Origin of the sequence: Burkholderia sp. AU31624, from assembly GCF_020420065.1 — a bacterium.
Taxonomy (GTDB): Bacteria; Pseudomonadota; Gammaproteobacteria; order Burkholderiales; family Burkholderiaceae; genus Burkholderia.
In genome coordinates this window covers 1-111,849 of sequence record NZ_JAIZRT010000006.1, presented here as the reverse complement: position 1 = coordinate 111,849, position 111,849 = coordinate 1, and the positions used below count along the sequence as shown (strand labels likewise).

Annotated in this window: 107 protein-coding genes and 2 pseudogenes; 68 read left to right on the top strand and 41 right to left on the bottom strand. The window is 67.9% G+C overall.

Going from position 1 to position 111,849, the window contains the following annotated elements; all coding sequences use genetic code 11:
• Positions 1 to 25 precede the first annotated feature (25 nt).
• On the bottom strand, positions 26 to 1,240 hold the full coding sequence (gene glp, locus LGM89_RS22455; protein ID WP_226273914.1) for a gephyrin-like molybdotransferase Glp: 1,215 nt from the start codon (positions 1,238 to 1,240) through the stop codon (positions 26 to 28).
• Complete coding sequence (gene fdhD, locus LGM89_RS22450) at positions 1,237 to 2,118, bottom strand: formate dehydrogenase accessory sulfurtransferase FdhD (protein ID WP_226273913.1); 882 nt, start codon at positions 2,116 to 2,118, stop codon at positions 1,237 to 1,239. Before fdhD ends, glp begins: the two co-directional genes overlap by 4 nt.
• 427 nt (positions 2,119 to 2,545) lie before the next feature.
• On the opposite strand from fdhD, the gene LGM89_RS22445 reads away from it, so the two are divergent.
• The 5 genes from LGM89_RS22445 to LGM89_RS22425 all read left to right on the top strand — a co-directional run bounded on the left by LGM89_RS22445 (position 2,546) and on the right by LGM89_RS22425 (position 7,355).
• Positions 2,546 to 3,946 (top strand): cytochrome ubiquinol oxidase subunit I, encoded by a 1,401-nt coding sequence (locus LGM89_RS22445; protein ID WP_226273912.1) that lies wholly within the window; start codon positions 2,546 to 2,548, stop codon positions 3,944 to 3,946.
• A gap of 3 nt (positions 3,947 to 3,949) precedes the next feature.
• Positions 3,950 to 4,957 (top strand): cytochrome d ubiquinol oxidase subunit II, encoded by a 1,008-nt coding sequence (cydB, locus tag LGM89_RS22440; protein WP_089433623.1) that lies wholly within the window; start codon positions 3,950 to 3,952, stop codon positions 4,955 to 4,957.
• Between the two features lie 188 nt (positions 4,958 to 5,145).
• Positions 5,146 to 6,066 (top strand): bestrophin family protein, encoded by a 921-nt coding sequence (locus tag LGM89_RS22435; protein ID WP_089460094.1) that lies wholly within the window; start codon positions 5,146 to 5,148, stop codon positions 6,064 to 6,066.
• Positions 6,067 to 6,285: 219 nt separating this feature from the next.
• Positions 6,286 to 6,672 (top strand): VOC family protein, encoded by a 387-nt coding sequence (locus LGM89_RS22430; RefSeq protein WP_089429578.1) that lies wholly within the window; start codon positions 6,286 to 6,288, stop codon positions 6,670 to 6,672.
• A gap of 272 nt (positions 6,673 to 6,944) precedes the next feature.
• Entirely contained in the window at positions 6,945 to 7,355 is a 411-nt protein-coding gene (locus LGM89_RS22425; protein WP_226273911.1) for a VOC family protein, read from the top strand.
• Between the two features lie 126 nt (positions 7,356 to 7,481).
• Here LGM89_RS22425 and trpS read toward each other — a convergent pair whose 3' ends face one another.
• The 3 genes from trpS to LGM89_RS22410 all read right to left on the bottom strand — a co-directional run bounded on the left by trpS (position 7,482) and on the right by LGM89_RS22410 (position 9,329).
• The gene (gene trpS / locus LGM89_RS22420; protein ID WP_089498590.1) at positions 7,482 to 8,495 is read right to left on the bottom strand and encodes a tryptophan--tRNA ligase; all 1,014 of its coding nucleotides are present in this window, start codon (positions 8,493 to 8,495) and stop codon (positions 7,482 to 7,484) included.
• 212 nt (positions 8,496 to 8,707) lie between these two features.
• Positions 8,708 to 8,863: a hypothetical protein gene (locus LGM89_RS22415; protein WP_174970848.1), complete on the bottom strand. Its 156-nt coding sequence runs from the start codon at positions 8,861 to 8,863 to the stop codon at positions 8,708 to 8,710.
• A 283-nt stretch (positions 8,864 to 9,146) separates the two neighbouring features.
• A complete protein-coding gene (locus LGM89_RS22410) occupies positions 9,147 to 9,329 on the bottom strand; it encodes a hypothetical protein (protein ID WP_144023166.1) in 183 nt (60 codons plus the stop codon).
• 35 nt (positions 9,330 to 9,364) lie between these two features.
• On the opposite strand from LGM89_RS22410, the gene LGM89_RS22405 reads away from it, so the two are divergent.
• On the top strand, positions 9,365 to 10,450 hold the full coding sequence (locus LGM89_RS22405) for a tetratricopeptide repeat protein (protein WP_226273910.1): 1,086 nt from the start codon (positions 9,365 to 9,367) through the stop codon (positions 10,448 to 10,450).
• 223 nt (positions 10,451 to 10,673) lie between these two features.
• On the opposite strand, the gene LGM89_RS22400 is transcribed toward LGM89_RS22405, so the two are convergent.
• Positions 10,674 to 10,967, bottom strand: coding sequence for a hypothetical protein (locus LGM89_RS22400; RefSeq protein WP_089434008.1), 294 nt, complete (start codon positions 10,965 to 10,967; stop codon positions 10,674 to 10,676).
• A 302-nt stretch (positions 10,968 to 11,269) separates the two neighbouring features.
• On the opposite strand from LGM89_RS22400, the gene LGM89_RS22395 reads away from it, so the two are divergent.
• From LGM89_RS22395 to argE, 4 genes are all read left to right on the top strand, one after another.
• On the top strand, positions 11,270 to 12,628 hold the full coding sequence (locus LGM89_RS22395; protein ID WP_226273909.1) for a flavin-containing monooxygenase: 1,359 nt from the start codon (positions 11,270 to 11,272) through the stop codon (positions 12,626 to 12,628).
• A 75-nt stretch (positions 12,629 to 12,703) separates the two neighbouring features.
• Positions 12,704 to 13,141 (top strand): RidA family protein, encoded by a 438-nt coding sequence (locus tag LGM89_RS22390; RefSeq protein ID WP_011349682.1) that lies wholly within the window; start codon positions 12,704 to 12,706, stop codon positions 13,139 to 13,141.
• Positions 13,142 to 13,149: 8 nt separating this feature from the next.
• Complete coding sequence (locus tag LGM89_RS22385; protein WP_089429587.1) at positions 13,150 to 13,827, top strand: DUF1028 domain-containing protein; 678 nt, start codon at positions 13,150 to 13,152, stop codon at positions 13,825 to 13,827.
• Positions 13,820 to 14,983, top strand: coding sequence for an acetylornithine deacetylase (argE, locus tag LGM89_RS22380; RefSeq protein ID WP_089498594.1), 1,164 nt, complete (start codon positions 13,820 to 13,822; stop codon positions 14,981 to 14,983). The genes LGM89_RS22385 and argE overlap by 8 nt, the downstream gene beginning before the upstream one ends.
• 71 nt (positions 14,984 to 15,054) lie before the next feature.
• Here argE and LGM89_RS22375 read toward each other — a convergent pair whose 3' ends face one another.
• The gene (locus tag LGM89_RS22375; protein ID WP_089476051.1) at positions 15,055 to 15,978 is read right to left on the bottom strand and encodes a LysR substrate-binding domain-containing protein; all 924 of its coding nucleotides are present in this window, start codon (positions 15,976 to 15,978) and stop codon (positions 15,055 to 15,057) included.
• Between the two features lie 395 nt (positions 15,979 to 16,373).
• Between LGM89_RS22375 and LGM89_RS22370 the strand changes: the two genes are divergently transcribed.
• Positions 16,374 to 17,795, top strand: coding sequence for a purine-cytosine permease family protein (locus LGM89_RS22370; protein ID WP_226273908.1), 1,422 nt, complete (start codon positions 16,374 to 16,376; stop codon positions 17,793 to 17,795).
• 109 nt (positions 17,796 to 17,904) lie between these two features.
• Here the strand turns inward: LGM89_RS22370 and LGM89_RS22365 are convergent, their stop codons facing one another.
• The 5 genes from LGM89_RS22365 to LGM89_RS22345 form a co-directional block, all read right to left on the bottom strand.
• On the bottom strand, positions 17,905 to 20,184 hold the full coding sequence (locus tag LGM89_RS22365) for an FdhF/YdeP family oxidoreductase (RefSeq protein ID WP_226273907.1): 2,280 nt from the start codon (positions 20,182 to 20,184) through the stop codon (positions 17,905 to 17,907).
• Between the two features lie 126 nt (positions 20,185 to 20,310).
• Entirely contained in the window at positions 20,311 to 23,160 is a 2,850-nt protein-coding gene (locus tag LGM89_RS22360; protein WP_226273906.1) for an ATP-dependent Clp protease ATP-binding subunit, read from the bottom strand.
• 624 nt (positions 23,161 to 23,784) lie between these two features.
• Positions 23,785 to 24,054 carry a hypothetical protein gene (locus LGM89_RS22355; protein WP_226273905.1) on the bottom strand — a complete coding sequence of 90 codons (270 nt, stop codon included), beginning with the start codon at positions 24,052 to 24,054 and terminating at the stop codon, positions 23,785 to 23,787.
• A gap of 104 nt (positions 24,055 to 24,158) precedes the next feature.
• On the bottom strand, positions 24,159 to 24,974 hold the full coding sequence (locus LGM89_RS22350) for a family 1 encapsulin nanocompartment shell protein (protein WP_226273904.1): 816 nt from the start codon (positions 24,972 to 24,974) through the stop codon (positions 24,159 to 24,161).
• A 516-nt stretch (positions 24,975 to 25,490) separates the two neighbouring features.
• Entirely contained in the window at positions 25,491 to 26,531 is a 1,041-nt protein-coding gene (locus tag LGM89_RS22345; protein WP_226273903.1) for a Dyp-type peroxidase, read from the bottom strand.
• A gap of 385 nt (positions 26,532 to 26,916) precedes the next feature.
• Here LGM89_RS22345 and LGM89_RS22340 point away from each other — a divergent pair, with 385 nt between their 5' ends.
• From LGM89_RS22340 to LGM89_RS22315, 6 genes are all read left to right on the top strand, one after another.
• Positions 26,917 to 27,297 carry a LysR family transcriptional regulator gene (locus tag LGM89_RS22340; protein WP_226273902.1) on the top strand — a complete coding sequence of 127 codons (381 nt, stop codon included), beginning with the start codon at positions 26,917 to 26,919 and terminating at the stop codon, positions 27,295 to 27,297.
• Entirely contained in the window at positions 27,294 to 27,743 is a 450-nt protein-coding gene (locus LGM89_RS22335) for a phosphate-starvation-inducible protein PsiE (RefSeq protein WP_089498599.1), read from the top strand. Before LGM89_RS22340 ends, LGM89_RS22335 begins: the two co-directional genes overlap by 4 nt.
• Positions 27,744 to 27,794: 51 nt before the next feature.
• Positions 27,795 to 27,992 carry a hypothetical protein gene (locus LGM89_RS22330; protein ID WP_089498600.1) on the top strand — a complete coding sequence of 66 codons (198 nt, stop codon included), beginning with the start codon at positions 27,795 to 27,797 and terminating at the stop codon, positions 27,990 to 27,992.
• Between the two features lie 67 nt (positions 27,993 to 28,059).
• The gene (locus tag LGM89_RS22325) at positions 28,060 to 28,515 is read left to right on the top strand and encodes a DUF1269 domain-containing protein (protein ID WP_089498601.1); all 456 of its coding nucleotides are present in this window, start codon (positions 28,060 to 28,062) and stop codon (positions 28,513 to 28,515) included.
• A gap of 34 nt (positions 28,516 to 28,549) precedes the next feature.
• A complete protein-coding gene (locus LGM89_RS22320) occupies positions 28,550 to 28,804 on the top strand; it encodes a hypothetical protein (RefSeq protein WP_089498602.1) in 255 nt (84 codons plus the stop codon).
• Between the two features lie 392 nt (positions 28,805 to 29,196).
• Positions 29,197 to 30,621, top strand: coding sequence for a PLP-dependent aminotransferase family protein (locus LGM89_RS22315; RefSeq protein WP_069249479.1), 1,425 nt, complete (start codon positions 29,197 to 29,199; stop codon positions 30,619 to 30,621).
• A 43-nt stretch (positions 30,622 to 30,664) separates the two neighbouring features.
• On the opposite strand, the gene LGM89_RS22310 is transcribed toward LGM89_RS22315, so the two are convergent.
• A complete protein-coding gene (locus LGM89_RS22310; RefSeq protein WP_226273901.1) occupies positions 30,665 to 31,825 on the bottom strand; it encodes an NAD-dependent formate dehydrogenase in 1,161 nt (386 codons plus the stop codon).
• A gap of 235 nt (positions 31,826 to 32,060) precedes the next feature.
• Here LGM89_RS22310 and LGM89_RS22305 point away from each other — a divergent pair, with 235 nt between their 5' ends.
• Positions 32,061 to 33,593, top strand: a complete 1,533-nt coding sequence (locus LGM89_RS22305; protein ID WP_226273900.1) for an FAD-dependent oxidoreductase — start codon at positions 32,061 to 32,063, stop codon at positions 33,591 to 33,593.
• Between the two features lie 37 nt (positions 33,594 to 33,630).
• On the top strand, positions 33,631 to 34,008 hold the full coding sequence (locus LGM89_RS22300; RefSeq protein WP_089449437.1) for a DUF5594 family protein: 378 nt from the start codon (positions 33,631 to 33,633) through the stop codon (positions 34,006 to 34,008).
• Between the two features lie 38 nt (positions 34,009 to 34,046).
• Here LGM89_RS22300 and LGM89_RS22295 read toward each other — a convergent pair whose 3' ends face one another.
• Positions 34,047 to 34,265 (bottom strand): DUF6566 family protein, encoded by a 219-nt coding sequence (locus LGM89_RS22295; protein ID WP_011349700.1) that lies wholly within the window; start codon positions 34,263 to 34,265, stop codon positions 34,047 to 34,049.
• Between the two features lie 257 nt (positions 34,266 to 34,522).
• Positions 34,523 to 34,603, bottom strand: a pseudogene (locus LGM89_RS22290) (IS200/IS605 family transposase); the annotation flags it as partial.
• 174 nt (positions 34,604 to 34,777) lie between these two features.
• Here LGM89_RS22290 and LGM89_RS22285 point away from each other — a divergent pair.
• The 4 genes from LGM89_RS22285 (at position 34,778) to LGM89_RS22270 (ending at position 40,799) form a co-directional block, all read left to right on the top strand.
• Positions 34,778 to 35,980 (top strand): RNA-guided endonuclease InsQ/TnpB family protein, encoded by a 1,203-nt coding sequence (locus LGM89_RS22285; protein WP_206138025.1) that lies wholly within the window; start codon positions 34,778 to 34,780, stop codon positions 35,978 to 35,980.
• A gap of 184 nt (positions 35,981 to 36,164) precedes the next feature.
• Positions 36,165 to 36,629: a DUF1269 domain-containing protein gene (locus LGM89_RS22280; RefSeq protein WP_089498608.1), complete on the top strand. Its 465-nt coding sequence runs from the start codon at positions 36,165 to 36,167 to the stop codon at positions 36,627 to 36,629.
• Positions 36,630 to 37,090: 461 nt separating this feature from the next.
• A complete protein-coding gene (locus LGM89_RS22275) occupies positions 37,091 to 38,458 on the top strand; it encodes a sigma-54-dependent transcriptional regulator (protein ID WP_226273899.1) in 1,368 nt (455 codons plus the stop codon).
• A gap of 37 nt (positions 38,459 to 38,495) precedes the next feature.
• Positions 38,496 to 40,799 carry an ATP-binding protein gene (locus LGM89_RS22270; RefSeq protein ID WP_226273898.1) on the top strand — a complete coding sequence of 768 codons (2,304 nt, stop codon included), beginning with the start codon at positions 38,496 to 38,498 and terminating at the stop codon, positions 40,797 to 40,799.
• A gap of 109 nt (positions 40,800 to 40,908) precedes the next feature.
• Here LGM89_RS22270 and LGM89_RS22265 read toward each other — a convergent pair.
• Positions 40,909 to 41,082 (bottom strand): annotated as a pseudogene (locus LGM89_RS22265) (CBS domain-containing protein); the annotation flags it as partial.
• Positions 41,083 to 41,245: 163 nt separating this feature from the next.
• Here LGM89_RS22265 and LGM89_RS22260 point away from each other — a divergent pair.
• The 6 genes from LGM89_RS22260 to LGM89_RS22235 all read left to right on the top strand — a co-directional run bounded on the left by LGM89_RS22260 (position 41,246) and on the right by LGM89_RS22235 (position 44,573).
• A complete protein-coding gene (locus tag LGM89_RS22260) occupies positions 41,246 to 41,551 on the top strand; it encodes a hypothetical protein (RefSeq protein ID WP_089498611.1) in 306 nt (101 codons plus the stop codon).
• A 171-nt stretch (positions 41,552 to 41,722) separates the two neighbouring features.
• Positions 41,723 to 42,031, top strand: coding sequence for a hypothetical protein (locus tag LGM89_RS22255; protein WP_413227477.1), 309 nt, complete (start codon positions 41,723 to 41,725; stop codon positions 42,029 to 42,031).
• A 215-nt stretch (positions 42,032 to 42,246) separates the two neighbouring features.
• Complete coding sequence (locus tag LGM89_RS22250) at positions 42,247 to 43,716, top strand: RNA polymerase factor sigma-54 (RefSeq protein WP_226273896.1); 1,470 nt, start codon at positions 42,247 to 42,249, stop codon at positions 43,714 to 43,716.
• On the top strand, positions 43,713 to 43,982 hold the full coding sequence (locus tag LGM89_RS22245) for a DUF3008 family protein (RefSeq protein WP_319001509.1): 270 nt from the start codon (positions 43,713 to 43,715) through the stop codon (positions 43,980 to 43,982). The genes LGM89_RS22250 and LGM89_RS22245 overlap by 4 nt, the downstream gene beginning before the upstream one ends.
• Positions 43,983 to 44,028: 46 nt before the next feature.
• Positions 44,029 to 44,190 (top strand): DUF1328 domain-containing protein, encoded by a 162-nt coding sequence (locus tag LGM89_RS22240; RefSeq protein ID WP_011349711.1) that lies wholly within the window; start codon positions 44,029 to 44,031, stop codon positions 44,188 to 44,190.
• Positions 44,187 to 44,573: a DUF3022 domain-containing protein gene (locus tag LGM89_RS22235; RefSeq protein WP_089498614.1), complete on the top strand. Its 387-nt coding sequence runs from the start codon at positions 44,187 to 44,189 to the stop codon at positions 44,571 to 44,573. Before LGM89_RS22240 ends, LGM89_RS22235 begins: the two co-directional genes overlap by 4 nt.
• Before the next feature lie 159 nt (positions 44,574 to 44,732).
• Here the strand turns inward: LGM89_RS22235 and LGM89_RS22230 are convergent, their stop codons facing one another.
• On the bottom strand, positions 44,733 to 46,052 hold the full coding sequence (locus tag LGM89_RS22230) for a cation:proton antiporter (protein WP_226273894.1): 1,320 nt from the start codon (positions 46,050 to 46,052) through the stop codon (positions 44,733 to 44,735).
• Between the two features lie 37 nt (positions 46,053 to 46,089).
• Entirely contained in the window at positions 46,090 to 46,446 is a 357-nt protein-coding gene (locus LGM89_RS22225) for a DUF3175 domain-containing protein (RefSeq protein ID WP_226273893.1), read from the bottom strand.
• Between the two features lie 177 nt (positions 46,447 to 46,623).
• Here LGM89_RS22225 and LGM89_RS22220 point away from each other — a divergent pair, with 177 nt between their 5' ends.
• From LGM89_RS22220 to LGM89_RS22210, 3 genes are all read left to right on the top strand, one after another.
• Complete coding sequence (locus tag LGM89_RS22220; RefSeq protein ID WP_089430115.1) at positions 46,624 to 46,995, top strand: DUF3022 domain-containing protein; 372 nt, start codon at positions 46,624 to 46,626, stop codon at positions 46,993 to 46,995.
• A gap of 209 nt (positions 46,996 to 47,204) precedes the next feature.
• Positions 47,205 to 47,558 carry a DUF1488 domain-containing protein gene (locus tag LGM89_RS22215; RefSeq protein ID WP_226273892.1) on the top strand — a complete coding sequence of 118 codons (354 nt, stop codon included), beginning with the start codon at positions 47,205 to 47,207 and terminating at the stop codon, positions 47,556 to 47,558.
• A 229-nt stretch (positions 47,559 to 47,787) separates the two neighbouring features.
• The gene (locus LGM89_RS22210) at positions 47,788 to 48,015 is read left to right on the top strand and encodes a hypothetical protein (RefSeq protein WP_089429619.1); all 228 of its coding nucleotides are present in this window, start codon (positions 47,788 to 47,790) and stop codon (positions 48,013 to 48,015) included.
• On the opposite strand, the gene treY is transcribed toward LGM89_RS22210, so the two are convergent.
• From treY to LGM89_RS22165, 9 genes are all read right to left on the bottom strand, one after another.
• Positions 48,002 to 50,776 (bottom strand): malto-oligosyltrehalose synthase, encoded by a 2,775-nt coding sequence (treY, locus tag LGM89_RS22205; RefSeq protein WP_226273891.1) that lies wholly within the window; start codon positions 50,774 to 50,776, stop codon positions 48,002 to 48,004. The two genes, LGM89_RS22210 and treY, sit on opposite strands and share 14 nt — an antisense overlap.
• Positions 50,773 to 53,001 (bottom strand): 4-alpha-glucanotransferase, encoded by a 2,229-nt coding sequence (gene malQ, locus LGM89_RS22200; RefSeq protein ID WP_226273890.1) that lies wholly within the window; start codon positions 52,999 to 53,001, stop codon positions 50,773 to 50,775. Before malQ ends, treY begins: the two co-directional genes overlap by 4 nt.
• A complete protein-coding gene (gene treZ / locus LGM89_RS22195; protein WP_226273889.1) occupies positions 52,998 to 54,869 on the bottom strand; it encodes a malto-oligosyltrehalose trehalohydrolase in 1,872 nt (623 codons plus the stop codon). The genes malQ and treZ overlap by 4 nt, the downstream gene beginning before the upstream one ends.
• Entirely contained in the window at positions 54,866 to 56,992 is a 2,127-nt protein-coding gene (gene glgX / locus LGM89_RS22190) for a glycogen debranching protein GlgX (RefSeq protein ID WP_226273888.1), read from the bottom strand. Before glgX ends, treZ begins: the two co-directional genes overlap by 4 nt.
• A 32-nt stretch (positions 56,993 to 57,024) precedes the next feature.
• The gene (gene glgB, locus LGM89_RS22185) at positions 57,025 to 59,232 is read right to left on the bottom strand and encodes a 1,4-alpha-glucan branching protein GlgB (RefSeq protein WP_089498621.1); all 2,208 of its coding nucleotides are present in this window, start codon (positions 59,230 to 59,232) and stop codon (positions 57,025 to 57,027) included.
• Positions 59,229 to 62,642: a maltose alpha-D-glucosyltransferase gene (treS, locus tag LGM89_RS22180; protein WP_089498622.1), complete on the bottom strand. Its 3,414-nt coding sequence runs from the start codon at positions 62,640 to 62,642 to the stop codon at positions 59,229 to 59,231. Before treS ends, glgB begins: the two co-directional genes overlap by 4 nt.
• On the bottom strand, positions 62,642 to 66,034 hold the full coding sequence (locus tag LGM89_RS22175) for a maltotransferase domain-containing protein (RefSeq protein ID WP_226273887.1): 3,393 nt from the start codon (positions 66,032 to 66,034) through the stop codon (positions 62,642 to 62,644). Before LGM89_RS22175 ends, treS begins: the two co-directional genes overlap by 1 nt.
• Before the next feature lie 146 nt (positions 66,035 to 66,180).
• Positions 66,181 to 66,669, bottom strand: coding sequence for a phage protein NinX family protein (locus LGM89_RS22170; protein ID WP_089498624.1), 489 nt, complete (start codon positions 66,667 to 66,669; stop codon positions 66,181 to 66,183).
• A gap of 78 nt (positions 66,670 to 66,747) precedes the next feature.
• Positions 66,748 to 67,032, bottom strand: a complete 285-nt coding sequence (locus LGM89_RS22165) for a hypothetical protein (RefSeq protein ID WP_089444215.1) — start codon at positions 67,030 to 67,032, stop codon at positions 66,748 to 66,750.
• Between the two features lie 342 nt (positions 67,033 to 67,374).
• On the opposite strand from LGM89_RS22165, the gene LGM89_RS22160 reads away from it, so the two are divergent.
• On the top strand, positions 67,375 to 67,617 hold the full coding sequence (locus tag LGM89_RS22160) for a DUF6566 family protein (RefSeq protein WP_089498625.1): 243 nt from the start codon (positions 67,375 to 67,377) through the stop codon (positions 67,615 to 67,617).
• 109 nt (positions 67,618 to 67,726) lie between these two features.
• Here the strand turns inward: LGM89_RS22160 and LGM89_RS22155 are convergent, their stop codons facing one another.
• Positions 67,727 to 68,401: an HAD family hydrolase gene (locus LGM89_RS22155; RefSeq protein WP_226207893.1), complete on the bottom strand. Its 675-nt coding sequence runs from the start codon at positions 68,399 to 68,401 to the stop codon at positions 67,727 to 67,729.
• Positions 68,402 to 68,621: 220 nt separating this feature from the next.
• Between LGM89_RS22155 and LGM89_RS22150 the strand changes: the two genes are divergently transcribed.
• Entirely contained in the window at positions 68,622 to 69,806 is a 1,185-nt protein-coding gene (locus LGM89_RS22150) for a sugar transporter (protein WP_226273886.1), read from the top strand.
• A gap of 66 nt (positions 69,807 to 69,872) precedes the next feature.
• Here the strand turns inward: LGM89_RS22150 and LGM89_RS22145 are convergent, their stop codons facing one another.
• Positions 69,873 to 70,649, bottom strand: coding sequence for an SDR family NAD(P)-dependent oxidoreductase (locus tag LGM89_RS22145; RefSeq protein ID WP_226273885.1), 777 nt, complete (start codon positions 70,647 to 70,649; stop codon positions 69,873 to 69,875).
• A 184-nt stretch (positions 70,650 to 70,833) separates the two neighbouring features.
• On the opposite strand from LGM89_RS22145, the gene LGM89_RS22140 reads away from it, so the two are divergent.
• The 14 genes from LGM89_RS22140 to LGM89_RS22075 all read left to right on the top strand — a co-directional run bounded on the left by LGM89_RS22140 (position 70,834) and on the right by LGM89_RS22075 (position 84,938).
• The gene (locus LGM89_RS22140) at positions 70,834 to 71,736 is read left to right on the top strand and encodes a LysR family transcriptional regulator (protein WP_089498629.1); all 903 of its coding nucleotides are present in this window, start codon (positions 70,834 to 70,836) and stop codon (positions 71,734 to 71,736) included.
• A 242-nt stretch (positions 71,737 to 71,978) separates the two neighbouring features.
• A complete protein-coding gene (locus tag LGM89_RS22135) occupies positions 71,979 to 72,416 on the top strand; it encodes a hypothetical protein (RefSeq protein ID WP_226273884.1) in 438 nt (145 codons plus the stop codon).
• A 287-nt stretch (positions 72,417 to 72,703) separates the two neighbouring features.
• The gene (locus tag LGM89_RS22130; protein ID WP_226207898.1) at positions 72,704 to 73,417 is read left to right on the top strand and encodes a helix-turn-helix transcriptional regulator; all 714 of its coding nucleotides are present in this window, start codon (positions 72,704 to 72,706) and stop codon (positions 73,415 to 73,417) included.
• A gap of 105 nt (positions 73,418 to 73,522) precedes the next feature.
• Positions 73,523 to 74,995 carry an indoleacetamide hydrolase gene (gene iaaH, locus LGM89_RS22125; RefSeq protein ID WP_226273883.1) on the top strand — a complete coding sequence of 491 codons (1,473 nt, stop codon included), beginning with the start codon at positions 73,523 to 73,525 and terminating at the stop codon, positions 74,993 to 74,995.
• 566 nt (positions 74,996 to 75,561) lie between these two features.
• Entirely contained in the window at positions 75,562 to 76,698 is a 1,137-nt protein-coding gene (locus LGM89_RS22120; RefSeq protein WP_226273882.1) for a muconate/chloromuconate family cycloisomerase, read from the top strand.
• Positions 76,699 to 76,750: 52 nt separating this feature from the next.
• The gene (gene catA / locus LGM89_RS22115) at positions 76,751 to 77,695 is read left to right on the top strand and encodes a catechol 1,2-dioxygenase (protein WP_226273881.1); all 945 of its coding nucleotides are present in this window, start codon (positions 76,751 to 76,753) and stop codon (positions 77,693 to 77,695) included.
• A gap of 121 nt (positions 77,696 to 77,816) precedes the next feature.
• Positions 77,817 to 79,175, top strand: a complete 1,359-nt coding sequence (locus tag LGM89_RS22110; protein ID WP_226273880.1) for a Rieske 2Fe-2S domain-containing protein — start codon at positions 77,817 to 77,819, stop codon at positions 79,173 to 79,175.
• A complete protein-coding gene (benB, locus tag LGM89_RS22105) occupies positions 79,172 to 79,660 on the top strand; it encodes a benzoate 1,2-dioxygenase small subunit (RefSeq protein ID WP_089476094.1) in 489 nt (162 codons plus the stop codon). The genes LGM89_RS22110 and benB overlap by 4 nt, the downstream gene beginning before the upstream one ends.
• 45 nt (positions 79,661 to 79,705) lie before the next feature.
• Positions 79,706 to 80,728, top strand: coding sequence for a benzoate 1,2-dioxygenase electron transfer component BenC (gene benC, locus LGM89_RS22100; RefSeq protein ID WP_226273879.1), 1,023 nt, complete (start codon positions 79,706 to 79,708; stop codon positions 80,726 to 80,728).
• 2 nt (positions 80,729 to 80,730) lie between these two features.
• A complete protein-coding gene (benD, locus tag LGM89_RS22095; RefSeq protein WP_226273878.1) occupies positions 80,731 to 81,501 on the top strand; it encodes a benzoate diol dehydrogenase BenD in 771 nt (256 codons plus the stop codon).
• 91 nt (positions 81,502 to 81,592) lie between these two features.
• Positions 81,593 to 81,991, top strand: coding sequence for a RidA family protein (locus tag LGM89_RS22090; protein WP_089498638.1), 399 nt, complete (start codon positions 81,593 to 81,595; stop codon positions 81,989 to 81,991).
• A gap of 194 nt (positions 81,992 to 82,185) precedes the next feature.
• A complete protein-coding gene (locus LGM89_RS22085; RefSeq protein WP_226273877.1) occupies positions 82,186 to 82,998 on the top strand; it encodes a creatininase family protein in 813 nt (270 codons plus the stop codon).
• Positions 82,999 to 83,059: 61 nt separating this feature from the next.
• Complete coding sequence (locus tag LGM89_RS22080; RefSeq protein WP_226273876.1) at positions 83,060 to 84,235, top strand: YncE family protein; 1,176 nt, start codon at positions 83,060 to 83,062, stop codon at positions 84,233 to 84,235.
• 220 nt (positions 84,236 to 84,455) lie between these two features.
• Positions 84,456 to 84,938 carry a DUF1641 domain-containing protein gene (locus LGM89_RS22075; protein ID WP_226273875.1) on the top strand — a complete coding sequence of 161 codons (483 nt, stop codon included), beginning with the start codon at positions 84,456 to 84,458 and terminating at the stop codon, positions 84,936 to 84,938.
• A 9-nt stretch (positions 84,939 to 84,947) separates the two neighbouring features.
• Here the strand turns inward: LGM89_RS22075 and LGM89_RS22070 are convergent, their stop codons facing one another.
• Positions 84,948 to 85,658 (bottom strand): response regulator, encoded by a 711-nt coding sequence (locus LGM89_RS22070; protein ID WP_089498642.1) that lies wholly within the window; start codon positions 85,656 to 85,658, stop codon positions 84,948 to 84,950.
• Positions 85,659 to 86,291: 633 nt separating this feature from the next.
• Here LGM89_RS22070 and LGM89_RS22065 point away from each other — a divergent pair.
• Both LGM89_RS22065 and LGM89_RS22060 read left to right on the top strand, forming a co-directional pair.
• Positions 86,292 to 86,645, top strand: coding sequence for a hypothetical protein (locus LGM89_RS22065; RefSeq protein WP_226273874.1), 354 nt, complete (start codon positions 86,292 to 86,294; stop codon positions 86,643 to 86,645).
• A 19-nt stretch (positions 86,646 to 86,664) separates the two neighbouring features.
• Entirely contained in the window at positions 86,665 to 86,919 is a 255-nt protein-coding gene (locus LGM89_RS22060; protein ID WP_226207943.1) for a hypothetical protein, read from the top strand.
• 61 nt (positions 86,920 to 86,980) lie between these two features.
• Here LGM89_RS22060 and LGM89_RS22055 read toward each other — a convergent pair whose 3' ends face one another.
• The 3 genes from LGM89_RS22055 to LGM89_RS22045 form a co-directional block, all read right to left on the bottom strand.
• Positions 86,981 to 87,520, bottom strand: a complete 540-nt coding sequence (locus tag LGM89_RS22055) for a GNAT family N-acetyltransferase (RefSeq protein ID WP_226273873.1) — start codon at positions 87,518 to 87,520, stop codon at positions 86,981 to 86,983.
• A gap of 408 nt (positions 87,521 to 87,928) precedes the next feature.
• Complete coding sequence (locus LGM89_RS22050) at positions 87,929 to 88,150, bottom strand: hypothetical protein (protein WP_039371644.1); 222 nt, start codon at positions 88,148 to 88,150, stop codon at positions 87,929 to 87,931.
• Positions 88,151 to 88,213: 63 nt separating this feature from the next.
• The gene (locus LGM89_RS22045; protein ID WP_174970737.1) at positions 88,214 to 88,477 is read right to left on the bottom strand and encodes an HPr family phosphocarrier protein; all 264 of its coding nucleotides are present in this window, start codon (positions 88,475 to 88,477) and stop codon (positions 88,214 to 88,216) included.
• Between the two features lie 124 nt (positions 88,478 to 88,601).
• On the opposite strand from LGM89_RS22045, the gene LGM89_RS22040 reads away from it, so the two are divergent.
• From LGM89_RS22040 to LGM89_RS22030, 3 genes are read left to right on the top strand one after another with little or no spacing between them, the layout of a single operon-like run.
• On the top strand, positions 88,602 to 88,844 hold the full coding sequence (locus LGM89_RS22040) for a hypothetical protein (RefSeq protein ID WP_144023168.1): 243 nt from the start codon (positions 88,602 to 88,604) through the stop codon (positions 88,842 to 88,844).
• Positions 88,841 to 89,185, top strand: coding sequence for a zinc ribbon domain-containing protein YjdM (locus LGM89_RS22035; protein ID WP_039371651.1), 345 nt, complete (start codon positions 88,841 to 88,843; stop codon positions 89,183 to 89,185). The genes LGM89_RS22040 and LGM89_RS22035 overlap by 4 nt, the downstream gene beginning before the upstream one ends.
• Before the next feature lie 43 nt (positions 89,186 to 89,228).
• Positions 89,229 to 90,065, top strand: coding sequence for a spermidine synthase (locus LGM89_RS22030; protein ID WP_226273872.1), 837 nt, complete (start codon positions 89,229 to 89,231; stop codon positions 90,063 to 90,065).
• A gap of 33 nt (positions 90,066 to 90,098) precedes the next feature.
• Here the strand turns inward: LGM89_RS22030 and LGM89_RS22025 are convergent, their stop codons facing one another.
• Together LGM89_RS22025 and LGM89_RS22020 are read right to left on the bottom strand one after the other, a co-directional pair.
• Positions 90,099 to 90,284, bottom strand: coding sequence for a ribbon-helix-helix protein, CopG family (locus LGM89_RS22025; protein ID WP_021158209.1), 186 nt, complete (start codon positions 90,282 to 90,284; stop codon positions 90,099 to 90,101).
• Between the two features lie 87 nt (positions 90,285 to 90,371).
• Positions 90,372 to 91,130, bottom strand: a complete 759-nt coding sequence (locus LGM89_RS22020) for a YoaK family protein (protein WP_089498645.1) — start codon at positions 91,128 to 91,130, stop codon at positions 90,372 to 90,374.
• A 268-nt stretch (positions 91,131 to 91,398) separates the two neighbouring features.
• On the opposite strand from LGM89_RS22020, the gene LGM89_RS22015 reads away from it, so the two are divergent.
• From LGM89_RS22015 to LGM89_RS22005, 3 genes are all read left to right on the top strand, one after another.
• Positions 91,399 to 91,749 carry a hypothetical protein gene (locus tag LGM89_RS22015; RefSeq protein WP_089444220.1) on the top strand — a complete coding sequence of 117 codons (351 nt, stop codon included), beginning with the start codon at positions 91,399 to 91,401 and terminating at the stop codon, positions 91,747 to 91,749.
• A complete protein-coding gene (locus LGM89_RS22010) occupies positions 91,746 to 91,958 on the top strand; it encodes a twin transmembrane helix small protein (RefSeq protein WP_006489184.1) in 213 nt (70 codons plus the stop codon). Before LGM89_RS22015 ends, LGM89_RS22010 begins: the two co-directional genes overlap by 4 nt.
• 492 nt (positions 91,959 to 92,450) lie before the next feature.
• Entirely contained in the window at positions 92,451 to 93,893 is a 1,443-nt protein-coding gene (locus LGM89_RS22005; RefSeq protein WP_089463949.1) for a sensor histidine kinase, read from the top strand.
• 13 nt (positions 93,894 to 93,906) lie between these two features.
• Here the strand turns inward: LGM89_RS22005 and LGM89_RS22000 are convergent, their stop codons facing one another.
• A complete protein-coding gene (locus tag LGM89_RS22000; RefSeq protein WP_089444191.1) occupies positions 93,907 to 94,380 on the bottom strand; it encodes an acyl-CoA thioesterase in 474 nt (157 codons plus the stop codon).
• A gap of 231 nt (positions 94,381 to 94,611) precedes the next feature.
• Here LGM89_RS22000 and LGM89_RS21995 point away from each other — a divergent pair, with 231 nt between their 5' ends.
• The 8 genes from LGM89_RS21995 (at position 94,612) to LGM89_RS21960 (ending at position 103,126) form a co-directional block, all read left to right on the top strand.
• The gene (locus tag LGM89_RS21995; protein ID WP_226273871.1) at positions 94,612 to 95,550 is read left to right on the top strand and encodes a response regulator; all 939 of its coding nucleotides are present in this window, start codon (positions 94,612 to 94,614) and stop codon (positions 95,548 to 95,550) included.
• A 503-nt stretch (positions 95,551 to 96,053) separates the two neighbouring features.
• Positions 96,054 to 96,215, top strand: a complete 162-nt coding sequence (locus tag LGM89_RS21990; RefSeq protein WP_226273870.1) for a hypothetical protein — start codon at positions 96,054 to 96,056, stop codon at positions 96,213 to 96,215.
• A 173-nt stretch (positions 96,216 to 96,388) separates the two neighbouring features.
• Positions 96,389 to 97,318 carry a TauD/TfdA dioxygenase family protein gene (locus tag LGM89_RS21985; RefSeq protein ID WP_089444193.1) on the top strand — a complete coding sequence of 310 codons (930 nt, stop codon included), beginning with the start codon at positions 96,389 to 96,391 and terminating at the stop codon, positions 97,316 to 97,318.
• A gap of 49 nt (positions 97,319 to 97,367) precedes the next feature.
• A complete protein-coding gene (locus LGM89_RS21980) occupies positions 97,368 to 98,399 on the top strand; it encodes an ABC transporter substrate-binding protein (protein ID WP_226207914.1) in 1,032 nt (343 codons plus the stop codon).
• A 64-nt stretch (positions 98,400 to 98,463) separates the two neighbouring features.
• On the top strand, positions 98,464 to 99,453 hold the full coding sequence (locus tag LGM89_RS21975) for an ABC transporter ATP-binding protein (protein WP_226273869.1): 990 nt from the start codon (positions 98,464 to 98,466) through the stop codon (positions 99,451 to 99,453).
• Positions 99,450 to 100,337 (top strand): ABC transporter permease, encoded by an 888-nt coding sequence (locus tag LGM89_RS21970; protein ID WP_089498652.1) that lies wholly within the window; start codon positions 99,450 to 99,452, stop codon positions 100,335 to 100,337. The genes LGM89_RS21975 and LGM89_RS21970 overlap by 4 nt, the downstream gene beginning before the upstream one ends.
• Positions 100,338 to 100,504: 167 nt before the next feature.
• Positions 100,505 to 101,722 (top strand): acyl-CoA dehydrogenase family protein, encoded by a 1,218-nt coding sequence (locus LGM89_RS21965; RefSeq protein ID WP_226273868.1) that lies wholly within the window; start codon positions 100,505 to 100,507, stop codon positions 101,720 to 101,722.
• Between the two features lie 42 nt (positions 101,723 to 101,764).
• A complete protein-coding gene (locus LGM89_RS21960; RefSeq protein WP_226273867.1) occupies positions 101,765 to 103,126 on the top strand; it encodes an LLM class flavin-dependent oxidoreductase in 1,362 nt (453 codons plus the stop codon).
• Between the two features lie 2 nt (positions 103,127 to 103,128).
• Here LGM89_RS21960 and LGM89_RS21955 read toward each other — a convergent pair whose 3' ends face one another.
• The 4 genes from LGM89_RS21955 to LGM89_RS21940 form a co-directional block, all read right to left on the bottom strand.
• Positions 103,129 to 104,316 (bottom strand): LLM class flavin-dependent oxidoreductase, encoded by a 1,188-nt coding sequence (locus tag LGM89_RS21955; RefSeq protein WP_226207918.1) that lies wholly within the window; start codon positions 104,314 to 104,316, stop codon positions 103,129 to 103,131.
• Positions 104,317 to 104,425: 109 nt separating this feature from the next.
• A complete protein-coding gene (locus tag LGM89_RS21950; RefSeq protein ID WP_226273866.1) occupies positions 104,426 to 104,965 on the bottom strand; it encodes a c-type cytochrome in 540 nt (179 codons plus the stop codon).
• Positions 104,958 to 106,250 carry a sulfite dehydrogenase gene (gene soxC / locus LGM89_RS21945; RefSeq protein ID WP_226273865.1) on the bottom strand — a complete coding sequence of 431 codons (1,293 nt, stop codon included), beginning with the start codon at positions 106,248 to 106,250 and terminating at the stop codon, positions 104,958 to 104,960. Before soxC ends, LGM89_RS21950 begins: the two co-directional genes overlap by 8 nt.
• 143 nt (positions 106,251 to 106,393) lie before the next feature.
• Positions 106,394 to 107,578 (bottom strand): porin, encoded by a 1,185-nt coding sequence (locus LGM89_RS21940; RefSeq protein ID WP_226273864.1) that lies wholly within the window; start codon positions 107,576 to 107,578, stop codon positions 106,394 to 106,396.
• Between LGM89_RS21940 and LGM89_RS21935 the strand changes: the two genes are divergently transcribed.
• The 3 genes from LGM89_RS21935 to LGM89_RS21925 all read left to right on the top strand — a co-directional run bounded on the left by LGM89_RS21935 (position 107,522) and on the right by LGM89_RS21925 (position 109,451).
• The gene (locus LGM89_RS21935) at positions 107,522 to 107,941 is read left to right on the top strand and encodes a hypothetical protein (RefSeq protein ID WP_226274204.1); all 420 of its coding nucleotides are present in this window, start codon (positions 107,522 to 107,524) and stop codon (positions 107,939 to 107,941) included. The genes LGM89_RS21940 and LGM89_RS21935 overlap by 57 nt on opposite strands.
• Before the next feature lie 120 nt (positions 107,942 to 108,061).
• Complete coding sequence (locus LGM89_RS21930; protein WP_226273863.1) at positions 108,062 to 108,406, top strand: DUF3088 domain-containing protein; 345 nt, start codon at positions 108,062 to 108,064, stop codon at positions 108,404 to 108,406.
• Positions 108,407 to 108,452: 46 nt separating this feature from the next.
• A complete protein-coding gene (locus LGM89_RS21925; RefSeq protein ID WP_226273862.1) occupies positions 108,453 to 109,451 on the top strand; it encodes an ABC transporter substrate-binding protein in 999 nt (332 codons plus the stop codon).
• A gap of 133 nt (positions 109,452 to 109,584) precedes the next feature.
• Here LGM89_RS21925 and LGM89_RS21920 read toward each other — a convergent pair whose 3' ends face one another.
• Entirely contained in the window at positions 109,585 to 110,004 is a 420-nt protein-coding gene (locus tag LGM89_RS21920) for a hypothetical protein (protein ID WP_226273861.1), read from the bottom strand.
• Positions 110,005 to 110,320: 316 nt separating this feature from the next.
• On the opposite strand from LGM89_RS21920, the gene LGM89_RS21915 reads away from it, so the two are divergent.
• Positions 110,321 to 111,442 carry a DUF2827 domain-containing protein gene (locus LGM89_RS21915; protein WP_226273860.1) on the top strand — a complete coding sequence of 374 codons (1,122 nt, stop codon included), beginning with the start codon at positions 110,321 to 110,323 and terminating at the stop codon, positions 111,440 to 111,442.
• Positions 111,443 to 111,849: the final 407 nt, after the last annotated feature.

Here is a 111,849-nt window from a genome sequence, read left to right as displayed (position 1 = left end):
ATCGGGCGGGTGAGCGGCGTCGCGCTCATGCGAGCCAGTGCGCGAATTCGTAATACGGTACCGCGTCGCCGCACGCGATGCGCTGCCCGGCCGGCAGCCGCGCCAGCCCGCTCGCCTGCACGAGCGACTGCAGCGTGCCGGCGCCTTGCTGGCGCAACGTGTCGAGCGCGGGCGTGCCGTCGAGGCCGACGGTGCAGTGCACGCGCACGAAGCGCTCGCGCTGCGGATCCGGTTCGAAGTCGGCGTCGATCGGCAGCGACGGCACGATCGGCAGGCGTGCGTGGCGCCCCTGCAGGCGCCGGATCAGCGGTGCGACGAACAGCGCGAACGCGGTCATCGCGGCCCCCGGATTGCCGGGCAGCAACACCACCGGCCGCGTGTCGAGCCGGGCGAGTGCAACCGGCTTGCCCGGCTTCATTCGCACGCCGGCGACGATGAACGACGCGCCGAGCGCGTCCAGCGCGGGGCGCAGCAGATCCTTGTCGCCGACCGACGCGCCGCCGACGCAGATCACCAGGTCGCAGCCCGCGTGCAGATCGCGCAGCGCACGATCGACGGCGGCCGCGGTGTCGGCTGCATGCAGGCGCATCGCGACCTCGGCCCCGGTTCCCGTGACCAGCGCGGCGAGCATCGGCGCATTGCTGTTGTAAATCTGTTGCGGCGCACGCGGCTGCCCGCACGCGACGAGCTCGTCGCCGGTCGTCAGGATGCCGACGCGCAGCGCCGGGCGCACGTCGACGCGCGCGAACCCCTGCGCGGCCGCCACGCCGACGTGCATCGGGCCCATGCGCACGCCGGCCGGCACGAGCGGGTCGCCGGCGCGCACTTCCTCGCCCTGGCGGCGGATGTGCGAGCCGCTGCGCTGCGGCGCGTCGACCGCGACCCAGCCGTCCCGCTCGCGTGCGTGTTCCTGCATCACGACGGTGTCCGCGCCGGGCGGAATCACGCTGCCGGTGAAGATGCGTGCGGCCGTGCGCGGGGCCAGCGGTGCCGGCGTGTCGCCCGCATAGCAGCGTTGCGCGACGTGCAGCGGCTCGCCGTGCGCGAGATCCGCGTAACGCACGGCGTAGCCGTCCATCGCACTCTGGTCGGCCGGCGGCTGGTCGAGTACGGCGACGAGCGGCGCGGCCAGCACGTGGCCGGCGGCTTCCGCGACCGGGACGGACGTGGTGGCGCCGAGCGGCGCGAACGCAGTGGCGAAATGCTGCTGCGCGGTGTCGAAATCGGTCAGGGGTTTCATCGGGAGCGCGCCGGATGCGCTTGAGCGAGCGCGGGTTGATCGGGTTGAGAGGGTTGAGCGGCGTCGGGCGACACGTACTCGACGAAGCCGTCGTTGCGGCAGAAGCCGACCAGCCGCACGCCGGCTTCACGGGCGACGTCGATCGCGAGCGAGGTCGGCGCCGAGATCGTCGCGATCATCGGGATGCCGACCCGCGCGGCCTTGCGCACCAGTTCGTAGCTTGCGCGGCTCGACAGGAACACGAAGCCGTCGTACAGGTTCGCGCGGCGCCGCGCGAGCCGGCCGATCAGCTTGTCGAGCGCGTTGTGGCGGCCGACGTCCTCGAACACGTCGAGCACGTCGCCGTCACGGTTGCACCACGCAGCCGCATGGATGCCGCCCGTCTCGCGCATCAGTGTCTGGTGGGCCGGCAACGCGCGCGCGGCACGTTCGATCGCCGCCGCGCCGATCCCGGCGGCCGTGCCGGCGGCGGCGATGCGCGGCGGGTGCAGGTCGAGCTGCGCGATGCTTTCGATCCCGCAGACGCCGCAGCCGGTGCGGCCGGCCAGCGCGCGCCGGTGCGCCTTCATCGCCATGAACGCCTGCTGCGACACGGTCAGCCGCACTTCGGCGCTGCCGGCACGGCATTCGCTTTCGATGTCGAAGATGTCCGATGCGCGCTCGACGATGCCTTCGCTCAGCGCGAAGCCGAGGCCGAACACGTCGAGGTCGATCGGCGTCGCCATCATGACCGTGTGCGCAATGTCGTTGAACACGAGTGCAACCGGCGTTTCGTCGACGACGCTGTCGACGGTGTCGCGCGCTTCGCCGGCACGGTGACGCGTCACCTGACACGCGGTGCTGCCGGTCGGAGCGTCGCGGCGGATGCAGGACTCCATGCGGTTTTCTCCAGGCGGATCGGCCGGCGGGCCGGCCGGGTCGGGCGGGTACGCCGGACCAGGGGAATCGGGAGGCTGCCGGGCGGCGCGGCCGAGGGGGCGCGCCGTCGCTTCGGGCAGGCGTTTCATGGGATGTTAAGGGGGATGACAGGCGCGCCGGAGATACAGCGCCGCAATGCGGAAAGCAGTACAGCTGACCATCCCGCAGGCACGAAATGTGTTTTCCGTGCACACATCTTCGGCGGCGTAAGCAGCACAGTTTCAACGCACGTTCGAACGATTGCGAGTATCGTTGCAAACGCGATATCGTCATTCACGCTTCGATGCCATGCGAGTGACCGTTTGTGTTCGCATGTGTTGTCGCCAAGCCGTCGCGCGATTTCCTGCTTCGAGCGTACGTCCTCACAACCACGAGCAAATTACGGTCATGGAAATCTTCGATGCGTTCCATCTCGCCCGCTTGCAATTCGCGTTCACGGTGTCGTTCCACATCGTGTTTCCCGCGATCAGCATCGGTATGGCGAGCTTCCTGGCAGTGCTGGAATGGCGCTACCTCGTCACCGGCGATGCCGCCTACAAATCCATGTTCCAGTTCTGGTCGAAGATCTTCGCGATCGGCTTCGGGATGGGCGTGGTCTCCGGCGTCGTGATGGCGTACGAGTTCGGCACCAACTGGGCCGGCTTCTCGCGTGTCGCGGGCAACATCACCGGCCCGCTCCTCACGTATGAAGTGCTGACGGCGTTCTTCCTCGAAGCCGGCTTCCTCGGCGTGATGCTGTTCGGCTGGCAGCGCGTGAGCCCCCGCGCACACTTCTTCGCGACGCTGATGGTCGCGGTCGGCACGCTGATCTCGACGTTCTGGATCCTCGCGTCGAACAGCTTCATGCAGACGCCGCAGGGCTACAAGATCGAGAACGGCCTCGTCGTGCCGGTCGACTGGTTCAAGATCGTCTTCAACCCGTCGTTCCCGTACCGACTCGTGCACATGACGATCGCGGCGTTCATCGTCGCGGGCTTCATCGTCGCCGCGTGCGGCGCGTGGCACCTGCTCAAGGGGCGCCGCGACGAGCCGGTGAAGCGCAGCTTCTCGATGGCGCTGTGGATGCTGCTGGTGCTCGCGCCGATCCAGATCGTCGTCGGCGATGCGCACGGGCTGAACACGCGCGAATACCAGCCGGCGAAGATCGCGGCGATCGAGGGGCTGTGGGAAACCGAGAAGGGCGGCACCGCGCTGAACCTCTTCGGGTTGCCCGACATGCAGGCCGAAACCACGCGCTATGCGATCCAGGTGCCGCACCTCGGCAGCCTGATCCTCACGCACAGCTGGGACGGCGAGATTCGCGGGCTGAAGGAATTCCCGCCGCAGGACCGCCCGTATTCGCCGATCGTGTTCTGGACGTTCCGGATCATGGCGGGCCTCGGGATGCTGATGCTGCTCACCGCCGTGCTCGGGCTGCTGCTGAGAAAGGGCGGGCGCCTGTATGAGACGCGCTGGTTCCAGTGGTTCGTCGTCTGCATGGGGCCGTCGGGCATCCTCGCGCTGCTGGCCGGCTGGATCACGACCGAGGTCGGGCGGCAGCCCTGGACCGTGTACGGCGTGCTGCGCACCGTCGATTCGGTCGCGCCGCTGAGCGCGCAGCAGGTCGGCGTGTCGCTGCTGATCTTCGTGGTCGTGTATTTCCTGGTGTTCGGAACGGGTATCTATTACATGATGAAACTGATGAAGCGCGGGCCGGCTGCCCAGGCCGGGTATATCGAGCTGCACCGGCATCCGGGGCTGCGCAAGAGCGCGCTGTCCACGCCGCTGAACGTCACCGAAGCGGAGTAAGCCATGCACATCGATCTTCCTGTCATTTGGGCCGCGATCATCGGCCTCGGCGTATTCATCTACGTGATGCTGGACGGCTTCGATCTCGGCATCGGCCTGCTGTTTCCGTTCTTCGACGCGAAGGCCGAGCGCCAGGTGATGCTCGACACCGTCGCGCCGGTGTGGGACGGCAACGAGACGTTCCTGGTGCTCGGCGGCGCGGGGCTCTACGGCGCGTTCCCGGTCGTGTATTCGACGCTGCTGCCGGCGAACTACCTGCCGCTGGTGCTGATGCTGGTCGGGCTGATCTTCCGCGGGGCGGCGTTCGAGCTGCGCGCGAAGGCCACGCGCACGCAACACATGTGGGATCTCGCGTTCATCGGCGGCTCGGCGCTGGCCGCGTTCTGCCAGGGGATCGTGCTCGGTTCGCTGCTGCAGGGCATCAAGATCGAGAACAACCAGTTCGCGGGCGGGCCGTTCGACTGGCTGTCGCCGTTCAGCCTGCTGTGCGGGATCGGCGTGCTCGTCACGTATGCGACGCTCGGCTGCGGCTGGCTGATCCTGAAGGTCGACGGCGAGCTGCAGCGCAAGATGCGGTTGCTGATGAAGCCGCTCGCGGGCGTGCTGCTCGCCGTGATGGGCGTGGTCAGCCTGTGGACCGTGATCGGGCTGCCGGCCGTCGCGCATCGCTGGTTCGGCAGCGGCAACCTCGGCTGGTTCCTGCCGGTGCCGGTGCTCGTCGTCGCCTGCGTGTGGGGCATCTTCCACACTGTGAAGCGCGAGCACGAGGCCACGCCGTTCCTGCTGACGCTCGCGCTCGTGTTCCTCGGCTACACGGGGCTCGTGATCAGTATCTGGCCGAACATCGTGCCGCCGTCGCTGTCGATCTGGGACGCGTCGTCGAGCCACTCGAGCCAGCTGTTCGCGCTCGTCGGCACCGTGATCGTGCTGCCGATCATCCTCGTGTACAACGCGATGCAGTACCGCGTGTTCCGCGGCAAGGTGCGCGAGGGCGATATCGGTTATCACTGAGCGGCCATCCTGAGCGGCCATCGCTGAACGCCGCATGAGGTGACGGGCAGGGCGGGCGCGGGCGTATCATCACGCGCAGCGCGTTGCCCGCCCCGGCCTTCACCCGACAGCGGCCCGCCACGCGCGGGCCGTTGCGCATCGGGCGCCGGCGCGCCGTTTGATGCATTCCCTGCAGTCGAGAAAACACCATGATCGTCCGACCACAACAAAACTGGCTCAGGATGCTGTTCGTCTGGAACGGCTCCGTGCTGCAATCGATCATTCCGCAGCTCGTGTTCATGGCGGTCGTCAGCACGCTGGCGGTCTTCACGAACGGGCGCATCTTCGGCGAGAAGATCCCCCTCAACACCGCGCCGTTCACGCTGTTCGGGCTCGCGCTCGCGATCTTTCTCGGGTTTCGCAACAGCGCGAGCTTCGAGCGTTTCAAGGAAGCGCGGCATCTGTGGGGCAACCTGCTGATCGCGGCGCGTACGCTGACGTCGCAGTTCAATCGCTACCTGCCCGACAGCGTGAGCGACGCCGAGCGCAACCGGCTCGCCGACCTGCTGATCGCGCTCACCTATGCGCTCAAGCATCAGCTTCGTCATACCGATCCGACCGCGGACCTGCAGCGCATTCTCGGTGCGGACCACACGGCCGAGCTGGGCGGCAAATGCTTCAAGCCCGTCGCGATCCTCGATGAGCTGCGCGGCGACATCGTCCGCGCGCTGGGCCGTGCGCCCGGTAGCGATGCGACTTGCTGGATGTTCGAGACGCAGCTCGACGAGGTCGGCAAGTCGGTCGGTGGTTGCGAACGCATCCTGTCGACGCCGATCCCGTTCTCGTACAGCGTGCTGCTGCATCGCACCGTGTATGCGTATTGCGTGCTGCTGCCGTTCGGCCTCGTCGATTCGACGGAGTTCTTCACGCCGCTGATCTGCGTGTTCATCTCGTACACGCTGATCGCGCTCGAAGCGATCGCGAGCGAGGTGGCCGAGCCGTTCGGCCTCGCGCCGAACGCGCTGGCGCTCGATGCGATGACGCGTACGATCGAGCGGTCGGTGCTCGAACTGGGCGACCGCCCGCTGCCGGAGGAATTCGTGCCGGCGTCGACGTACCAGATCACGTAAGCGGCGGCACGTCGCGGCGCTGCATCGATTTCGGGCCGGCGCCGGGCGGCAGGGTCGGGCGAGTCGTGCGTTTCCCGCATGATCCCGACCGCGATGCGGTGATCGCCGACGACTTCGACGGCTACCTGTGCACGCTGATCGACAACGGTGATGCATTTGTCATCGATTTCGGCGAAGAATAGTGGCAGGGCGGTGGCTGCCGCGACAGGAGCGATTGACATGCGAATCTACGTGACGAGTATCTTTGTCGACGACCAGGACACGGCGTTGACGTTCTATACCGACAAGCTCGGGTTCAAGCTGAAGAACAACGTGCCGGTGGGCGAGACCCGCTGGCTGACGGTCGTGTCGAAGGACCAGCCGGACGGCACCGAGCTGCTGCTCGAGCCGAGCCACCATCGCGCGGTCGGGCCTTACAAGCAGGCGCTGTACGAGGACGGCATTCCGGCGGCATCGTTCCAGGTCGACGATCTCGATGCGGAGTTCGCGCGGCTCACGGATCTCGGCGTGCGCTTCACGCTGGAGCCGATGGATGCCGGGCCCGTGCGTGTCGCGATCATCGACGATACGTGCGGGAACTTGATTCAGCTGATGCAAATGAAGTGACGTAACACGCCGCGAGCGGGGCGCTCAGCGCACCGCGACCGGCGGCGCATCGTGCATCCAGCTGCGCTCCTGCGTGCGGCTCCGGATGCGCCATCCGCGTTCGTTTTGTACCGGCAGGTCGCGAGTGGACCAGCGGCCGCTCCGCCGTCGGCTCGGATAGCCGCTCGAGCGACGGTGGCGGAGGCGCAGAATCGCCCACGAGCAGCAGGGTGACTCCGGTGCGAAATGCCCCGCTCAGGTAGACTCGTGTGCCCTTCAACGGAGTGGATGCGATGCAATTGCTCGATCACGTGTCAATCAGCGTGCCGGATATCGACCTGGCGCGCCCGTTCTACGATGCCATCATGGCCGCGCTCGGCGCAGCCAAGGTTTATGACCGGCCGACCGCGCTCGGCTATGGCGAACGTTGCAATGCGAACGACACCGCATCGACGTTTCTGGCGGTCTATCTGGATCCCGCTGAAATCGGCGCGAGCAAGCGGCACTGGTGTTTCAAGGCCGCGAGCCGCGAGCAGGTGGATGCGTTTTTCGAGGCCGGCCTGGCGACGGGCGGGCAGTCCGACGGCGAACCCGGCTTGCGGCCGCATTACCACGGCGACTACTACGGCGCGTTTCTCGTCGACCCGGCCGGCAATCGGGTCGAGGCGGTGTGTCATGCGTCCGTGCCGGCGCAGGCATCGTGATGAAGGTGCGGTTCACTCGACACTCGCTCGCTCGATCGCTCGCGCACGTGACGCGGTGAACGCCACGCGCCGGCTCGATACCGACCGGCGCGCAAAGCGCGTTCGCGCACGCGCCGCCTGCGTCGCTCAATCGAAGTAATTCAACCCCATCGCGCCCTTCACCTCGGCGAGCGTCGCGCCGGCCACGTCGCGAGCGTGCATCGTGCCGCGCTTCAGGATCGCCATCACTTCGGCCTTGTCGGCCTCGAATTCGCGACGGCGCGCGCGGATCGGCTCGATCAACGCCTGCAGCCGCTCGTTCAGCACGCGCTTGACGACGCTGTCGCCGAGCCCGCCGCGACGGTAGTGCGCCTTCAGCTCGTCGACCTTCTGCACGTCGGGCTCGAACGCATCGAGGAACGTGAACACGACGTTGCCCTCGACCTGGCCGGGATCGCTCACGCGCAGGTGGTTCGGGTCCGTGTACATGTCCTTCACCGCTTGCGTGATCTCGTCCGGCGTCGAGCCGAGCGTGATCGCGTTGCCGAGCGACTTGCTCATCTTCGCCTTGCCGTCGATCCCCGGCAGCCGCGTGACCGCCGACAGCACGGCCTCGCATTCGACCAGCACCGGCTGCTCGACGGTCGCGTTGAAGCGGCGCACGAGTTCGTTGGTCTGCTCGATCATCGGCAACTGGTCGTCGCCGACCGGCACGTGCGTCGCCTTGAACGCGGTGATGTCGGCCGCCTGGCTCACCGGGTAGGTCAGGAAGCCGGCCGGGATGTCGCGCTCGAAACCGCGCAGGCGGATCTCTTCCTTGATGGTCGGATTGCGTTCGAGGCGCGCGACCGTGACGAGGTTCAGCAGGTATTGCGTCAGCTCGGCGAGTTCGGGCACCTGCGATTGCACGACGATCGTCGAGATCGCCGGATCGATGCCGACCGCGAGATAGTCGAGCGCGACTTCGATCACGTTCTCGGTGACGCGCTGGCGGCGGCCCATGTTGTCGGTCAGCGCCTGCGTGTCGGCGAGCAACAGGAACTGCTTCGCTTCGTGCTGCATCTGCACGCGCGCGCGCAGCGAGCCGATGTAATGGCCGAGGTGCAGCGGGCCGGTCGTGCGGTCGCCGGTGAGGATGGTCGGTCGGGCGGGGTGGGTCATGTTGGTTGTAGCTCCGGGTTATCGAAGCCGCCAGCCATGGTGTGTGCGCAGAAACGCAAATGCCGCCATCGCTGGCGGCATCACGTTTGGGACATGCAAAAGGAAACGGGCCGCCTGGGTCAGGCGCGCCACCAGCAATGCACGTTCGGCGAGGCGGTTCGGGTTTCCATCGCGTGAGTATAGCGTAGTGCGGGGTTGGATGGCCGGGCGCGTCAGCGGATCACCGACTCCATCGCGAGGTACGCGGTTTCGGCCGACGGCCACAGCAGATACAGCAGGCCGGCCATCAGCAGCAGCGCGCCGGCGCGCGCCAGCGGCGTGCGGTCTTTGTGCTGCGGGGGGCGGGGGGGCTGCTTCGAGTTCTTCATGCTCACAGGCGCGGGTGCGCCACTCCAACGGTTGCTGCAACGGATCGCGCGGGGCGATGCCGGGGTGTTGCGGGGTTCGACGGGGGCTGTGGGGTACCGTGTTGCCTGGGCTGGGCGCGACAGGGATGGCGGGGCACGATCCATTAAAAGGGATCGATCGGGTATCCTGTGACTGCCTTTCATGCCGAGGCGACCGGCATCCTACCAGTTTGGCGATGTGTGCATAGTCAAGAATTGTCGGAGAGGCGTGCGGCCGGCGGCGGCACCTCCGACTCGCAGTGGTTCACAACGCTTGCGGTGCGTAGCGCGCGGAGCCGTCGCCGATGATCGCGACGACGGGCTTCCCGCCTGCCGTCTTGGCCCCGGCGATAGGTCGACCGCCGCTCCCTGACCCGATCCGAGGACGGGACACGAGCTGCATCGAAAATAAACTGCTGCTGATGTTGATCGACGACAGTTTCTTCACGTTGGGAGCGCCGACCGGCTTCCTGCATCCGTCCCATGATGAGCGTGCGACAGGCGTTCGCTTTTCCTGAACAGGCTTCCCGAATCGTGCTGAATCAATTGCGTTCGACTTCCGCCAACCGTATCGGCTTGACCCGATTGGTTTCGGCTTTCCTGTTCATTGCATGCGCAGCCTGCTCGATGAATGATTCTCTTCCGCGAAACATGTCGCTCGACGCTTTCAACCCCCATCGGGATACGTTCGTTTGTGTACACGAAGCCGCTGTCGTTCCGGGAGTCGACCCGGACGCGGATCGCTGGAATCAGCAGGCGATGAAGATGACAAGTGCATTGTTGTGGCCGAACCAGCGCGACTACGTTGGTGCAGTTGCGCTATGGGAGAAGGCTGCCGAGCGCAAGCACTGGAAGGCGATGCTCAACCTGGCGAACGCCTACGCTCAGGGGTTGGGTGTGGATCGCAATACCGAGCGAGCCGTGCAGATCACCGAAGCTGCAATGAAGCTGGGCATCCCCGCAGCTTACGACCTGATGGGCACGGACTACATGAACGGAGTGGGCGTAAAGCAGGATGCCAGTCGTGCCTACGCCTTCTGGCAACTTGCGGCGGACAAGGGCAGCCCCAGCGCCATGGCTTATTTGGGCAGCAAGCTCGATGCAGTCTACGATGATCCGAAATCCGGTTTCTGGGGGAACCGAAAAATTGCGCTCAAAATGCTTGAATGTGGATTCGCCCAGGGTAGCGGCGATGCCGCGTATGCGCTTGGAACGACGCTGGTTGGCTCCGACAAGTCGCTGGACGAGGACAATGCGCGCGCATTCAAGATTCTGCATGAAGGCGTGAAATTCGGTAGCGCCAAAAGTGCTGCATATTTGTTCGGTGCGTTCGATGATGGCGATCCGGTAGCCGGTGGCGTGAAGGATCGCGCCCGCGCCGAGCGTTATAGCGTCCTTGCCGATCGCCTGGAGCGCGACCCCGACCTGCGTCTGCCGAACCTGGACAAGGTGGTGCCGCTGCCGCCCGCCAAACTGCCCAAATGGGACGGCAAAAAGGAGACGTTGATCGACGCGGCGAAGGCGGTGACGTCTGCGCCGGCAGCGAGTACACGGCTACTTTCGATGTGACGGCGTGGAAGGTCGCAGGGATGCCGTTGATCAGGCGAGCATGCCACTGCGCAATATCAAAAGGAGGCGCGGCCATCTCTTGTCAGACGAGGCCGCGTTCAAGCTGATCTGGAAAAGTGTGATGACGCGGTTTGCGCTCATTTACCGGAGCGCTTTGGCATCGGAATCCGGGTTTTGACCCGCGTCACACGGAAGTTGCGCGTACGCCAGGCGGCGGTCGTCACTATTCACGATGCTCGCCCTCGCGCTCGTGCTCATGCTCGCGCCACGGATCACGATCGCGCGGATGACGATGCCTCCACTCGTCGCGTTCCCAGTAGCGATGGCCGTCCCAGTAGCGGTCGCCGTGCATGCCGATCTCGACCGATACACCGGCTTCCGGGGCGCGCTCTCGCTCCTCGACCCTCGGTGGTGGTGCACCGTAGCCTTGCGCGAAGGCCGTGCTGGTCGCGGCGAGTGCCCCGCCTGCCACGAGGGTCGCCAGAATGCGACGCGTTGCAATTGTCAGGGGTTTCATCGAGCCGTCCTCCATTGAATGCCGACCACGACTCGCGCGCATGATTCGTTCCCGTATGGCGCGGCAGATGCCTCGCTCGCCACGTCGACCTGCCGCCGCGCCACCTCGCAGCGAGTGCCGACCCGGCGTCGGAACGCATGATGTCTCCGTCCGGAGGCATCCCTGATCCCCCAGCTTTTTTCTCGTCAACAACCACAAAAAACATCATTTCGCCTACGCCTGGCTGTCAGCAGAATGTCTCCATTCCAACTCACGCGACAACCCGAACGTCGCGCCGAGCCGCACTTCCGAAGGAGACAGCCGTGGCAGTCGAAACAACCTCAATCGATACGCTCGTCGTCGGCGCCGGTCAGGCCGGCGTGGCCATGAGCGAGCACCTGGGCAAGCTGGGCGTACCGCATCTCGTGCTGGAGCGCAGCCGCATCGCCGAACGCTGGCGCACCGGGCGCTGGGATTCGCTGGTCGCGAACGGCCCCGCATGGCATGACCGCTTCCCCGGCCTCGAATTCGACGGCCTTGATCCCGATGCGTTCGCAACGAAAGACCAGGTCGCCGACTACTTCGAAGCGTATGCGCGCAAGTTCAACGCGCCGATCCGCACCGGCGTCGAGGTGAAGCAGGTCGTGCGCAATGCCGGCAAGCCGGGTTTCATCGTCGAGACGTCCGACGGCACGATCGAGGCGAACCGCGTGGTCGTCGCGACCGGGCCGTTCCAGCGCCCGGTGATTCCGCCGATCGCGCCGGACGACGCCCGCCTCGTGCAGATTCATTCCGCAGACTATCGCAACCCGGCGCAGCTTCCGGAAGGGGCGGTGCTGGTGGTCGGCGCGGGGTCGTCGGGCGTGCAGATCGCCGACGAGCTGCAGCGCGCGGGCCGGCAGGTCTACCTGTCGGTCGGCCCGCACGATCGGCCGCCGCGTGCGTATCGCGGCCGCGATTTCTGCTGGTGGCTCGGCGTGCTCGGCGAATGGGACAAGGAAGTCGCGACGCCCGGCCGTGAGCACGTGACGATCGCGGTGAGCGGCGCGCGCGGCGGCCACACGGTGGATTTCCGCAAGCTCGCGAACCAGGGCGTGACGCTCGTCGGGCTGACGAAGTCGTTCGACGGCGGCGTGGCCGTGTTCGAACGCGATCTGGCGATCAATCTCGCACGCGGCGACGAGAACTACCTGTCGCTGCTCGACGCGGCCGACGCCTATGCGGCGCGCAACGGCCTCGACCTGCCGGAAGAGCCGGAAGCCCGCCGCATCCTGCCGAACCCCGACTGCGTCGCGCATCCGATCCTCGCGCTCGACCTTGCCGGCGCGGGTGTCACGTCGATCATCTGGGCGACCGGCTATGCGGTCGACTACGGCTGGCTGAAGGTCGACGCGTTCGCCGACAACGGCAAGCCGCAGCACCAGCGCGGCGTGTCGAAGGAGCCGGGCATCTATTTCCTCGGGCTGCCGTGGCTGTCGCGGCGCGGCTCCAGCTTCATCTGGGGCGTGTGGCACGACGCGCGGCACATCGCCGACCACATCGCGATCCAGCGCACCTACCTCGAGTACCACGACGCATCGCAGCGCCGCTCGACTTCGCACGCGGAGCAGGACGGCGCCGCGCCGCACGCCGGCGCGCAGCCGCACGCCGATACGCAGCCGCTCGCCGACGCGGTGAACTGACCGAACCCCCGCCGCGTGCCGCACCGCGTCTGCCTCCGGTGCGGCGGCGTGACCCCTGACGACTGAAGGATTCCGATGAGCCAACCCACCCATACCCGTATCCGCATGTTCAACACGAAGGATACCTACCCGAACCAGACGCTCGACAACGACCTGTGCCAGGCCGTGCGGGCGGGCAACACCGTTTACGTGCGCGGCCAGGTCGGCACCGATTTCGACGGCAAACTGATCGGCCTCGGCGATCCGCGCGCGCAGGCCGAGCAGGCGATGAAGAACGTCAAGCAGCTGCTGGAGGAAGCCGGCAGCGACCTCACGCACATCGTGAAGACGACGACTTACCTGATCGACCCGCGCTATCGCGAGCCGGTGTACCAGGAAGTCGGCAAGTGGCTGAAGGGCGTGTATCCGATCTCGACGGGGCTCGTCGTGTCGGCGCTCGGCCAGCCGCAATGGCTGATGGAAATCGACGTGATCGCCGTGATCCCGGACAACTGGCAGCCGAACCGCGCGTAGGAGGCGACATGACTTTCTCCATCGTCGGGCGTTGCCCGGAGACGGGCCAGCTCGGCATCGCGATCAGCTCGTCGAGCATCGCGGTGGGCGCGCGCTGCCCGTGGGTGCGCGCGGGCGTCGGCGCCGTCGCGACGCAGAACATCACGCTGCCGGCGCTTGGGCCGCAGATCCTCGACCTGATCGAGCACGAGCAGCTCGCGCCCGCCGCGGCGCTCGATCGCGCGCTCAGCGCGAACGGCTGGAGCCAGTACCGGCAGGTCACGGTGATCGACGGGCAGGGGCAGACGGCCTGCTTCACCGGCAAGGAAGCGCTCGGCACGCATCACGCGGTGCAGGGCGAGCAATGCGTGGCGGCGGGCAACCTGCTGGCCGCGCCGGCCGTGATCGACGCGATGGCGCGGGCCTTCGAACAGGCGCCCGGCCTGCTCGCCGATCGCCTGCTGGCCGCGATGCACGCGGCGATGGCGGCCGGCGGCGAGGCGGGGCCGGTGCATTCGGCCGCGCTGAAGGTGGCCGGTGACGTGACCTGGCCGATCGTCGACCTGCGCGTCGACTGGGCCGACACCGATCCGATCGGGCAGCTCGATGCGCTGTGGCAGGCATATCGGCCGCAGATGCAGGACTACCAGACGCGCGCGCTGAACCCCACCGCCGCGCCGAGCTACGGAGTGCCGGGCGATGAATGACACGTCGAGCCGCGCACTGCTGGAACGGCTGATCGGTTTCGCGACGGTCAGCCGCGAGTCGAACCTGGAGATGATCGGCTTCATCCGCGACTATCTCGCGGGCTTCGGCGTCGAAAGCGAACTGTTCTACAACGCGGAAAGCACGAAGGCGAGCCTGTACGCGACGATCGGGCCGCGTGATCGCGGCGGCATCGCGCTGTCGGGCCATACCGACGTGGTGCCGGTCGACGGGCAGGCGTGGACGGTCGAGCCGTTCCGGCTGACCGAGCGCGACGGCCGCCTGTACGGCCGCGGCACGGCCGACATGAAGGGCTTCATCGCGTCGGTGCTCGCGGCCGTGCCGGCGTTCGTCGCCCGGCCGCTGAGCATGCCCGTGCATCTCGCGTTCTCGTACGACGAGGAAGTCGGCTGCCTCGGCGTGCGGCCGATGCTCGATGCACTGGCCGCGCGCGAGCACCGGCCGCGCCTGTGCCTGATCGGCGAGCCGACCGAACTGAAGCCGGTGCTCGGTCACAAGGGCAAGCTCGCGATGCGTTGCCATGTAAAGGGTGCCGCATGCCACTCGGCGTACGCGCCGTCGGGCGTCAACGCGATCGACTACGCGGCGAAGCTGATCGGCCGGCTCGGCGAGATCGGCGCGGCGCTCGCACGGCCGGAACGGCACGACGCGCGATTCGATCCGCCGTTCTCGACGGTGCAGACGGGGCTGATCAAGGGCGGCCGCGCGCTGAACATCGTGCCGGCCGAATGCGAGTTCGATTTCGAGGTGCGCGCGCTGCCGGATTTCGATGCGCACGACGTGCCGAGGAAGTTGCAGGACTATGCGGAATCCGAACTGTTGCCGAGGATGCGCGCGGTGCAGCCCGATACCGACATTCAACTGCAGCCGCTGGGCGCGTATCCGGGGCTGGCGACCGCGCCGGACAGCGAGGCCGCGCGCCTGCTCGCGATGCTGAGCGGCTCCGATGCATTCGGCACGGTGGCGTTCGGCACCGAGGGCGGGCTATATGGCGAGGCCGGCATTCCGACCGTGGTGTGCGGGCCCGGCAGCATGGACCAGGGGCACAAGCCCGACGAATTCGTCACGCTCGACCAGCTCCACGGCTGCGACGCGATGCTGGGGCGGCTGGCCGTCCATCTCGCCGCGGCCGCCTGACGCGGCGCGCCTGACCGACACGCACGCACCGCCTCCCGCGGCGCGTGCGCTTTCGTGTTCCTTCAGGTTCCTTATCGCACCGTTTCCGCGACGATCTGCGCGAGCCGCTCGCGGCAGAAATCGACGAACGACTGCGCCTGCTTCGTGAGTTGCCCGCGCTTCAGCCGCGCGCTCACGAGCCCCGACGGGCTCACCGTTTCGCTGAGGCCGATCGTCACGACGCGCTGGCCGTCGTACGTGTATTCGGAATGCGGGCGCGTGACGAGCAGCGAGAAGCCGAACCCCTGGCCGACCATCCCGCGCACCATCTCGATCGACGGCGATCCGAACACGATGTTCGGTGTGAGCCCGAGTTCGTGAAAGAGGCTGACGAAATACGTGCGGCTCGGCTGCACGTCGAGCAGGATCATCGGCTCGACGCAGAGGTCGCGCAACGACACGTGCGTCTGGCCCGCGAACCGGTGGTTTTCCGGCAGCAGCACGTACGGCTGCTGCGGCGGCATCAGCGGCTCGGTTTCGATCGTGCCGTCGAGATCGTGGTCGTACATCAGCGCGAGATCGAACGTGCCGGACGTCAGGCCCTGCACGAGTTCCTGCTGGTCGCCGTCGCGCAGCCGGATGTTCACGCCCGGGTAGCGCTCGCGAAAGCCCGCGATCAGTTGCGGCAGATAGAGCGGCGCGACCGTCTCGAAGCAGCCGATGTCGATCTGCCCGGTGATCACGTCGTTGTCGGCGAGCGCGTTCTGTTCGAATTCGTGCGCGATGCGCAGCAGCTCCTGCGCCTTCCGGTAGAAGCGCGTGCCGCTCGGCGTCAGCGACACGCCCTGCGCGTGATGGCGGATGAACAGCTTCACGCCGAAGCTTTCCTCCAGACCCTTGATCGCGCTGGAGATCGACGGCTGCGCGATGAACAGCTGGCGCGACGCCTCGGCGACGCTGCCGGATTCCACCGTCGTCACGAAGTATTTCAGTTGCCGCAAAGTGTAGTGAGCCACAAGCACCTCTGATGCACGGCCCCGGCGTGCCGCCGCGGGCGCAATCTGTCCATGGTTTACGTAGCACCTTACCTGAAAGCCCCCCGGCGCCGAAATGTCCGCTGCAGAGCTTTTTCGTATGTCCCGGAAATATTTTTAGTATTTTCCGGTCGCGCGGGTCGTGGCGCACCATCGTCTCCAACCTGGATCAAGAAGCAAACGAAGCGGCCGCGCACGCACCGGCGGGACATGGCATCCGTCCCCCGCATGCGCATCGTCCGCTTCGTTCGACCCCGCCGCGCGTGCACGCGGCGCGTCGTCGCTCGCGTATCCGGACCCGATTGCCGGCGCGCCCCCCAACGCGCGCCGGCTGACACGGCAAGCGCGCATCGCCGCGCAGCACAGGAGACATCACCATGACGAACGTGGACCGCAACGCGTCCCCGATGATAGAGAAGCACACGATCGGCTACGTGCCGCCCGCGGACCGCCACGGCAAGGTGCGCGACCTGTTCACGCTCTGGTTCGGCGGCAACATCGCGCCGCTGCCGATCGTGACCGGCGCGCTCGGCGTGCAGCTCTTCCACCTGAACCTGATGTGGGGCATCGTCGCGATCGTCGTCGGCCAGGCGGTCGGCGGCGTGCTGATGGCGCTGCATTCGGCGCAGGGGCCGCAGATGGGCATCCCGCAGATGATCCAGAGCCGCGCGCAGTTCGGCTCGTGGGGCGCGCTGCTCGTGACCGTGATCGCGGCCGTGATGTACGTCGGCTTCTTCGCGTCGAACATCGTGCTGGCCGGCAAGTCGGTGCACGGCATCGCGTCGTCGGTGCCGGTGCCCGTCGGCATCGTGATCGGCGCGGTGGGCTCGGGGCTGATCGGGATCGTCGGCTACCGGTTCATCCACATCCTGAACCGGATCGGCACGTGGGTGCTCGGCATCGGCATCCTGGTCGGCTTCTGGATGATCCTCACGCACGTGACGACCGACGATTTCCTGACGCGCGGCGGCTTCAACTTCGCCGGCTGGCTCGCGACGGTGTCGCTGTCGGCGTTGTGGCAGATCGCGTTCGCGCCGTACGTGTCGGACTATTCGCGCTATCTGCCGGAAAACGTCGGCGTGGCGTCGACGTTCTGGGCGACCTATCTCGGCTGCACGATCGGCTCGACGCTCGCGTTCATCTTCGGCGCGGTCGCGGTGCTCGCGGTGCCGGCCGGCGCGGACGCGATGGATGCGGTCAAGCAGGCGACGGGCCCGCTCGGCCCGCTGATGCTCGTGCTGTTCCTGCTCAGCGTGATCAGCCACAACGCGCTGAACCTGTACGGCGCGGTGCTCGCGGTGATCACGTCGGTGCAGACGTTCGCATACAAGTGGATTCCGACCGCGAAGGCACGCGCGGTGGTGTCGGTCGTGATCTTCGTCGCCTGCTGCTACGCGGCGATCGGTGCGTCGACGAACTTCGTCGGCAACCTCGTCGATCTCGTGCTCGCGCTGCTCGTCGTGCTGGTGCCGTGGACGGCGATCAACCTGATCGACTTCTACGTGATCCACAAGGGCAAGTACGACATCAAGTCGATCTTCATGGTCGATGGCGGGATCTACGGCCGCTTCAATCCGCAGGCGCTGCTCGCGTATGCGATCGGCATTCTCGTGCAGATTCCGTTCATGAACACGCCGATGTATGCGGGCCCGATTCCCGCGCATCTCGGTGGCGCCGACCTGTCGTGGCTGGTGGGGCTCGTGCTGACGTCGCCGCTGTACTACTGGCTCGCGACGCGCGACAGCGCGTACCGGCGCCGGCAGACGGGCGCGACGATGCCGCCGACGGCGGCGCGGTAGCAACGGGGAAGGAAGGGGGGCCATCGCATCCGTTGAGACACGATGGCCCGTGGAGGATGGCGGGCCGGCTCGCGGTAGCGTGTGCGCCGCGAGCCGGCCCGTTAGTACGTCAGACCACCGCCGAGCGCGCGACGCGCACCGGCACCGACTTGTACGACGGCGTGCCGCTTTCCTTGTCGATGTAGTCGAGCGGCACGAGCACGTTCGCTTCCGGGTAGTACGCGCCGACCGACCCCGGGGCGATGTCGTACTCGATCGCGGTGATCTTCTCGAGGCGCAGCGCGCGACCCGATGCGGTGACCGTCTCGATGTCGACGAGGTCGCCGTGCTCGAGCCCGTACTTCGCGAGATCGGCAGGGTTCATGAACAGCACGTCGCGCCGGCCGAACACGCCGCGATAGCGGTCGTCGAGCCCGTAGATCGTCGTGTTGTACTGGTCGTGGCTGCGCAGCGTGATCAGCCGCAGCACCTGCTCGGCGCCGAGCACGTCGGCATCTTCCTTCACGCCCTTGTAGACCGAGAACATCGCCTTGCCGGTCGGCGTCGGCCACACGCGCTCGGTGGGCGGCAGCGGCAGGCGGAAGCCGCCCGGCGTGCGGATGCGCTCGTTGAACGCCTCGAAGCCGGATACCGTTTTGTCGATCAGGTCGCGGATGCGGTCGTAATCGTCGATCAGGTCGAGCCACGCGACCTTGCTGGCCGGCAGCGTCGCATGCGCGATGCCCGCGACGATCGCCGGCTCCGAGCGCAACTGGTCGGACGCCGGCTTGAGCTTGCCGGCCGACGCGTGAACCATCGACATCGAATCCTCGACGGTGATCGACTGCCGGCCGGTGGCCTGCATGTCGAGCTCGGTGCGGCCGAGCACCGGCAGCACGAAGGTTTCCTTCGCGACCAGCAGGTGCGAGCGGTTCAGCTTGGTGCCGAGATGCACGCTCAGGTCGAGCTTCGCCATCGCCGGGAACGACTGCTCCGGATCGGGCAGTGCGACCGCGAAGTTGCCGCCGAGGCACAGCAGCGCCTTCGCGGTGCCGTCGATCATCGCCTGCATCGCCTGCACGGCGTCGTGCCCGTGATGCGCGGGCGGCGTGAAGCCGCACACGTCCTCGATCTTCTTCAGGAACTCGGCCGATGGCTTCTCGGTGATGCCGACCGTGCGGTTGCCCTGCACGTTCGAGTGGCCGCGCAGCGGGCACACGCCGGCGCCGGGCTTGCCGATGTTGCCGCGCATCAGCAGCAGGTCGGCGATCAGGCGCACGGTTGCGGTGCCCTTGTTGTGCTGCGTGACGCCCATCCCGTACGTGACGATCGTCGCGTTCGACTTCGCGTACGCGAGCGCGACCTGTTCGAGCTGCGCCTGGCTGAGGCCGCTCGCGCGCTCGATGTCGTCCCACGACGTGGCCTCGAGGTCGGCCGAGAACGCGTCGAAGCCGCTGGTGTGCTGCGCGATGAAGTCGCGGTCGAGCACGTTGCCGCGCTCGGCTTCGAGCTGCAGCAGCGCCTTCATGATGCCCTTCAGCGCGGCCGCGTCGCCGCCGGCGTCGACCTGGTAGTACGTCGATGCGATCCGGGTCGAGCCGAACGACGCCATCTCGATCATGTCCTGCGGATCGGCGAAGCGTTCGAGCGCGCGCTCGCGCAGCGGGTTGAACACGATGATCGGCACGTTGCGGCGCGCGCACTCGTGCAGCGTGCCCATCATCCGCGGGTGGTTCGTGCCCGGGTTGTGGCCGATCGAGATGATCAGCTCGCAGTGGTCGAAATCCTCCAGCGATACCGTGCCCTTGCCGATGCCGATCGACTGCGGCAGGCCGACGCTGGTCGGCTCGTGACACATGTTCGAGCAGTCGGGGAAGTTGTTGGTGCCGAGCTCGCGCGCGAACAGCTGGTACAGGTACGCGGCTTCGTTCGACGCGCGGCCCGACGTATAGAACTCGACCTGGTCGGGCGGCAGCGCGCGCAGCACTTCGCCGATGCGCGCGAACGCGTCGTCCCATTCGATCGCGCGGAACGTGTCGGTCGCGCGGTCGTAGACGAGCGGATGCGTGAGCCGGCCCATGTTCTCCAGCTCGTAGTCCGACATGCGCAGCAGCGACGACACGGTGTTCGCCGCGAAGAACTCGGGCGTCACGCGCTTGGTGGTCGCTTCCCACGTGACGGCCTTCGCGCCGTTCTCGCAGAACTGGAACGTCGACTTGTGTTCCTTGTCGGGCCACGCGCAGCCGGGGCAGTCGAAGCCGTCGGGCTGGTTGGTCCGCATCAGCACGATCGGCGCCTCGATGGTTTCCATTTGCGTGCGCACCGCATCGGCTGTCGCGCGAAGCGCGCCCCAACCACCGGCGGGCCCGTCGTACTTCCTGATGCCTGGCACTTCGCGTCGATTTGTCATGTTGAATCTCCATCAGCCTTACCCGGTGCGGGCGGCTCGGTTTGCGCCGTGTCGCGGCGTGGGGCGGCTCCGCCCGGTGGACGGAGCCGGTCATGCGTGCCCCGGGCGTGCGGGGCACGCTGTTTTTCAGTGCGCGTCCTTCTTCGCGCCGGACGACTTCTTGCCGGACGCTTTCGCGGCTGGCGCGGGCGGCGGTGCGTCGGCGGGCGTGTCGCCCGTCTTCGCATCGTCGCTGGCCTTGGCTGCCTTGCCGTTCGATTTCGCCTTGCCGTCGGCGTCCTTCTTCGCGTCCCGGGTCTCCTTCGCTTCAGGCGCCGCGAGCTTGGTGAACGTCACTTCGTCGCTGGCCTTGTCGTAGTCGACCTCGCACTTGTCGCCCGACTTCAGCCGGTCGGCGAGGATCTCCTTCGCGAGCCGGGTCTCGATGGTCTGGCGGATCTGGCGCTTCAGCTCGCGTGCGCCGAACTCCGGCTGGTAGCCGGCTTCGGTCAGGTGCTCGACGAGCGAATCGCCCATCACGAGCGTGATGTCCTGCGCGGCGGCGGTGCGCACCACGCGGTCGAGCTGGATCTGCACGATCGCGCGGATGTTCTCCTTCGACAGCGCGTGGAAGACGATCACCTCGTCGATCCGGTTCAGGAACTCGGGGCGGAAATGGCCCTTCAGCACCTGCATCAGCTCCTCGCGGATCGCCTTGTCGGTCTTGCGCGCGGCTTCCGGCTGCGTGAGGTTGTCCATGATGATCGCGGCGCCGAGGTTGCTCGTCGCGATGATGATCGTGTTGCTGAAGTCGACCACGCGGCCCTTGCCGTCGGTCAGGCGGCCGTCGTCGAACACCTGCAGCAGCACGTTGTAGACGTCCGGATGCGCCTTCTCGATCTCGTCGAGCAGGATCACGCTGTACGGGCGGCGCCGTACGCGCTCGGTGAGCTGGCCGCCTTCGTCGTAGCCGACGTAGCCGGGCGGCGCGCCGATCAGCCGCGCAACGGCGTGCCGCTCCATGTACTCGGACATGTCGATGCGGATGATCGCCTGTTCGTCGCCGAACACGGTCTCGGCCAGCGCCTTCGCGAGCTCGGTCTTGCCGACGCCCGTCGGCCCGAGGAACAGGAACGTCGCGATCGGCCGGTGCGTCTGGCCGAGCCCCGCGCGCGACAGCCGCACGGCATCGCTGACGGCCACCACGGCATCGCTCTGGCCGACCACGCGCTCGCGCAGCTGCTCTTCCATCTTCAACAGCTTCTGGCGTTCTTCCTGCGTGAGTTCGGACACGGGGATGCCGGTGAGGCGCGACACGACCTCGGCCACCGATTCGACCGTCACTTCGAGCGTCTCGGAGCCCGTCTTGCGCTGCCACGCCTCCATCATCTCGTCGACGGATTTCTGCTTCGCGTTGATCTGCTCCTCGAACTGCTTCGCTTCGTCGAAGCGCTTGCGCGACGTGGCGTAGTCCTGCTCGCGCTTCAGTTGCGCGATCTGCGCTTCGCCTTCCTGGATGTCGACCGGACGCGACGTCGCGCCGATCCGCACGCGCGCGGCGGCCTGGTCGATCAGGTCGATCGCCTTGTCGGGCAGGAAGCGCGACGTGATGTAGCGATCGGCGAATTCCGCGGCCGCGACGAATGCGTCGTCGGCGAACGTGACCTGGTGGTGCGCCTCGAGGCTGTCGCGCAGCCCGCGCAGGATCACGATCGTCTGCTCGACGCTCGGCTCCGGCACGAACACCGGCTGGAAGCGCCGTTCGAGCGCGGCATCCTTCTCGATGTACTTCTGGTACTCGTTGAGCGTCGTCGCGCCGATCAGGCTCAGCTCGCCGCGCGCCAGCGCGGGCTTCAGCACGTTCGCGATGTCGAGGCCGCCTTCGCCGCCGCCCTGGCCGGCACCGACGATCGTGTGCAGCTCGTCGATGAAGAGGATCAGTTCGTCCTGCTTCGCAGTGACTTCGTCGATCAGCTGCTTCGCGCGCTCCTCGAATTCGCCGCGATACTTCGCGCCGGCCACCATCGAGTTGATGTTGACTTCGACGAGCCGCTTGTCGCGCAGCACCTCGGGCACGTCGCCGTTGACGATCCGCTGCGCGAGCCCTTCGACGATCGCCGTCTTGCCGACGCCCGGCTCGCCGATCAGCACCGGGTTGTTCTTCTTGCGGCGTGCAAGCACCTCGATCGTGCTCTCGATTTCCTGCGCGCGGCCGAGCACCGGGTCGAGCTTGCCCTGGCGCGCGATCGCGGTGAGGTCGCGGCCGAACTTGTCGAGGTTCGGCGTGCCGGTCGGCGCATCGACGCGGCCGTCCTCGGCGCCTTTGCCGACCACCTTCACGACTTTCTGGCGCAGCGCCTCGGGCGTCACGCCGTATTTCTTCAGCAGCGTGCCGGCGACGCTGTCCGGCACCGACGCGAGCCCGATCAGCAGGTGCTCGGGGCCGATGTACGAGTGGCCGAGGTCGCGCGACGCCTGGAACGCGTACTGCACGGCCTTCTTCACGCGCGGCGAGATCGACAGCTTGTCGAGCGGCGCATCGGGGGCGGCCGTGCCGGTGTGCGCATGCGCGTCGATGTACGACTTGATGTCCTCCGGCGACAGCTTCAGTTCCTTCAGCAGCGCGGCGCACACGTCGGTGTCCGCGAGCGCGTACAGCAGGTGTTCGGAATCGAGCTCGCTGCGGCGCAGCTCGTGCGCCTTCTCGGCCGCGCGCTGCAGCAGCTCCAGCGTCTGCTCGCTGAACGCGTCGGTCGGGTCGACCGATTCGCGCGGAATCTCGGCGGCGAGCGGCGATTCGTCATCGAGCCCGCCGAACAGCGACGACGAGCCGCCACCGCCGAGCAGCGAATCGAACGGGTTCAGCATGCTCTGATGCCGCATCAGCTGACGGAAGTGGTAATCGCAGATCGAGATCGTCTTGCGCTCGCCGTCCTGCATCACGGTTGCGCGCGCGACGGCCGGCCGCGCGTGGCAGATATCGCAAAGTGCGGGCATGGTGGTCTGGCTCCTGTCGGTGAAAGTGGGTCGAAGGGTGAAGTCCCGATGCGGTGCGGCGCTTGGGCGCTACCGACCGCGAACGCACGACACGCGGCACGGCGGCGCGCGGGCGGCACCGGTGCTGTCACGCAGCGCGCGTCGGCGTCGTGCACGGTCGCGGTCAGGGCGGCAAGCGTGCGTGCCGGGAGGAGCCCACGGCATCGCTTCGACTGCGTTCAAAATAGCGAATCGGCGCAGGCTATCCAAGGCACAGTTCCGCCCCGGCCCGGCCGCGAATTGCACCCTCGCATGCGCGCGCGCACGGGTGGCAAGGAGTACAGACGGGCGGGCGCACGGCGCCACGGGCGTGCGCGGCGTGTGATGACAGGAAGCGGAAGCGGGCGGCGCGCGAACGGATCGCGGTGCGACATCGGCGCGCAGGGCGCCGGTGATCGGGGGATCAAAGGCAGCGCGGATGGGGAGGCGCGACGGAAGCGCGGCAGGGGGCGCGACACGGGGCGCGTGCCGCGAGCGGCCAAGCGCCACCACGCACGCACCGCGGACGATGCGTGTGGGGCGGCCGCAGGCGAGGGCGGGTTGCACGGTCCGGGCCGGACGCGGCGCAACCGACGCGTGCCGCGATCAGTCCGAGAGGGTCATCGCAAGCCGCTGCCGGGCGATCTGCTTCACGTCCTGTGACAGTGCCGCATTCGGCAGGCCATTGGCCCAGACGGAGAACGAATCCTCGATCAGGTTGCGCGTGTCGGGCGGCAACTCCGCCAGGACCAGCGACAAGACGGTGAACAGCACGGCGGTGTCGCCGGCGTGGCTGCTCGCGTTCGCGTCGACCGCCTGCTTCAGGTGGTCGACCGACGCCTGCAGCGCCTGCAATGCCTCATTCGACTCGCTCATCACACACTCCATGCAAGATGGGTTTGATCGGCGACGAACCTGCGGCCGGCAGTGCGGCCGCTCGCGCGCGACACCCGGCGGGCATCGCGCGCAGGCAACCGCGGTCAGGCCGCCGTGCTGGCCTGCGGCGCCACGGCCACCGATGCTTCGCTCGTGAGCATCAGGAACGTGAACGTTTCGCGCAGGTACAGGCGGACGACCTTGTCGGTATGACTCGTGTAGCCGATCGATACGTCTTCCCCGAGGTGCAGCTCGTAATCGCCGCCGCGCGTGGACAGCACGCAGCCGCCGCTGATCGCCGGCGCCCAGATGATCTCGCCGCTGACGATCCGCTTGATATGGCCGAGGACCGGATAGCCCTGGTCGCGCGCTTCGCTGAGCGCCGTGTACGCATCCGAGCCGAGCACGACCGAGTACGGGCCGTCGACGCCGGCAAGCCGCAGCGCTTCGAGCGCGTCGCTGATCGCGTCGGGATACGCGGCGACGTCCGCCGGCAGCGTGAGCTTGCGGTTCGACGTGCCTTCGCGGATGCCGAGAATGCCGGCGGCCCGGTAGCCGTCGAAAATCGCGCCGTCCTCGGCGAACGCGAGCCGCTGCGCGGCGTCCTTCGCCGGTTGCCAGTCGGCGTCGCGCGCGCCGCGCTCGACGCTGTCGATCGCATCGCGGCTCAACTCGAACGGCACCGTCAGCTCGACGATCGTGCGGACTTCGCGCAGCCGCGCATTCACCAGCTCGCGCGGGGCGGCGACGTCGACGAGGTGCCCGGTGCCGACGGCCGACAGCTCGGGGCCTTCGGGGCCGTCGACATCGACGACGCGGCGGCCGGCCACCGAGCGTTTGAACGTGCGTGCCACTTCCTCCTCGATTTGCTCCCAGGCGGAGGACGAGATCGGGGCGAGTTCGCGGTGCAGGTTGTTCATGGGTTTGGGTTGCCTCACGTCAGCGAAAACACTTCAGGGTGGGCCGATCGGCTGACGGACTGCGTCTGAGCCCGGCAGGCCGATCGCGGACGAAAATGCATATTAGCAGGCTCTATTGACACCGCTGCAGCACAAATCGAAACGACACCCTGCGGTGGCGCAACTGTTCTGCAATTCACGTGCGGGGAGAGGCGGTGCGCTTGTGCTGAACGCCGCGACCGGATGGCGATGCCCGGGTTCGCGCCGGCGCTCGCGTCGCTCGGGCCGCGCTCGCTGGCGAGCCGAACCCTTGGCGGTCGACGGCCGATCACGTGTCGTGCATTCTTACGAACATTCATCCGGCAGGGGTTCCGGACGCCGGGGCTCGGCCGCGTTCAGTTGCCGGGGCCGAGCCCGGATGAATCATAGGCGCAGTCTATTGAAGCTTCGCAACGAGTGGAGGGCATTCATGGCGCGACCATTCGCCTCGCCCGGCGCGGGGTTGGCGCGCCGGACTGCCCTTGGTGATGATGGGCGTTACGACGGCACGCCTTTCAGCGAGCCGATCTTCAACGAGCCGTCGCGATGCGGCGCGGAAGAGGCCGGTTCCGTCTCCGCGGCCTCGGCGGCCGGCGCCGCGCGATCGGCGAGCGCTTCGAGCAGGTCGGCGGACGGCACGAAGAACAGCGAGCCGGTGACCGCGCGGCTGTAATCGAGCAGGCGGTCGTAGTTGCCGGGCGGGCGGCCGACGAACATGTTCTCGAGCATCTGCTCGATCGGCGCCGGCGAACGCGCGTAGCCGATGAAGTAGGTGCCGAATTCGCCCGCGCCCGGGCGCCCGAACGGCATGTTGTCGCGCAGGATCTTCACCTCCTGGCCGCCCTCGTCGAGCGTGGTCAGCGAGCTGTGCGAGCACGACGGCTTCACGTCCGGCGCGAGCTCGATGTCGGCGAGCTTGGTGCGGCCGATGATGCGCTCCTGCGTCTCGACCGCGAGCGCGTTCCAGCCGGCCATGTCGTGCAGGTACTTCTGCACGATCACGTAGCTGCCGCCGGTGAATGCCGCGTCCTCGTCGCCGATCACCGTGAAGTCGACCGCCGCGCGGCCTTCCGGGTTCTCGGTGCCGTCGACGAAGCCGATCATCGCGCGCTGGTCGAAATTGCGGAAGCCGTGCACCTCGTCGACGACCGTGACGGCATCGCCGAGCGCGCCGAGCAGCTGCGTCGCGAGTTCGAAGCACAGGTCCATCGCTTCCGCGCGAATGTGCAGCAGGATGTCGCCCGGCGTCGCGACCGCGACGCGCTGGCCCGCGCCGAATTCGCGGAACGGATGCAGCGCGGCGGGGCGCGGGTTGCCGAACAGCGCATCCCACGCGTCGGCGCCGAAGCCGCACACGCAGGTGAGGTTGCCGCCCGGCACGCGCTTGCCGACCGAGCGCACGAGCGCGGCGATGTCGCCGCACCATGAGCGGATCGTGTCGGCGTGATCGGCGCCGGGATTGATCGTCGCGACGAGGAAGATCGCGCTGCGCGTGATCGTGCTGTGAACGTTTTGGGGGAGCGGGGGAGGTGTCTGCATCGTGGGCTGCCGGTCAGTCAGGTCGGGACGGAAGTGCCGTGGCGCGCGAGGGCGAACGGTTGAACTGTGTCATGCGACTGTTCTCTTTGTGTCACGCGGATGAAGGACGCTGTGCGGGCATCCCGCAACGGGCCGCAGCGGTGGCGGCCGCACGGGGCGCGCGACCTGCCCGCCCCGCGTGACGTCGTCGAGCAAGCAATCTAGCAGCTTCGACCGGTCTTTGGAATACGAATCGCCAAACTGTCATGCGAATCCGTCAAACAGGGCCGGATTTTGGCCGGCGCCCGCTCAGCTGTACTCCTGGCGCATGCGGCGCTGTGCTCTTGAGCGTGCGTGCCGGGTGCAGTAGATTAGGTCCCGCTGCGCCGCCACGAGGAGCGTCATCATGAACCTGCTGGAAGCGATGCGTGTGTATGTCGCGGTGGTCGAGCATGGCGGCCTGTCCGGTGCGGCGTCCGAGCTGCAACTCGACGAAGCGCAGGTGAGCGAACGGATCGACGGCCTCGAACGGTATCTCGGCTGCCGCCTGCTGCTGTGCCGCGACCACGACGACGTCGCCTGCACCGACGCGGGTGACGCGTTCCACGTGTGCTGCCGCCGGACGCTGTCCGCGGTCGAGCAGGCGACCGGCGCGGCCGGCCCGCATGCGACGGACAGGCCGGATCGGCCCGACGCGCACGATACCGTGCATGCCGCCGCGCGCGACGCGACGTTCCCGCCGCAGCCCGGCGCCGCTCATGCCTCAACCCAGCGACTGTCACCTTGAATACGACCTCCATTGCCTGCTCGCCCGCCGAGCGCATCCGCCGCCGCTTCGGCCATTTCCTTCACGCGGCCGAACTGGCCGGACTGATCGTGATCGGGCTCGCGACCGCGTTCGCGATGGCGCAGGAAGCGTGGAAGGTCGTGCTCGCGGGCGAGGTGTCGCTGACCGACCTGCTGCTGATGTTCCTGTATCTCGAAGTGCTCGCGATGGACGTGCGCTACCTGCGGCTCGGCCGCTTGCCCGTACGGTTTCCGCTGTTCATTGCGATGACGTCGCTCGCGCGCGACCTGATACTGCGCGGCGCAACCGACAGCCCCGAGCGGATGCTGATGACGACGGTCGGGATCGTGCTGCTCGCCGTCGGCGTGCTGATCCTGAGTTTCGGCCAGCACCGCTTCCCGGCCGACGTCGCCGATGTCGAGGACGATGCGCAGGCGCGCAGGTAAGCGCGCGGGCGGCCGCATGCATTTTCGCTGTCCCTGCAAGGAGGGAGCTGGATGAGCACACATTCCGTTGAATCGAAGCGGGCGATCGAGCTGCAGCACGCGGCGTCGGACGCCTACCGGCTGGCGCGCGACACGCGCGATGCCGATCCGGCGCTCGCCCGCGCGCCCACCGTCGCCGGGTTGCAGCGAGAGGCTGCGTACGCCTATGCCGACGCGGCGCGTGCACGCGAGGCGGCCATCGGTATCTGAATCGAACCCCGGCGTGCCGCATCGGTTGCGGCGCTGCCACTGACCCTCCAACCGAGCGAGGTATCGCATGACCCAGCAACTGATCGTCGCCGTGTTCGGCAGCGTCGACACGGCTCGCCAGGCCGCGAACGATTTCGAGGCGCTGTCGGAGAAGGACGAAGGATTCCACATCGAGAACGGCGTCGTCGTCGAGAAGGACGCGACCGGCAAGCTCGCGGTCCTCCACGCGGAATCGCGGCCGTTCAAGGGCGGCGTGATCGGCGCGATCGCGGGCGGCTTGCTCGGCCTGCTCGCCGGGCCGCTCGGCGTGGTCACCGGCATGGCGGCCGGTGCGGGCGCCGGCATTCTCGCGGAAGCGGCCGGCAACGCGCTGCTCGACGGCACGTTCGTCGAGACGGTGGCGGCGCGGCTCGTGCCCGGCAGCGTCGCGATCATCCTGGAAGCGAAGGAAGACACGCCGTTCTCGGTCGACAACGTCGTGACCGGATTCGGCGGCAAGGTGTTTCGCCAGTCGCTCGACTGAGCGTGTCGTCGTCGAACCGTAAAGGGAGAACCGCATGCACATCGAACAATCGTACCGGCGCTTCGACATCACGGCGACGCTGTCGCCGCTGCCCGGCCACGGCAACCGCGCGATCGCGAGCGTCGACGTGACGACCGACGATCCGGCCCGCCTCGCCGATCTCGGCACCGGGCAATTCCTGCAGATCCGCAAGTGGGTCGAGTCGAACGACATCGCGTTGCTGACGGTGGTGTTCGACGAGTGCAAGGTCGCGATCGATCACTACGCGGACAACGTCGACGACGCTTGAGCACACGCGGGGCCCGCGCATCAGCGGGCTTCGCGTGACTGCCGCCCGACGGCGGCCGGCAAACCGCGACGACGCACGCCGGCACCGCGCCCGGCGAATGCTTGCCGCGCGATCGCGCGGGGCCGTTTGCCGTCGCGTTCGAATCTGTTCACCACGCCGGCCGGATTTCACGTTTCCTCGCCAAACTGTCACTTACATTCGTCGAAATGACGCAGTAGGATGCCGAACCTTGTCTAGATGAGATTCGCATTGCTATCCGCCTTCAATTTCGATAACGGACGAGGTTCGCACCGGCACGCCCGCGCCCGGGCACGGCTATCCGGCTTCGTGCACCGGCGCGGCCATGCCGCCCGTGCATCGCACGCCGGTTCACCGCTGGCGGGGCGAGGCGGATGAAGCTCTACGAGAAATTTGCAAACGACATAGAGAGACTCATCCGGCAGGGCGTATATCGACACGGCGATCGTGTCCCTTCGGTGCGGCAGGCGAGCCAGCAGCACCGGATCAGCATCACGACCGTGCTGCATGCATATCTGCTGCTGGAAAGCCGCGGGCTGCTGGAGAGTCGCCCGCAGTCGGGCTATTTCGTGAACCTGCGACGCGATGACAGCCATGCGCCGGTGCGCGAGCTGCGGCCGTCGAAGCCGATCGCGATTTCGTCGTCAGTGGACGTGAGTCGGCTGGTGCTGTCGACGCTGCGCTCGATCGGCACCGACGATGCGGTGCCGCTCGGCTCGCCATACCCGGACCCGAGCCTGTTTCCGTTCGAGAAGCTGAACCGCTACGCGTATGCGGCCGGCCGCGACAAGTCGCTGTGGGGCGTGACGGACGGGCTGCCGCCCGGCCATCCGCGGCTGATCCGGCAGATCGCGCGCCGCTACCTGGAAAACGGGATGTCGGTGGATCCGAACGAGATCATCGTGACGGTCGGCGCGACCGAGGCGATCAACCTGTGCCTGCAGGCGGTCGCGAAACCGGGCGACACGATCGCGGTGGAATCGCCGACGTTCTACGCGATGCTGCACGCGATCGAACGGATGGGGATGAAGGCGATCGAGGTGGCGACGCATCCGGAATACGGGATCGACATCGCCGCGTTGGCCGCGATCGCGAAGTCGCAGCCGATCGCCGCATGCATGGTGATGCCGAATTTCCAGAACCCGCTCGGCTTCCAGATGCCGGACGAGCGCAAGCGCGAGCTGGTCGAGTTCGCCGCGAAAGCCGACCTGCCGATCATCGAGAACGGCGTGTACAACGAACTGTACTTCGGCAACATGCATCCGAGCACGCTGAAGTCGTTCGACCGGCACGACATCGTGCTGCATTGCTCGTCGTTCTCGAAGAGCCTGACGGCCGCGTACCGGATCGGCTGGGCGCTGCCGGGCCGCTATCGCGAGCAGGTCGAGAAGCTGAAATTCCTGAACACGCTCGCGACGCCGTCGTTGCCGCAGCTCGCGATCGCCGAGTTTCTCGAACGCGACGGCTACGAGCATCACCTGCGGCGGATTCGCAAGGCCTATGCGCAGCAGGCGAACCTGATGCGTACGATGGTGTCGCGGTTCTTTCCGGAGGGCACGCGCATCTCGAGCCCGGCGGGCGGATACGTGCTGTGGATCGAACTGCCGGCGCAGATCGACGCGATGCGGCTGTACCAGCTCGCGCTGGAGCAGGGGATCACGATCGGGCCCGGCTACATGTTCTCGATCACGGACAGCTACCGGAACTTCATCCGGCTGAACTACAGCAGCCCGTGGTCGCCGGAGATCGAGCAGGCGGTGATCGCGGTCGGCAAGCTCGCCGCCTACTGCCTCGACTGAGTGAGCCGCCGCGCGTCGCGCGTCGTGCGGCACGCGCGCGGCGTCACGTCAGCCGGTACGACTGCGCGCCCGTTCCCGCGAGCGTGCCGCCGTCGACGATTAGGTATTCGTTGCGGATCGGCTTGCCGTCGAACCAGCATTGCAGGATCTCCAGCGTGCCGGCCGCGTAGCGGGCCTGCGCGGACAGCGACGTGCCCGAGATGTGCGGGGTCATCCCGTTGAACGGCATCGTGCGCCACGGGTGATCGGCCGGCGCCGGCTGCGGAAACCACACGTCGCCGCCGTAGCCCGCGAGATGCCCGGACGTGACGGCGTTCACGACCGCGTCGCGGTCGACCAGCTTGGCACGCGCGGTGTTGATCAGGTACGCGCCGCGCTTCATGCGCGCGATCATCGCCGCGTCGAACAGGTGCTCGGTCGACGGGTACAGCGGAATCTGCAGGTTGACGATGTCGACGGCGCTCGCGAGCGACGCGGCATCGGCGTGATACGTGAGCCCGAGTGCCTGCTCGACCGATGCATCGAGCCGGTGGCGCTGCGTGTAGTGCAGCTGCAGCCCGAACGGCTGCAGCCGGCGCAGCACGGCGAGCCCGATGCGTCCCGCGCCGACCGTGCCGAACTGCATGCCTTCGACGTCGTAGCTGCGCGACACGCAATCGGCGATGTTCCAGCCGCCTTGCTGCGCGATCGCATGCGACGGCAAGTAGTTGCGCACCAGCGCGAGCGTCGTCATCACCACGTGCTCGGCCACGCTGATGCTGTTCGAGCCGGTGACTTCGGCGACGGTGATGTGCGCGCGCGCGGCGGCGTCGAGATCGACGTGATCGGAGCCGATGCCGGCCGTCAGCGCGAGCTTCAGCTTCGGCGCCCGGGCGATTCGTTCGGCCGTCAGGTACGCGGGCCAGAACGGCTGCGAGATCACGACATCCGCTTCGGGCAGCCGGCGCTCGAATTCGGAGTCGGGGCCGTCCTTGTCGCTCGTGACGATCAGCGTGTGGCCGTGCGCTTCCAGATAGGCGCGCAAGCCGAGCGCGCCGGACACCGAGCCGACGAGTTCGCCGGGACGAAAGCCGGGCGGGCCGGCCGGCGTCGGCGCGGTCTGCCCGTCCGCGTAGTGCGTGATGACCGGAATCGCATCGCGCACGTAGCGCGGCGGATAGCCGTCCACGGGATCGGGGTAGAGCACGCACAGGACGGTAGCCATCGGGTAGTACTCCTGGTGACGGGGAGAAGGCGGCACGCGGCTTGCGCGGGAGGCGCGGCGTGCGTCGCGGGCCGCTGCCGTGTTGCGCCGCAACGTTGATGACGTTCTACGCCCGTCATGGATCGCGTACAAGCTACAGTGCGTGTTTGCGTGCGCTGCGGGGACGTCTGTACCTGTTCTTTTCAGGAGGGATGTCGATAATGGGATCGTTACCTGACTTTTCGGGAGCCACGTCATGACTGAAAGCGACGATTCGTCGTCACGCCCCGATCTCACGCAAGGCATCGCGCTCGACGATCTCGCCGACGGCGCAATGATAGAGGGCCATGTCGGCGATGCAGCGGTGCTGCTCGTGCGCCGCGCCGATGAACTGTTTGCCGTGGGCGCACAGTGCCCGCACTACGGCGCGCCGTTGGCCGACGGCCTGCTGGAAGGCGACACGATCCATTGCCCGTGGCATCACGCGGCGTTCTGCCTGCGCACCGGCGCGCTGCTGCGCGCGCCCGCGCTCGACGGGCTGCCGTGCTGGCGCGTCGAACGCCGCGACGGCCGCGCCGTCGTGCTCGACGAGCGGCCGGCCGCCGCACCGCCTGTATTGAATGCAGCGGGACTGCCCGCGTCGGTGGTGATCGTCGGCGGCGGTGCGGCTGCCATCGCGGCCGCGGTGACGCTGCGGCAGGAAGGCTATCCGCATCCCGTCACGCTGCTCACCGCCGATGCCGATCCGCCGTACGACCGCCCGAACCTGTCGAAAGACTATCTCGCCGGCACGGCCGATGCCGACTGGCTGCCGCTGCGTGCGCCGTCGTTCTATGCGGACCATCACATCGACATGCGGTGCGGCACGCGTGTCGTACGCATCGACCCCGCGCGGCAGGCGGTCGAACTGGCCGACGGCAGCCGCGTCGGCTACGGCGCGCTGCTGCTTGCAACGGGCGCCGAGCCGAACCGGCTGACCGTGCCCGGCGCGGATCTGCCGCACGTGTGCGTGCTGCGCTCGCGCGCCGATTGCGACGCGCTGATCGGCAAGCTGAAAACGGCGCGTCGCTGCGTCGTGGTCGGCGCGAGCTTCATCGGGCTCGAAGCGGCCGCCGCGCTGCGCACGCGCGGGCTCGACGTGCAGGTCGTCGCGCCCGATGCGCATCCGATGGCGCGCGTGCTCGGCGAAGCGCTCGGCAGCACGATCCAGGCACTGCACGAGTCGCACGGCGTCGTGTTCCATCTCGGCGCGACGCCCGCGCGGATCACGCCGGACAGCGTGACGCTGTCGAGCGGCGACGTGCTGCCGGCCGATCTCGTGGTGGTCGGCATCGGCGTGTATCCGAACGTGGCGCTCGCGCAGGACGCGGGGCTGGCCGTCGAGCGCGGCGTGACGGTCGACCGCTTCCTTCAGACGAGTGCGCCCGGCATCTACGCGGCCGGCGACATCGCGCGCTGGCCCGATCCGCTGACGGGCGAGCGGATTCGCGTCGAGCACTGGGTCGTCGCCGAGCGGCAGGGCATCGCCGCCGCGCGCAACATGCTCGGGCAGCAGCGGCCGTTCGACGCGGTGCCGTTCTTCTGGAGCCAGCATTACGACCTGACGGTCAACTATGTCGGGCATGCGGAGCAATTCGATCGGGTCGAGATCGATGGCGACCTCGGCGCGCACGATTGCTCGATCGCGTACTGGCGCGGCAACACACGGCTCGCGGTCGCGACGGTCGGTCGCGATCTCGACAGCCTGAAGGCGGAAGCGGCATTCGAGCGGCAGATTGCAGCCGCGTGACAGCGTTGTGACGACATGATTCGAACCCGGAGGCGAGATGAATCCCGATGTGCGTGCCCGTTTCGAAACCGAGTTTGCGCCGCGCATCGCGGCGCGCGTGCTCGGCCTGTATCAGCCCGGCGAAGTGAGAGTGGACGTCGTGCCGCACGACGGGCAGGGCAGCCCGACCTGTGTCGACGTGATCGGCCTCACGTCGACGGTCGGCTTGCCGAACCGGCTGAACGCGCGGCTCGCGTGGCGTGACGATGCGATCGATGCGTTGCTGGCCGAGCCCGACCGCAGCCGCTTCGACCGCTATCTTGCGGCGCTGCCGGTCACGATCGAACGCTGGCAGATGGAGTTGCCGGTCGATTTCAGCACGCGCACCCAGCGCGATCGCGAGATCCTGATCGGCGATCTGGATTTCGATGCGTGAAACGCGCCGTGCGATGCGTGCGGATGAGCCGGTTGCCGCTAGCGGTCGCGTGTCTTGATGATCACGCGGCCCTGGTCGATGCCGCCGCGCAGGGCTTCGTCGCACGTGAGCCATTCGGGTGTGACGAGCTCGGGCGCGGGCAGGTCGACCGGCGCGCCGTCGCGGAAGATCCGCACCTGCGCGACCCACGCGCCGTTCGCGTTGCGCGTCGCGTCGACGCGAATCTCGTGATCCATGAAGGTGTCGGTGGCTTGCATCGGTCGGGGCCCTCCGTCGTGCGTGAACGCGGTGCGTCGATCGTAGCAGCATGGCGTGCGCCGTGCATCCGAAACGAAGCGGAACCTGCGCGCGATTCGACGCACGTATCGCCGCGCGAGACGGGAGCGAACCTGTGGCCTTCGACCTGACCTTTTCCAGTAAGACGGAGACCACATCGCACTGCCTCACCACCTTTTTGCGAATGCTGGGGGTAGCGCTTCTGCCGGATCATGCGGCTTGAGACGCCCTTGAGGCTGCTCGCCAACGACGACACAGAAACCTCGGGCGGGTAGCTCATCAGCAGGCGGACATGCTCGTCCTCGCCATCGAACCCCATCAGTTCGGATTCGACGCGGCGGAAATGCCGCGCAATCATTCGGAATTTCCGTGGGGAACACGTCGCGTCGGTATTTGGTCGCGAAGTCCATGTTGCATATGCATCAGAACGACGCAATGGCGACCGCGTCGAATGGCTTGACTCTCACTTGTAGGCCAAGCATAGAATGGCCCGATGCAACGACTCCAGGCTTTCAAGTTCGAACTGATGCCAAACGGCGAGCAGCAGCGCAAGATGCGCCGCTTCGCCGGGGCGTGCCGATTCGTTTTCAACAAGGCGCTGGCGTGGCAGCAGGAGAACTGCGAGGCGGGCGGAAAGTTCATCGGGTACGTTGAGATGGCAAAGCGCCTGACGGCATGGCGCAACGGTACCGAAACGCCTTGGCTCAAGGACTCCCCGGTGCATCCGCTCCAACACGCACTCAAGGATCTGGAGCGAGCCTACAAGAACTTCTTCGCCAAGCGCACCGCCTTTCCGCGCTTCAAGAAGAAAGGTCGCAGCGACAGCTTCCGCTACCCCGACTCGAAGCAGATCAAACTCGATCAGGTCAACAACCGCATCTTTCTGCCTAAGCTTGGCTGGCTCCGTTATCGCAACAGCCGGGACGTGTTGGGCGAAGTGCGCAATGCCACCGTGTCTAGAAACGCAGGAAAATGGTTTGTCTCCATCCAGACTGCGCGTGAAGTCACGCAGCCGGTGCTGCGGGCAACCAGCGCGATCGGCATCGACATGGGCATCGCACGGTTTGCCACAATGAGCGACGGTAGCTTTCTTGTGCCGCTCAACAGCTTCAAGCGGCACGAGGCTAAGCTGCGTCGTGTGCAGCAGGGAATAAGCCGAAAGGTCAAGTTCAGCAACAACTGGAAGAAGGCAAAGGCTCGCATCCAGCGTATCCATGCCCGCATCGGCAACGCTCGCCGTGACTACCTGCACAAAGCCACGACCACGATCAGCCAAAACCACGCGATGGTGTGCATCGAGGACTTGCAGGTACGCAACATGTCGAGGTCGGCGGCTGGCAGCCCCGGCGCACCGGGCAAGAACGCTCGGGCCAAGTCCGGCCTGAACAAAGCCATCCTCGATCAGGGGTGGTTCGAATTTCGTCGTCAGCTGGACTATAAGCTGACGTGGAATGGGGGCTGGCTCATCGCCGTGCCGCCGGCGAATACGAGTCGAACATGCCCGGTCTGCAAATACGTGAGCGCCGAAAACCGGCAGACACAGGCGGCATTCCGCTGTGTCGACTGCGGTCATGAGGACCATGCCGATGTGGTCGGTGCGATCAACATACTGGCGCGGGGACACCGCGTTGCAGCCTGTGGAGAGCCGGTGCAGTCGGGCCGCTCCGTGAAGCAGGAACCCGCCGAGGCGATCTGAAACGAGCATCATCGCTTCAGACGCGGTAGGACCCCCCCGCCTTTAGGCGGGGGAGGATGTCAAGGGGATGATTCTCGCGGCGATCGCGATGCAGATGATCGTCGCGAGCCTGAAGGCCGCATTCGGGCTGCCGCACTGAGTGCCGCCCATCTCGAACCGGCCGCCTGATTTCGTGGAGTCGTTGATGAATACGTTGATCGTGTTGTCCTATCCCGACCTCGCGGCCGCCCATCGCGCGCTCGCCGAACTCGATACGTTGCGCGACCGGCACGTCGTCGCGCTGTCGGGGGTGGCGATCGTCGAGTGCACGGCTGACGGACAGTTGCGCGCGCATGCGCTCGACCCCGATCGCACGCCGCCCGCGTCGCTGCTCGACAGCGTGGTCGAGCACATCGAATCGTCGCTCGACGCATGGCGCGAGAAGCCGGTGGACGACGCGCTGATCGACCGCGTCGCGCGCAAGGCGCGCCCCGGCACCGTGTCGCTCGGGCTGGCCGCGACGCAACTCGATATCTACGCGCTGAGCACGGCGCTCGCACCGTTCGGCGGAGACGTGATCGACACGACGTTGTCGATCGACGACGAACTGAAGCTCGTCGAAGCGATCTCGAAAGCGCGTGACAGCGGCAGTCAGGCCGCGACCGACTGACGGATCGACGAAGCAGATAGAGCGCTCGATGGTCGGCAAGTCACGCGGCAGGGTCTGAATCGAACGCGCGCTATCAAGCGACCACGATCGTCATCGGAGCATTCCGACATGCGAAAAAACAGACCGGAAAGTTTGACCGCATGGCGCGTCAACGTGCGCAAAAGACGGGATCCGGGCGACTTCACGCTACATGATCGCCTTGAAACGAGGGCGTTCTTACCGATTGTCGCGCATTGAATCTGGCAATGCAGGTCACGTGGACGGATAGATTTATTCGATGACCGGCGAATGCGCGACATGCCTCTCCTATACTCACAGGGACTGCTTTTCACGGGAGGACTGCCCATCCGCACGAGTGCATCGATCAAGCCGTATCGTCGTGCGACCAGTGGCCGGACCTCGCTGCAACCTGCCGCGGTTCCGGCAGCTACGCGCGCCGGGCTGCTTCACAAGGAGCCACGATGCCCTACGTCCTGATCGTCGAAGATGACGCCGATACGCGCGCCATGCTCGCGGCGCTGGCGCGCACGCAGCAGCTTGCGTGCGACACGGCCGCGACGCTCGAGGAAGCGCGCACGCTCGTCACGACGCACCCCCCTGATCTCGTGCTGTGCGATCTCGTGCTGCCGGACGGCAACGGGATGGATCTGTTCGATGCGTTGCCGAAGCATTCGCACTGCGAAATGGTGCTGACCACCGGCCACGCGAGCCTCGAAACCGCGATCGACGCACTGCGGCGCGGCGCGACCGACTACCTGGTCAAGCCGCTGAACATGCAGCGGCTGAACAGCATCTTCGCGCGCGTGCCGCGCACCACCGCGCTGCATGAAGAGATCGCCGAGCTGCGCTCCGAACTGCAGCGTCTCGGCCGCTTCGGCCGCATGCTCGGCAGCTCGCCCGCGATGCAGACCGTCTACGACGCGATCGGCCGGGTCGCGCGCACCGAGGCATCGGTCCTGCTGACGGGCGAATCGGGCACCGGCAAGGAGCTGGCCGCGCAGACGGTGCACGACCTGAGCCTGCGCCGCCGCGGCCCGTTCCTCGCGGTGAACTGCGGCGCGATCGCCGCGAACCTCGTCGAGAGCGAGATGTTCGGCCACGACCGCGGCAGCTTCACGGGCGCGGAGCGACAGCACAAGGGCTTCTTCGAACGCGCGGACGGCGGCACGCTGTTTCTCGACGAGATCACCGAGATGCCGCTCGAGTCGCAGGTCAAGCTGCTGCGCGTGCTCGAGACGGGGCGCCTCACGCGGCTCGGCTCGACGCGCGAGATCGACGTCGACGTGCGCATCGTCGCGGCGACCAACCGCGACCCGGAGGCCGCGATGGCCGACGGCAAGCTGCGGCCCGACCTGTTCCACCGGATCAACGTGTTCCCGATCCCGCTGCCGTCGCTGCGCGAGCGCGGCGACGACATCCCGATGCTCGCCGATGCGTTCCTGCAGCAGTTCAACGCCGAAAGCGGCCGGAACCTGCGCTTCGCACCGGCCGCGCGCGATGCGCTGAAGAGCTATGCGTGGCCCGGCAACGTACGCGAGCTGCGCAACTTCGTGCAGCGCGCGAGCATCTTCTGCGACGCGGACGTGATCGATACGCTGCCGCCGCCGATCATGGACGAACTGTCGAGCATGGCCGATTCGCACGAGGATCGTGTGACCGTGCCGTTCGGCACGTCGCTCGAGGAAGCCGACCGCAAGCTGATCCTCGGCACGATCGCGCAATGCGGCGGCGTGAAGGCGCAGGCGGCCGAGGTGCTCGACGTCAGCCTGAAGACGATCTACAACCGGCTCGCGCAGCTCGAAGACGAAGTGGACAAGCCGGAGTCCTGATGCCGCCGCGACCGACCCGCCGGCAGGAGCGTGATCGATGATCGACATTTCGCGGACTCGCGCGGGCAACTACGTCACGGCCGTGATGCTGGTTGCGATCGCCACCGTGCTGCAGGCGCTCGCGATCCGCTTCGGCGGCGTGAACCTGCCGCTCGTCCTCTACTATCCGCTGCTCGCGGGCGCCGCGTGGGCGACGTCGTTCCTGTTCGGGATGGCCTCGACGGTCGTCAGCGGCCTGCTCGTGTGGACGCTGTTTCTCTCGGATCCCGCGGCCTATACGCAGCCGCTGCCCGATCGGCTCGTGCGGCTCGGCACCTTCGTGCTGATCTGCGCGCTCGTCTGCGCGATCGCGTCGATGCTGCGCCGCGCGCGCTTCACGAACGATGCGGCGCTACGGCGTGAAGCGGCCGCGCGCCGGCGGCTCGAAGCCGTGCTGCAGGCGTTGCCGCATGGCGTGATCGCCACCGATACGAACGGGCGGCTCACCTACCTCAACGCCGCCGCGGCCGCGCTCGTCGGCTGCCGGCCGGACGATGCGACGGGCCGCGCCGCGCGCGACGTGCTGCGGATCGTCGATCGCGACGGCCGGCGCGTTCAATCGACCCCGCTCGATCTCGCGCTCGGCGGCGAGGGTGTCACATCGGATCGCCACTGGCTGCAGGCGGAAGGGAGCGAGCCGGTGCCGATCGTCGAGGTGGCCGCGCCGCTCGGCGATGCGGACGGCAACGTCGACGGCGCCGTGCTGCTGCTGCGCGAAGCCGGCGCCGACCGTTCGCGGGCCGATGCGTCGCGGTTGCAGCGCGCTGTCGTCGACGCGTCGCCCGACGCGATCGTCGGCATCGATGGCGACGGCCGCATCGTCAGCTGGAACCCGGCCGCGCAACGCATGTTCGGCTACGACGAAAGCGATGCGCATGGGCGCACGTTCGAATCGCTGGTGGCGATGCGCTGGCTGAAACGCAAGCCGCTCGTGCAGTCGTTCGACGACATGCACGCGGCGGTCGGGCCGATCGACCTGCTGTGCGTGCGGCGCGACGGCCGGCGCTTCCGGGCGACCGTGTCGGCGGGCCCGGTACGCGGCGACGTGCGTGCGTCCGTCGCGTTGTCGCTGACGCTGCGCGAAGCCGGCGCGCAGCGCCGCCGCGACCTGCGCGCGCAGCGGTCGCTGCAGGGCGCACGCGATGCGCGCGACCAGGCCGATACGTCGAACCGGCTGAAGGACGAACTGCTCGCGACGGTGTCGCACGAGCTGCGCACGCCGCTGAACGTGATCTACGGCTGGGTCGAGGTGCTGCGCAATTCGGGCGACAGCGCGCTGCAGCAGCAGGCGGTCGACGCGATCGATCGCAGCGCGCGCTCGCTCACGCGGATGGTCGGCGACATCCTCGATGCGTCGTCGCTCGCGACCGGCAAGCTGCAGCTCGACGCGCGGCCGGTGGACGTCGTGCGGCTGTTCTCCGATTCGGTCGGCGCGTTCCAGACGGCCGCGTTGTCGGCCGGCATCGTGCTCGAATTCGACTGTGCGGCGTCGACCTGCGTGGTGTCGGGCGATGCCGAGCGCTTGCGGCAGATGCTGTCGAACCTCGTGTCGAACGCGCTCAAGTTCACGCCGTCCGGCGGCAGCGTGACGGTCGGGCTCGCCCGCAACGATGCGCGGGTGGTGCTGACCGTGAGCGACACGGGGCAGGGCATCGTGCCGGCGTTCCTGCCGTACGTGTTCGACATGTTCCGCCGCGCGGAGGATTCGCCGGCGTCGTCGCGGCGCGGGCTGGGCCTCGGCCTGTCGATCGTGCGGCATATCGCCGAGCTGCATGGCGGCGGCGTGACGGTCGAGAGCGCGGGCCGTAATCGCGGCGCGACGTTTACCGTGACGCTGCCGGCCGGCTGGCAGCCGGTCGGCGCGATGGCGTGGGGGAGCGCGCACATGGACGCCCATCGCGCCCCGTTGACGCTCGATACGCAACGCATCCTGATCGTCGACGACGATCCGACCACGCGCGAGAGCCTCACCGCCGCGCTGACGACGTTCGGCGCGGCCGTCGCGATCGCGTCGACGGGGCGCGAAGCGCTCGCGGTGGCCGCGGATCTACGGCCGACCGTCGTGCTGTCCGATCTCGCGATGCCCGACGGCGACGGCTTCTGGCTGCTCGACGCGTTGCGACGCGCCGGCATGAACGGCGGCGGGCCGCCCGGCATGCGGGTGCTCGCCGTGACCGCGCATGCAGGCCTGGCCGACGAACGCCGCGCGCTCGAGGCCGGGTTCGACGGCTATCTGTGTAAGCCGGTCGACGTGCGCGAACTGGCGGACAAGATCGTGCGCGTGACGAAGCAGGACGGCTGACGCGGCGGCCGTCCGTCGTTGTCCTGATGCGACGGCCCGTTTCGGTGATGCGGGGCCGATCTTGGCCGGAGGCCGGCAGGCAGTATCGCGCGCGGCCTTCGATACGCCATCACGTCCGCTTCGGCTGCGACACGCCTTCGTGCGTGTTCGCGACGTCGTCGCGTGCCGGGCCGGCCGAGCGCGTCGCGATGTCCGCGAGCGACAGCATGCGGACCAGCCGCTTGTCGTGATCGACGACCGGCAGGCGCCGCAACTGCGCATCGGCCATGTCATGCTGGATCTCGCCAGCGAATCCTCCTCGATGACCCGAACGTCTTCGCAACGACCATGCCCGGGGTCGGCACGCGGCACGCGACTTGCCGTAGCGACGCGGAACACGACGAAGATGACGACGACCACGTGCGGCGCGACCCGTGCCGGCCGCGCGCCCATCACACGGAGGCACGATGACGATTCCAAAACGGCGAGAGGGCGTGCGCTACGAGCTCAACGTTTGCGGGGGCGGGTTCGATTCGGTGAAAAGCCGCTTCCAGGAATGGAAGCGCGAACCGCTGATCTACCGGCCCGAGCGCCGGATGTTCGAGGGCAAGGCGGACGTGCGGCCGCTCGGAGACGAGACGTTCGGCGCGACCGAGCCGGCGAGATTCGCGCTGCAGCGTGCATGCGAGCCCGCCGACACGTATGCGCTCGCGGCACGCGTGCGCGACGACGGCCGCGAGCTATGGCTCGTGATGGCCGCGTACGACGCCTAGCGGCGCGCAGGCAGGCATCGCGGCGAACGACGGCGGCCCGCGACCTGCGGGCGCACCGCGGGACGACGTGCTTGACGCGTGAACGGACGGCACGTGGATTGCGGATTGGCCGGGGCCTGCCCAACCGATTCCGCGGCTGCCGCGGATATCAGGAGGTGTTCGATGAAACCGATCCGCACGATCCGCACGATCCGCACCGGCGCATGCCTGCTGGCCGCCGCGTGCGCGCTGGCTGCCTGCACGCAACCTGCTCCCTACGGCGCGCGAGGCGCGCCGCCCGCGCCGCCCGGCGCCCATCCGCCGTCGCCGGGCACGACGATGCCCGATGCCAATACGCGTTACGAGCCGCGGCCGTCGCCGGGCAACACGTTGCCGCCGGGCGCGACGGGCGGCGATCCGGCCGACGTGCCGCCCCCCGGCCCGAACGGCACGCCGGGCGACCCGCCGCTGCCGGGCACGCCGCCGCCGACGCAGTACTGATACATCCCACGGCCGGCGCGTGGCGGGACCGTGCGCGAAACGCGTGCCCAAAACTTGCCGACCCGCTTGTAAAAAAGCGGCCCTCGACGGTTTGCAAGACGGGGTACGAACCCGCGTGACCCGCGACGCGGTGCGGTCGCGCCGTCTGGCATGGAAGCTGCATCAATCCTGACCGAATACGAAACGAAACCCGTGAAACGTCAGGAGGACCATCGATGTCCGTCTCGCTTGCGCTGCAGATGCGACAGCATCTGGCACTTACGCCGAGGCTTCAGCAGTCGCTGCGGTTGCTGCAGTTGTCCTCGCTCGAATTTCAACAGGAATTGCGGCAGGCGCTCGATCAGAATCCGTTCCTCGATGATGGCCAGGCAGACGAGGAGGCTGGCGCCGACGCCTCCGGGCAGCCGGCCGAGGCGGCCGCGCCTGAAGCCGCACCCCAGCCCGACGACGCTCGTCCGCAGGACGGCGAAGCGCCCGAAGCGCCCGAAGTGCCCGACGTGTCCGAAGTGTCGTTGACGGCCGCGCCCACGCCGCACGGCACGAGCCGCCACGGCGACGATGCGGGCGGCCAGTCGCCTGGCGAATGGCTGGCCGCGGAGCCGTCGCTGAATCAGCAGTTGCACGATGCGTTGCGGCTCTATCCGTTGAACCGGCGTGACCGCGAAGCCGCGCGCATCGTGATCGACGCGCTCGACGATGACGGTTACCTGCGCCAGGAACTGGCCGAACTGCTGGTCGCGGCCGACCCCGCGCTGCTGCTCTCCGAGCAGGATCTCGCGGTCGCACTGCGGCTCGTGCAGATGCTCGACCGCCCGGGCCTGGCCGCGCGCTCGCTGTCCGAGTGTCTCGTGCTGCAACTCGATGCGATTCCCGCCGGCACGCCGGCGCTCGCGGAAGCGAAAGCGATCGCGCGCGAGCATCTCGAGCGTCTGGCACGCCGCGAGACGGCCGAGATCCAGCGTCGGCTCGGCTGCGACGCGCCGACGCTGCAGGCGGCCTGCGCGCTGGTGCGCGGGCTCGACCCGCGCCCCGGCAATCATTATGGCAGCACGCGCGGCGACTACGTGGTGCCCGACGTGATCGTGCGCCAGGTGCGCGACGAGTGGATCGTGGCGATCAACCCTGCCGTGCTGCCGCGCGCGCGGCTGCATGAACGCTATGCGACGCTGTTCGCGCAGTCGAGCGGCGAACGCGATTCGCCGCTCGGCCAGCAGCTGCAGGAAGCGCGCTGGCTGATCCGCAACGTGCAGAAGCGCTTCGAGACGATCCAGCGCGTCGGCGAATGCATCGTCGCGCGGCAGCGCGATTTCTTCCGCTACGGCGAGATCGCGATGAAGCCGCTCGTGCTGCGCGACATCGCCGAGGAGCTCGACCTGCACGAATCGACGGTGTCGCGCGCGACGGGCAACAAGTACATGGCCACGCCGCACGGCACGTTCGAGTTCAAGCATTTCTTCCCGCGCAAGCTCGAGGCGGCCGGCAAGGGCGTGTGCTCGGCGGCGGCCGCGAAGGTGCTGATCCGCGACATGATCGCGTCCGAACGGCACACCGATCCGCTGTCCGACGTCACGCTCGCGCAGAACCTCGCGGGCCGCGGCATCCTGCTTGCGCGTCGCACGGTGACGAAGTATCGCCAGGCGATGAAGATTCCGCCGGCCGACCTGCGGCGCCGCGACGCGGCATGACGGCGGCCCGGGCGAGCCTGTCGCGTGCATGTGCCGACCGTCGCGTCGACGCGTGCACCCACGACCGGCGCGCAACCATGCCGGCAACGTCCCGTGCCCGGCAGGGCGCGGCGCGTGCCGTGCTGTCGGCCCGATGCGGCAACACGAAAATGCGGGATCTCATGCCGCCGGCGAAGCCGATCGCCAGGTCGATGAACGAAAGGGAACGTGAAAAAACGGCGTCCAAGCCGAGACGCGGCAAACCGGAGCACAAGCACGATGCGTGACCGGCGACGACGTGTATTGACCACTGCTGCCATCCAGGAGGTATCCATGCTGCGATACGCCGTCATCTTCTTCATCATCGCGATCGTCGCGGCCGTGTTCGGCTTCGGCGGGATCGCGGCCGGCGCGGCCGAGATCGCGAAGATCCTGTTCTACATCTTCGTCGTGATCTTCCTCGTCACGCTGCTGCTGGGCGTCGTGCGACGATGACCGGCACACCCGGCCGGTCGCAGCGCATCGCGGAGCTCGAGCATGCGCTCGCGAACGGTTTTCCGTCGGAATCGACCGTCGTCGTGCAGTCGGACGACGCGTCCGGGCGGCTGACGATCCAGGTGTCGTGGGTGCGCGTGCCGTCCGACGAGGACGCGCGCGAATGGCGCTGCACGGTCGACCTGCGGTTCGAGCCGGACGTGATCACGCGCTATGCGTCGCTCGGCGCGGACGACCGGCTGCGCGTGCGCACGGTTCTGTGCGACCGCGCGCGGCGCGCGGTGGACGAGCGCAAGCCGCGCGTCGAGGAGGCGGCGATCGAATGCAACGTCGCGCTCGACGTGACGCGCGCCGAACTCGACGCGGCGCTGCGCGCGCCCTGACGCCGTTGCCGTTCGCAGGATGGCGACGCGGCGATCCGCGTGGCCGCTGCATCCCGAACGCGGCGAGCGCATGTCGATACCGATGCTTCCCTCACCCCCTCGGCGCCACCCGCTGCGTGGCGGCCCGATTGCGTGGCCGCGCGCATCGTCATGCACGCGTCAGCGCCGATGCTGCAGCCGGTGATACCAGTTCATCAGCGGCGTCGCGGTGATCCCGTGCGCGATTACCGATGCCGACACGACGGCCAGCACGGGGGCCGCGAGCGGGCGCACCGCGGCGGCGGGCCCGTGTTCGAGCGCGAACAGCAGGTAGTAGAACGAGCCGATTCCGCGAATGCCGAACCACGCCATCAGCCGTCGCTGCGCATGCGTCGCGCGCGAACCGGTGAGCGTGACCAGCACCGCGAGCGGGCGCACGGCGACGAACAGCACGACGGCCAGCGACGCCGCGCCCCACGTCAGCAGCGGGCCGGGCAGCGTCATGAGCACGCTGCCGATCATCGTCATCACGATGGCTTCGGCGATCCGTTCGAGTTCGATCGTGAAGCCGAGCACCGATTCGGCCATGAACGCGTGCGCTTTGTCCGGATGCTTTTCGGTGGCGACGACGTCGGCCGAATCGATCTGGCCGATCACGTCGCGCGGCGCGCGATCGCCGCTCGCGCGGTGCTCGACCCGCCGCATCGCGACCCCGGCCGCGAACGTCGCGATGAACCCGAATGCATGCGCGAACTGCGCGGCGCCGAACGACAGCACGATCAGCGCGAGCGCGAAGAAGCCTTCGAGGCCGAGCGCCTGCGCGTGGCGCGTGCGCAGCCAGCCGATCGTCTTCGTCGTGATCCAGCCGAGGCCGCCGCCGATCGCGGCCGCACCGGCGATGCCCCACAGCGCGGTGAGCGCGAACGCGCCCGACAGCGGCGGCAGCCCGTGCGTCGTGCCGGGCGCGCCGCACAGCGCGAGCCCGGCCAGCGCGAACGGCAGTGCGATCCCGTCGTTCAGGCCGCCTTCGCCAGACAGCGCGAAACGCACGAGATCGCGATCGCCCGGGTCGTGCACCTGCACGTCGTGTGCGAGCACCGGGTCGGTCGGCGCGAGGATCGCCGCGAGCAGCAGCGCGGGGCCCCAGTCGAGCCCGAGGGCGAGCATCGCGCACGCGGCCAGCAGCGGCACGGTGAGGCCCATCGCGAACAGGCCGAGGCGGCACGGCACGCGCCACAGCCGGTCGGTGAGCGGCACGCGCAGCCGCAGCCCGATCGCGAACAGCGAGACGAGCAGCGCGATCTCGACGATCTCACGCAGCAGCCGTGCATCGCGTTCGAGGTCGAGATCCAGCAGGCCGGCGCCGGCCGGGCCGAGTACGACGCCGAGCACGAGATAGATCATCGCGGTGCTGACGGGCAGGTGGCGCAGCGCGGACGTCGCGACGCCCATGCCCATCAGCACCGCGCCGACGATCAGGTACCAGAGCGTCTCGTGCATGTGTGCCGTGGCAGGCCGATCAGGTGGTCGCGCGCCGTCAGGGCTTGCGGCCGAACGCCTCGCGCAGCTTCCGCTTCGCGCGTTCGAGCGTGGCGCGGCGCGTTTTCGGCAGGTTGCGGCCCGCGCGGTTCACGTAGAAGTTCAGCATCGACATCGCCGACTGGAATGGCGACCCGTGGCGGCGGCGGCTGTGTTCGGCCGAATGCTTCAGCGACGCGGCGATCGCGGCCGGGTCGTCGGACTTGAAGATATTGGGTTCGATGTCGAGCGCATCGCTTTTTTGCGTGACCTCGGCGGACCAGCGCTTGCGGTGGTGCGGATCGGTGCCGCGGGCGCGGCCCGGGCGTCGCGTCAGGTGCTTGCCATGCGCGTGGGTAGCGGTAGCGGAAGGCATTAAGTCGGCTCCATTGGGGTGACAGGGACGTAGTGACGGGGTGGGCGACGCAAACCGCGTGCCGCGCGGCGCGCGTGATCCGTACGACGAACCCGTGCCGGCCGCGGCACGGGTGTTGCTGCAGAAGAGGGGCTGGACATGCCATCCCGCCATCACGCCATCACGCAGGAGGACATCATGCAATCGCATTCCCGGATCTGGCTGGAAAACGACGAGATCGACAACGATGCCGATGGCGACATGATCGACGCCGACGATCTCGATACGACGGTCCATGTCGACGTCTCGACGGGCAGGATCATGTTTCAGGCGGCGTGGGCGGAGGCGGCCGATCCGCCGCCCGAGACCGCGCGGCATTCGGTCGTGCTCGTGCTCGACTGCGACACGATGGAACGCTATGCGGATCTCGACGAAAGCACGCGGATGCGCGTGCACGCGATCCTGCACGCCACGGTGGAGGATCTGCTCGAGCGCCTGCCCGACGAACACGTGACGCTGACGGTCGAGCTGACCGATGCGATGCTCGACGCCGCGCGCCGTCTGCAGTAGCCGCACGGATCGGCTTCCAGATACTCGAGATTGGCGCGCGCGAACGGGCTGGCAGGCACGTCGCTTGCTGCGCGACCGGCATGGCACGACACGTGCCGCCACGCGGACGGAGGGGCTCATGAGCGGAAAGTTGATGCATTGCAAGGTAGCCATGCTCGCGGTCGGGGACACACCGGTCGATCGCGTTTCGGCGCGGGGCGCCTGACACCATGGCCGCCGATTCCTCCCGCCGCGTGACGCTGGTCGACGAGCCGCCCGTGTTCGACGGGGCGGCGCTGCAGTTGCGTTTCGTCGTCGATGTCGATGGCGAACCGCAAACCTGCGCGATCACGGTCGAAGCGCTGGAAGATCATTTCGGCGCACGCTCCGCGCTGGAGGCCGACTTGCGCGATGCGTTCGAACAGGGCCGCGCGCGGATCGAAGCCGCCTGCGCCGACGTGCTGGGCGACAGCAACCGCGACGGCAGCGGCAACGGCAACGGCGGCGTGGTGCTGCACAGCGGCTATTTCCGTGCGCCGGCCGGTCGTGCGCGAGCGGGCCTGTTCCGGTCCCGGCGATCCTGACCCGGTTGACGTTCCCGGCGTGTCCCGCTCCTGTTTCCCTCCTGCCGGTTTTCCTCCCGCATTACACGCCGTTGAAAACTTTGCACCGCGCACGGGCCGCGGTGTGGTGCCACATCGCGCCGCGCGCAGGCAGCACGGATGACGGGGGCGGCACGCAACCCGGCACGGTCCCTGCATGCATGGCTGATCGCCGGCGCGCATCTCGCGTAGCCGCCAACGGGGAACGAGCATGCTGACCGCACATGAATTCGCCACGCTGCTCCTGGTGCATCGCGCACCGGAGCAGATCCAGATCGACCGCGAGGATGTCCTCGCGCTGGTTGAACAGCACCTGATCGTGATGCAGCACGACGACGCGTCCGGCGAGCGCCGGCCCGCGTTGACGGCCGACGGGTTGTCGGTCGTGCAGTGCGTGCAACGCAACGACGCGCGCGAGCCCGACGTCACCGACGCGTGACGGGCGGATGCGCGGCGACGAGCACCGCGACAGGCAAGGACGCCAGGCAGCGGTCGAGCGGCAAAATGCCTCCCGCCACGTCGACCGCATCCCCCGCCTCCAGTCCATCCATCCACGGCCCGTCGATATCGCGCGGCAGCACGACCGCCGTATCGCCCCATTGCGCCGGTTCCACGCGCGGCAATTCCGGTGCTTCGCCGAGCAACCGGCCCGCAAGCCGTGTCGCGACCACCACCACGGTGGCCTCGTCGCTGCACCGCGCGAACGCCACCGCATGACGCCCGAGCGGGCCGCGTACGCGCAGCGGCACGTACGCGCCGTCCGCGAACGTCGCCGGCCATCGCGCGCGCAGCGCCAGCATGCGCTCGACCAGCGCCCGCTTCACGCGCGCATCGGGCCACGTCGCCAGATACGACGCGACCGGCCCGTCGACCCGCTCGGCCGCGAGCGCCGCGAACGGCACGTCGCGGCGGTTGTCCGGATCGACGAGCGAGTGGTCCCATGCTTCAGATCCTTGATACAGGTCGGGCACGCCGGGCGATGCCATCCGCAGCACGGCCTGCGTCAGGCTGTTGACGACGCCGGCCGGCGCGATCCGCGCGACGAACGCATGCAGCCGATGGGCGAAGTCGCCTGGGCCGCGCGGCTTCAGGATCGCGCGGACGAACGCTTCGCAATCGCGCTCGTAGCGTAGATCGGGCGCGAGCCAGTCGGTGTGAAGCTTCGCCTCGCGCAGCGCTTTCGTCTGCCACTGCACGACGCGTTCGGTGAGCGCCGCGCGCCCCGCCGCGTCGTCAGGCGAGAGTTCGGGCGGCCAGCAGCCGACGAGCGTCTGGTACAGCATCGCCTCGGCGGCCGGCCCCGGCGCCCATGCGAGCTCGCGATGCGCGCCGCCGCGATGCGGCCGGTTGAGCGCGGACCAGTCGAGCGACACCGCGCGCCACGCGTCGGGCATTTCGCTGAGCACGGCCAGCCGCGCACGCGCATCCTCGCCGCGCTTGTGGTCGTGCGTGGCGGTGGCGACGAGCCCGTGCGGCACGGTGCGCGCGCGGCGCCGATTGCGCGCATGGAACGCGCCGCGCGACAGGCTGAAGTCGCCCGCGTCGGCGCCGACTTCGTTGCGCGACAGAAGCCGGCCGTAACGGTAGTGGGCCGTATCCTCGACGCCCTTCGCGGCCAGCGGCGCGGTGAGCTGCGCGAACGCGACGCGCGCCGCGTGCAGCGCGGCGGCGTCCGCGCGCGGCACGCGTACGACCGGCCACCCGAGCCAGGTGGCGACGTGATCGAGTGCGAACCGGTCGGCAGGATCGACGGCCTCGACCGCCCGTTCGTACGCCTGCGCGAGCACGCGACGGTCGGCGTCGGCCGGTTCTTCGTCCTGCACCGGATACATCCGGTACACGGGCAACTGCACCGCGAGTTCCCCCAGTACGCGCCGAATCGCGATCCGGCTGACGTCGCGCGTCGCGGGCGCCGCCCTCGCCACGCGGTGCAACGCCCGCGCGGCGCGCGCATGCTCGACGGCGAGCTGGCGCATCAGCACGCGCCGCTTGCCGTCGAGCGCTTCCTGCGCGAACGTGCGCGACGAACCCGACACGTGGGCCCAGTGCGCGGCGAGCGGCGCGGCGCCGGCCGGATCGTGCAGCAGCGCGCCGACGTCGTTCATGAAGTCGTAGCCGGTCGTGCCGTCGACGGCCCAGTCGTCGCGCAGCGTCTCGCCGGGCGCGAGGATCTTCTCGACGACGATGTACGGCCGCGCGTCGCGTTGCGCGGCAAGCCGTTGATGCAGCCGCCGGCCGTACGCGCGCGGATCGGCGAGGCCGTCGACGTGATCGGCGCGCAGGCCGTCGATGTAGCCGGCCGCATGCAGCCGCAGCGGCAGCGCATGGACGGCATCGAACACCGCATCGTCGTCGACGCGGACGGCCGCGAGCGTCGCGATGTCGAAGAAGCGCCGCCAGTTCAGCTCGTCGGCGGCCGTGCGCCACCACGCGAGCCGGTAGTGCTGGCGTTCGAGCAGCCGGTGCAGGCAGGCGCGCGAGCGCGCGCGGCGCGGATCGGCGCCGCGCAGCACCGCGTCGAGCGCATGCGGGCCGTGCGCGGCCGCGTGATCGCGCAGCGCCGCATGCGCGGCGGCCAGTCGCGTGCTGTCGCGCGGCGGCGCGGCGTCGAAGCGTTCGGCGAGCGCGTTCAGGTCCGCACGGTTCGCGATGCGCAGGAGCTCCGCGTAGGTGGCGGCGGCCACCGGCAGGCGTCGCCCGGGGCACGACACGAAGAAGCGCCCGGTGGCCGGATCGGCGTCGAGCGTGATGTCGCCGGCCGCGAGCGCTTCCCCGTACGGCGTGCCGAGGCAGGGCAGCAGCACCTTGCCGTCGAGCGTCGCGTCGGGCGGATGCCAGTCGATGTCGAAATGGTGCGCGTACGGGCTCGCGGGGCCCCATTCGAGCACGTCGTTCCACCAGCCGTTCGACGAGCCGCCCACGCCCATGTGGTTCGGCACGATGTCGACGATCACGCCCAGGCCGTGCGCGCGCAGCGCATCGACGAGCCGGACGAAACCGGCTTCGCCGCCGAGCTCGGGGTTGAGCGTGCCGTAATCGACGGTGTCGTAGCCGTGCCGCGAACCGGGTTCGGCCGTCGCGATCGGCGACAGGTACAGGTGGCTCACGCCGAGCCGCGCGAAATAGCCGGCGTGCGCGGCCGCGTCGTCGAACGTGAAGCCCGCATGCAGCTGCAGTCGCAGCGTCGCGCGTGGCGTCATGGGCCGGGCTCCCGCGAACCGCGTGCGCGCACCACGGCCGCGATGCGCTCGCGCACGTCGGCGTCGAACAGCGTGTCGATCGCGCGCGGCAGGCGCTGCCGCCAGTTCGGGTGCCCGCAAGGCGGCCCCGGCAGGTTCGGCTGCATGTCCAGCGCAAGCAGATCCTCGAGCGGCAGGATCGCGAGCGGCGACGGGCTGCGCGCGACGTACGCGAGTATCTCGGCGACCGGCGGCGCATCAGCCGGCGGGGGGGCGGCGTCACCGGCCGGCGCGCAGCCCGCATGCTGCAACGCTCGCCACAGCGCCGCGCGTTCGGTGGCGCGCGCCGCATGTGCGGCGACGACGTCGGGATCGACGGCGGGCGGCGGGGCGGCCGGGCCGGCTTCCGGAGGCGGCGTGGCGTTGGCCGAGGGGGCCGCGCGGGGCACGGTGTCGTCCTGCTCGTGCTCGCTCGTCTCGTCCGCCCGCGCACGCGGCGCCGCATTGCGCGCCTCCCCGTCGTCGGACTGCTGCGCCGCCTCGGCCGCGATCCGCCGCCAGGCCAGATCGACCCCGCGCCACCAGCCGGCCACGGTCGGCAGATCATGCGTCGACGTCATCGCGATCGCATCGCGATCCCATGCCGACGGCGGCCGGAACGTGCCGTCGGCGTCGCGCTCGAACCACAGCACGCGAATCCCGGCGATGCCCTGCGCGCCGAGCCGTTCGCGGAAACCGGCCGGCACCGTGCCGAGATCCTCGCCGATCGCGAGCGCGCGATGACGGGCCGCCTCGAGCGCGACGAGCCGCACGAGATCGTCGACCGGATAGCGCAGGTACGCGCCGTCGCGCGGCGAGCCGCCGTCCGGCACGATCCACATCCGCGCGAAGCCGAGCACGTGATCGATGCGGATGCCGCCCGCATGCGCGAACGCCGCGCGCAACAGTTCGACGAACGGCACGAAGCCTTCCGCACGGAGCGCGGCGGGCGTCCAGGTCGTCACGCCCCACGCCTGGCCGGCCGCATTGAACAGGTCGGGCGGCGCCCCGAGCGACACGCCGCGCAGCAGCGTCGCGCCGTGCGCCCACGCGTCGCTGCCCGCGCGATCGGAGCCGACCGCGAGATCGGCGATCAGCCCGGTGGCCATGCCCGCACCGCGGGCCGCGTGCTGCGCGTCGCCGAGCGCGCGCGACGCGCACCATTGCAGGTACGTGTGGAACGCGACCGTATCGGCATGGGCGTGCGCGAACGCGTCGACTTCAGCCGATCCCGCCTCGCGCCACGGCGCCGGCCATTTCCGCCAGTCAACGCCCGCCCCGTGCTCGAGGCAGAACGACTGCAACGCGTCGAAGCGCGCATGCGCCTCGAGCGCCGCACCGCCCGCGGCGCGAAACCGCTGGAAGGCGTCACGCGACGGGTCGTCGCCGGCGCGCCATGCGTCGAAGCACGCACGCAGGCGCCGCAGTTTCAGCGGCAGCACGTGCGGCCAGTCGATCAGCGGTGCGTCGGCCGCGGCACCGGTTGCGTGAGGCACGGCAGCGGCGCCCGGCACCGCGTCGCAGTCGAGATACGCGACGTTGTGCCAGCGCCGCGACGACGGCGAATACGGGCTGTCGTGCGCGGGCAGCGCCGGAAAGCCGGCGTGCGTCGGGCTGATCGCCACCGCCTGCGCGCCGTGCCGTGCCGCATGCGCGGCCAGCCGCGCCAGCGCGGTGTAGTCGCCCGCGCCGTCGTCGCCGGTGCGGCGCAGGCTGTAGAGCTGCGCCGCGATGCCCCAGCGGCCGCCCGCCTCCGCCGCGCGCGGGTCGACCGGTTGCGGGCGCGGCGGCGCGATCGTGAGCCCGATGCGCTGGTCGCCGACGTCGAGCGCGTGGTAGCCGGGGATCGCGAGCGGCGGCAGCGTGCCGTGTTCGCCTTCGCCTTCGCCGCCCACGCGCCCGTCGACATGCCCGCCGGCTTCGAACGTGACCCGGAAGCGCGCGCCGGGCGGGGCGATCGCGGCCGGCAGGGTCAGCGGCAGGCCGGCGTCGCCGGTGACGATGCGCGGGGGCGCCGCGTTCGCGTCGGCGAGCGCGGCGGCGCTTTCCACCCGCTGGGTCGCCGTGCCGCACGGCCAGCCGAGCGCGTCGACGAGCGCGACGAGGGCGTCATCGTCCACCCGCCGCGCGATGCCGCCCGCATCGGTCCAGTCGGATTCCAGGCCGGCCGCGCGCGCGAGTTCGGTGATCGACACGTCGGAAGTCATGATCGTCCCTGCCCATTCAGGCGGTGCTGCCGCGCATCGTGGTTGACCTCGCCGTCGCGCCACGCGATGCACGCGCGGGGCGGCAGCCGCAGGTCGCGCAGCCGGTCGCGTGCACGTGGCGGCGTCTCGAACACGATCTTGCCGACCGGCAGCGCGGGCAGCACCGCGTCGTGCGCGCCGAGGTTCAACGCGATCGTCAGCGTGCTGCCGTCGCCGAGGCGCCAGCGCGCGGCGAGCGCCTGCGGGTCGCCGTCGCCCGCGAGCAGGTCGACGCCGAGCGCGCGGGCGCCGGGCAGGTTCGGCGTCACGAGCGCCGCACGCACGGTCAGTGCGCTGCGGTAGAAGCGCCGCCAGGCGTCGGTGTCGGGTGTGGTTTCGTCGCTGCTGCCGTGCAGCGTCGAACGCACGAACGTCGCGATGTCGTTCGGATCGGGAATCGCGTCGCGATGCGCGGCATCGGTGAACGCCGGAAAAGCCGCGAATTCGCGGCGCCGGCCCTCGCGCACCGCGTCGGCGAGCGCGCCGCGATAGTCGGTGAAGAACTGGAACGGCTGCGTGCTGCCGTCTTCCTCGCCCATGAACAGCAGCGGGATCGACGGCGCAAGCAGCAGCAGCGCGGTCGCCGCGCGCACCGCGTCTTCGTTCGCGAGCGTGCGCAGCCGTTCGCCGAACGCGCGGTTGCCGACCTGGTCGTGGTTCTGCAGGAACGCGACGAACGCGGTCGGCGGCAGGTGCGCGCTCGGTTCGCCGCGCGGGGCGCCGTCGTGCAGCGGCGACGGTTCGCCCTGGTACGCGAAGCCCTCGCCGAGCGTGCGCGCCAGATGGCGCAACGGCGCGTCGGCGTAGGCGCGGTAGTAGCCGTCGCGCTCGCCCGTCAGCAGCACGTGCGCGCTGTTGTGGAAATCGTCGTTCCATTGCGCGTCGAAACCGCCGGGCCCGAGCAGGCTCGCCGCGTTGCGCTCGTTCTCGAGCACGAGGTGCACATGGCGCGTGTCGCCCGCGTACGCGCGCACGCGGCGCGCGAGTTCGCGCAGCCACGCGTCGTCGTCGATCGCGTGCGCGGCATCGATGCGCAGCCCGTCGAAACGGAATTCGTCGAGCCAGTACAGCGCGTTCTCGATGAAGAACGCGCTCGTCTGCTCCCGCGAAAAGTCGATCGCCGGCCCCCATGCGGTCTGCCGGTCCGCGCGGAAGAATGCGGGGGCGTAGCGCGGCAGCAGGTTGCCTTGCGGGCCGAAGTGGTTGTAGACGACGTCGAGCAACACCTGCAGCCCGAGCCCGTGCGCGGCATCGATCAGCGCTTTCAGTTCCTCGGGCCGCCCGTACGACGGATCGGGCGCGAACGGCAGCACGCCGTCGTAACCCCAGTTGCGCGCGCCGGGAAACGTGTTGACGGGCATCAGCTCGATCGTGGTCACGCCGAGCGCGGCGATATCTGGCAGCCGCCGCTCGACGCTCGCGTGGCCGCCGCATGCGCCGATGTGCAGCTCGTACAGCACCGTCTCGTGCCACGGGCGGCCGCGCCACGTGTCGTGGCGCCAGCGGTACGCAGCCGGATCGACGACCTGGCTCGGGCCGTCCACGCCGCCGGGCTGGAAGCGCGACGCGGGATCGGGCACCACGAGATCGCCGTCGAGCCGGTAGCGATACAGCGTCCCGGGGCCGCACGGCACGACGGCCTCGAACCAGCCGTCGCCCATCGCGGTCATCGGGGCGGCGGGCCGGTTTTCGCCTTCGATTTCGACGGCGGCCGTGCGGCTCGCGGGCGCCCACAGCCGGAAGCGCGTGCGGTCGGGCTCGACGCAGGTCGCGCCGAACGACGTGTCGAACGCGTGCGAACCGGATGGACGGGCGGGGCGTGATCTCATGTCGGGTCTCCCGGAGACAGGTCGGTCGGCACGGCGGCCACCGCGATCGCGGCCGCGTGCGCGGCGACGGCGAGGCCGTCGGCCGGCCACGAGCGCGGGCCGGCGTCCGGCGTGGCCGTGTCGACCAGCACGCGATAGTCGAGCGCCGGCGCGGGCGGCGCGAACACGACCGTCTCGGACGACGCGTTCAGCATCACGAGCAGCGCCTCGGTGCGCCCGGTGCGGCCCGTGCCGACGCGCCGCATCGTCAGCGCGCGCCGCTCGCGGTCCTGCCACGCGGGCACGGTCATCGCGTCGCCGCGCTCGTCGAACCAGCCGATCTCCGCCATGCCCGGCGCCGCTTCGCGGTCGCCCGACGGATAGCCTGGCGTGGACATCACCGGATACATGCGCCGCAGCGCGGCAAGCCGCGACACGAAGCGCATCAGCGTCACCGCTTCGTCGCCGCGCGCCTGATCCCAGTCGAGCCACGACAGCTCGTTGTCCTGGCAGTACGCGTTGTTGTTGCCGTGCTGGGTGCGGCCGAACTCGTCGCCGGCCACCAGCATCGGCGTGCCGAGCGCGGTGAACAGCGTCGCGAGCATCGAGCGCGCGACGCGGGCACGCACGTCGCGGATCGCCGCGTCGTCGGTCGGCCCCTCGGCGCCCCAGTTCGCGCTGCAGTTGTCGTCGCGGCCGTCACGGTTGTCCTCGCCGTTGGCTTCGTTGTGTTTCGCCGAATACGACGCGAGATCGGCGAGCGTGAAGCCGTCGTGCGCGGTGATGAAATTGACCGACGCCCACGTATGGCGCCGCTGGTGGTTGAACAGGTCGGCCGAGCCCGCGAGCCGCGCGGCGAGCTCCGGCCGCTGGCCCGGGTCGCCGCGCCAGAAGCGCCGCACGGTGTCGCGGAAGCGGTCGTTCCACTCGGCGAAACCGGGCGGGTGGCGGCCGAGCTGGTAGCCGCCGGGGCCGAGATCCCACGGCTCGGTGATCAGCTTGCGCTGCGCGAGCACCGGGTCCTGCCGCAGCGCGTCGAAGAACCCCGCGCCGGGATCGAAGCCGTGTTCCTCGCGGCCGAGCGTCACGCCGAGGTCGAAGCGGAAGCCGTCGATGTTGAACGCGGTAGCCCAGTAGCGCAGCGAATCCATCACCATCTGCACGACACGCGGATGCGACAGGTTCAGCGTGTTGCCGCAGCCGGTCTCGTCGACATGAAAGCGGCGGTTGTCCGGCATCAGCCGGTAGTAGCTCGCGTTGTCGAGGCCGCGCCACGATAGCGTCGGGCCGAGCTCGTTGCCCTCGCACGTATGGTTGTAGACGACGTCGAGCACGACCTCGATGCCGGCCGCATGCAGCTGGCGGATCGCGATGCGCATCTCGTCGAGCCGCCGCGTCGCGAGATACGCGGGCTCCGGCGCGAAGAACGCGGCCGTGTCGTAGCCCCAGTAGTTGCGCAGCCCGCGGTTCACGAGCGCGCGCTGCTGCAGGAACGCGTGAACGGGCAGCAGCTCGACCGTCGTCACGCCGATCGACAGCAGGTGATCGATGAACGCCGGATGCGCGAACGCCGCGAACGTCCCGCGCTCGGGCGGGCGCAACCCGGCACGCCGCATCGACGCGCCGCGCACGTGGGTCTCGTAGATCACCGTGTTGCGCCACGACACGCGCGGGCGCCGGTCGGTGCTCCAGTCGAACGCCTCGTCGACCACCACGCACTTCGGCATCGCGGGCGCCGAGTCGCGCCGGTCCATCGACAGGTCCGCGCGGTTCGAATGCAGGCGGTAGCCGAACAGCGCGTCCGACCAGCGGAACTGGCCGACCAGCTTGCGCGCGTACGGGTCGAGCAGCAGCTTGGTCGGGTTGAAGCGATGGCCGTGCTGCGGCTGGTACGGGCCGTCCGCGCGAAACCCGTACACGGTGCCCGGATGCGCGTTGGGCAGGTAGCCGTGCCAGATCTCGTCGGTGCATTCGGGCAGGTCGAGGCGCGCCAGCTCCTTGCGGCCGGTCGGATCGAACACGCACAGCTGGATGCGGTGCGCGTGCGCGGAAAACACCGCGAAGTTGGTTCCGAGGCCGTCCCAGGTCGCGCCGAGCGGGTAGCTGCGGCCGGATTCGAGACGGGCGGGCAGGGCAGTCGGCATGCGGGGGATCTCCGTGTCGAGGGCGCAAGCATTCAGATGGGGCGCAGCCACAGCGTCGCGAGCGGCGGCAGGCGCAGGGTGGCCGACCACGCCTCGCCATGCGCGGGCACGGCTTCGGCCCACACGGCGCCGTCGTTGCCGGCGTTGGTGCCGCCGTAGGGCGCGGCATCGGTGTTCATCAGTTCGCGCCACTGTCCGGGCGCGGGCAGGCCGACGCGATAGCTCGCGCGCGGCACCGGCGTGAAGTTGCAGACGGCGACCACCAGGTGCCCCGCGTCGTCGCGGCGCGCGAACGCGAACACGCTGTTGTCGCGGTCGTCGCCGATCAGCCAGGAGAAGCCGGCCGCGTGGCAGTCGAGCGCATGCAGCGCCGGCTCGGCCGCATAGGTGCGGTTCAGGTCGCGCACGAGCCGCTGCACGCCGCGATGCGCGGGCGCGTCGAGCAGGTCCCAGTGCGGCGTCGCGTCGTGCGCGAACTCGGCCCATTGCGCGAATTCGCTGCCCATGAACAGCAGCTTCTTGCCGGGATGCGCCCACATGAAGCCGAAGTACGCGCGCAGCGTCGCGAGCCGCTGCCACGCGTCGCCCGGCATTTTCGCGACGAGCGAGCCCTTGCCGTGCACGACCTCGTCGTGCGACAGCGGCAGCACGAAGCGCTCGGAGAACGCGTACACGAGCCCGAACGTCATCCGGTCGTGGTGATAGCGGCGATGCACCGGATCCTCGCGCAGATACGCGAGCGTGTCGTGCATCCAGCCCATGTTCCACTTGAAGTCGAAGCCGAGCCCGCCGTCGCCGGTCGGCGCGGTGACGCCCGGCCAGGCGGTCGATTCCTCCGCGACGGTGACGACGCCGGCCGGCGCGGCCGCACCGTGCAGCGTGTCGTTCAGCATGCGCAGGAACGCGACCGATTCGAGGTTCTCGCGGCCGCCGTGCACGTTCGGCACCCATTCGCCTTCCGCACGCGAATAGTCGCGGTACAGCATCGACGCGACCGCGTCGACGCGGATGCCGTCGACGTGATACCGGCGCGCCCAGGCGAGCGCCGATGCGGCGAGGAATGCGCCGACTTCCGTGCGCCCGACGTTGAACACGCAGGTGTGCCAGTCGGGATGCAGCCCTTCGCGCGGGTCGGCGTGCTCGTACAGCGCGGTGCCGTCGAACTGCGCGAGGCCGTGTGGATCGTCGGGGAAGTGCGCGGGCACCCAGTCGACGAGCACGCCGATGCCGGCCGCATGCGCGCGGTCGACGAAGCGCGCGAAACCGTCGACCGGCCCGAAGCGCGCGGACGGCGCGAACTGCGCGAGCGGCTGGTAGCCCCAGGAGCCGCCGAACGGGTATTCGGCGATCGGCATGAACTCGACGTGCGTGAAGCCCATCCCCTTCACGTACGGAATCAGCCGCTCGGCGAGTTCGTCCCAGGTCGCGCTGCGGTTCATCTCCTCGGGCACGCGTTGCCACGATTCCGCATGCACCTCGTAGATCGACCACGGCACGCGGTAGCGGTCGGCGTGCGGCCGCGCGTGCATCCAGCCGTCGTCGTGCCACGCAAACGCGTCGAGCGCCGCGACGTCGGCGACGACCGACGCCGTGCGCGGCGGCGCCTCGGTCGCGCGCGCGCAGGGGTCGGCCTTGTGCGGCAGCACGCGCCCGTCGGCCGCGCGCAGCTCGTACTTGTAGCACTCGCCCGCGCCGATGCCCGGCACGAACAGCTCCCACACGCCCGACGGCCGCCGCAGCCGCATCGGATGGCGGCGGCCGTCCCAGCCGTTGAAATCGCCGACCACCGACACGCGCTGCGCGTTCGGCGCCCAGACCGCGAAACGCACGCCGTCGGTGTCGTCGATGCGCGCGGGCACCGCGCCGAGGCAGTCGAGCACGGCGGCCGGGTCGCCGGCGGAGAAGCGCGCGAGCACCGCGTCGTCGAGCAGCGTGCCGAACGCATACGCATCGTCGATCACCTGCCGCGCGTCGGGCCAGTCGATCGCGAGCAGATAGTGGGGCGCGCCGCCGTTGCGCGGGATCGTCCCCGCGAAGCAGCCGGCGCGATCGACGCACGCGAGGGGGCCGAGGTCGGCGCCGTCCGGCGACAGCGCGTGCACGCTTGTCGCGCCGGGCAGCAGCGCGCGCACGACGACCTCGCCGGCCTGCCCGTGCGGGCCGAGGCACGCGAACGGATCGGGATGACGGCCGGCGAGCAGCGCATCGATGTCGGATCGTTCGAACAGCGTGTCAGTCATGGCGTGCCTCCGTCGTCGGATGCGCCGCCATCGCCGAGCAGCCGCTCGACCAGCGCGGCGAGCCCGCCGACCGGCACGCTCAGCCAGTCGGGCCGGTTCGCGGCTTCGTAGCACAGCTCGTACGACGCCTTGTCGATCAGGAACAGCGCGAGCAGGCGATCGGCGTAGCGCGGGTCGACGAAACGCGCGGGGGCCTGCTCGGCCGCCATGCGATAGCAGTCGACGAAGCGGTCGGCGGCGGCCTGCCCGAAGCGGTCGAACAGTGCACGCTTGCGGCCGGCCGCCTGCGGCGGCGCCTTCTCGATCGCGAACTGCGCGGTCGCGCTCACGTACGACAGCGAACGCAGCAGGCCGGCCACGTCGCGCAGCGGATGCGATTTCGCGCGGCGGTGCTCGAGCGGGCGCGCCGGCTCGCCTTCGAAGTCGATCAGCAGCGCGTCGCCCTGCACGTCGAGTACCTGGCCCAGATGGAAATCGCCGTGGATCCGCATGCATTGCGCATCGAGCGTGCGCGGAACGAGTTCGCCGAGCGCGCGTACGGCCGCGTCGCGCGACGCGAGCAGCGTGTCGGCCGACGCACGCATCGCGGGATCGAGCGCATCGAGCCGCGTGTGCAGCACGTCGAGCGCGTGCTCGAACGACGCGATCGCGTCCGCGCACCAGCCGTCGACGTGTTCGGGCGTCGCATGCTCCGGCGCGAAAGCGGGATCGTCGGACGGCTGCGCGAGCGCGACGTGCAGCTGGCCGAGCCGCGTGCCGATGATCCCCGCGAACGCCGCATAGCCGAGCAGCGCGTCGGGTTCCTCGTTCGCGCCGTCGGCGCCCTCATCGTCGGCCGCCGGCAGCGCGAGCTCGTCCACCGCGCGCCGCAGGAAGTCGAACGAGCGCGTCCACGCGTCGCCCTGGTTGTCGACGTAGCGCTGCAGGATCGCGACCGTGTGCGGCGTGCCGTCCGGATCGACGTGCACGACTTCGCCCGCGAGCGTCGCGGTGTTCGGGTAGCCGATCCGCGTCAGGTACCGGCTCATTTCCGCTTCCGGATGCACGCCGTGCGCGACCTTGCGCACCAGCTTCAGCACGATCGCGTCGCCGATCACGAGCGAGCTGTTGCTCTGCTCGGCCGCGAGCCAGCGCACTTCGGCGTCGTCGCCGGGATCGAGCGCGGCGAGCGCGTCTTCCGGCAGGAACGCGAGCCGGCCGCCGTCGGTGGTCGGCACCGTCGCGCCGTCGCGCAGCTTGCGCAGCATCCCGTGCGCGAACGCCGGCAGCGCGAACGCATCGGTCAGGTAGCCGACCGAATGGCCGCGCCGCACGCGCGCCAGCGCCAGCTGCGTGAACAGCGGCTGCGAGGTCTCGCCGCCCCACGCGGCCGCGAGCGGCACGACGTAGCGTTCGACGTCGCCCGTCTCACCGGATTCGACCCAGGCCTCCGCATACTGGAACGGTTCGCCCGGCACCGGTGTGACGACGTTCAGCCGGGCCGTGCCGATCGCGCGGTCCTTCGACGCGAACCAGCGCCGCCGCGCGAGCCACGAGGGCAGGGCATCGTGCGCGAGCACGTGCAGCTGTTCGACGTTCGGCCGCGTATCGCCGCGCCGCATCACGAGCGTCACGTATTCGGGCAGCGGCTCCGCGTGCGGCTGCCGCCACGACGGCTCGCGGCCGTGCTCGGCGAGCACGAACCACAGGAACCCGTACGGCGGAAAGGTCAGCAGGTACGTGAGCTGCCCGATCGGCGGAAACGGCGAATCCGACGTCATCTCGATCGGCACGCGGCCCGCGAATTCGGACAGGTCGAGCTCGACGGCCTGCGATGCCCGCGACAGGTTCGCGACGCACAGCACCGGGTCATGGCCGTCCAGCTCGCGCAGGTACGCGAGCACCTTGCGGTTCTCCGGGCGCAGGAAGCGGATCGTGCCGCGCCCGAACGCCTGCGACGCGCGGCGCGTCGACAGGATGCGGCGCGTCCAGTTCAGCAGCGAATGCGGGTCGCGCGTCTGCGCCTCGACGTTGACCGCGTCGTAGCCGTACAGCGCGCCCATCACCGGCGGCAGCACGAGCTGTTCGGGGTCGGCGCGCGAGAAGCCGCCGTTGCGGTCCGACGACCACTGCATCGGCGTGCGCACGCCGTCGCGGTCGCCGAGGTGGATGTTGTCGCCCATCCCGAGCTCGTCGCCGTAGTAGATCACCGGCGTGCCCGGCATCGACAGCAGCAGCGAGTTGATCAGCTCGATGCGGCGCCGGTCGCGTTCCATCAGCGGCGCGAGCCGGCGCCGGATGCCGAGGTTCAGCCGCGCGCGCCGGTCGCTCGCATAGGTTTGCCACAGCAGGTCGCGCTCGGAATCGGTGACCATCTCGAGCGTCAGCTCGTCGTGGTTGCGCAGGAACACGGCCCACTGGTTGCTCGGCGCGAGCTCCGGCGTTTGCCGCATGATGTCGACGATCGGGAAGCGGTCCTCGCTCGCGATCGACATGTAGATGCGCGGCATCAGCGGGAAATGGAACGCCATGTGGCATTCGTCCTCGTTGCCGAAATATTCCTGCACGTCTTCCGGCCACTGGTTCGCCTCGGCGAGCAGCATCCGGTTCGGATACTCGGCGTCGATCGTCGCGCGGATTTGCTTCAGGATCGCGTGCGTCTCGGGCAGGTTCTCGTTGCTGGTGCCTTCCCGCGCGACGAGATACGGCACCGCGTCGAGCCGCAGCCCGTCGATGCCGAGGTCGAGCCAGAAGCGCATCACCTGCATCACCTCGCGCACGACGGCCGGGTTGTCGAAGTTCAGGTCCGGCTGGTGCGAATAGAAGCGGTGCCAGTAGTACTGGCCGGCGATCGGATCGTGCGCCCAGTTCGACGTTTCCGTATCGAGGAAGATGATCCGCGTGCCCGCGTATTTCGTGTCGGTGTCGGACCACACGTAGTAGTCGCGATGCGTGGAGCCGGGCTTCGCGCGGCGCGCGCGCTGGAACCACGGATGCTGGTCCGACGTGTGGTTGATCACCAGCTCGGTGATCACGCGAATGCCGCGCGCATGCGCTTCGCGGATGAAGCGCCGCACGTCGGCCAGCGTGCCGTAGTCGGGATGCACGTCGCGATAGTCGGCGATGTCGTAGCCGTCGTCGCGGCGCGGCGACGGGTAGAACGGCAGCAGCCAGATCGTGTCGACGCCGAGTTCGGCGATGTAGTCGAGCTTCGCGATCAGGCCGGGGAAATCGCCGATGCCATCGTTGTTCGAGTCGTAGAACGACTTCACGTGCACCTGGTAGATGATCGCGTCCTTGTACCACAGCGGATCGTCCGCGCAGAGCGCCGGCGCGCGGCGGCGTGCGCGGCGCCGGCGCGGGGTGCCGGCCGGCGCCAGCGACGGGAATTGCGCGCGGCGTACGTCGTCGAGGGAATCTTCGCGTTTCATCATCCATGGGCTCCCGAGGAGGGCCGGGCGTCGCCCGGTTCGCGCGCCGCCGCCCGCGCGGCGCCTGGAGACGGCGTGAGCCGCCAGATCGCATACGGGCGCACATGCGGATCGAGCGAGACGTACTGGCGATGCCCGCGCCAGGTTTCCGCATGCGTGGCGTCCTGTTCGAGCGCGTCGAGCGGTTCGCCGTCGACGAGCCCCAGGCCGCGCCACAGCGACGCATCGAGCGTGAAGTTGGCGACCTGCGGATGCCACGGATCGGTGCTGATCGCGACGACGACCACGCTGTCGAACGCCGGCGTCGCCTTCACGAACACGAGCACCGCGTCGTTGTCCGCGTCGGCGAACGTGAGGCCGAGATGCGTCTGCAGCGCCGGGTTGGCGCGCCGCGCGCGGTTCAGCCGCGCGACCTCGGCGCCGATATGCGCGGCCTTGCTCCAGTCGCGCGAGCGCAGCTCGTACTTCTCCGCGTCCGCGTATTCCTCGCTGTCGGGCAGCGGCGCCGATTCGCCGAGCTCGAAGCCCGAGTACAGGCCCCACGAGCCGGCCAGCGTCGCCGCGAGCGCCGCGCGGATCACGAACTGCGTGCGCGGCGCGTTCTGCAGGTGGCGCGGGTTGATGTCGGGCGTGTTGACGAAGAAGTTCGGCCGGAAGAAGTCGCGCGCCGGGCCGGTCGTCAGCTCGGTCAGGTAGTCGATGAATTCGCGCTTCGTCTCGCGCCACGTGAAGTACGTGTACGACTGCGAGAAGCCGACCTTCGCGAGCCGATACATCATCCCCGGCCGCGTGAACGCTTCGGACAGGAACACGACGTCCGGATGCCGGCCGCGCACGTCGTCGATCATCCACGCCCAGAACGGCAGCGGCTTCGTGTGCGGGTTGTCGACGCGGAAGATCCGCACGCCTGCATCGACCCAGAACAGCACTGCGTCGCGCAGCGCGAGCCACAGGTCGGGCAGCGCGTCCGGCGCGTAGAAATCGGGGTTCACGATGTCCTGGTAGCGCTTCGGCGGATTCTCCGCGAAGCGCAGCGAGCCGTCGGGCCGCCACGCGAACCAGCCCGGATGCGCGGCGAGCCACGGATGGTCGGGCGAGCACTGGATCGCGAAATCGAGCGCGATCTCGAGCCCGTGGCCGCGCGCGGCATCGACCAGCGCGCGGAACGAGTCGAGCGTGCCGAGCTGCGGATGCACGGCCGTGTGGCCGCCGTCCGGCGAGCCGATCGCGTACGGGCTGCCGACGTCGTCGGGGCCGGCCTTCAGGCTGTTGTTGCGGCCCTTGCGCGCCGTCGTGCCGATCGGGTGGATCGGCGGGAAATACAGCACGTCGAAACCCATGTCGCGGATCCGCGGCAGGTGCGCGATCACGTCGTCGAACGTGCCGTGCCGGTGCGGATCGTCGCTCGCCGAGCGCGGAAACATCTCGTACCAGCTGGAGAAGCGCGCCGCGCGGCGCTCGACATCGACCGGGAAGGTCGTCGTGTCGTGCGTGACGAACGGGCGGTAGCGCAGCGCCGCGAACGCGTCGGCGAGCGGCGCCGCGCCGAGCTGCGCGAGCCGCGCGTCGGCCGGTGCGTCCTTGAATTCGGCGACGAGCCGTTTCATCTGCGTGCGCGCGCGCGCATCGAGCGGATCGGCGAGCTTGAGCGCGGTCGCGAGCAGCAGTTGCGCTTCGCGCAGTTCGAGTGCCACGTCCTGGCCGGCCGCGTGTTTCTTCGCGACATCGTGGACGAGCGAGGCCCAGTCGTCGCGCCAGGCAATCACGCGAAATTCATGGCGGCCGAGCCGGTCGAGCACGACGCGGGCCTGCCAGCCGTCGTTCGGTTCGGCTTCGAACGGGATTTCGCGCCAGTCGTCATCGCCGGCGGCGCGCCACTGCAGCGCGGCCGCGAGATGCGCGTGCCCGTCGGTGAAGATCGATGCGTGGACGACGAGCGTCTCGCCGACCACGCGCTTGACCGCGAAGCGGCCGCCGTCGACCGACGGCTCGACGCGCTCGATCGCGATCCGGTCGGCCGCGAGCGCCACGGATAGCACACCGCGCTCGCGTGCGGCGTCGTGGCGTGTCGTGACGGGCGGCGCCTGCCACGCATGCAGCAGCGCATACGCGCCCGGGTCGAGCGTGAACGGTTCGAGCGCGGCCGGCGGGTGGGTGTGCGTGCCGTCGTGCGTGGCGACGCGCGTGAATCCGCCCGGCACGCCGGGCAGGATCGTCGCGGGGTCGACCGTCACCGCTGCGTCGAGCTCGGGATTCAACGCGATCAGCAGCGCCGCTTCGTCGTGCTCGAGCGACGGCCCGGTGCCGCGCAGCAACGCGGTCGCCGGTGCGCCGGGCGCGCTCAACTGCACGATTTCGCCGCGCGCGGCCGCCACAGGCGTGGCGCGGCGCCACGCGTTCGCATCGGCGATCGTGCCCGACAGGTCGAAGCGCGCGCGCTCGAACGCGGTGCGGTAGCGCGCCGCTTCGGCGTCGCGCGCCATCAGCGGCATCGTGACGCCGCGCTCGAAGCCCATCGGGACGAGCCAGCCGGTGCCGACGGCGGCAGCGGTCCACAGCGCGCGGCGATAGGCGCGGGCGAGGGTGTCATCCGACGCGTCGGGCCAGTCGTCGGCGAGGCGCGGGCCGTCGAACGCGTCGGGAAACGCGATCGGCGTGCCGATCCGCCGCAGCAGCCGGTGTTCGTCGACGAACCACGGCGCGCGCAGATCCCACCAGCGCACCGATGAAAACACCGCGTCGAACCCGGCGCCTTCGAGCTGCGCCAGCGCGTCGCGCGCATGGCCGGGCACGCCGGCGAGCACCGCGGCGTCCGGGCGCGTACGGCGCAGCGCCGCGCGCCAGCCGGGCCACCAGCCCGCCGGCAGATGATGTGGCGCGTCGATCAGGAAGCCGGCCGCGCCCGCATCGGCGAACGCGGCGAGGTGTTGGCACCACCACGCGGACAGCGCGTCGCGCGCAGCTTCATCGCCGAGATTCGCGTGGGCGACGTCCAGCGCGTGCGCGGTGCCGCGCGGATCGATCAGCGCGTCGTCGTGCGTGCGCTCGACATACCAGTCCGGATGTTCGGCACGCAGCGGGTTCTCGCGCGCGACCCGATCCGGCACGACTTCGAGCAGCACGCGCAGCCCGTGGCCGTGTGCGAGCTGGGCGAGCCGCGAGAAGGTTTCGAGCGCGCTCGCGCGGGTCGCGAACGCTTGGGACGGACGCCGGAAATCGGCCACGTGGCGCGGAAAGCCGGCGACGCTCGCGGCCCAGAACGCGCCGACGAGCACATGATCGAAGCCCATGCCGGCGACATGCGCGAACGTCTGCGGCCATGCGTCGAGCGGCCCGACGAGACGGGCGTCGCAGAAGTAGAGGTGCGGAGAAAAGGGCGGCGTGGGGTCCATGGCGCGGGCGTAGGGGCGGCAGTCGATGACGCCGGTTCGCCGCAACGCGCGTGCCTGCCGGGTGGTTCCCCGTGGGGCAAGGGCGGGTGGGGGCCCGCGGCGGCTGGGACTGTCGTTTTTACATGACCGCTGGGTACTGCATGCACTTACATGCGCGGTACCGAGCGGATATCCGTGCTGTCGCCCGTGGCACGATCGTCATCGGCTTCGGGAAGCGGCACGCCGGGATCGCAGCGCACCACCGCACCGTGTTCGATCCGGTGCGGGAACGGCGGCGGTGCATCGATTTCGTCGCCGAAGCGGGCGCGCACGAACGCCCGCAGCAGGGCCACGCGCGCATCGCGTCCGTGCGCGCCGCAGGTGGACGGCCCGTCGACGAAGGTCGCGTCGCATTCGACGTCGTCGCCGTGCCGTGCGATTCGCAGATCGTCGACACGGTCGAGCACCGCGCCCGCGTCGGACCACGACGCCGACGGCACGAAGCACGTGTCGAGCCGCCTGAGCGCGTCGCACGCAGCCGTCACGACCAGGTGCGGTGCGACGGCGGTGAAACGCAGCGTGTCTTCGTCGTCGGCGCACAGCGCGCGTGCACACCAGTAGTCGAGATCGTTTCCGTCGAGTGCGTCGGTTCGCATGGGCCGGCTCCGTCGGGTCAAAACGGGCTCACCGCGCAAGCGGCGTGCCCGGCGCGGGCGTCGCGCGGTCCGGCACGATCACCATGCGTCGACGTCCCGGCTGCCGTCGATCCGCTGCAGCAGCGCGTCGCAACGTTCGCGCAGCGCGTTCAATTCCGGTGAATCGGCGTCGAGCCGCACCCGTTCACCGCTGTCGGGATCGCGGTTCGCGATCGCGATGTCGTAGATCCCTTGCGCGATCGTCACGGACGCGTCCGCGATCCTTATCCGCGCAAGCCATCCGCATTCGGCGCGATGGCACGCGAGCCACATCCGCTGCACGTCGACGAGCTGACCGGTCGTGAGCCATGCACCGGACCGCATGCGCGCGGCCAGCTGGCTCGTCACGAGATAGGAGAGCAGATCGGTCGTTTGATTCACACGAGGCTCCTTCGCGAAGGGTCGGGACGGTCGATCCGCGAGCCGGGTCGCGGGAGCGGAGCCGGGGAAGGCGTCGGTGCGCGGATCGTCGTCCGGTTGCTGGAGGAACCGCTTCGCGGGCTCGCGCGGCATGCCGCGGCGGTTCGGTGCGCGACCGGCGCGCAAACCGCGTGCCAGCGGCCGGGTGTCAGGCACGGCGCGTGCGTATGGGCCGACGGGGCGCGCGGCGCTCATGCGGCGCGTATTATTTGCATCGCCATCGCAGATAGGTACAAGGAGGCCACCGTGCAAAATCAACAGGACGCACAGATTCGGGACCCGTATCGCGGGCACGAGATACGCGTGTGGGCGCGGCGCAACGACAGCGGCGCGTGGCGTGACGAGGTGCAGGTGTATGTGGGCGGCGAGCGCATCGAGCTGGTCGTGCCGGCGGCCGACGGCCCCACCTGGACGACCGAGAACGAGGCGCTGCTCGCGGGTGTCGAGCGGGGGCGCTATCTGATCGACAAGCGCGTTGACGACGATTGAGCCGCGCGGCCGCCGCGAGCCGGTTCCGCGCAGGCGCGGCCGGTGGTCGTTCTCGACCTGACAAAACCGACGGCGCGCCGGTGCAGGCGCCGTCGGCGAAGCACGCGTTTCAGGGCCGCGCCGCAATCTCGTCGAGATGCCACAGCAGATCGGCCGGATCGTCATACACGCGCAGCGCGCCCGCGCGTTCGAGTTCGTCGCTGCCGTAGCCACCCGACAGCAACCCGACGCCGAGCGAGCGGCAGCGGGCGGCGGCGAGCATGTCCCAGATGCTGTCGCCCACCACGACCGTGTGTTCGATCGGCACGTTCAGTTTTGCGGCGGCCGTCAGGAACAGGTCGGGATCGGGCTTCGCGTACTTGACCTGATCGCGCGTCACCACCACCTGCTTCGCCGGATCGACGCCGAGCGCCTCCAGATTGATGGCGGCCGTCTCCATCCGCCCGCTGGTCGCGATCGCCCAGCGGATGCCTGCCGACGACAACGCGGCCAGCAGCTCGCGCGCCCCCGGCAGCGGCCGGACCTGCGCGCGCAGCCGCTGGTACGCGGCCGCATGGAGGCGCGCCAGCCGCTCGACGCGCTCGGCGTCGAGGTCGCCCGACGTCTCGCGCAGCAGCTGATTCAGGAACAGGCCGCCGCTCATGCCGATCTTGCGATGGATGCGCCACACCGACAATTCGATGCCTTCGGCATCGAGCGCTTCCTTCCACGCGAGGACGTGCTGGTAGACGCTGTCGACGAGCGTGCCGTCGAGATCGAACAGAAAAGACGTTTCAATGCGCATGTGTACCTCCTGGATCGAAAGGGGCGCGTGCAAACGGGTCGTGAGAAGCGTATCGGCACATTATCGGCGCACGGCCGTGTCGTGACCATGTCCCGCGGCCCACCGACGAGACGCCACGCCACCCCGCGCCGTGTCATGTGCCGCTGGTACAATCGCGGCGATCGCCGGGCCGGGCTCTCCGCGCCGCGCGCCCCCAACCCTCGTCTCGCCGATTCCAGGTATGGCTACACCGGACGCCGTCAGTTCCAAGCATTCGTGGTGGGGTGTCCTGACCCTGGCACTCACCGCCTTCATCTTCAATACCACCGAATTCGTGCCTGTCGCGCTGCTCAGCGCGATCGGCGACAGCCTGCACATGCAGCCGACCGACGTCGGCCTGATGCTGACGATCTACGCGTGGGCCGTGGCCGTCGTGTCGTTGCCGCTGACACTGGCCACGCGCCATGTCGAGCGTCGCAAGCTGCTCACGTGGGCGTTGCTGGGGTTCATCGCGAGCCACGTCGTGACCGGTGTCGCATGGAATTTCGCGGTGCTGATGGTCGGCCGGCTGGGCATTGCGTGCGCGCATGCGGTGTTCTGGTCGATTTCCGTGCCGCTGGCCGTGCGGCTCGCGCCGAGCGACCGGAAAAGCCGTGCGCTCAGCCTGCTGGCGATGGGCACGGCGATCGCGATGGTGGCCGGCATTCCGCTCGGGCGCGTGGTCGGCGAGACGTTCGGCTGGCGCGTCACGTTCCTGATCATCGCCGGCGCGGCGGCCGTCGCGCTGGTGCTGCTGCGTGCGACGTTGCCGGTATCGCCGAGCCAGGGCGCCGGGTCGCTCAGCAGCATCGGCGTGTTCCTGCGCAAGCCCGCGCTGGTGGCGCTGTACGCGATCACCGTGCTCGTCGTGTCCGCGCATTTCACGTCGTACACGTACATCGAGCCGTTCGTCCAGAGCGTGAACCACGCGAGCAGCAGCCGGATTACGTATGTGCTGATCCTGTTCGGCGTCGCCGGCATACCGGCCGCGATCTGCTTCAACCGCCTCTATCCGCACCGGCCGGACGATTTCCTGCTCGGGTCGATCGTCGCGCTGGCGGGATGCCTGCTGATCCTGTTCCCGTGTGCGCTGAACATCGTCACGCTGTCCTTGCATACGCTGCTCTGGGGCGGGGCGATCGTCTGCTTCGGGCTGGCGATGCAGGCATGGGTGCTGAAGCTGGCGCCGGAGGGAACCGACCTCGCGGTATCGATCTTCTCCGGGCTGTACAACGTCGGCATCGGCGCGGGCGCGCTGATCGGCAACCATATCGCCGGCGACTTCGGGCTGCCGTGGATCGGCACGTTCGGCGGCGTGGTCGGCGCGGTGGCGGTCGGGATCGCGTGGCTGGCACTGCGGCTGCACGCGAGGCAGGCGGTGGCCTAGCCGACGCCGGGCGGCAGCGTGCGGCATGTAAAGCAGTCGCCACGGCCCGGCCTCGCGCGTTGCCCGTCATGCCACCGAGTAACCGCCGTCGGCCACGAGCGCATGTCCCGACACGTAGCTGGAATCGTCCGAAGCGAGGAACGCGACGATCGTCGCCATCTCCTCGGCGGAGCCCCAGCGTCCTGCCGGCGTCGATGCGGCGAACGCCTGTTGCGCCTCGTCCGACGGCCAGATGCCGCGATGATGGAACGGCGTTTCGATCAGCCCCGGACACAGCGCGTTCACGCGCACGCCGCGTTTGAACCATTCGATCGACGCCGTCTTCGTCATCCCGATCACCGCGTGCTTGCTCGCGATATAGACCGACGCATTCTCGAAGCCGATCAGCCCGCCCATCGACGCATTGTTGATGATGCTGCCCGCCCCCTGCCGCAGCATGATTTCAGCGGCGTACTTCATCGAGTTGAATACCCCGCGCACGTTCGGTTCGAACACCTTGTCGAACCGCTCGGCATCCTGCTCGAGCAGCGGCGCGAACACGCCTTCCGTGCCGGCGTTGTTGAACGCGATGTCGACGCGTCCGTAGGTCGCTACCGTGAAATCGAACAGCTTGCGCAGATCGTCTTCGTTCGCGACGTCCGCGACGAAGGCCTTGGCGTCGCCGCCGGCGGTCACGATTTCGTCGACCAGTCGATCGAGTTCGGGCTTGCGCCGTGCGGAGACGACGACCTTGGCGCCGCGACGCGCGAGTTCGATCGCGGACGCGCGGCCGATGCCGGAGCTGGCGCCCGTTACCACGGCGATGCGGCCGTCGAGTTGGCCCGGTTTCGTGCTTGCGTTCATGATGAGATTCTCCAGAGTGAGGGATGAAAGCGGCGCATGGGGCTGAGTTGAATCGGTTGCGATGCACGCTTGATGAGCATTGTGGTCGCTCGCCGGTCGTAAAAAAATGGAACAATGGCGCATTCAGAATTCCCGTTTCGGGAATGAAAGGCGCTGCCGCTTTCGCGTTCCGTGAGGGTTCTCCATGCTCAACCGACTCGACATCCTGAAGATCTTTGCCGCGGCCGCCGCGGCGCCCACGTTCCGCGAGGCGGCGGCGCGCCTGGGCGTGTCGCCGCAGGTCGTGACGCGTGCGGTGCGCGAACTGGAGGAGATGCTCGGCGAAACGCTGTTTCACCGGACGACCCGGAGCCTGCGGATCACCGCGTTCGGGCAGGCGTTCGCCCGTGACGCGCAGACGGCGCTGGCTGCCGTCGACGGGCTGTTCGGACCCGCGACGGGTCAGGCCGACGCGCCGGTGGGCGTCGTGCGGATCACGGCGCCGTCGGGCATGGGGCGTCGTTACGTGCAACCGATCCTGAGCGATCTCATGCAGCGGTATCCGGGGCTCGTGCCCGACTTGCGGCTGTCGGACGTGCCGTCGCCGGTGGTCGACGAGCAGATCGACATCGGCGTGCGCGTCGGAGCGATCGGCGACAACCGCTTCGTCGCGCGGATGGTCGGGCCGTTGCCGATGTGGATCGTCGGCGCGCCGTCGCTGATCCGGCGGCTGGGTGAGCCCAAAAATCGCAAGGAACTCGAATCGATGCCGGTCACGTGCCTGATCGATCGCGCGAGCGGCCGCGCGTGGCCGTGGATGTTTCGGGGGGAGCACCAGTTCGTCCCGTCGTCGCCGGCGTATATGACCGACGATACCGAGGTGGAGATCGAGGCCATCTGTGCGGGGGTGGGGCTGGGGCAGTGCTCGGAATACCTCGTCCGGCCGTACGTCGACAACGGGCGCCTCGTGCGGCTGCTGCCCGGCCTCGAACCCGAGCCGTGGAAGCTGCACGTCTATCGGCCGCGGCGCGGGCCGATGCCCCGGCGCATCCGGGTCGTGTACGACGAACTGGTGGCGAAGCTCGCGGACGCGACGTGGCGGGGGTAGGCGGTGCGGCCGGGCTACGGATCGGGTTGGCGCGAAGCGGTATCAACCACCACTCGACGACGTCGGCGCACCTGCGAAACGGTAACGTGCGAGTAACGTGCATCGCGCGCGGCCATCCGGCCTGGCGTGGTCGCGCCATTCGCCATTCACCGCCATGCACGCGGCAAGCCGACATATTGCGGCATCATCATGGAGCCGACGCACCGGCACCCGGTGCCCGATATTCGACTGGAGAACTGTGCATGCCGATACCCCGGATTGAAACCCGCGACGCGATGGGCGACCCCGATGTGGTCTATCTCAACCCGGATCACGTGCTGTGGATGTCGCAGCCGACCGCTGCGCAGCGGCGCCCGGGCGGCACGGCCATTCGCGTCGACGACCGCGTGAAGGGCGGTTCGTTGCTGATGGCCGACAATCCGCCGGCCGCTCAACTGCTGCAGGATCTCGGGCCGTTCGTGACGGTGACGCTGGCGAACCCGTCGTCCGACTATCCGGACGGTCTCGTCCATGTGCGTGCGCAGGCGATCGTCAAGATCGCGACGGACGACCACGACAAGCCGCTCGCCGAGCGCACGCTCGGCTGGGTCCACGTCAAAGACGGCTCCGCGTTCAAGATCAGGGATTACGCCGGCGTGGCCGCGCAATGGCAGGCGTCGGTGGCGGCTGCCGACCGCTGAGCGGGGCTTCACGTTGGCGCCTTGACGCAGCGGCTCCGTCGTTGTTCCCTCGGGAAAACGGCCGTTTTGCCTCGTGCGCCCTGGCGAACCGCTCAGGTGTCGGAGTGCCGCGCGAACCATGAGCCTGCTCGGCGCCGCAGTCGATACGCGATACGCAGTACGTCAATCTGCCGGGTAACATGGCGCATCGCGACGCACCCGCGCCCGTTCGGGCCTCCGCCGCGACACCCCCCGTCGAAGCGCTCGATGCAGGTGTTCTCCACCGGCTTGCCGAGGAACCGTCCGTCATGAACCTTTCCGCGTCCGATATCACACCGGAGGAACTCCGGCTGTTCGGCGACCTCGTCGCCCGCCTGGAAGAACTGGGGCCGGTCGTCGACGTGCGGACGTTCGTGCTGCCCGCGATCACGCAACTGCTCCGCGCCGATTTCGCCGCATCGTTCGATTGCGACGAACACACCGGCCTGTGGCGCAACGGCTTCTCGTACAACGTCGATCCGTTGCAGATCGCCCGGTACGAAGCGTGGTTCCAGCATATCGATCCGGTCACGCCGCCACTGCGCGCGCGCCGCGTGGCGACCTGCGTCGACGAGGTGGTGAGCCGGCGCGAGCTTGAGCAGACCGAGTTCTACACCGATTTCCTGTGCCGCGACGGCATGCACCACGGCATCAACGTCTATGCGTTCGACGGCGCGACGCACGTCGGCGACCTGCGCATCTGGCGGGCGCAAGGGCGGCCCGATTTCACCGAACGCGACAAGCTGCTGCTGAACGGCATCGAGCCGTTTTTCCGGCGCGCGCTGCTGCGGCGGCGCCATGCGTGCACGGGGCTGACCGGGCGCGAGAGCGACGTCGCGCGGCTGGTTGCCGCCGGTTATACCGACAAGGACGTCGCACGCACGCTCGGCATCGGGGTGCCGACGGTCCGCACGCATCTGCGGCGCGTGATGGCGAAGAAGGGTGTCGCCAACCGCGCGAGCCTGGCGGCCGCGCTGGCGTAACGGCGGGTTGCACGGCCGACGGCAGGGGTCATCCATTGTGATGATGGGCGTCAAAATCGGCGCGCCCTACCTTGTGACGATCCCCCGTGACGAGGAACGACGACGATGCCCACCCTGGGAACCCTGACGCTCACCGAAGCCCGGAACGCGATCCTGCGCCGGGAATTTTCCTGCGTCGAATACGCGTATGCAACGATCGAGCGGCACGCCCGCTGGCGCTACCTGAACGGCTTTACGTGCGTCGACGATGCGCGGCTGCTCGCCGAAGCGGCCCGCTGCGACCGCGACCTCGCGACGTCGGCCACCCCGCACGCGCTGCTGGGCCTGCCGATCGCGATCAAGGACAACATCGACACCGCGTGCCGGCCGACCGGCAACGGCACGCTGGCGCTGCACAACCGCGTGCCGCCGCAGCATGCACCGGTCGTCGCGCGGCTGCTCGCGCAAGGGGCGCTGATCGCGGGCAAGGCCAACCTGCACGAGCTGGCGTTCGGCGTGTCGGGCAACAACCGCGTGACCGGCGCGGTACGCAATCCGTACGACTTCAACCGGATTCCGGGCGGCAGCAGCAGCGGCTCGGGCGCGCTGGTCGGCGCGGGCGTGGTGCCCGCCGCGCTCGGGACGGACACCGGCGGCTCGGTGCGGATTCCGGCGGCGCTGTGCGGTGCCGTCGGCCTCCGGCCGACCGTGGGGCGCTACCCGTCGGGCGGTGTCGCGCCGATTTCGCGCACGCGCGACACCGTCGGCCCGATCGCGCGGTCGGTCGAGGACATCGCGCTGCTCGACGCGATTCTGTCCGGCGCCGGCGCACCCACGTCGCTGCCGATCCGCAGTGCGACGCGCCCCCTGCGCCTGGCGGTCCCGCGCACGACGTTCTGGCGCGGCCTCGCTCAAGATGTCGAAAGGGTGGCGAATGCCGCGGTGGCGAAACTGGCGCAGGCGGGCTTCGAATGCGTCGATATCGACCTGAACGACTATCCGGGGTTCTTCGACGACGAGCCGGCCGTCATTGCCCTGTACGAATTCCGGTCGTCGATGCACGCGTATCTGGTCGAGAACGGCTACGACCTGTCGGTCGACGACATCGTCGCGAACGTGGGGAGCCCGGACGTCGCGAAGATCGCCCGCCATGTCACCGGCCCCGACGGGATCGGCGAAGCGGCGTACCGCACCGCGCTCGACCGGCGTACGCGCTCGCGTGCCGCGTATCGGCAGTGCCTCGCCGACAGCGGCGCCGACGCGCTGGTGTTTCCGACCACGATCGCGACCGCGTGCCCGATCCCGGCGGGCGACGCGATGATGCTCAACGGCGAGCCCGCGTCGGTGTTCGCGACTTACATCCGGAATACCGATCCGGGCAGCAATGCCGGCGTACCGGGCATGACCGTCCCGGCAGGGCTGACGGCGGCCGGGCTGCCCGTCGGCCTCGCACTGGACGGGGCGGCCGGCACCGATCGCGAACTCATCGCGGTCGCGCTGGAGGTCGAGCGGGTGCTCGGGCGGTTGCCGGCGCCGAATGAGGGATTCGGGGTGGAGGGCAGGTTGGGTGGGTACGCGGGTGTCGATGGGGAGTCGTGATGCGGTGCCGCCGCGCCCCGGGGGTGGTGCGGCGGTTGAATTGCCGGAGCCGGTGTGGCTCGCGACGAAGCCAGCGAGCATTCGCGTGAGGCGGACTGCCCTGACGCCGAGCCCTTCGCACGCCCGACCCGATGCGCAAAGCACCGCTGACGTGAATCCCGCCGGCGCCGCAGCGTCTTGACCCGACAACCGCTCGAACCAACGCACGCGAAGCCGGCCGCCAACCGCATATACCGAGAAACTCGCCCACGAGCCCCCGAGCGAAGCATCAGGAAAACCCTGACAGCGGCCCGTCGAGGCCGCTTTTTTGCGTCGCTGCGCGCGTGGCGGCCGATGCCTTTCGTGTCTCCGTCCGTCCGCATCCCGGTTGACCGCTCCTCTCGATCCAGCGCGGCTTCCCGGTCATACTGCCTGTCATCGAGGGTATGGTAACCAGCGATATTCAGCGAATATTCCCGAATTTCAATACCTGTCAGGTATTGAAATGACCGCCTAAAAGTATTGGACGCTCGATCCGGACGAGACGTATAAATCGCCTCAAGAACTTCACCCCCACGGCGTGCCCCATGTCCTCCGTCACCATCGAACGCATCGAAACCCGCCTCGTCGACCTGCCGACGATCCGCCCGCACAAGCTGTCGGTGGCCACGATGCACGGCCAGACGCTGATGCTCGTGAAGGTGTGCTGCAGCGACGGCGTGACGGGCCTCGGCGAAGGCACGACGATCGCCGGCATGGCGTACGGCCCGGAAAGCCCCGAAGCGATGAAGCTGGCGATCGACACGTATCTCGCGCCGGCGATCATCGGCAAGGACGCGACGCGCATCCAGACGCTGATGGCGTTCCTCGGCAAGCTCGCGAAGGTCAACCACTTCGCGAAGAGCGCACTCGAAACCGCGCTGCTCGACGCGCACGGCAAGCGGCTCGGCGTGCCGGTGAGCGAGCTGCTCGGCGGCCGCCGCCGCGACCGCCTGCCGGTCGCGTGGACGCTCGCATCGGGCGACACGGCCATCGACATCGCCGAAGCCGAGCGGATGCTCGACCTGCGCCGCCACAACGTGTTCAAGCTGAAGATCGGCGCGAAGTCGCCGGAGACGGATATCCGCCACGTGGCCGAGATCAAGCGGGCCGTCGGCGATCGCGCGGCGGTGCGTGTCGACGTGAACATGGCGTGGAGCGAAACGCAGGCCGCGCGCGCGATTCCGGCGCTGGCCGATGCCGGCTGCGAACTGGTCGAGCAGCCGGTGGCGTCGGCCGCGGCGCTGACGCGCCTGATGCGCCGCTTCCCGGTCGCACTGATGGCCGATGAAATCCTGCAAGGCCCCGACAGCGCCTTCGAGATCGCGAAGCATCACGGCGCGGACGTGTTCGCGATCAAGATCGAGCAAAGCGGCGGCCTGTTCGCCGCGCAGCGCGTCGCCGCGATCGCGGACGCGGCCGGCATCGAGCTGTACGGCGGCACGATGCTCGAAGGCGCGTTCAGCACGGTGGCGTCCGCGCACCTGTTCGCGAGTGTCGCGAACCTGCAGTGGGGCACCGAACTGTTCGGGCCGCTGCTGATCACCGAAGAGATCCTGACGCAGCCGCTCGATTACAGCGAATTCGAACTGACCGTGCCGGACGGCCCGGGCCTCGGCATCGAACTCGACGAGGACAAGGTCAGGCGTTTCACCCGCGACGGGCTGACGAAAGTCGCGCGATAACCCGAGCCAGGCAACGGCCGTCATTCCCCCCAATACACGTGGAGACACCATCATGAGCGTCAAAGTTTTCGAGTCCCGGGAAGTGCAGGATCTGCTGAAGGCCGCGTCGAACGCGGGCGCGAACGGCACGAACGGCGGCAACGCGCGCACGCAGCAGGTCGTGCTGCGGCTGCTCGGCGACCTGTTCAAGGCGATCGACGATCTCGACATCACGCCCGACGAGGTGTGGGCCGGCGTCAACTACCTGAACAAGCTCGGCCAGGACGGCGAAGCGGCGCTGCTCGCGGCTGGCCTCGGCCTCGAGAAGTATCTCGACATCCGGATGGATGCCGCGGACCAGGCGGCCGGCCTCGACGGCGGCACGCCGCGCACGATCGAAGGGCCGCTGTATGTGGCGGGCGCACCGGTGCGCGACGGCGTGTCGAAGATCGACCTCGACGAAGACGACGGCGCGGGCCCGCTCGTGATCCACGGCACGGTCACCGGCCTCGACGGCAAGCCGGTCGCGGGCGCGCTGGTCGAATGCTGGCACGCGAACTCGCACGGCTTCTATTCGCACTTCGACCCGACCGGCAAGCAGAGCGAGTTCAACCTGCGCGGCGCGGTAAGAACGGGCGCCGACGGCAAGTACGAATTCCGCACGCTGATGCCGGTCGGCTACGGCTGCCCGCCGCAGGGCGCGACACAGCAGTTGCTGAACAGCCTCGGCCGCCACGGCAACCGCCCGGCGCACGTGCACTTCTTCGTCGACAGCCCCGACCACCGCAAGCTGACGACGCAGTTCAACATCGACGGCGATCCGCTGATCTGGGATGACTTCGCGTATGCGACGCGCGAGGAGCTGATCCCGCCCGTGGTCGCGAAGACCGGCGGCACGGCGCTCGGCATGAAGGCCGATGCGTACCAGGACATCGAGTTCAACTTCGTCCTGACGCCACGGGTGCAGGGCAAGGACAACCAGATCGTCCACCGGCCGCGCGCAGCCGCGACGGCGTAACCGCCCACCGCCCGCCGGCGCGGCGCCGATGCGCCGCCGCCGGCCGGGTTCCCGCGAGATTCAACCGATTACCGATGCGAGCGTGCTTGCAGGACGCGGCACGCGCATGGGAGGAGCCAACATGTCCGCCACGATCGACCAAGCCACCGACCTGGATCACCTGCTCGCCACTGCCGTGCAGGACGACAAGGAAGCCGGCGTATTCCGCTGCCGCCGCGACATCTTCACGAACGCCGAGCTGTACGAACTGGAGATGAAGCACATCTTCGAAAGCAACTGGGTGTACCTGGCGCACGAAAGCCAGATCCCGGCCAACAACGACTACTACACGACGTGGATCGGCCGCCAGCCGATCGTGATCACGCGCGACAAGACCGGCGAGCTGCACGCGGTGATCAATGCCTGTGCTCACAAGGGCGCGATGCTGTGCCGCCGCAAGCACGGCAACAAGGGCAGCTTCACGTGCCCGTTCCACGGCTGGACCTTCTCGAACACCGGCAAGCTGCTGAAGGTGAAGGACGAGAAGACGACCGAGTATCCGGTGCAGTTCAACACGCACGGCTCGCACGACCTGAAGAAGGTCGCACGCTTCGCGAACTATCGCGGCTTCCTGTTCGGCAGCCTCAGCGCCGACGTGCTGCCGCTCGAGGACTACCTCGGCGAAGCGCGCGTGATCATCGACCAGATCGTCGACCAGGCGCCGAACGGGCTCGAGGTGCTGCGCGGCAACTCGTCCTACATCTACGAAGGCAACTGGAAGATGCAGATGGAGAACGGCTGCGACGGCTACCACGTCAGCACCGTGCACTGGAACTATGCGGCGACGATGGGCCGCCGCAAGGAAGACGGCACCAAGGCCGTCGATGCGAACAGCTGGAGCAAGTCGGTCGCGGGCGTGTACGGCTTCGACAACGGCCACATCCTGCTGTGGACGCAGACGATGAACCCGGAAGTGCGGCCGGTGTACCAGCACCGTGACGAGATCAAGGCGCGCGTCGGCGACGTGCAGGCCGACTTCATCGTCAACCAGACCCGCAACCTGTGCGTGTACCCGAACGTGTTCCTGATGGACCAGTTCAGCACGCAGATCCGCGTGGTGCGGCCGCTCGGCGTCGACAAGACCGAGGTCACGATCTTCTGCTTCGCGCCGAAGGGCGAGAGCGAGACCGATCGCACGGTGCGGATCCGCCAGTACGAGGATTTCTTCAACGTCACCGGCATGGGCACCGCCGACGATCTCGAGGAATTCCGCGCATGCCAGGCCGGTTACGCGGGTATCACGGCGATGTGGAACGACCTGTCGCGCGGTGCGCCGCTGTGGGTCGACGGCCCGGACGAGAACGCGAGGAAGATGGGGCTGAACCCGCGCATTTCAGGCGAGCGCAGCGAGGACGAAGGGCTGTTCGTGTGCCAGCACGAACACTGGGTGCACGTGATGCGCGATGCGCTGAAGAAGGAACGCGGGGAGGTGGCAGCATGAGCTTCGATTACCGGACCATTTGCGCGGCGCTGTATCGCGAAGCGCGCCTGCTCGACGATCGCCAGTGGGACGCGTGGCTGACCTGCTACACGGAGGACGTCACGTACTGGATGCCCGCATGGGACGACGACGATCGGCCGACCGACGATCACCAGAGCCAGATCTCGCTGATGTACTACCCGGACCGCGGCGGCCTCGAGGATCGCGTGTTCCGGATCAAGACCGAGCGCAGCGGCGCATCGACGCCCGAGCCGCGCACCAGCCACAACGTGACGAACGTCGAGGTGCTGGCCGAACGCGACGGCGAGGTGGACGTGCGTTACAACTTTCACACGCTGAACCACCGCTACCGCGTGACCGATCACTTCTTCGGCACGATGTTCGTCACGTTGCGCCAGGTGGGCGATGAACTGCTGATCGCGTACAAGAAGATCGTGCTGAAGAACGACTACATCCGGCAGGTGCTCGACGTCTATCACGTCTGACGCCCGTTGTTTCGTCATCAAAGACAAGGAAGTGGAGGCGACGCCATGTCCAGCTACAAGATTGCACTGAATTTCGAGGACGGGGTAACCCGCTTCATCGACTGCAAGGCCGGCGAGAAGGTGCTCGACGCAGCCTTCCGCGCGAAGATCAACCTGCCGATGGATTGCTCCGACGGCGTGTGCGGCACCTGCAAGTGCCGCGCCGAAAGCGGCAGCTACGACCTCGGCGACGATCACATCGACGACGCGCTCACCGAGGACGAAAAGGACGGCGGCCTCGTGCTGACGTGCCAGATGGTGCCGCAAAGCGATTGCGTGATCGCGGTGCCGACGTCGTCGGTCGCGTGCAAGACGGGCCAGAGCGGGTTCGCCGCCACGGTGACGAAGGTCGAGCAGCACAACGACGCGGCCGTCGTGCTCGAACTGGACGTCGGCGCGGCCGCGCCGGTGTTCCTGCCGGGTCAGTACGTGAACATCGACGTGCCCGCGAGCGGGCAGCACCGGTCCTACTCGTTCTCGTCGGCGCCGGCCGATGCGAAGGTCAGCTTCCTGATCAAGAAGATCCCCGGCGGCGTGATGAGCACGTGGCTCGAATCGGCGCAGCCCGGCGACACGCTGGAACTGCACGGGCCGCTCGGCAGCTTCTACCTGCGCGACGTGCAGCGGCCGCTGCTGTTCCTCGCGGGCGGCACGGGGCTCGCACCGTTCCTGTCGATGCTCGAGGTGCTCGCGCGCACCGGGTCGCGGCAGAAGGTGCACCTGATCTACGGCGTGACGCGCGAGCTCGACCTCGTGCTGGTCGACGCGATCGAAGCCTACGCGGCGAAACTGCCGAACTTCAGCTTCGCGACGGTCGTCGCGGATGCGGCGTCGAGCCATCCGCGCAAGGGCTGGGTCACGCAGCACATCCCGGCCGAGGCGCTGAACGACGGCGACGTCGACGTGTATCTGTGCGGGCCGCCGCCGATGGTCGACGCGGTGCGCCAGTACTTCGACGACGAAGGCGTGAAGCCGAACAGCTTCCACTACGAGAAGTTCACCCCCAACGTCACGGCAAAGGCGGCGTGATCATGCAACGATTCTCTGGCAAGGTCATCGTCGTCACGGGCGCCGCGCAGGGCATCGGCCGCGGCGTCGCGCTGCGCGCGGCCGCCGAAGGCGGCAGGGTGCTGTTCGTCGATCGCGCGGATTTCGTCGCCGACGTCGCGGCCGAAGCTGCCGGTGGCGAGACGGCCGGCTTCGTCGCCGATCTCGAAACCTACGACGGCGCGCATGCGGCGATCGCGCACGCCGCGCAGACGTTCGGCGGGATCGACATCCTGATCAACGGCGTCGGCGGCGCGATTCGCATGCGCCCGTTCGCCGAATTCGAGCCCGCGCAGATCGATGCGGAAATCCGTCGTTCGCTGATGCCGACGCTCTATACGTGCCACGCGGTGCTGCCGCATCTGCTCGCGCGCGGCGGCGGCACGATCGTCAATATCTCGTCGAACGCGACGCGCGGCATCCGCCGCGTGCCGTACTCGGCAGCGAAAGGCGGCGTCAATGCCCTGACGGCGGCGCTCGCGATGGAATACGCCGAGCACGACATCCGGGTCGTGGCCACCGCACCGGGCGGCACCAGCGCGCCGCCGCGACGCGTGCCGCGCAACGCGGCCGGCGACAGCGAGCAGGAACAGGCATGGATGGGCGAGGCCGTACGCCAGGTCACCGAGTCGACGTTCTTCAAGCGCTACGGCAGCCTCGACGAACAGATCGCGCCGATCCTGTTCCTCGCGTCCGACGAGGCGAGCTACATCACCGGCACGGTGCTGCCGGTCGCGGGCGGCGATACGGGTTGAGCGATGTGTCGTGGCGCCACCTGCACGTGTTCAACCTGTGTTCATCGACAACCCACCGGCCGGCGCGAAGACGCTGGCCACGGAGACTCTCATGCGTGATCGCAAAGCCATCGTTCCGGCGGGCATGGAAGCGGTGTACGAGAAAATCGGCTATGCGCCGGGCCTGATGGTCGGCGATACGCTGTACGTATCCGGCCAGATCGGCCGCGATGCGGCGATGCAGCTCGTCGAAGGCCGTGAAGCGCAGATCGTGCAGGCGTTCGAGAATCTGAAGCTTGTGCTGGAGGCGGCAGGCGCATCGTTCAACGATGTGGTCGACCTGACGACCTTCCATACCGACATGCGCGACCTGCCGTTGTTCATGCAGGTGCGCGACCGTTACCTTGCTGCGCACCCGAAGCCGGCGTGGACGGCGGTCGGTGCGCACATGCTGGGCGGCGCGCCGGGCTATATCGTCGAGATCAAGGCGGTGGCCGTGTTGCCGGCGTGATGGGCGCAGATGAGGAGAGGGCGCGTGCTGACCGGGAGTGACAGGCGTCACGACGCAAGACGGCATCCTGACGAAATCCTTTCTCTCGACCTGCGGCGTGAAGCGTCATGCGTCGGTCAGCGACAAGTCGCGCGACTTCGTTTATGGTGCGAGGGAACGCCGCGTCGTTTCTTTCCTTCCGCCGGGAATCCGCGATGAAATGCCTGCCACGCGCCATCCTCGCCGCCCTCGCTGTCACCGTCGCGCAAGCCGTGCTCGCCCAGGCGCCGGGCACGGTGCAACTCGAAGACATGACCTGGACCGAACTGCGCGACAGCATCCGGGCCGGCAAGACCACGATCCTGATTCCGATCGGCGGGACCGAGCAAAGCGGCCCGTACGTCGCGCTCGGCAAGCACAACGCGCGGGTCAGGGTGCTGTCCGAGCGGATCGCGGAAGGCCTCGGCAACGCGATCGTCGCGCCAGTCATCGCCTATGTGCCCGAGGGCGGCTATGCGCCGCCGACGTCGCACATGCGCTTCCCGGGCACGATCACCGTGCCCGACGACGTCTTCGAAAAGACCCTCGAATCCGCGGCCAACAGCTTCCGCGTCCATGGCTTCACGAACATCGTGTTTCTCGGCGACCACGGCGGCTACCAGAACGACATCAAGCAATCCGTCGCGCGGCTCAACAAGTCGTGGGCCGGCACGGGCGCGCGCGCGTTCGTGCCGGCCGCGTACTACGGCACCAGTTCCGACGGTTATGACCAGATCCTGCGCGAGCACGGCGTGCCGGCCGCGGAGATCGGCACGCATGCGGGGCTGGCCGACACGGCGCTGCTGCTGGCGGTCGAGCCGCGCATGGTCAGGGTCGACCAGCTGCGCAACGCCGCGAAGCCGGGCGCCGTCGACGGCGTCTACGGCGGCGATCCGCGTCATGCGAGTGTCGAACTGGGCCGGCTGGGCACCGACGCCATCGTGTCGCGCACCGTCGACGCGATCAGAAAGGACATCGCCGGCCGCTGACGCAGCCGCGCCATCGCGCTACCTTTGTCGTCGTTCCCTTCAATCGAACCGGGACATCGTCATGCAACCGCGCTTACGCCGTCATCTTCGCTTCTCCCGCCCCGCGACCGTCATCGTGGCGGTGCTGGCCGTCGGTGCCCGCGGGGCGATCGCGGCGGCCGCCGTCGCGACCGTACCCGGCATGCCGCCCGTCGTCCATCCCGACAACCTGTACAGCGAGGCGCAGGCCGGCCGCATGAGCGCGGCGGTGGCGGGCGCGTTGCCGCGCATCTACGTGCCGAACCTGAGATCGAACGACGTCTACGTGATCGACCCGGCCACGTACCAGGTCGTCGACCGGTTCGCGGTCGGCCGTAGCCCACAGCACGTCGTGCCGGCCTGGGACCTGCAGACGCTGTGGGTCGCGAACAATGCGGAAGGGCGAACCGACGGCAGCCTGACGCCGATCGACCCGAAGACGGGCAAGCCCGGCCAGGCAGTGAACGTCGACGATCCGTACAACATGTATTTCACGCCCGACGGCCACGATGCGATCGTGGTGGCCGAGGCACATGCGCGGCTCGACTTCCGCGACCCGAAGACGATGGCGCTGAAATCGAGCCTCGATGTGCCGCAATGCAAGGGCATCAACCATGCCGACTTTTCGATCGACGGCCGGTACGCGCTCTTCACGTGCGAGTTCGGCGGCAAGCTGGCCAAGATCGATTTCGTGAACCGCAAGGTGGTCGGCTATCTCGAGCTCGACCGGAAAGGAATGCCGCAGGACATCCGCGTGTCGCCCGACGGCAAGGTGTTCTATGTCGCCGACATGATGGCCGACGGGGTGTACGTCATCGATGGCGACGCCTTCACGAAGATCGGCTTCATCCCGACCGGCGTCGGGACGCACGGCCTGTACCCGAGCCGCGACGGCACGAAGCTCTATATCGCGAATCGCGGCTCCAATCGCGTCCATGGGGCGCGTCACGGCAAGGGCAGCGTATCGGTGCTCGATTTCGCGACCCGCCAGGTGGTTGCAACGTGGCCGATTCCCGGCGGCGGCAGCCCCGACATGGGCAACGTCAGCGCGGACGGCACCACGCTGTGGCTGTCGGGCCGTTTCGATGACGTCGTCTACGCGATCGACACCACGAGCGGCGCGGTCCGGTCGATTCCCGTCGGCATGGAGCCGCACGGCCTGACGGTGTGGCCGCAACCGGGCCGCTATTCGCTGGGCCATACGGGAAACATGCGGTAGTGCGGCGGCCGGTCAGCGCGTACCGGCCCGGCCGCTCGACACGCGGGCCGCATGGCTCGCCGATGAAACCCGCGCACGCAACCGCCGCGGCGCAAGCGGCGCGCGATGGGCGCACCTGCCCGGCCTGCTGCCGGGCAGGCGGTGTCAGACGAACGAGATGCAACCGGCGCGCGTGGCCGCCGTTGCGGCGGCCGCGTGGCGTCCCAACCGGAGAAAGCCGATGACCGAACGTCAGTCCCCCGACACGACGCCTCCGCACCCGGAGCCCAGCGCGCACGATGCGCTCGAACATTTGCTCGGCAGCCTGCACCGGCATGGATTCCTGCATTTGGCGACCGAGGTCGTCAGCGCGAACGCGCGGCTGGCCGACACGTTCGTCGATGCGCTCGACAAGCCGGGCATGCAGAGCGGCATGCAGAATCTCGCGGTGCTGTTGATGGCGCTGTCGCGCATTCCGCCCGAACAGTTCGGCAAGGCCGTGTTCGCGGCCGCCGACGCGCTGCATCACGTCGGCGCGTGGCAGCCGGCGCAGCACGAGCATGTCGCACCCGGCGTGCGCGGCGCGTACCGGCTGCTGCACGACGAAGCGCTGTGGGACGCGCTGACGCCGTTGCTCGAAGGGTTGAAGGTGTTCGCGCAAGGGCTGGCGCGCGCCCCGGAGACGCCCGTCACCGCGCCCGGCGAGAAGACGACGGGCATTTGACGCAGCGCGTCAGTCCCACGCGTGCTTGCTGAACTGATAGCCCTTGCCGCGAATCGTCTTGATTCGCTTCGGTTCCGTCAGGTCGTCACGCAGCTTGCGGCGCAGCTTCGAAATGCGGCCGTCGATCGAGCGGTCGAAGCCGTCGAACTCGATGCCGCGCAGCAGCAGCGTCAGGTCTTTTCGGCTGACCACCTCGCCGGCGCGACAGACGAGCGCCCACAGCAGGTCGAACTCGGTCGACGTCAGGCGGGGTGCGCTGCCGTCGGGAAGACGAACCTTGCGATCGGCCCGGTCGATCGAAAACTTGCCGAACTCGAAACGATGAGGCGATGCGGGCTCGACATCGTCCGGGCGCATACGCACCCGTCGCAGATGAGCCTTGATCCGCGCGAGCAGGATGCGCGGCTCGACCGGCTTGTGGAGAAAGTCGTCCGCGCCGAATTCCAGGCCGAGCAACTCGTCGAACAGCTCGTCGCGGGCCGTCATCATGATGACGATGCCGTCGTACCGCATGCGTGCCTCGCGACAAATCTCGAAGCCGTCCTTGCCCGGCAGGTTGATGTCGAGCAGCACCAGGTCGGGGTGACGCGCGACGATCGTGGCGACGGCGTCGGTGCCGTCGAACAGGCGGTCCACCTCGTACTGATGCGTGCGCAGATAGTCTGCGATCAGTGCGGACAAGTGGACGTCGTCTTCGACGAGCAGGATTCGGATGGGCATCGCTAAACGAGGGGATGAAACGGGAAAGTGGCGAGCGCAGCAGCCCAGTCCGACCATGGGGTGACTGAAGAGACGCGCATGATACGTCCAAACATTTCGCTGGAATGTAGCGAAATCTGCATCGCTCGTCCGTCCCGTCCGCACGCGAATCACCCGGCCCATGCAGCCGGGCAAATGGGCGAAAGTGTGGAATCGTGTCGTCGCGGAACGGGGCGATGGTCGGGCGATAAGCTCAGGCGCGGGATCCGCTTCATGGCCGCCGAGGACCGCTGGCGCGAAGTCGTTCGAACGAAAACGTTTGCGGAAAAATGGCGCGTGAAAAGCACACTCGCCCGGCCCGCAAGCCGGTAAAGATTGCTCGACATATCATTACAAAATATTACGAAACGGGCAACGAACAGGTCCTTACAATCGTGGCGACTCGATGGCGAGCATGCTGCACACCGGCTACCGGCTGGCCACCAAAGGGAATGCCAACGCGGTGGCGGTGACCGACAGCGTGCCATTGCTCGCCCGGTGCGTCCGTTGGGCGCGGCACTGCCGGTGCCCGACGCGCGCGAATCAATGTCGACGTCTTCCCGCCTTCCAGGCGGCAAACGTGTGGCCGGCAGGATGCTCTGATAGGAATGCGAAATGACGCCGCTTCAAATCATCCGGAGTCTCGATGCACTCACAACCGCGATCGAAGTCGCGGTCGCCCGGGCCGACTGGAGCGAGGCCGTCCGGGCAGCGGAAACACGTTCGGCGTTCCTGATGACGCTGTCACCCGGTCAACCCGACGAGGTTCACGCGGCGCTCCGGAGAATGCGGGAGATCGATATCCGGATCTCGATCACCGCACGGGAAACGCTGGAGGCACGCGTCGCGGAGAGCCGGAACGCGTTGCACGAAACCCGGCTGGCGTCGCCCGGGGCCGATGCCATGGCCGCCCGATCCCCTTCGTGGCGCTCAGCCACTTCACGGCGCTTCGCGCCGTACACGCATTGACACGGACAGATCCTTGAACATGCCGGTCAGGTCTCAACATTTCGGTGGCGGTATGCGATTTCGAAAACGCATCAGTTATGTCGATGCAACACGGTGGTTCGCGGATGGCGACCACGATCGGGTGGAAACCCGTGAAGGCGGACGCGCGATCGCCACACCGGAGGGCTGGCGTTCGGTGAAGTCGGGTGACTGGATCTTGCGCGATGATTGCGGCAACTGCTGGCCGATGGACAACGGGCTCTTTACGAGCCTGTATGAACCGGTCGTGGAGTGAGCGGCGAGGGCGCGCCGGCGCCGTCCGTACGGCACGCCCGCGTCACCCGTACGCCGGCAGCCTATCGGCGCGCACGCGAAAACAGCAATGAGTCGGTGTCGTTGAACCGGATCGGCACCGGCTCCCCATAACCCGCCTTTTCCGCCACGCGGATCGACGCGACGTTGGTCGGCGCGATCAGGCACACGCTGCGCTCGAACCGGTGCTGGCCGTCGAGCCATGCCAGCGCGGCCGAGAGCGCCTCGGTCGCGTAGCCCTTGCCGTGCGCCCACGTCGCAAGGGCCCAGCCGGCTTCCGGCACGCCGCGAATCGACGGCTCGATGAGCCGGTGGAAATCGGCGAAGCCCAGATCGCCGACATAGCGGCCCGACGCCTTCTCGCGAATCGCCCAGTACCCATAGCCGAGCAGCGGCCACAGCCCGCGATACGCGAGCATGCGCATCCACGAGTCGCGCGGCGCGGACGGCTTGCCGTTGAAGATGTGCTCGACGACCTTCGGCTCGGCCCACATCGTGGCGAGCGCCTCGAAGTCGCCGAGCGGATGGCCTTCGAGGATGAGACGCGGCGTATCGAGAACGGGCGGGGAGGAGACAGGCGGCATCGTGGCTTCCGGAGAGGAGGGGCATGGGACGGTCAGGCCGTCAGCATGTCGATGCCGCGCTGGTTGGGTTCCGTTCACGCACCGGCAGGCAGATCGGCCGGCGATGTTCCTCGGCGAGCGACGACGTGCGATTGACGGCAGGCGACGGCGGCCCGCTGCGAGCGGGCATGTCCAATTCGGCAAGACAGGGAGCCGGAATGATAGCAAAACCCTTGCACGGACGAGCTTCGGTGCGGCCGGCCGGAGGTGGTGCCGCCGCATCGACGACGTCGCACGGGAAGCGGGCGCAATTCCATCTGCTTCCCGCGCGATAGTCGGACTTTCATGCGGTGCGCCGCCCTTTCGATGTGCCGCCGTCACTCGACATGATGCTCGGAGGGATCAATCCGATTCGCGGCCGCAGGCGGTCTACTTCCGGTTCTTCAGGAAGGTCCGGCCTTCGGCCGTGATCGAGGCGCCCGAGCGGCCGTGTGCCGGATGGCTGACGAAGCCCGCGCTGACGAGTTCGCTCGCGATCGACCAGCCGAGCGCCGGCGCGTCGCGCCCGTAGCGGACATCGGCGAGGCGCTCGAGCGCCCAGATGGCGGAGGCCGACAGGTTCGGGGTGTTGGACGTGAAGTTGTCGCTCATCGCTTCCTCGTGAAAAGGGGATTCGGGGTGGGCGGGATGCCGTGACATCGGGTGGCGCGCCGGTCAGCGCGCCTGCAGCACGGGCAGCAGCGCCTGCAGGGCTGCCTCCTCGTCGGGGCCGGTGGCCAGCACCTGGGCGGACGTGCCGCCGTGCACCTGCAGCGCCGCGACGGCGGCGCTGTCCTTTGCATCGCTGCTGATCCCGTTCGCGATCAGCAGGATGTCGCTTTCGAAGCCGCGCGCCGCGTCGGCGGCGGCTGCTCGTGCGGCGTGGCCGCGGTTGCGGTTCCACGCGGGGCCGATTTCAACGAACACAACGGTTGCCACGATGTCGGAGAGCCTCTGGACGGAACGTCGGGATCGGTGTGCGGCGCCGGGCCGGCGGTGCGCCAGGCAGGCGAGAAACGCGCTGTTCCGCATGACTCCGGAACGCCGGCAGCGCTGCCGGGGCATGCATATCCTGCGCGGATGTGCCGGCATTCTCGGTGAAACGGGCCGCAAGTCCGGCGAACAGCGCGAAAACGCTCATTATAATACAGCAGCCAAGATATGTGTATTGCATTATAATGCCGTGTGCGCCGAAGGCGGCTCGCCGACCCGTCGGCGCGTGCCTTCACGCGGGCCGGGCGACGCTGCCAGCGCGCCCGGCCTTTTTATCGACGACTCAACTCCCCCTGAATGGAAGCTGCAATGAACGCCGCCCCCGCCTGCCCGCAATGCGCGATGGACAACACTTACCCGGACGGCACGCTGACCGTATGCGCGGACTGCGGCCATGAATGGTCGGCCGGCGCCGGCGCCGAAACGGGCGACGAACCGGCGGGCGACGTCGTCAAGGACGCCAACGGCAACGTGCTGTCGGATGGCGACTCGGTCGTGCTGATCAAGGATTTGCGCGTGAAGGGCTCGTCGATCACGCTTAAGATGGGCACCAAGGTCAAGAGCATCCGGCTCGTCGGAGGCGATCACGAGGTCGACTGCAAGACCGACATGGGTGGCTTCATGCTGAAGGCCTGCTACCTGAAGAAAGTCTGAGCGCGCACGCTCCAATCGTCCGTCAGTAACTGACTGCCCGCTCATGGAAGACGATCGAATTTCCTACGACGCGTTCGTCAGGTTCCTGGCGACGCCGCTGAACGACGGCCGGCCGTTCGTGCTGGAGACGCAGCACGCGCTTTCGCTGCACTTCGACCATTTCGGCACGCAGAGCTTCATGTCGCTCCGGGATCCGGGCCGGCTCGAGCTCGGCTATACGCGCGTGATGATGGGCTTTCTGCTGCTGCAGCCCGAGCCCGCGCACATCTGCATGCTCGGGCTCGGCGGCGGTTCGCTGGCGAAGTACTGCTACCGGCACTTGCCCGGCGCGACGATCGACGCGGTCGAGATCAACCCGGACGTGATCGCGCTGCGCGACGTTTTCAGGATTCCCGCTGATGACGGCCGGTTCACGGTGGTGTGCGCCGACGGCGCGGATCATCTGGACAGGGCGGATGTCCGGACGGACGTGATCCTGCACGACGCGTTCGTCGCCGACGGCATGCGGGGCCGCTGTACGGGCGCCACATTCCTCGCCGCATGTCACGCGCGCCTGAGCGAAAACGGCGTGCTGGCAATCAACTTCATGGACGACGATCCCGCGCTACCCGAGCATCTCGAGCAGTTGCGATCCGTATTCGGTGCGTCGTATACGCTGGCGCCGTGCGGCGACGACAACAACTTCATCGCGTTCGCATGGAAGGGGGGCAGCCGGCTGCCGTCGCTGCGAATCCTGCTCGAACGCGCACTTGCGTGTGCACGGGCCGGCGAACTCAAGCTGGCGGCCACGGCGAGGCGGATGAAGGCCGGGGAGAGCGTCGACCCGCAGCGGCTGGTGATGCGTGCGCAGCCGCACGGGCGATGGGAGATCGGCGCGTAGCCTGCGGGGAGGTGCGGCCTGTACGGCCGGCCCTTACTTCACGCGCTTGCCGAGCGCGCTCTTGGTCTTGTACGTCACGCCGTGGCGGTCGAGATACTCGCGGATCAGTTGCCGCACGACTTGCGACGGCGTGAGATCCTGCTCCGCGCAGAGCATCTCGAAGGCTTCCTTTTTCGCGGGGTCGATCAGGACGGTCAGGCGGGCGGTTTTCGTTTCCATTGCGGGGCGAGGGTGGTCGGTATGTTAATCAAATTATAATCGATCCGCCTTCGGCGCCACCGCCGACAGCGCGCTCCCGGTGCGCGATCAGCGCCTGCTGCGGAGCAACACGAGCAGGTCGTCGATCACCGGCACGATCGCGAGCGTGACGAGCACCGCGGCAAGCGGCACGGTCGACACGTAGCCGACATGCTTGAAGCCGATCGCGCCGGCCAGGCCACCGATGAAGAACGACGCGAGCATCGTCGCGTGAATCCGCAGTTTCGAGCGGTTGGCGACCACCGCCTGCGCGTCGACGTCGACCGCCGACCGGTTCCAGTAGAACAGCTTCCCGAGCTCGATGCCGAGGTCGGTCACGATGCCGGTCATGTGCGTCGTGCGGATCTCCGCGCCCGACAGCTTCGTGATCGTCGCGTTCTGCAGCCCCATGATGAAGCACAGCAGCGTCACGGTCACCGGCACGAAGAAGGTTTCCCACAGCGCGAGGTGGCTGCCGAGCAGCCCGAACAGGAGCAGCAGCGCGGCCTCGACCAGCAGCGGCAGCATGAACTGGCTGTGCAGGCCGCGACGGCGGCCCCAGTTGACGAGGATCGCCGAGCAACTGGCGCCGATCAGGAACGACCCCAGCGAGCTGATGCCGGCCAGCGCGAGCCGCACGTCGCCGAGCGCCGTCTGGTCGGCGATCGCCGACACGATGCCGCTCATGTGCGACGTGTATTGCTTGACCGCGAGGAAGCCGCCGGCATTGGCCGCGCCGGCGACGAACGCCAGCGAGAACCCGAGCTGACGGTTCGCGGTCGCGCTGCGGTGTTTTCCCGTCAGGTTTCGAAAGTACTGCGCTGGCATAGGGGCTCAGGGCTTCGCTCAATCGCCGCGGGTCGCGGGCATGGACATGACGACCGGCACCGGACGGCAGGGCGGGCACGCCGCCTGCGCACAGGTGCCGGTCTCTTGAATCATGTGACGAACATGATAATGCCATTATCATACTCTGTTAGTCGAATAGGGCTTTCAGTACAATGTCATCCGGCGCGGCCTGACTGCGGCCCGATTGCGGTTTCGCTACCGTATGGGCGCGCCGCGCGCATTCGCGATCACTTCTGCCCACCGTTTCATGACCCCGATCAAGTTCATTCTTCGCTATACGGCGATCCCGTTCACGGCCATCGTGGCTGTGGTGATCTGGACTGTCATACCATCGTCGAAAGAGATCGATGCGAGACAATATGCGGCGCTGTCGCGCGCGTACGCGAGTTTCCCGCTGCCGTTCCGGCGCGAGATCTCGGAAACGATGGACCACGGCCGGATCAACGACCGGCGCTACCAGGCGCTCGTGCGCGATTCGCTGGGCAACGGCGTCGCGCTGGACTGGCCGGCGTCGGGCGTCGGCGCGCTCGCCGACGAGCGGCACAAACTGGCCGAACTGATTCAGGCCGATTCCGATCTTCAAGGGCATCACCAATGAAAACTCTGCTGGTTTCCGTGGCATTCGCGATGATCATCGCGAGCCTGATCTTCGCGCTGTATTTCATGAATCACGATCGCGGCAAGTCCAAGCGGATGGCATGGTCGCTCGCGGCGCGCGTCGGGCTGTCGGTCACGCTGTTCCTGTCGCTGCTGATCGCTTACAAGCTGGGCTGGATCGAGCCGACCGGGTTGCCGATCGGGCGCTGAAAGGCGAACGCCCCGTTGCATGCGGGGCGTTCGCGCAAATGCGAGTTCTGATCTAAAACACAGCTATTGTGATAAGAAAACTTATCGTGACGACGTGGATGTGTGACCCAAAATCAGGGTTCGCACGACGCGCGACAGAGGCTGCCCACGCGGCAACGGCAGCGCAGGGGAGTTGATACGGGGCTTCGCGAGGCCACGGCCCGCGACAGCGTGGATTCGCGACGTGCAGCCGCATGAATTCACGAGGCCTTCGCACCTTCCGCCCAACGTTGAACGCCGAAGTGACAACCTTGCTTCGCAAACCGCGACAATTTCATTCTGGTCAACGCTACCCGGCATACGGCACCGCGCGCGCAACAGTCGTGATGCGCGGCAGCCCCGTGGACAAACCCGCCGCGCTCGCACGCCTGGCTCGGCGTGCTACTCTCGCGAACGGCACCGGCCAGGACAGTTCAGTGGTGCGCGACCCGTCAACATGCTGGATTCACGCATATGTACTCGATCTTGCCTGCGTTCGTATCCGCGTTGTTTCTCGGGTTTGGCCTCTACGTGCTGGCCACCAAGGGGCTCACGCGGGTCTCCGTCCCGTTCGTCCTGATGTGCGCGACGACCTTCGTCTGGCAGGGAACGTGGGCCTTCCTGTTCCAGACGACCGACGCGGACGTCGCCAACGTGTTGGTCAAGGCCGGCTATCTGTTCATCCTGTTTCTGCCGACGACCTTCTATCATTTCGTGACGGAAGTCGTATCGCGTCGGGACGAGCGGCCGGTCATATTCGCGTCCTACGGACTCTGCGTCCTGCTGGCCGTGCTGCTGGTCACCAGCAATGCGGTCGTCGATGGATTCCGCCCGCATTTCTTTGGCCCGTATCCCAACGCGGGCCCGCTGCATCCGTTGCACGTCGCGCAGACGGTACTCCTGGTCTGCCGCAGCGGTTGGCTCCTGATCGAGGCAAGACGTCAGGGGCGGGCGCGAGACGTCCGGCAGTTGCTCACGCAATGTCTCGTCAGCCTGGGCCTCTACTCGCTCGCGGCGACCGACTATGCGGTGAACTACGGCGTCGACTTCTATCCGGTGGGGGTGCTGTTTATCGCGATCAGTCTCGGGATACTCGCGACGTCGATCGTCCGCTACGGGCTGATGGGCCCCTATCTGCTGGCCGCGACGGTCGCGCACGAAGTGGCCACGCCGCTGGCGGCGATCGGCCTGCACGCGGACGAGCTGCGCTCGGTCCTGCCGGTGCTGGTGCGCGGCTATCGGCTGGCGGTGGAGCACCGGTTGTGCGCCGACGGTTTGTATCCCGGGCAACTGGAGCGGCTACCGACGCTCGCGTCGTCGATCCGGCGCCAGGTCGACACCACGAGTACGGTAGTCGAGATGTCGCTGGCGTCCTTTACGCTGGACCGACTCGATCGCCACAGCTTCGCGGCCTATCCGATACGGGCCTGTGTCGACGCCGCCGTCGATCGCTTTCCGTTCCGTCCGGGTGAGCGGGACCGCGTATCGGTCGACGCGATCGATACGGACATCCGGTTTTTCGGCTCCGACTCGCTCGTGATCTTCGTCATCTTCAATCTGCTGAAAAACGCGCTGTACGCGATCCACGCAAACGGCCGTGGGCAGATCGAGATCGACGCGCATCGCAGCAACGGTTACTGCGTCGTGCGTTTCAGCGATACGGGGCCGGGCATCGCCCCCGATGTGCTCCCTCAAATCTTCGACGCCTTTTTCTCGACCAAGTCGCACGGTCGCGGCGCCGGCATGGGCCTGAGCTTTTGCCGCCGCGCGTGTGAAGCGCTCGGTGGCACCATCACGTGCGAATCCGTCCCCGGCGTGCGGACCACGTTCACGATTCGGCTGCCGGAACCCGGCGCGCCGGCGGACCCGACATTGAACGGTCCGCCGGCGCTCCCCCCGCGCTATCGCGTCGGGTAGGGCGGTCTCACATTCAGTTCGCGCTGGACGGCAGGATCAGCTCATACGCCTTGACCCGCTCGATGATGCCCGGCGGAAACCGGCGGATCCGCTTGTCCGAACCGGCAAACACGATCTGCTGATACCCCAGCGACACCTGCCGCCCGTCCACGCAGAAGCGGAACAGCAGATAGGCCGAGCATTGCCGAACCTCGAACGTATTGAGAAAGCAATCGACGCGTTGGAACGGAAACGTCTCGTGGACGTATTCCTGATGCGCACGCTTCGTCACGAATGCCCCGCCGGCCCCCATCAGGTTGTCGTGGATGCATTCGTGAAACCAGCGTTCACGGCACACGCCCTGCCATTCGAAATAGCGTGCGAAATAGGTATTCATGAAGGCATTGGAATCCTTGAGGTAAATATCCATCACATGGTGGAAGGTTTTCTCGGAAAGATGGGCCGTTTCGTTGGAAAGGACGTGAAGAATCGCGTCTCGCGTCAGCATGAATAACTCCTTGAATCGCTACTGGCGGTAGCGGCGCATTCCTTCAACGAGAAGGAATGGCCCGATTCTCCCCGTGCAATTCTGCTGAGCGGCGCGCTCGTAATATGACGAATGAACGGATAAGGAGCAGTTGATGTGCGTCCTACTTTCGCCGGATAATTGCCGTAATAATCATTCGCGGTAAATCACCCCCGATACCGCCTCTTTTTCTGCTGATTTATCGAGACTCTTATGCAACCCTTCGTCAGGCAGCCGGTGCTTTACCCCGTGTCCGTGGTATTTGTCGACGACAATCCGGATTTCCTGCAGGCGCTGCGGGGCGCATTTCCGGACGAACGCCTGAACCACTTTTTTACGCACCCGCGGGCGGCGCTCGACTTCGTGTCGTCGCGTGACGCGGAGATGCCCCCCACGGCTGCGGACTATTTCGGCGCGGAGAAAACCGGCGGGAATGCGATCGGCGAGGATGCGCTTGCCGATCCTGCCCGATTCGAGGCGGTGGGCGCGGTGGTCGTCGACTACTCGATGCCGGAGGTCGACGGCATCCAGTTCCTGACCTCCATCCGCAACGCGAACTGCACGAAAATCCTGCTCACCGGCATCGCCGACGAGCGCGCGGCGGTGGCCGCGTTCAACGCGGGACTGATCGATTGCTATCTGAAGAAAACCGACGTCGAGATGGCCCGCAAGCTGGCAACCGCGCTGGACGACGCGAAACGCAAGTGCTGCGCGGCCCGCGGGCACATCAGCCTGCATGAAGCGGGGGCGACCTACCGGGATCCACGGATCGTCAAACTGATCGATGAGTTGGCCGCGCGGGAAGGCATCGTCGAATACTACTGGCGCCCCAATCAGGACGCGGTGCTGATGTTCGATGCCGCCGGCGCGCCCAGTGTATTTCTCGCCTGGAGCGAAGAGGACTGGGCGTTCCACTGCGATATCGTGTCCGACGCGGGCGGACCGGCCGAATTGCGCCAAGACATGGAAGCGCGCCGCATCATGCCGCTATTCTGGCCATTTCAGGCCTATCGGCCGGGCCTCGCGGACATTCGCTGCACGGCCCCGCTTCCGGTTCCGGGATGGCACGGCACGTTTTATAGCTGGATCCGGCTGGATGATCCGGTCACCGAGCGCGAACTGCCTACATTGGCAAAATGGCGTCACGCGTAAAGGATCATTCGCTCATTTCCAGATGGGCGGTGCTGTCGTCGGCTCGGTAGTCACTCGAATTGGAACAATCCCTGTCAATGTTGTCAGTTATCCGCGGCGCGGGATTTTGTTTTAATAGCAGCTTGTTCCGAGGGCCGCCCAATATTCCAATAGACGGCACATCCGTTTAGTGCAGACCGTTGACCAACGGTCTGCACGCGCTTCCAATATCGATCGGTTCTCGATCGGATTTTGTCATCACGCTTCACAAAAGCTGAAGCGGCAAACGATCCCGAAAATTTCCGATTGGCTCGTTAAAGCTCGTTTTCACGGCACGTCGATTTAGAGCGTTCGCCCCATTTCGTCCGCCGGGCGCGTCATATATTCAAATGGACGCCCTCGGCCACCCACCGCCATTAATACGTGCCGGAATGCGGCAATCGAATTGAAATCGAAATCTGCCGGGAATCGACCCCAGAAGCCTGCGCTTCCTGAACTGGGCCTTCGCGGTTGACGACCAGCGCGTGTACTACCGGACCAACACGAACCTGGCCGTGTGCGAAGGCGTCGACCGCGCGAGCGTGGAAGCCGTGCCGCCGCTACGCATCCGCGACAAGAACGGGCTGATCGACATCCGGTATCGGGAAGGCGCCGTGCACGTACCGGCCCCGTCGACGGAATCGTGACGGCCGCCGCGACCGGCCGTTTTCGCTCGTGAGCCCGCCGCCCGCTGCCGCGCCGTATGCGGGAGCAGCGATCTTTATCAGCGCAGCAGATAAACGTATCGGAATCGCTTCGTTGACGCGGTGCGGCACGCACTCGTAGATTCGCGTTTTGACCGAATCAGGGGGGCCGTGCCGTGACGACTACCGCCATCCGCGACGACGCATCGCTTTCCGCCGGGCATCCGCCCGCGTCGCGGCCGCGCGTTGCGGCGCAGCATTTCGACATCGTGCCGTTCGATGCGCCGCTCGGTGCCGAAGTGGTCGGCCTCGACCTGTCGCAACCGCTCGACGCTGGCGACTTCGCGCGCATTCATCGCGCGCATCTCGACCATCACGTGCTGGTGTTTCGCGACCAGCGCATCACGCCGGACGAGCACATCGCGTTCAGCCGCCGCTTCGGCCCGCTGCAGATCCACGTGCTGCACCAGTTCGCGCTTGCCGGCCATCCGGAGGTGCTGATCGTGTCGAACGTCGTCGAGAACGGCAAGCCGATCGGGCTCGGCGACGCGGGCCATTTCTGGCACTCCGACCTGTCATACAAGGAGAAGCCGAGCCTCGGCTCGCTGCTGCATGCGCAGGAACTGCCGGCCGAAGGCGGCGACACGCTGTTCGCGAACATGCATCTCGCGTGGGACACGCTGCCGGCCCATCTGCGCCGCGCGGTGGAAGGGCGGCGCGCCGAGCATACGTATCTCGCGCGCTATGCGGAATTGCAGGCGCGCAGCCCGTGGCGGCCGAACCTGTCGCCCGAGCAGATCGCGCAGGTTGCCGCGGTCGTGCATCCGGTCGTGCGCACGCATCCGGAAACGGGCCGCAAGGCGCTGTTCGTCAGCGAGCATTTCACGACGCGCATCGTCGGGCTGCCCGACGACGAAAGCCGCGCGCTGCTCGACGAGCTGTTCGCCCACAGCGTGCGTGCCGAGCATGTGTACCGGCACCAGTGGCGCGAGCACGACCTCGTGTTCTGGGACAACCGTTCGCTGATGCATCTCGCCGCCGGCACGCCCGACCATCTGCGCCGCAAGCTGTACCGCACGACGATCGAAGGCGACGCGCCTTTCTGAGCCACGTGCCGCTGCGTCAATCTTCCGCCCCATCCTGACTGGAGTTCCGATGTCGTTTTCGTTTTTGCCGGCGCGCCGCGCGCTGGCGGCCGCACTGACCGCAGCGCTCGCGTTCGCCGGCGCACTCGCCCCGCAAGCCGCACACGCGGAAGGCCGCATCCGCATCGCCGAGCAGTTCGGCGTCGTCTACCTGATGCTGAACGTCGCGCGCGACCAGCAGTTGATCGAAAAGGAAGGGCGCAAGGCCGGCCTCGACATCAAGGTCGACTGGGTCCGGCTGTCGGGCGGCGCGGCCGTGAACGACGCGCTGCTGTCCGGCGCGGTCGACATCGCGGGCGCGGGCGTCGGGCCGCTGCTGACCGTGTGGGACCGCACGCGCGGCCGGCAGAACGTGAAGGGCGTCGCGTCGCTCGGCAATTTCCCGTACTACCTCGTCAGCAGCAACCCGAACGTGAAGACGATCGCCGACCTGAGCACGAAGGACCGCATCGCGGTGCCGGCGGTCGGTGTGTCGGTGCAGTCGCGCGTGCTGCAATACGCGGCCGCGAAGCAGTGGGGCGACAAGCAATTCGACAAGCTCGACGCGCTCACGCAGGCGATTCCGCATCCCGACGCAACGGCGGCCATTCTGGCGAACAGCAGCGTGATTACCGGCCACTTCGGCAATCCGCCGTTTCAGGAGCAGGAACTCGCCGGCAACCCGAACGCGCACATCGTGCTGAATTCCTATGACGTGCTCGGCGGCCCGAGCTCCGCGACGGTGCTGTATGCCACCGAGAAATTCCGCGACGACAACCCGAAGACCTATCGCGCATTCGTTGCCGCGCTGGCCGAAGCCGCGCGCCAGATCGCGGCCGATCCCGAGCGCGCCGCCGATACCTATATCCGCGTGAACGCATCGAAGATCGATCGCGCGCTGCTGCTGAAGATCCTGCGCAATCCGCAGGTGCAGTTCAAGACAGCGCCGCAGAACACGCTCGCGCTAGCGCAGTTCATGCACCGCACCGGTGCGATTCGTAACGAACCGAAGTCGTGGCGCGACTATTTCTTCGACGATCCGGCGACGGCCGGCGGCAGTTGAGCAGAGCCGCTTCGACGCCGCGATCGACGCTTATGCGTCGGTGCGGTTTCGATATGGGCAATCGATGGTTGGCCCGCGAAAGAGCTGGCCGCATGCTGATGCTTTACCCGCAAGAGATTCGATCGTGAACGCCACTTCTCCCCGAACCTGGCTGCCGCCGTATGCAGCACGCGGCGGCGCGGCGCCTGCCGGCCACCCCGAGCCCGACGCGCAAGTCGCCGGCCGGCCCGCGCCGGACGCCGCGCAGGCCGGCGCGCACAGTGAACGCCTGCTCGCCATCGACCGCGTGAACCTCGAATACCGCAGCGGCGCGCGGATCGTGCGCGCGACCCACCAGGTCAGCTTCGACGTGTACGGCAGCGACCGCTTCGTGCTGCTCGGCCCGTCGGGGTGCGGAAAGTCGACGCTGCTGAAGGCGATTGCCGGCTTCATCGAGCCCGTATCGGGTTCGATCGCGCTCGACGGCCGGCCGGTGCGCGGGCCGGGCCCTGACCGCGTCGTGGTGTTCCAGGAATTCGACCAGTTGCCGCCGTGGAAGACGGTCGTCGAAAACGTCGCGTTTCCGTTGCGTGCCGCCGCCAGGTTGTCGCGCGCCGAAGCACGGGCGCGCGCGCTGCATTATCTCGACAAGGTCGGGTTGAGCGGGTTCGCCGACGCCTACCCGCACACGCTGTCGGGCGGCATGAAGCAGCGTGTCGCGATCGCGCGCGCTCTGGCGATGCAGCCGCGCGTGCTGCTGATGGACGAGCCGTTCGCCGCACTCGACGCGTTGACGCGCCGCAAGATGCAGGAGGAACTGCTGCGCCTGTGGGACGAATTCCGTTTCACGCTGCTGTTCGTCACGCATTCGATCGAGGAAGCGCTCGTCGTCGGCAACCGGATCCTGCTGCTGTCACCGCATCCGGGCCGTGTGCGTGCGGAACTCAACAGCCACGAGCATTCGCTCGACAACGTCGACACCGGCGACTTCCGCGACAACGTCGCGCGGATCCATCGCCTGCTGTTCGATACCGACTCGACCCACGCCCCGACGACGGAGGAAGCCGCATCATGAGCACGATCGATCCGTCCCTGCCGCCGCTGCCGCCCGTGCGCGCCGAATACGAACGCACGCTCGACACGCTGCCCGACGCCGAACGTGCCGTGCCGGCGCCGCTGTGGCGTCGCGTCGCCGGCGCGGGATGGTTTCGGCGCAGCGTCATCGCACTCGTGCTGATTGCCGCATGGGAGATCGTCGCGCGCATCGTCGCGAACGATCTGCTCGTGCCGACCTTCGGCGCGACACTGGCCGCGTTCGTGCAGGGCATCGAGTCGGGCGAACTGCTGGTGAAGACGGGCATCTCGCTGTCGGTGCTGCTGCGCGGCTACGCGCTGGGCGTGGGCTTCGCATTCGCGCTGACATCGCTCGCGGTATCGACGCGCATCGGCCGCGACCTGCTGGCGATGCTGACGTCGATGTTCAATCCGCTGCCGTCGATCGCGTTGCTGCCGATCGCGCTGCTGTGGTTCGGGCTCGGCACCGGCAGCCTGCTGTTCGTGCTCGTGCACGCGGTGCTGTGGCCGCTCGCGCTCAGCATGTATACGGGCTTCGCGGGCGTGCCGGCCACGCTGAAGATGGCGGGGCGCAACTACGGCCTCACGGGCCTGCGCCAGATCGCGCTGATCCTCGTGCCGGCCGCATTACCGTCGATCCTGTCGGGCCTGCGCGTCGGCTGGGCATTTGCGTGGCGAACGCTGATCGCGGCCGAGCTGGTATTCGGCGCGAGCGCGGGCCAGGGCGGGCTCGGCTGGTACATCTTCCAGAACCGCAACGAGCTGTATACGGATCGCGTGTTCGCCGGCCTCGCGGCCGTCATCGTGATCGGCCTGCTCGTCGAGAATCTCGTGTTCGACACGCTCGAACGCGTGACCGTGCGGCGCTGGGGCATCCAGCACTGATGTCACCGCACGCGGCAATTCCCGGCGCCTGCATAACGTAAGCTGAAATCGGCTTTTCACGCGCGCCGGGTGCGTCCCTATACTTTGCGATGCTGCGCACGCGGCGGTTCGCGCATGCCGCGATCGCGCTGCGCAGCGCCCGATCTTCCCGAACAAGGACTTGCCGAATGACTGCCCGTGATGCCGTCGATCCGCGCGACGCGTTGCGCGACGCGCTTGCCGCGCTACCCGATCTCGCGAACGCGATCGGGCAGGATGCCGCGCAACGCGAGGCGCGTCGCGAACTGCCGTTCGAGGGGTTTGCGATCTTCCGCCGCTCGACGCTGGGCGTGCTGCGGATTCCGGTGGAGCGCGGCGGCCTCGGCGGCACGCTGGTCGACCTGTTCGACACGATCGCGACGCTGGCCGCCGCCGATTCGAATCTCGCGCACGCGCTGCGGATTCACTACGACCAGATCGAGACGCTGCGGCTGTCGCCGCGCACACCGTTCAACGACGTGCAGCTCGAACGGGCGCTGGCCGGCGCGATCTTCGGCGGTGCGTCGACCGAGCGCGGCACGTCGCGGCCCGGCGAGAACACCACGGTGTTGCGTCGGGACGGCGATCACTATCGCGTGACGGGCCGCAAATATTATTCGACCGGCACCGCGTTTGCCGATTTCGCGCGCATCAACGTGGAGAACGAGCAAGGTAACGCGGTCGCCGTGATCATTCCCGTCGCGCGGGACGGCGTGCAGGTACTCGACGACTGGGACGGCATGGGCCAGCGCATGACCGCGAGCGGCAGCCTGCTGCTGAACGACGTGCAGGTGTTCGCGGATGAGGTGGCCGCGCGCGACGGCTCGACGCTCGTCGGCCGCCATTGCGGCGCGCTGCGGCAGCTGCATCTCGTCGCGACGGGGGCGGGCATCGTGCGCAACGTGGTTGCCGATGCGCGCCGCTACGTGCTCGCGCACGGCCGCCCGGTGCTGCACAGCCCGGCGCCGACCGCGCGCGACGATCATTTCATCCAGCAGGTCGTCGGCGAGCTGTCCGCCCACAGTCATGCAATCGATGCGCTCGTCCGTGAAAACGCGCGGGCGCTCGACCGTTCCGCCGACGCGATCGAAGCCGGTAACGCCGATGCGCATGCGCTAGTGCTCGACAGCGCGCTCGCGACGGCACGCACGCAGCTCATCGTCAGCAAGCTGGCGCTGCATGCGGCGGAGCGGCTGTTCGAAGTCGGCGGCGCGTCGGCGACGGCGCGCGAACACAACCTCGACCGGCACTGGCGCAACCTGCGCACGATCTTCAGCCACAACCCGCTGCTGCACAAGGCGCGCGTGATCGGCGACTACGAGCTGAACGGCGTGACGACACACCTGACCGAAGGCCGCGTGTTCTGACCTGGCCGCGCGCGCGGCCCTCTTTTTCGGAAACCCTTCCCGATGACGACCCGCACCGGACACCTGCATCTCGGCGCATTCCTGTACCCGACCGGCCATCACATCGCCGCATGGCGCCACCCCGGTTCGCAGGCCGACGCGGGCGTCGATTTTCGCCACTACGTGCGGCTTGCCCAGGCGGCCGAGGCCGCGAAGTTCGATCTCGTGTTCCTTGCCGACGGCGTGGGCACGCGCGGCGACGACGTCGAGTTCCTGAGCCGCACCGCGCACAGCTACATCGCACAATTCGAGCCGCTGACGCTGCTGTCGGCGCTCGCGGCCGTTACCGAGCGAATCGGCCTCGTTGGCACCGCGTCGACGAGTTTCAACGAGCCGTTTCATATCGCGCGCAAGTTCGCCTCGCTCGACCACATCAGCGGCGGTCGAGCGGGCTGGAACCTCGTCACGTCGTCGAGTGAGCACGAGGCGCGCAATTTCAATCGCGACGCGCATTTCGATCACGCCGAACGCTATGCGCGTGCGGAGGAGTTCGCGGATGTCGTGCGTGGCCTCTGGGATAGCTGGGACGACGATGCGTTCGTGCGCGATCGCGCATCGGGCCGCTTCTTCGATCCCAGCAAGCGCCACGTGCTCGACCATCGCGGCCGCTTCTTCCAGGTGCGCGGGCCCTTGAATGTCGCGCGGCCGCCGCAGGGGCACCCGGTCGTCGTGCAGGCCGGTTCGTCGCCGGCCGGTACGCGGCTGGCCGCGCGCACGGCCGAGGTGATCTTCACCGCGCAGCAGACGCTCGACGACGCGGTCGCGTTTTATGCGGACGTGAAGGGCCAGCTCGCGGCGTTCGGCCGCGATCCCGATACGCTGAAGATCATGCCGGGCGTGTTTCCGGTGGTGGGCCGTACCGAAAGCGAAGCGAAGGAGAAATTCGACGCGCTGCAGTCGTTGATCGACCCGACGGTCGGGCTCGCGCTCGTATCCGGCCTCACCGGTGGATTCGACCTGTCCGCGTATCCGCTCGACGGCCCGATTCCGCCGCTGCCGGAGACCAACGCCAGCAAGAGCCGGCAGGCACTGACGATCGAGCTCGCGCGCCGCGAGAACCTGACGATCCGCGAACTCTATTTGCGTGTCGCAGGCGCGCGCGGCCACTGGCAACTCGTCGGCACGCCGGAACAGATCGTCGACCAGCTCGAAGAGCGCTTCGTGCGTTACGGCGCGGACGGCTACAACGTGATGGCGCCGACGTTGCCCGGTGGCCTCGACGATTTCATCGCGCTGGTGCTGCCCGAGTTGCGGCGCCGAGGGCTGTTTCGCGACGACTATGCGGGCCATACGCTGCGCGAGCATCTGGGGTTGCGGCGGCCCGTGCGCCGCGCCACCGCCACCCGTGCCGAAACGGCTGCCTGACGTCAGCGCCGCAAGCCGGCGGCGCGCAGCAGCGGCAGCACACGCTCGCCGAAGAAGTCGAGATCGGGCTTGAAGTCGTAGAAGCTCAACTGGATGCCGTCGATGCCTGCACGGTGCAGCCGCACGATGGTATCGGCGACTTCCTCCGGCGAGCCGGTGATCGAGATATTGCCGCCGATCGCGCGCGAGGCAGCCTGCGAGCGCTGTTCGAAGCCGCCTCTCCATGCATGCGCGTCACTGTCGAAACGGTGGAAGCTGCCTTCGTCCGCATGCGCGACGATCGCGTCGCGGTACGCACGGGCTTCCGCCGCCGTCTCGCGGCAGATCACGAGCGGGTTGAGCAACGTGCGGATCGTTCGGCCGCGCGCCGCGGCGGCTGCCTTCACCCGTGCGGTATGCGCGGGCAGCGCAGCGACCGCGTGTTCGGCATCCGTGCCTGCGGGGCTCGTGACGAACACGATGTCCGAGTAGCGTGCGGCGAAATCGATACCCGCATCGGAGCCCGTCGCGTTGATCAGCAGCGGGCGGCCGTAGCGCGGCTTCGGCGTCACGAATGCGCCGCCCAGCCGCCAGCTCGACAGCGCCGGCGTGTAGCTGAAATTGTCCGGTTGCGCCCACAACTGCTGGACCGCATCGAGAAATTCGGCGGCCATTTCGTAGCGCCGGTCGTGTTCGATCCTGTTCCAGCCGAACATCTCGTGCTCGATCGCGCGGTGGCCGGTCACGACGTTGATGCCCCAGCGCCCGCGCGAGATGTGATCGAGCGTCGCGGTGAATTTCGCGAAATGCAGCGGATGCCAGGGCCCGTAGAGCACGTGGCTCGTCGCGACGAGGATGATCCGTTCGGTACGCGCGGTCAGCGCGGCCAGCGTCATGAACGAGTCGAGCGCCTGGCCGTCGAACACGCCGCCGTAACCGCCTTTCGGCAGCCACTGCGACAGCGCGAACACGAGATCGAAGCCGAGTGCCTCCGCGCGCGCGACCAGGTCGGCGTTGTAGTCGAAGGTCCAGTCGGTCGTGCGCGGCAGCGTCGACGCGCTCCAGCCGCCGGCCTGGATCGGCAGGAACAGCCCGAGCATCAGCGGCTGCGCGAGGACGCGCGACACCGGGCTGTCGGGGAAATCCGCCGGTGAGCGCACGTCGACGAACGGCGACGGCGCGACCGGCGCGGCGAGGGAAGTGTCGCTCATGAAGGCTTCCTTGCGGGTTGGACAGGGTCCGGACGACAACGCTCGGCACGCGCGGCGGCGAATCGCCCGGGTGTCATGCACGATGTGCGTGCGCGCGGTTCGAGCCGCATCATAGCGTGCCGGGCCTCGGATCGGGCACGAACCCGTCGCGGTTCGGCATCCGCACGCGTGGCAGCGTGCGCGCGTCGAGCCGTGCATCGGCGGGCACGATGCCGTTCAGATGGAGGACATACGCGGTGACCGCATAGACTTCGTCCGCGCTCAGCGATTGCGGCGCGTTGTACGGCATCGCGCGGCGGATGTAGTCGAACAGCGTCGTCGCGTACGGCCAGTAGCTGCCAACCGTCTTTTTCGGCTTCGCGCTCGCGAGCGAGCCCAGTCCGCCGACGAGCGGATCGCCGACGCCGCCTTCGCCGCCGGCGCCGTGGCACATCGCGCATTTGTCCGCGAACACGTGAGCGCCGCGCGCGACCGTGCCCGAGCCGGGCGGCAGGCCGCTGCCGTCGGGCGCGACGTCGATGTCCCACGCCGCGAGCGCCGCACGGTCGACGGGCTGGCCGAGACCGTAGCCCGCGCCGAATGCGCTCGGAACCACCAGGCTCGGAACCAGCAGGGATGCGACGAGCAGGCAGGCAAGCGGCTTACGCATTGCGCACCTCGCCGTCCGCGCCGACGCGCCAGTTCTGGATGCCGTTGTAGTGGTACTGCGAATTGACGCCGCGCACGGCGACGAGCGCCTCGCGGGTCGGCTGCACGTAGCCGGTGTCGTCGGTGGCGCGGCTTTGCAGGTCGGCGGGCTCGCCGTTCCAGATCCAGTCGGCTTCGAAGCGCGTCAGCGCGCGATCGCGCACGTCGCCCGCGAGTCGCGCGGGCCGCCAGGTGCGGCCGCCGTCGGTCGAGACGTCGACCGCGCGAATCCGGCCGCGTCCCGACCACGCGTAGCCGCCGATCGGGTAATAGCCGTGCGCCGCGAGCCGATGGCCGGCCGACGGCCGCGTGATGACCGACTTCGCATCCATCTCGAACACGAACTGGCGCGCGCAGCCGCCGGGCAGCAGGTTCGTGTATTTCGACGTTTCCTCGCGCGTCATCTCCGGCGCGCGCACCAGCTTCAGCCGCCGCAGCCACTTGATGTTCGTGTTGCCTTCGAAACCCGGCACGATCAGCCGTACCGGATAACCGTTCTCGGGGCGCAGCCGTTCGCCGTTCTGCGCATAGACGACGAGCGCGCGCTCGAGGATCCGGTCGAGCGGCAGGCTGCGTGTCATCGCCGCGCCATCGGCGCCTTCGGCGAGCAACCAGCGTGCGTCCGGATCGATGCCGCTTTCGTCGAGCAGCGTCGACAGCCGGACGCCCGTCCATTCGCAGCACGACAGCAGCCCGTGCGTGAACTGAACGGGCAGCCCGCTCGGGCCGTTCCATTCGCTGCCGGTGTTGCCCGAGCATTCGAGGAAGTGGATCCGCGACTCGGACGGAAAGCGCAGCAGGTCGTCGATCGTGAACACGCGCGGCTCGCGCACGAGGCCGTGCACGACGACGCGGTGACGCTGCGCATCGATTTCCGGCACACCCGCATGATGACGCTCGTAGACGAGGCCGTTCGGCGTGATGTCGCCGAACAGGTCGGCGAGCGGCGTCATCGACGAGCCGGAGCCGGGCAAGGCCGGCGTGCGGGCGCTGCGGCGGATCACGTCGCGTTCGTGCGGCCCGGGCATGCCGTAGGGCGGCGACAGCAGCGGCGCACCCGGTTCGCGGGTCCATGGCGGCACGTCGAGCGGGGAGCGCGGAGAGAGCGGGGTGAGCGGGGCGAGCGGCTGGCTAGCCAGCGCGCCGCCGGCAGGCAGCATCGCTGCCGCCCAGCCGCCGGCGAGCCGGCGCAGTGCCGCGCGCCGACCGCTGCGCGGTGGGTGGGGCGGGAAACGGGAGTCGGTCATGGTCGAACGCGTATCGTGCGCCGGGGCAGCACGCGGGGAAACGCCCATTCTCGGCAACCGAACCCGGTGCGACAAACAACGATTCCCGCTTTGCTTATCGCGCCACGCTGCACCGCGCTGCACCGCGCCCGATACACGCGCCGTCAGAACTTCACGCGCAGCCCAGTGACGAACGCGACCTGGCGGTTCGTCGACGACGCGCTGCCGATGTTCGAGATCGCCGCGATCTTGCGATAGCCGCCCGACGTTGCCGTGCTCGCATCGCCGGCCGCGAGCTGGTAGATGCCGGACAGGTAGATATCGGTGCGCTTCGACGACGCATAGTCGAACCCGAGCGTGAACTGGTGCCAGCGCGGCTTCAGCGTCTGGCCGCCAGTGCCCGGCAGGCCGCTCGCGCGCCCGTCGGTGAACGTATAGACACCGATCAGCGTGGCGGCCGGCGTGAGCTGGTAACGCGCGTTCACGTCGTAGTTGTTGAACTTGCGCGACGAGCCGTCGAGATAATCGAGCTGCGTGTGGCTCCACGCGAAGCCCAGCGTCGCACGGCCAAGCGCGTAGTTCGCGCCCGCCACGCCGATCTGCTGCTTGAGCACGCCGCCGTTCAGCCCGTAGAAGAATCCGCCGCTGTAGTCGTTGCCGGTGGTGGTGGTCGCACCGCCCACCGCGCCGCTCGTATTCGACGTCGAATTCGGGTGATTGATGCGGACATAGCCGGCGCCTACCGACAACGGGCCGTTCACGTAGTTCGCCGACGCGCCCCACGCGTTGTTGTTCGAGAACCCGGTGCCCGCGCCACCGTTGGCCTGGTTGCTGAACGCATAGAGCAGGTCGGCCGTGAAGCCGGCGATCGTGTCGCTGCGGAACTTCACCGCGTTGTTCAGCCGGAAGCTCTGGTTCATGTTGTCGTTGTCGCCCACGTGCGTGGCCGGCGACCAGAAGCCGGACCCCGAGTACTGCGCAACGAGGTCGGTGATCGGCTCGTACTGGCGGCCGAAGGTCAGCGTGCCGAGCCCCTTGCTGGCGAGGCCCACGTAGGCGGAGCGGCCGAACAGGCGGCCGCCCTGGCCGAGCCCGCCGTCGCTCGGCCGGAACCCGCTTTCGAGCGTGAAGACCGCCTGCACGCCGCCACCGAGATCCTCCACGCCTTTCAGGCCCCAGCGGCTGCCGCTCAGCTTGCCGCTCGTCTGCTGGATGTTGCTCGCGCCACCCTGATTGTTCGTATAAGCGAACCCGGCATCGACGACGCCGTACAACGTGACCGAACTCTGCGCATGCGCGCTGACCGAACCGATCGAAACCAAACCCAGGACTACCGTTTTTTTGATCATGACTATCCTCTTTTTTATGGGTACATCTGCGAGGATCACGATCCTATTGATGACGGCGGTGCCGGCGAACGGTCGATCCGTGGTTTGCAAATCGCTGCGCGGCCGATTTGCAATATGCGTTGCCGCAAGCCCTGCATGTGCGCCGCGATCGCGTCCGGCACCCATGCTGCGGCGAACGTATCGCGCGAACGGCGAACGTCGGGCACCGGATACGCGCGGGCGCCGTCATATCGATCGCTGAAATCGTTCGATGTGCGCACTATCTGCGGCCCGGTGCGCGATGTTTTTACGCAACGCCCGCTGTGCGGCGGGCGCCCGATGCGCTACGCGCGGCCGCATATCGATTCCGCAAAACGTTGGTAGGGCCGTGCGACGCATGCCGGTAGAGTCGGGCATCCGGCCTCGGGCCGGCATGCTCCGGGAACGGAAGGGCGCCCAAGCGCATTCGTCCCGGCTGAACCACGAACACGGGAGCCGTCTGTCATGAGTCGCGATGTGCTGTTTCTGCTGGAACCGGGCTTTGCCGATCCGAAGCATCCGGGCCAGCGCTTCGTCTGCCCGCATGGACTGTCGATCGAGGGGCTGCTCGCGAGCGCGCCCGATCACGCGAGTCGAATCGACGTGAAACGTGTCGGCTTCGAGCGGCCGCGGCACGCGGTGATCGACGCGCTCGACGATGCGCACCAGGGGCTGCCGGTCCTCGTGCTCGGCCGCGACCAGCCGGCGCCGGACGATGCACGGACGCTCGGCGACGTGCGCTTCGTCACCGACGCGCGCCGCATCCTCGAACTGCTGGCCGAGCGCCACGGATTTCCGGTGCTGCATTGACGCAGCGATTTTCACTTCCCGTTTGATCGACCGACAGGAGCATCCGATGTCGTCAATTTCGGCGGCACGTCGCCGTTTGCTGCTTGCCGGCGCCGCAGCGGCGGCGGCGCCATGGGCCGCGAAGGCCGCGTTCGCCGCGCCCGCGGTCAACACCGATCTCGCCGGCACCACGTTGCGCGTCGCAACCTACAAGGGCGGCTGGCGCGCGCTGTTGCAGGCGGCCGCGCTGGCCGACACACCGTACCGGATCGACTGGCGCGAGCTGAACAACGGCGTGCTGCACATCGAGGCGCTCAACGCGGATGCGCTCGACATCGGTTCGGGCAGCGAAATTCCGGCCGTGTTCGCCGCGCGACAGAAGGCTAACGTGCGGCTCATCACCCGCGTGCGCGAAGACCTGAACAACCAGGTCACGCTCGCGCGCAAGGACACGCCGATCCGCGGCATCGCGGACCTGAAGGGCAAACGTGTCGGGTACGTGCGTGCGACGACGTCGCACTACTTCCTGTATCGCCAACTCAAAGAGGCCGGCCTGAGCTTCGACGATATCCAGCCGATCAACCTGTCGCCGGCCGATGGCTTGTCCGCCTACGATCGCGGCGACATCGACGCATGGGCGATCTACGGCTACAACGGGCAGCTCGCGCGCAATCGCTACGGTGCACGCGTGCTGAAGACGGGGAAGGGCTATCTGTCGGGCAACTTTCCGGTCTATGCGAACCCGCGCACGCTCGACGATGCGCGCCGTCGCGCGGCGACGGGCGATCTGCTGCTGCGGTTTCGACGCGCGTATGCATGGGCGAACGCGCATTTCGGCGACTATGCGCTCGTGCAGAACCGCGAGACGCGCGTGCCGGTTGCCGATCTCGTCGCGATGTTCGACCAGCGCAGCGAAGACTACGCACTGCTGCCGGTGACGCCCGACGTGGTGGCGCAGCATCAGCAGGTCGCGGACGTGTTCGCGCGGATCGGTGTGCTGGATGGGCCGGCCAATGTCGCGCCGCTGTGGGATACGTCGTTCAACGCGCTGGTCGCGGCGACGTGAGCGGGGGTAATGAGAAGGCGGTCGGGTGAGCGGGAGATTGAGGGCACATGCGCTTTCGGGAAACGCTGCTTTCCCTTCGTGAGCGAGGCTTCACGCCCTGCGCGGACCCCGATGGGAGATTTTCTCGACCGGGTCAGGCGAACGTCGTCGCGACCATGATGCCGAACACGACGCCGATCGCGATTCCGCAGAGCCGGCCGTAAATCGATGCACGCACATTGTCGTCAAGCACGAACGGCGAGCGTTTGTGCTTCCATACCGTGCTGAATGCGACGGGGCGCGTCAGCAGGGTGATGCACGCGATCAGCACCGGCGTGGCGATGAGCATCGCGATGCGCGGCCCGTTCCAGTCGACGCCGTGCATCGCCAGCGAAACGATCGCGGCAAGCGGAACCTCGACGCACAGGCCCAGCAACGAACCGTTGACGAAGGAATCTCCGGGGGACTGGAACATGATCGGTCCTGGCGTTCGGATGAAATCGGCGCCCGGCTCGAGCTCCCGAAGATAAAAAACCATGGCCGTTGCCCAAGGTCGATCGACCGCATTCGACATTAGCCAGGATGACGGGCGGATAGTACGGCAAATCATTCGCACGTTGGCGGGTATTCAAGCTATTTAACAAATGTGCCGGGTAGGCGCGCATTTTCGCGCTCAGGGCCGCCGGGACATCGTCGACTGGATCCGACGCGATTTCAATCGACAACCGCACTTCCTCGAATACGAAACCCTGCGCGCCGCTGTATGGCATGCCGTGCAGGGTCACCCGTGCCGAGCACGCATGTCAGATTTTGACAGTTCTTGACAGCTGGAGACTAGTGCAGCGCTATGATCTAACTCTTTATTGGACGGGCACCCTGGAGAACCTCCCATGCGTTTGGCACGCTCACTCAGCGTTGGTATCACAATTGGCCTTCACCACGCGGCGGAGAGTCTCTGGGTCAACGGCATCAAGCAGAACGCCTTGTATCTGATGAAGCTCTTTCAACACTCGCCTCTTGGCCATCAGGTCACCCTCGTCAATACCACGAACGTCAAGATCACGCCGGAACTTCCATGGGATACCACGCAGTATCCGATTCGCTCGTTCGACGATGCGAAAGACTCGCTCGATGTCCTGATCGAACTCGGGGGGCAAATTGACCAGCAGCAAACCGCGTATCTGCAGGGCCGCGGTACGAAAGTGGTGAGCTACTGCTGCGGTTCGGAATACGTGCACATGATGCAGGCCATGATTTTTGGCAGGCGGCATGCGGAAACGGTATTCATCAACCAACGTTACGATCAAGTGTGGATCATCCCGCAAGTTGTCGATACCAGCGCGAGCTACTTCAGCGTATTACGGCGCCAGCCGGTTCGTGAAGTCCCGTTCGTTTGGGACCCGATGTGTGTCGAAGAGCGGTCGGCAACGCTTCCGCATGGCGGGGAGTATCGTCCAACCGGGCAATCGAAGCGCCTCTCCATCATGGAGCCGAATATCGACGTGACGAAGTTTTGCCTCTATCCGCTCTTGATTGCAGAACTGGGCTATCGAAAATTTGGCGAGAAGATATCTTATGTGCACGCGACGAACACGGAGCATCTTGCAAAAAACAGCCCCGAATTTATTGGTATCGCGCACCACCTCGACCTTGTGCAAGATTCAAAGATAAGCTTTGTCGGTTATTACAACACCCCTCAATTTCTTTCGGAACATACCGACATTGTAATATCCCATCAATCAGGGCTTGCGCTGAATTACTTCTATTTCGATGTTTGCTGGAACGGGTATGCATTGATCCATAACGCATACCTCTGCCGTGAACTTGGTTATTTTTATAATGGACAGGATGCGGAGGAGGGTGCACTGCAACTCGGGCAGGCAATCGATTCGCACGATGAGAAATGGGTTGATTACAAAATTCGGCAGCGCGAATTTATCGGTGGATTTTTGTCGACAAATTCGACGCAAATCGAGTCGTATGACAGGCTCCTGATCGGTCTTTTTGAGTAAATTCACGACATTTCATTGGGAGAATGGGTAAGCCGGAGAATGCGTATGCCATTTCCGATATCGGTGTGCTCCAGTCTCCCAATGCCGCTTGCCGATACAACTACATGGACCTTTACCACGGCGTATCGCGAAAGCTGTTGGACAACCGCTCATCGCATGCAACCGACAGCAACACCTACACGGGCCGTCCGAGTGTTCCAGCGAGGTGGGCAGGTCCCGTGTCCACGGCAATCGTCAAATATCCTTCATTTGACATAATGCGTATGATCAATTTTTTTGGTTGTAGTGGCTAGATTGAAATGTCCGCTTTTGGCTACATAGAAATGTCCGCTTTCGGGCCGCGTAAGCTGTTCGGTCGCCGGGTGTCCGGCGCCGGAGGCTGCGATGGCTGTAACGGAACGGATCAC

What these genes read in the sequence shown, in the direction of transcription:
- glp (WP_226273914.1), bottom strand. Translation starts at nt 1,240, where the DNA reads ATGAAACCCCTGACCGATTTCGACACCGCGCAGCAGCATTTCGCCACT.
- fdhD (WP_226273913.1), bottom strand. Translation starts at nt 2,118, where the DNA reads ATGGAGTCCTGCATCCGCCGCGACGCTCCGACCGGCAGCACCGCGTGT.
- LGM89_RS22445 (WP_226273912.1), top strand. Translation starts at nt 2,546, where the DNA reads ATGGAAATCTTCGATGCGTTCCATCTCGCCCGCTTGCAATTCGCGTTC.
- cydB (WP_089433623.1), top strand. Translation starts at nt 3,950, where the DNA reads ATGCACATCGATCTTCCTGTCATTTGGGCCGCGATCATCGGCCTCGGC.
- LGM89_RS22435 (WP_089460094.1), top strand. Translation starts at nt 5,146, where the DNA reads ATGATCGTCCGACCACAACAAAACTGGCTCAGGATGCTGTTCGTCTGG.
- LGM89_RS22430 (WP_089429578.1), top strand. Translation starts at nt 6,286, where the DNA reads ATGCGAATCTACGTGACGAGTATCTTTGTCGACGACCAGGACACGGCG.
- LGM89_RS22425 (WP_226273911.1), top strand. Translation starts at nt 6,945, where the DNA reads ATGCAATTGCTCGATCACGTGTCAATCAGCGTGCCGGATATCGACCTG.
- trpS (WP_089498590.1), bottom strand. Translation starts at nt 8,495, where the DNA reads ATGACCCACCCCGCCCGACCGACCATCCTCACCGGCGACCGCACGACC.
- LGM89_RS22415 (WP_174970848.1), bottom strand. Translation starts at nt 8,863, where the DNA reads ATGAAGAACTCGAAGCAGCCCCCCCGCCCCCCGCAGCACAAAGACCGC.
- LGM89_RS22405 (WP_226273910.1), top strand. Translation starts at nt 9,365, where the DNA reads ATGATGAGCGTGCGACAGGCGTTCGCTTTTCCTGAACAGGCTTCCCGA.
- LGM89_RS22400 (WP_089434008.1), bottom strand. Translation starts at nt 10,967, where the DNA reads ATGAAACCCCTGACAATTGCAACGCGTCGCATTCTGGCGACCCTCGTG.
- LGM89_RS22390 (WP_011349682.1), top strand. Translation starts at nt 12,704, where the DNA reads ATGAGCCAACCCACCCATACCCGTATCCGCATGTTCAACACGAAGGAT.
- LGM89_RS22385 (WP_089429587.1), top strand. Translation starts at nt 13,150, where the DNA reads ATGACTTTCTCCATCGTCGGGCGTTGCCCGGAGACGGGCCAGCTCGGC.
- argE (WP_089498594.1), top strand. Translation starts at nt 13,820, where the DNA reads ATGAATGACACGTCGAGCCGCGCACTGCTGGAACGGCTGATCGGTTTC.
- LGM89_RS22370 (WP_226273908.1), top strand. Translation starts at nt 16,374, where the DNA reads ATGACGAACGTGGACCGCAACGCGTCCCCGATGATAGAGAAGCACACG.
- LGM89_RS22365 (WP_226273907.1), bottom strand. Translation starts at nt 20,184, where the DNA reads ATGACAAATCGACGCGAAGTGCCAGGCATCAGGAAGTACGACGGGCCC.
- LGM89_RS22360 (WP_226273906.1), bottom strand. Translation starts at nt 23,160, where the DNA reads ATGCCCGCACTTTGCGATATCTGCCACGCGCGGCCGGCCGTCGCGCGC.
- LGM89_RS22355 (WP_226273905.1), bottom strand. Translation starts at nt 24,054, where the DNA reads ATGAGCGAGTCGAATGAGGCATTGCAGGCGCTGCAGGCGTCGGTCGAC.
- LGM89_RS22350 (WP_226273904.1), bottom strand. Translation starts at nt 24,974, where the DNA reads ATGAACAACCTGCACCGCGAACTCGCCCCGATCTCGTCCTCCGCCTGG.
- LGM89_RS22345 (WP_226273903.1), bottom strand. Translation starts at nt 26,531, where the DNA reads ATGCAGACACCTCCCCCGCTCCCCCAAAACGTTCACAGCACGATCACG.
- LGM89_RS22340 (WP_226273902.1), top strand. Translation starts at nt 26,917, where the DNA reads ATGAACCTGCTGGAAGCGATGCGTGTGTATGTCGCGGTGGTCGAGCAT.
- LGM89_RS22330 (WP_089498600.1), top strand. Translation starts at nt 27,795, where the DNA reads ATGAGCACACATTCCGTTGAATCGAAGCGGGCGATCGAGCTGCAGCAC.
- LGM89_RS22325 (WP_089498601.1), top strand. Translation starts at nt 28,060, where the DNA reads ATGACCCAGCAACTGATCGTCGCCGTGTTCGGCAGCGTCGACACGGCT.
- LGM89_RS22320 (WP_089498602.1), top strand. Translation starts at nt 28,550, where the DNA reads ATGCACATCGAACAATCGTACCGGCGCTTCGACATCACGGCGACGCTG.
- LGM89_RS22315 (WP_069249479.1), top strand. Translation starts at nt 29,197, where the DNA reads ATGAAGCTCTACGAGAAATTTGCAAACGACATAGAGAGACTCATCCGG.
- LGM89_RS22310 (WP_226273901.1), bottom strand. Translation starts at nt 31,825, where the DNA reads ATGGCTACCGTCCTGTGCGTGCTCTACCCCGATCCCGTGGACGGCTAT.
- LGM89_RS22305 (WP_226273900.1), top strand. Translation starts at nt 32,061, where the DNA reads ATGACTGAAAGCGACGATTCGTCGTCACGCCCCGATCTCACGCAAGGC.
- LGM89_RS22300 (WP_089449437.1), top strand. Translation starts at nt 33,631, where the DNA reads ATGAATCCCGATGTGCGTGCCCGTTTCGAAACCGAGTTTGCGCCGCGC.
- LGM89_RS22295 (WP_011349700.1), bottom strand. Translation starts at nt 34,265, where the DNA reads ATGCAAGCCACCGACACCTTCATGGATCACGAGATTCGCGTCGACGCG.
- LGM89_RS22285 (WP_206138025.1), top strand. Translation starts at nt 34,778, where the DNA reads ATGCAACGACTCCAGGCTTTCAAGTTCGAACTGATGCCAAACGGCGAG.
- LGM89_RS22280 (WP_089498608.1), top strand. Translation starts at nt 36,165, where the DNA reads ATGAATACGTTGATCGTGTTGTCCTATCCCGACCTCGCGGCCGCCCAT.
- LGM89_RS22275 (WP_226273899.1), top strand. Translation starts at nt 37,091, where the DNA reads ATGCCCTACGTCCTGATCGTCGAAGATGACGCCGATACGCGCGCCATG.
- LGM89_RS22270 (WP_226273898.1), top strand. Translation starts at nt 38,496, where the DNA reads ATGATCGACATTTCGCGGACTCGCGCGGGCAACTACGTCACGGCCGTG.
- LGM89_RS22260 (WP_089498611.1), top strand. Translation starts at nt 41,246, where the DNA reads ATGACGATTCCAAAACGGCGAGAGGGCGTGCGCTACGAGCTCAACGTT.
- LGM89_RS22250 (WP_226273896.1), top strand. Translation starts at nt 42,247, where the DNA reads ATGTCCGTCTCGCTTGCGCTGCAGATGCGACAGCATCTGGCACTTACG.
- LGM89_RS22245 (WP_319001509.1), top strand. Translation starts at nt 43,713, where the DNA reads ATGACGGCGGCCCGGGCGAGCCTGTCGCGTGCATGTGCCGACCGTCGC.
- LGM89_RS22240 (WP_011349711.1), top strand. Translation starts at nt 44,029, where the DNA reads ATGCTGCGATACGCCGTCATCTTCTTCATCATCGCGATCGTCGCGGCC.
- LGM89_RS22235 (WP_089498614.1), top strand. Translation starts at nt 44,187, where the DNA reads ATGACCGGCACACCCGGCCGGTCGCAGCGCATCGCGGAGCTCGAGCAT.
- LGM89_RS22230 (WP_226273894.1), bottom strand. Translation starts at nt 46,052, where the DNA reads ATGCACGAGACGCTCTGGTACCTGATCGTCGGCGCGGTGCTGATGGGC.
- LGM89_RS22225 (WP_226273893.1), bottom strand. Translation starts at nt 46,446, where the DNA reads ATGCCTTCCGCTACCGCTACCCACGCGCATGGCAAGCACCTGACGCGA.
- LGM89_RS22220 (WP_089430115.1), top strand. Translation starts at nt 46,624, where the DNA reads ATGCAATCGCATTCCCGGATCTGGCTGGAAAACGACGAGATCGACAAC.
- LGM89_RS22215 (WP_226273892.1), top strand. Translation starts at nt 47,205, where the DNA reads ATGGCCGCCGATTCCTCCCGCCGCGTGACGCTGGTCGACGAGCCGCCC.
- LGM89_RS22210 (WP_089429619.1), top strand. Translation starts at nt 47,788, where the DNA reads ATGCTGACCGCACATGAATTCGCCACGCTGCTCCTGGTGCATCGCGCA.
- treY (WP_226273891.1), bottom strand. Translation starts at nt 50,776, where the DNA reads ATGACGCCACGCGCGACGCTGCGACTGCAGCTGCATGCGGGCTTCACG.
- malQ (WP_226273890.1), bottom strand. Translation starts at nt 53,001, where the DNA reads ATGACTTCCGACGTGTCGATCACCGAACTCGCGCGCGCGGCCGGCCTG.
- treZ (WP_226273889.1), bottom strand. Translation starts at nt 54,869, where the DNA reads ATGAGATCACGCCCCGCCCGTCCATCCGGTTCGCACGCGTTCGACACG.
- glgX (WP_226273888.1), bottom strand. Translation starts at nt 56,992, where the DNA reads ATGCCGACTGCCCTGCCCGCCCGTCTCGAATCCGGCCGCAGCTACCCG.
- glgB (WP_089498621.1), bottom strand. Translation starts at nt 59,232, where the DNA reads ATGACTGACACGCTGTTCGAACGATCCGACATCGATGCGCTGCTCGCC.
- treS (WP_089498622.1), bottom strand. Translation starts at nt 62,642, where the DNA reads ATGAAACGCGAAGATTCCCTCGACGACGTACGCCGCGCGCAATTCCCG.
- LGM89_RS22175 (WP_226273887.1), bottom strand. Translation starts at nt 66,034, where the DNA reads ATGGACCCCACGCCGCCCTTTTCTCCGCACCTCTACTTCTGCGACGCC.
- LGM89_RS22170 (WP_089498624.1), bottom strand. Translation starts at nt 66,669, where the DNA reads ATGCGAACCGACGCACTCGACGGAAACGATCTCGACTACTGGTGTGCA.
- LGM89_RS22165 (WP_089444215.1), bottom strand. Translation starts at nt 67,032, where the DNA reads ATGCGGTCCGGTGCATGGCTCACGACCGGTCAGCTCGTCGACGTGCAG.
- LGM89_RS22155 (WP_226207893.1), bottom strand. Translation starts at nt 68,401, where the DNA reads ATGCGCATTGAAACGTCTTTTCTGTTCGATCTCGACGGCACGCTCGTC.
- LGM89_RS22150 (WP_226273886.1), top strand. Translation starts at nt 68,622, where the DNA reads ATGGCTACACCGGACGCCGTCAGTTCCAAGCATTCGTGGTGGGGTGTC.
- LGM89_RS22145 (WP_226273885.1), bottom strand. Translation starts at nt 70,649, where the DNA reads ATGAACGCAAGCACGAAACCGGGCCAACTCGACGGCCGCATCGCCGTG.
- LGM89_RS22140 (WP_089498629.1), top strand. Translation starts at nt 70,834, where the DNA reads ATGCTCAACCGACTCGACATCCTGAAGATCTTTGCCGCGGCCGCCGCG.
- LGM89_RS22135 (WP_226273884.1), top strand. Translation starts at nt 71,979, where the DNA reads ATGCCGATACCCCGGATTGAAACCCGCGACGCGATGGGCGACCCCGAT.
- LGM89_RS22130 (WP_226207898.1), top strand. Translation starts at nt 72,704, where the DNA reads ATGAACCTTTCCGCGTCCGATATCACACCGGAGGAACTCCGGCTGTTC.
- iaaH (WP_226273883.1), top strand. Translation starts at nt 73,523, where the DNA reads ATGCCCACCCTGGGAACCCTGACGCTCACCGAAGCCCGGAACGCGATC.
- LGM89_RS22120 (WP_226273882.1), top strand. Translation starts at nt 75,562, where the DNA reads ATGTCCTCCGTCACCATCGAACGCATCGAAACCCGCCTCGTCGACCTG.
- catA (WP_226273881.1), top strand. Translation starts at nt 76,751, where the DNA reads ATGAGCGTCAAAGTTTTCGAGTCCCGGGAAGTGCAGGATCTGCTGAAG.
- LGM89_RS22110 (WP_226273880.1), top strand. Translation starts at nt 77,817, where the DNA reads ATGTCCGCCACGATCGACCAAGCCACCGACCTGGATCACCTGCTCGCC.
- benB (WP_089476094.1), top strand. Translation starts at nt 79,172, where the DNA reads ATGAGCTTCGATTACCGGACCATTTGCGCGGCGCTGTATCGCGAAGCG.
- benC (WP_226273879.1), top strand. Translation starts at nt 79,706, where the DNA reads ATGTCCAGCTACAAGATTGCACTGAATTTCGAGGACGGGGTAACCCGC.
- benD (WP_226273878.1), top strand. Translation starts at nt 80,731, where the DNA reads ATGCAACGATTCTCTGGCAAGGTCATCGTCGTCACGGGCGCCGCGCAG.
- LGM89_RS22090 (WP_089498638.1), top strand. Translation starts at nt 81,593, where the DNA reads ATGCGTGATCGCAAAGCCATCGTTCCGGCGGGCATGGAAGCGGTGTAC.
- LGM89_RS22085 (WP_226273877.1), top strand. Translation starts at nt 82,186, where the DNA reads ATGAAATGCCTGCCACGCGCCATCCTCGCCGCCCTCGCTGTCACCGTC.
- LGM89_RS22080 (WP_226273876.1), top strand. Translation starts at nt 83,060, where the DNA reads ATGCAACCGCGCTTACGCCGTCATCTTCGCTTCTCCCGCCCCGCGACC.
- LGM89_RS22075 (WP_226273875.1), top strand. Translation starts at nt 84,456, where the DNA reads ATGACCGAACGTCAGTCCCCCGACACGACGCCTCCGCACCCGGAGCCC.
- LGM89_RS22070 (WP_089498642.1), bottom strand. Translation starts at nt 85,658, where the DNA reads ATGCCCATCCGAATCCTGCTCGTCGAAGACGACGTCCACTTGTCCGCA.
- LGM89_RS22065 (WP_226273874.1), top strand. Translation starts at nt 86,292, where the DNA reads ATGACGCCGCTTCAAATCATCCGGAGTCTCGATGCACTCACAACCGCG.
- LGM89_RS22060 (WP_226207943.1), top strand. Translation starts at nt 86,665, where the DNA reads ATGCCGGTCAGGTCTCAACATTTCGGTGGCGGTATGCGATTTCGAAAA.
- LGM89_RS22055 (WP_226273873.1), bottom strand. Translation starts at nt 87,520, where the DNA reads ATGCCGCCTGTCTCCTCCCCGCCCGTTCTCGATACGCCGCGTCTCATC.
- LGM89_RS22050 (WP_039371644.1), bottom strand. Translation starts at nt 88,150, where the DNA reads ATGAGCGACAACTTCACGTCCAACACCCCGAACCTGTCGGCCTCCGCC.
- LGM89_RS22040 (WP_144023168.1), top strand. Translation starts at nt 88,602, where the DNA reads ATGCATATCCTGCGCGGATGTGCCGGCATTCTCGGTGAAACGGGCCGC.
- LGM89_RS22035 (WP_039371651.1), top strand. Translation starts at nt 88,841, where the DNA reads ATGAACGCCGCCCCCGCCTGCCCGCAATGCGCGATGGACAACACTTAC.
- LGM89_RS22030 (WP_226273872.1), top strand. Translation starts at nt 89,229, where the DNA reads ATGGAAGACGATCGAATTTCCTACGACGCGTTCGTCAGGTTCCTGGCG.
- LGM89_RS22025 (WP_021158209.1), bottom strand. Translation starts at nt 90,284, where the DNA reads ATGGAAACGAAAACCGCCCGCCTGACCGTCCTGATCGACCCCGCGAAA.
- LGM89_RS22020 (WP_089498645.1), bottom strand. Translation starts at nt 91,130, where the DNA reads ATGCCAGCGCAGTACTTTCGAAACCTGACGGGAAAACACCGCAGCGCG.
- LGM89_RS22015 (WP_089444220.1), top strand. Translation starts at nt 91,399, where the DNA reads ATGACCCCGATCAAGTTCATTCTTCGCTATACGGCGATCCCGTTCACG.
- LGM89_RS22010 (WP_006489184.1), top strand. Translation starts at nt 91,746, where the DNA reads ATGAAAACTCTGCTGGTTTCCGTGGCATTCGCGATGATCATCGCGAGC.
- LGM89_RS22005 (WP_089463949.1), top strand. Translation starts at nt 92,451, where the DNA reads ATGTACTCGATCTTGCCTGCGTTCGTATCCGCGTTGTTTCTCGGGTTT.
- LGM89_RS22000 (WP_089444191.1), bottom strand. Translation starts at nt 94,380, where the DNA reads ATGCTGACGCGAGACGCGATTCTTCACGTCCTTTCCAACGAAACGGCC.
- LGM89_RS21995 (WP_226273871.1), top strand. Translation starts at nt 94,612, where the DNA reads ATGCAACCCTTCGTCAGGCAGCCGGTGCTTTACCCCGTGTCCGTGGTA.
- LGM89_RS21980 (WP_226207914.1), top strand. Translation starts at nt 97,368, where the DNA reads ATGTCGTTTTCGTTTTTGCCGGCGCGCCGCGCGCTGGCGGCCGCACTG.
- LGM89_RS21975 (WP_226273869.1), top strand. Translation starts at nt 98,464, where the DNA reads ATGGTTGGCCCGCGAAAGAGCTGGCCGCATGCTGATGCTTTACCCGCA.
- LGM89_RS21970 (WP_089498652.1), top strand. Translation starts at nt 99,450, where the DNA reads ATGAGCACGATCGATCCGTCCCTGCCGCCGCTGCCGCCCGTGCGCGCC.
- LGM89_RS21965 (WP_226273868.1), top strand. Translation starts at nt 100,505, where the DNA reads ATGACTGCCCGTGATGCCGTCGATCCGCGCGACGCGTTGCGCGACGCG.
- LGM89_RS21960 (WP_226273867.1), top strand. Translation starts at nt 101,765, where the DNA reads ATGACGACCCGCACCGGACACCTGCATCTCGGCGCATTCCTGTACCCG.
- LGM89_RS21955 (WP_226207918.1), bottom strand. Translation starts at nt 104,316, where the DNA reads ATGAGCGACACTTCCCTCGCCGCGCCGGTCGCGCCGTCGCCGTTCGTC.
- LGM89_RS21950 (WP_226273866.1), bottom strand. Translation starts at nt 104,965, where the DNA reads ATGCGTAAGCCGCTTGCCTGCCTGCTCGTCGCATCCCTGCTGGTTCCG.
- soxC (WP_226273865.1), bottom strand. Translation starts at nt 106,250, where the DNA reads ATGACCGACTCCCGTTTCCCGCCCCACCCACCGCGCAGCGGTCGGCGC.
- LGM89_RS21935 (WP_226274204.1), top strand. Translation starts at nt 107,522, where the DNA reads ATGCGCGCTGACCGAACCGATCGAAACCAAACCCAGGACTACCGTTTT.
- LGM89_RS21940 (WP_226273864.1), bottom strand. Translation starts at nt 107,578, where the DNA reads ATGATCAAAAAAACGGTAGTCCTGGGTTTGGTTTCGATCGGTTCGGTC.
- LGM89_RS21930 (WP_226273863.1), top strand. Translation starts at nt 108,062, where the DNA reads ATGAGTCGCGATGTGCTGTTTCTGCTGGAACCGGGCTTTGCCGATCCG.
- LGM89_RS21925 (WP_226273862.1), top strand. Translation starts at nt 108,453, where the DNA reads ATGTCGTCAATTTCGGCGGCACGTCGCCGTTTGCTGCTTGCCGGCGCC.
- LGM89_RS21920 (WP_226273861.1), bottom strand. Translation starts at nt 110,004, where the DNA reads ATGTCGAATGCGGTCGATCGACCTTGGGCAACGGCCATGGTTTTTTAT.
- LGM89_RS21915 (WP_226273860.1), top strand. Translation starts at nt 110,321, where the DNA reads ATGCGTTTGGCACGCTCACTCAGCGTTGGTATCACAATTGGCCTTCAC.